The 113,461-nt window shown below is 64.6% G+C and carries 107 protein-coding genes, 1 rRNA gene and 1 riboswitch (1 of these 109 cut by a window edge); of the genes, 40 read left to right on the top strand and 68 right to left on the bottom strand.

Annotated features, from left to right (window positions below; genetic code table 11):
* The 3 genes in view from ACY65G_RS12655 to ACY65G_RS12645 are tightly spaced (at most 51 nt apart) and all read left to right on the top strand, a layout consistent with a single transcriptional unit that may run on beyond the window.
* A protein-coding gene (locus tag ACY65G_RS12655; RefSeq protein WP_464997712.1) for a homoserine kinase crosses the window boundary here: on the top strand, nt 1-515 show its 3' portion. Its footprint begins 445 nt before the window's first position; 515 of the gene's 960 nt are visible here — the last part of the coding sequence; its start codon lies beyond the left edge, outside the window; its stop codon occupies nt 513-515.
* Nucleotides 512-1,291: a BPSS1780 family membrane protein gene (locus ACY65G_RS12650; RefSeq protein WP_464997711.1), complete on the top strand. Its 780-nt coding sequence runs from the start codon at nt 512-514 to the stop codon at nt 1,289-1,291. The genes ACY65G_RS12655 and ACY65G_RS12650 overlap by 4 nt, the downstream gene beginning before the upstream one ends.
* 51 nt (nt 1,292-1,342) lie before the next feature.
* Nucleotides 1,343-3,649 carry a UvrD-helicase domain-containing protein gene (locus ACY65G_RS12645; protein ID WP_464997710.1) on the top strand — a complete coding sequence of 769 codons (2,307 nt, stop codon included), beginning with the start codon at nt 1,343-1,345 and terminating at the stop codon, nt 3,647-3,649.
* A 235-nt stretch (nt 3,650-3,884) separates the two neighbouring features.
* Here ACY65G_RS12645 and ACY65G_RS12640 read toward each other — a convergent pair whose 3' ends face one another.
* The 11 genes from ACY65G_RS12640 to thiC all read right to left on the bottom strand — a co-directional run bounded on the left by ACY65G_RS12640 (nt 3,885) and on the right by thiC (nt 14,654).
* Nucleotides 3,885-6,149, bottom strand: a complete 2,265-nt coding sequence (locus ACY65G_RS12640; protein WP_464997709.1) for a M56 family metallopeptidase — start codon at nt 6,147-6,149, stop codon at nt 3,885-3,887.
* A gap of 220 nt (nt 6,150-6,369) precedes the next feature.
* On the bottom strand, nt 6,370-7,107 hold the full coding sequence (locus ACY65G_RS12635; protein WP_464997708.1) for a DUF6338 family protein: 738 nt from the start codon (nt 7,105-7,107) through the stop codon (nt 6,370-6,372).
* 71 nt (nt 7,108-7,178) lie between these two features.
* On the bottom strand, nt 7,179-7,367 hold the full coding sequence (locus ACY65G_RS12630) for a hypothetical protein (protein ID WP_155708570.1): 189 nt from the start codon (nt 7,365-7,367) through the stop codon (nt 7,179-7,181).
* A gap of 241 nt (nt 7,368-7,608) precedes the next feature.
* Nucleotides 7,609-8,715 (bottom strand): S-(hydroxymethyl)glutathione dehydrogenase/class III alcohol dehydrogenase, encoded by a 1,107-nt coding sequence (locus ACY65G_RS12625; RefSeq protein WP_464997707.1) that lies wholly within the window; start codon nt 8,713-8,715, stop codon nt 7,609-7,611.
* Nucleotides 8,716-8,820: 105 nt separating this feature from the next.
* The gene (locus tag ACY65G_RS12620; RefSeq protein ID WP_464997706.1) at nt 8,821-9,225 is read right to left on the bottom strand and encodes a response regulator; all 405 of its coding nucleotides are present in this window, start codon (nt 9,223-9,225) and stop codon (nt 8,821-8,823) included.
* 223 nt (nt 9,226-9,448) lie between these two features.
* Nucleotides 9,449-10,078 carry an ANTAR domain-containing response regulator gene (locus tag ACY65G_RS12615; protein ID WP_464997705.1) on the bottom strand — a complete coding sequence of 210 codons (630 nt, stop codon included), beginning with the start codon at nt 10,076-10,078 and terminating at the stop codon, nt 9,449-9,451.
* A gap of 139 nt (nt 10,079-10,217) precedes the next feature.
* Nucleotides 10,218-10,832: a thiamine phosphate synthase gene (thiE, locus tag ACY65G_RS12610; RefSeq protein ID WP_464997704.1), complete on the bottom strand. Its 615-nt coding sequence runs from the start codon at nt 10,830-10,832 to the stop codon at nt 10,218-10,220.
* Nucleotides 10,833-10,847: 15 nt separating this feature from the next.
* The gene (gene thiD / locus ACY65G_RS12605) at nt 10,848-11,654 is read right to left on the bottom strand and encodes a bifunctional hydroxymethylpyrimidine kinase/phosphomethylpyrimidine kinase (RefSeq protein ID WP_464997703.1); all 807 of its coding nucleotides are present in this window, start codon (nt 11,652-11,654) and stop codon (nt 10,848-10,850) included.
* A gap of 10 nt (nt 11,655-11,664) precedes the next feature.
* On the bottom strand, nt 11,665-12,456 hold the full coding sequence (locus ACY65G_RS12600) for a thiazole synthase (protein ID WP_464997702.1): 792 nt from the start codon (nt 12,454-12,456) through the stop codon (nt 11,665-11,667).
* 17 nt (nt 12,457-12,473) lie between these two features.
* Nucleotides 12,474-12,674, bottom strand: coding sequence for a sulfur carrier protein ThiS (gene thiS, locus ACY65G_RS12595; protein WP_464997701.1), 201 nt, complete (start codon nt 12,672-12,674; stop codon nt 12,474-12,476).
* A gap of 99 nt (nt 12,675-12,773) precedes the next feature.
* Nucleotides 12,774-14,654 (bottom strand): phosphomethylpyrimidine synthase ThiC, encoded by a 1,881-nt coding sequence (gene thiC / locus ACY65G_RS12590; protein ID WP_464997700.1) that lies wholly within the window; start codon nt 14,652-14,654, stop codon nt 12,774-12,776.
* 66 nt (nt 14,655-14,720) lie between these two features.
* A riboswitch (TPP riboswitch) is annotated at nt 14,721-14,827 on the bottom strand.
* A 96-nt stretch (nt 14,828-14,923) separates the two neighbouring features.
* Between thiC and ACY65G_RS12585 the strand changes: the two genes are divergently transcribed.
* The 5 genes from ACY65G_RS12585 (at nt 14,924) to ACY65G_RS12565 (ending at nt 21,735) form a co-directional block, all read left to right on the top strand.
* Nucleotides 14,924-15,604 (top strand): hypothetical protein, encoded by a 681-nt coding sequence (locus tag ACY65G_RS12585; RefSeq protein ID WP_464997699.1) that lies wholly within the window; start codon nt 14,924-14,926, stop codon nt 15,602-15,604.
* Between the two features lie 204 nt (nt 15,605-15,808).
* Nucleotides 15,809-17,416: a methyl-accepting chemotaxis protein gene (locus ACY65G_RS12580; RefSeq protein WP_464997698.1), complete on the top strand. Its 1,608-nt coding sequence runs from the start codon at nt 15,809-15,811 to the stop codon at nt 17,414-17,416.
* Nucleotides 17,417-17,603: 187 nt separating this feature from the next.
* Nucleotides 17,604-20,405, top strand: a complete 2,802-nt coding sequence (locus tag ACY65G_RS12575) for a valine--tRNA ligase (protein ID WP_464997697.1) — start codon at nt 17,604-17,606, stop codon at nt 20,403-20,405.
* A gap of 100 nt (nt 20,406-20,505) precedes the next feature.
* Nucleotides 20,506-20,958 carry a DUF2147 domain-containing protein gene (locus ACY65G_RS12570; RefSeq protein ID WP_464997696.1) on the top strand — a complete coding sequence of 151 codons (453 nt, stop codon included), beginning with the start codon at nt 20,506-20,508 and terminating at the stop codon, nt 20,956-20,958.
* A 48-nt stretch (nt 20,959-21,006) separates the two neighbouring features.
* A complete protein-coding gene (locus ACY65G_RS12565; protein ID WP_464997695.1) occupies nt 21,007-21,735 on the top strand; it encodes a PEP-CTERM sorting domain-containing protein in 729 nt (242 codons plus the stop codon).
* Between the two features lie 442 nt (nt 21,736-22,177).
* Here ACY65G_RS12565 and ACY65G_RS12560 read toward each other — a convergent pair whose 3' ends face one another.
* From ACY65G_RS12560 to dusB, 8 genes are all read right to left on the bottom strand, one after another.
* Nucleotides 22,178-22,942, bottom strand: a complete 765-nt coding sequence (locus ACY65G_RS12560; protein ID WP_464997694.1) for a glutaminyl-peptide cyclotransferase — start codon at nt 22,940-22,942, stop codon at nt 22,178-22,180.
* Between the two features lie 29 nt (nt 22,943-22,971).
* Nucleotides 22,972-23,433 carry a YaiI/YqxD family protein gene (locus ACY65G_RS12555; RefSeq protein WP_464997693.1) on the bottom strand — a complete coding sequence of 154 codons (462 nt, stop codon included), beginning with the start codon at nt 23,431-23,433 and terminating at the stop codon, nt 22,972-22,974.
* 7 nt (nt 23,434-23,440) lie between these two features.
* Complete coding sequence (ruvB, locus tag ACY65G_RS12550) at nt 23,441-24,490, bottom strand: Holliday junction branch migration DNA helicase RuvB (RefSeq protein WP_464997692.1); 1,050 nt, start codon at nt 24,488-24,490, stop codon at nt 23,441-23,443.
* A gap of 15 nt (nt 24,491-24,505) precedes the next feature.
* Nucleotides 24,506-25,087 carry a Holliday junction branch migration protein RuvA gene (gene ruvA, locus ACY65G_RS12545; protein ID WP_464997691.1) on the bottom strand — a complete coding sequence of 194 codons (582 nt, stop codon included), beginning with the start codon at nt 25,085-25,087 and terminating at the stop codon, nt 24,506-24,508.
* Between the two features lie 31 nt (nt 25,088-25,118).
* Entirely contained in the window at nt 25,119-25,649 is a 531-nt protein-coding gene (ruvC, locus tag ACY65G_RS12540) for a crossover junction endodeoxyribonuclease RuvC (RefSeq protein WP_464997690.1), read from the bottom strand.
* A 125-nt stretch (nt 25,650-25,774) separates the two neighbouring features.
* A complete protein-coding gene (gene purH, locus ACY65G_RS12535; RefSeq protein WP_464997689.1) occupies nt 25,775-27,361 on the bottom strand; it encodes a bifunctional phosphoribosylaminoimidazolecarboxamide formyltransferase/IMP cyclohydrolase in 1,587 nt (528 codons plus the stop codon).
* 92 nt (nt 27,362-27,453) lie between these two features.
* The gene (locus ACY65G_RS12530; RefSeq protein ID WP_130186182.1) at nt 27,454-27,687 is read right to left on the bottom strand and encodes a helix-turn-helix domain-containing protein; all 234 of its coding nucleotides are present in this window, start codon (nt 27,685-27,687) and stop codon (nt 27,454-27,456) included.
* Nucleotides 27,688-27,729: 42 nt separating this feature from the next.
* Complete coding sequence (gene dusB / locus ACY65G_RS12525) at nt 27,730-28,746, bottom strand: tRNA dihydrouridine synthase DusB (protein WP_464997688.1); 1,017 nt, start codon at nt 28,744-28,746, stop codon at nt 27,730-27,732.
* Nucleotides 28,747-29,001: 255 nt separating this feature from the next.
* On the opposite strand from dusB, the gene ACY65G_RS12520 reads away from it, so the two are divergent.
* On the top strand, nt 29,002-31,374 hold the full coding sequence (locus tag ACY65G_RS12520) for a glycoside hydrolase family 31 protein (protein WP_464997687.1): 2,373 nt from the start codon (nt 29,002-29,004) through the stop codon (nt 31,372-31,374).
* A gap of 117 nt (nt 31,375-31,491) precedes the next feature.
* Here the strand turns inward: ACY65G_RS12520 and ACY65G_RS12515 are convergent, their stop codons facing one another.
* From ACY65G_RS12515 to tyrS, 4 genes are read right to left on the bottom strand one after another with little or no spacing between them, the layout of a single operon-like run.
* On the bottom strand, nt 31,492-32,133 hold the full coding sequence (locus tag ACY65G_RS12515; protein ID WP_464997686.1) for a histidine phosphatase family protein: 642 nt from the start codon (nt 32,131-32,133) through the stop codon (nt 31,492-31,494).
* On the bottom strand, nt 32,130-32,759 hold the full coding sequence (locus tag ACY65G_RS12510; RefSeq protein WP_464997685.1) for a YbhB/YbcL family Raf kinase inhibitor-like protein: 630 nt from the start codon (nt 32,757-32,759) through the stop codon (nt 32,130-32,132). The genes ACY65G_RS12515 and ACY65G_RS12510 overlap by 4 nt, the downstream gene beginning before the upstream one ends.
* Nucleotides 32,760-32,781: 22 nt before the next feature.
* Nucleotides 32,782-33,231: a D-aminoacyl-tRNA deacylase gene (gene dtd / locus ACY65G_RS12505; protein ID WP_464997684.1), complete on the bottom strand. Its 450-nt coding sequence runs from the start codon at nt 33,229-33,231 to the stop codon at nt 32,782-32,784.
* A gap of 10 nt (nt 33,232-33,241) precedes the next feature.
* A complete protein-coding gene (gene tyrS, locus ACY65G_RS12500) occupies nt 33,242-34,531 on the bottom strand; it encodes a tyrosine--tRNA ligase (protein ID WP_464997683.1) in 1,290 nt (429 codons plus the stop codon).
* Between the two features lie 155 nt (nt 34,532-34,686).
* On the opposite strand from tyrS, the gene ACY65G_RS12495 reads away from it, so the two are divergent.
* A complete protein-coding gene (locus ACY65G_RS12495) occupies nt 34,687-36,072 on the top strand; it encodes a peptidoglycan DD-metalloendopeptidase family protein (protein WP_464997682.1) in 1,386 nt (461 codons plus the stop codon).
* Between the two features lie 174 nt (nt 36,073-36,246).
* Nucleotides 36,247-37,344, top strand: a complete 1,098-nt coding sequence (locus ACY65G_RS12490; RefSeq protein ID WP_464997681.1) for an anhydro-N-acetylmuramic acid kinase — start codon at nt 36,247-36,249, stop codon at nt 37,342-37,344.
* Nucleotides 37,345-37,347: 3 nt separating this feature from the next.
* Here the strand turns inward: ACY65G_RS12490 and ACY65G_RS12485 are convergent, their stop codons facing one another.
* Nucleotides 37,348-37,563: a DUF4287 domain-containing protein gene (locus ACY65G_RS12485; protein ID WP_464998021.1), complete on the bottom strand. Its 216-nt coding sequence runs from the start codon at nt 37,561-37,563 to the stop codon at nt 37,348-37,350.
* Nucleotides 37,564-37,723: 160 nt separating this feature from the next.
* Here ACY65G_RS12485 and ACY65G_RS12480 point away from each other — a divergent pair, with 160 nt between their 5' ends.
* Nucleotides 37,724-38,137, top strand: a complete 414-nt coding sequence (locus ACY65G_RS12480) for a DUF2061 domain-containing protein (protein WP_464997680.1) — start codon at nt 37,724-37,726, stop codon at nt 38,135-38,137.
* Nucleotides 38,138-38,214: 77 nt separating this feature from the next.
* On the opposite strand, the gene erpA is transcribed toward ACY65G_RS12480, so the two are convergent.
* From erpA to rplM, 4 genes are all read right to left on the bottom strand, one after another.
* Entirely contained in the window at nt 38,215-38,577 is a 363-nt protein-coding gene (gene erpA / locus ACY65G_RS12475; RefSeq protein ID WP_464997679.1) for an iron-sulfur cluster insertion protein ErpA, read from the bottom strand.
* A 130-nt stretch (nt 38,578-38,707) separates the two neighbouring features.
* The gene (argC, locus tag ACY65G_RS12470) at nt 38,708-39,745 is read right to left on the bottom strand and encodes an N-acetyl-gamma-glutamyl-phosphate reductase (RefSeq protein ID WP_464997678.1); all 1,038 of its coding nucleotides are present in this window, start codon (nt 39,743-39,745) and stop codon (nt 38,708-38,710) included.
* Between the two features lie 177 nt (nt 39,746-39,922).
* Complete coding sequence (rpsI, locus tag ACY65G_RS12465; RefSeq protein WP_119811272.1) at nt 39,923-40,315, bottom strand: 30S ribosomal protein S9; 393 nt, start codon at nt 40,313-40,315, stop codon at nt 39,923-39,925.
* A gap of 9 nt (nt 40,316-40,324) precedes the next feature.
* Nucleotides 40,325-40,753, bottom strand: coding sequence for a 50S ribosomal protein L13 (rplM, locus tag ACY65G_RS12460; RefSeq protein ID WP_107140762.1), 429 nt, complete (start codon nt 40,751-40,753; stop codon nt 40,325-40,327).
* 265 nt (nt 40,754-41,018) lie between these two features.
* Here rplM and ACY65G_RS12455 point away from each other — a divergent pair, with 265 nt between their 5' ends.
* The 4 genes from ACY65G_RS12455 (at nt 41,019) to ACY65G_RS12440 (ending at nt 44,938) form a co-directional block, all read left to right on the top strand.
* Nucleotides 41,019-42,446: an alpha/beta fold hydrolase gene (locus ACY65G_RS12455; protein WP_464997677.1), complete on the top strand. Its 1,428-nt coding sequence runs from the start codon at nt 41,019-41,021 to the stop codon at nt 42,444-42,446.
* Nucleotides 42,447-42,465: 19 nt separating this feature from the next.
* Complete coding sequence (locus ACY65G_RS12450; RefSeq protein ID WP_464997676.1) at nt 42,466-43,200, top strand: ABC transporter ATP-binding protein; 735 nt, start codon at nt 42,466-42,468, stop codon at nt 43,198-43,200.
* Nucleotides 43,197-44,393, top strand: a complete 1,197-nt coding sequence (locus ACY65G_RS12445; RefSeq protein ID WP_464997675.1) for an ABC transporter permease — start codon at nt 43,197-43,199, stop codon at nt 44,391-44,393. Before ACY65G_RS12450 ends, ACY65G_RS12445 begins: the two co-directional genes overlap by 4 nt.
* Before the next feature lie 122 nt (nt 44,394-44,515).
* On the top strand, nt 44,516-44,938 hold the full coding sequence (locus ACY65G_RS12440; RefSeq protein WP_464997674.1) for an OsmC family protein: 423 nt from the start codon (nt 44,516-44,518) through the stop codon (nt 44,936-44,938).
* Between the two features lie 6 nt (nt 44,939-44,944).
* On the opposite strand, the gene ypfJ is transcribed toward ACY65G_RS12440, so the two are convergent.
* The 3 genes from ypfJ to ACY65G_RS12425 all read right to left on the bottom strand — a co-directional run bounded on the left by ypfJ (nt 44,945) and on the right by ACY65G_RS12425 (nt 47,097).
* Nucleotides 44,945-45,817, bottom strand: a complete 873-nt coding sequence (ypfJ, locus tag ACY65G_RS12435; protein ID WP_464997673.1) for a KPN_02809 family neutral zinc metallopeptidase — start codon at nt 45,815-45,817, stop codon at nt 44,945-44,947.
* Nucleotides 45,818-45,897: 80 nt separating this feature from the next.
* Entirely contained in the window at nt 45,898-46,545 is a 648-nt protein-coding gene (gene coq7 / locus ACY65G_RS12430) for a 2-polyprenyl-3-methyl-6-methoxy-1,4-benzoquinone monooxygenase (protein ID WP_464997672.1), read from the bottom strand.
* A 105-nt stretch (nt 46,546-46,650) separates the two neighbouring features.
* Nucleotides 46,651-47,097 carry a hypothetical protein gene (locus ACY65G_RS12425; RefSeq protein WP_464997671.1) on the bottom strand — a complete coding sequence of 149 codons (447 nt, stop codon included), beginning with the start codon at nt 47,095-47,097 and terminating at the stop codon, nt 46,651-46,653.
* A 272-nt stretch (nt 47,098-47,369) separates the two neighbouring features.
* Between ACY65G_RS12425 and ACY65G_RS12420 the strand changes: the two genes are divergently transcribed.
* From ACY65G_RS12420 to ACY65G_RS12405, 4 genes are all read left to right on the top strand, one after another.
* Nucleotides 47,370-48,260: an ABC transporter ATP-binding protein gene (locus ACY65G_RS12420; protein ID WP_464997670.1), complete on the top strand. Its 891-nt coding sequence runs from the start codon at nt 47,370-47,372 to the stop codon at nt 48,258-48,260.
* A gap of 9 nt (nt 48,261-48,269) precedes the next feature.
* Nucleotides 48,270-51,848: an ABC transporter permease/M1 family aminopeptidase gene (locus tag ACY65G_RS12415; RefSeq protein ID WP_464997669.1), complete on the top strand. Its 3,579-nt coding sequence runs from the start codon at nt 48,270-48,272 to the stop codon at nt 51,846-51,848.
* Between the two features lie 119 nt (nt 51,849-51,967).
* Nucleotides 51,968-52,474 (top strand): hypothetical protein, encoded by a 507-nt coding sequence (locus ACY65G_RS12410; protein WP_464997668.1) that lies wholly within the window; start codon nt 51,968-51,970, stop codon nt 52,472-52,474.
* 23 nt (nt 52,475-52,497) lie between these two features.
* Nucleotides 52,498-52,947: a DUF3597 domain-containing protein gene (locus ACY65G_RS12405; protein ID WP_464997667.1), complete on the top strand. Its 450-nt coding sequence runs from the start codon at nt 52,498-52,500 to the stop codon at nt 52,945-52,947.
* 225 nt (nt 52,948-53,172) lie between these two features.
* Here the strand turns inward: ACY65G_RS12405 and ACY65G_RS12400 are convergent, their stop codons facing one another.
* The 4 genes from ACY65G_RS12400 to ACY65G_RS12385 form a co-directional block, all read right to left on the bottom strand.
* Nucleotides 53,173-55,833: a DNA topoisomerase III gene (locus ACY65G_RS12400; protein WP_464997666.1), complete on the bottom strand. Its 2,661-nt coding sequence runs from the start codon at nt 55,831-55,833 to the stop codon at nt 53,173-53,175.
* A 337-nt stretch (nt 55,834-56,170) separates the two neighbouring features.
* Complete coding sequence (locus tag ACY65G_RS12395; protein ID WP_464997665.1) at nt 56,171-56,641, bottom strand: Smg family protein; 471 nt, start codon at nt 56,639-56,641, stop codon at nt 56,171-56,173.
* 53 nt (nt 56,642-56,694) lie between these two features.
* A complete protein-coding gene (gene dprA / locus ACY65G_RS12390; protein ID WP_464997664.1) occupies nt 56,695-57,783 on the bottom strand; it encodes a DNA-processing protein DprA in 1,089 nt (362 codons plus the stop codon).
* 85 nt (nt 57,784-57,868) lie between these two features.
* Entirely contained in the window at nt 57,869-58,963 is a 1,095-nt protein-coding gene (locus ACY65G_RS12385) for a LysM peptidoglycan-binding domain-containing protein (RefSeq protein ID WP_464997663.1), read from the bottom strand.
* Nucleotides 58,964-59,281: 318 nt separating this feature from the next.
* On the opposite strand from ACY65G_RS12385, the gene def reads away from it, so the two are divergent.
* The 4 genes from def to metH all read left to right on the top strand — a co-directional run bounded on the left by def (nt 59,282) and on the right by metH (nt 65,610).
* Nucleotides 59,282-59,821 (top strand): peptide deformylase, encoded by a 540-nt coding sequence (gene def, locus ACY65G_RS12380; RefSeq protein ID WP_464997662.1) that lies wholly within the window; start codon nt 59,282-59,284, stop codon nt 59,819-59,821.
* Nucleotides 59,822-59,832: 11 nt separating this feature from the next.
* Nucleotides 59,833-60,789 carry a methionyl-tRNA formyltransferase gene (gene fmt / locus ACY65G_RS12375; protein ID WP_464997661.1) on the top strand — a complete coding sequence of 319 codons (957 nt, stop codon included), beginning with the start codon at nt 59,833-59,835 and terminating at the stop codon, nt 60,787-60,789.
* 266 nt (nt 60,790-61,055) lie between these two features.
* A complete protein-coding gene (locus tag ACY65G_RS12370; RefSeq protein ID WP_464997660.1) occupies nt 61,056-61,664 on the top strand; it encodes a PEP-CTERM sorting domain-containing protein in 609 nt (202 codons plus the stop codon).
* A gap of 169 nt (nt 61,665-61,833) precedes the next feature.
* On the top strand, nt 61,834-65,610 hold the full coding sequence (metH, locus tag ACY65G_RS12365) for a methionine synthase (protein WP_464997659.1): 3,777 nt from the start codon (nt 61,834-61,836) through the stop codon (nt 65,608-65,610).
* Between the two features lie 117 nt (nt 65,611-65,727).
* Here the strand turns inward: metH and ACY65G_RS12360 are convergent, their stop codons facing one another.
* The 10 genes from ACY65G_RS12360 to rsmB form a co-directional block, all read right to left on the bottom strand.
* A complete protein-coding gene (locus ACY65G_RS12360) occupies nt 65,728-66,885 on the bottom strand; it encodes an ABC transporter permease (RefSeq protein ID WP_464997658.1) in 1,158 nt (385 codons plus the stop codon).
* A gap of 10 nt (nt 66,886-66,895) precedes the next feature.
* Nucleotides 66,896-67,837 (bottom strand): ABC transporter ATP-binding protein, encoded by a 942-nt coding sequence (locus ACY65G_RS12355; RefSeq protein WP_464997657.1) that lies wholly within the window; start codon nt 67,835-67,837, stop codon nt 66,896-66,898.
* 4 nt (nt 67,838-67,841) lie between these two features.
* Nucleotides 67,842-69,134 carry an EAL and HDOD domain-containing protein gene (locus ACY65G_RS12350; protein ID WP_464997656.1) on the bottom strand — a complete coding sequence of 431 codons (1,293 nt, stop codon included), beginning with the start codon at nt 69,132-69,134 and terminating at the stop codon, nt 67,842-67,844.
* Between the two features lie 25 nt (nt 69,135-69,159).
* Nucleotides 69,160-69,966 carry a class II glutamine amidotransferase gene (locus ACY65G_RS12345; protein WP_464997655.1) on the bottom strand — a complete coding sequence of 269 codons (807 nt, stop codon included), beginning with the start codon at nt 69,964-69,966 and terminating at the stop codon, nt 69,160-69,162.
* Nucleotides 69,967-70,062: 96 nt separating this feature from the next.
* Nucleotides 70,063-70,320 (bottom strand): BTH_I0359 family protein, encoded by a 258-nt coding sequence (locus tag ACY65G_RS12340; RefSeq protein WP_130186215.1) that lies wholly within the window; start codon nt 70,318-70,320, stop codon nt 70,063-70,065.
* Between the two features lie 111 nt (nt 70,321-70,431).
* On the bottom strand, nt 70,432-70,713 hold the full coding sequence (locus ACY65G_RS12335; RefSeq protein WP_464997654.1) for a GTPase: 282 nt from the start codon (nt 70,711-70,713) through the stop codon (nt 70,432-70,434).
* A gap of 127 nt (nt 70,714-70,840) precedes the next feature.
* Nucleotides 70,841-71,563, bottom strand: coding sequence for a response regulator (locus ACY65G_RS12330; protein ID WP_464997653.1), 723 nt, complete (start codon nt 71,561-71,563; stop codon nt 70,841-70,843).
* A gap of 81 nt (nt 71,564-71,644) precedes the next feature.
* Complete coding sequence (locus tag ACY65G_RS12325) at nt 71,645-73,942, bottom strand: sensor histidine kinase (protein ID WP_464997652.1); 2,298 nt, start codon at nt 73,940-73,942, stop codon at nt 71,645-71,647.
* A complete protein-coding gene (locus ACY65G_RS12320; protein ID WP_464998020.1) occupies nt 73,943-74,473 on the bottom strand; it encodes a DUF4390 domain-containing protein in 531 nt (176 codons plus the stop codon).
* A 231-nt stretch (nt 74,474-74,704) separates the two neighbouring features.
* Nucleotides 74,705-76,381 carry a 16S rRNA (cytosine(967)-C(5))-methyltransferase RsmB gene (gene rsmB, locus ACY65G_RS12315; protein ID WP_464997651.1) on the bottom strand — a complete coding sequence of 559 codons (1,677 nt, stop codon included), beginning with the start codon at nt 76,379-76,381 and terminating at the stop codon, nt 74,705-74,707.
* A 177-nt stretch (nt 76,382-76,558) separates the two neighbouring features.
* Between rsmB and argS the strand changes: the two genes are divergently transcribed.
* The 7 genes from argS to ACY65G_RS12280 are packed head-to-tail and all read left to right on the top strand — an operon-like array spanning nt 76,559 to nt 82,753.
* Nucleotides 76,559-78,271 carry an arginine--tRNA ligase gene (argS, locus tag ACY65G_RS12310; protein WP_464997650.1) on the top strand — a complete coding sequence of 571 codons (1,713 nt, stop codon included), beginning with the start codon at nt 76,559-76,561 and terminating at the stop codon, nt 78,269-78,271.
* 25 nt (nt 78,272-78,296) lie between these two features.
* Entirely contained in the window at nt 78,297-78,977 is a 681-nt protein-coding gene (locus tag ACY65G_RS12305; RefSeq protein ID WP_464997649.1) for an SPOR domain-containing protein, read from the top strand.
* A 10-nt stretch (nt 78,978-78,987) separates the two neighbouring features.
* A complete protein-coding gene (locus ACY65G_RS12300) occupies nt 78,988-79,671 on the top strand; it encodes a thiol:disulfide interchange protein DsbA/DsbL (RefSeq protein WP_464997648.1) in 684 nt (227 codons plus the stop codon).
* Complete coding sequence (locus ACY65G_RS12295; RefSeq protein WP_464997647.1) at nt 79,671-80,465, top strand: SDR family oxidoreductase; 795 nt, start codon at nt 79,671-79,673, stop codon at nt 80,463-80,465. The genes ACY65G_RS12300 and ACY65G_RS12295 overlap by 1 nt, the downstream gene beginning before the upstream one ends.
* A complete protein-coding gene (locus ACY65G_RS12290; protein WP_464997646.1) occupies nt 80,462-81,259 on the top strand; it encodes a biotin--[acetyl-CoA-carboxylase] ligase in 798 nt (265 codons plus the stop codon). Before ACY65G_RS12295 ends, ACY65G_RS12290 begins: the two co-directional genes overlap by 4 nt.
* Complete coding sequence (locus tag ACY65G_RS12285) at nt 81,256-82,062, top strand: type III pantothenate kinase (protein WP_464997645.1); 807 nt, start codon at nt 81,256-81,258, stop codon at nt 82,060-82,062. Before ACY65G_RS12290 ends, ACY65G_RS12285 begins: the two co-directional genes overlap by 4 nt.
* Nucleotides 82,049-82,753, top strand: a complete 705-nt coding sequence (locus ACY65G_RS12280; RefSeq protein ID WP_464997644.1) for an SPOR domain-containing protein — start codon at nt 82,049-82,051, stop codon at nt 82,751-82,753. Before ACY65G_RS12285 ends, ACY65G_RS12280 begins: the two co-directional genes overlap by 14 nt.
* A gap of 7 nt (nt 82,754-82,760) precedes the next feature.
* Here ACY65G_RS12280 and ACY65G_RS12275 read toward each other — a convergent pair whose 3' ends face one another.
* The 6 genes from ACY65G_RS12275 to ACY65G_RS12250 all read right to left on the bottom strand — a co-directional run bounded on the left by ACY65G_RS12275 (nt 82,761) and on the right by ACY65G_RS12250 (nt 89,947).
* Nucleotides 82,761-83,798 carry a septal ring lytic transglycosylase RlpA family protein gene (locus ACY65G_RS12275; RefSeq protein ID WP_464997643.1) on the bottom strand — a complete coding sequence of 346 codons (1,038 nt, stop codon included), beginning with the start codon at nt 83,796-83,798 and terminating at the stop codon, nt 82,761-82,763.
* Nucleotides 83,798-84,913 carry a rod shape-determining protein RodA gene (gene rodA / locus ACY65G_RS12270; RefSeq protein WP_464997642.1) on the bottom strand — a complete coding sequence of 372 codons (1,116 nt, stop codon included), beginning with the start codon at nt 84,911-84,913 and terminating at the stop codon, nt 83,798-83,800. The genes ACY65G_RS12275 and rodA overlap by 1 nt, the downstream gene beginning before the upstream one ends.
* 1 nt (nt 84,914) lies before the next feature.
* Nucleotides 84,915-87,113: a penicillin-binding protein 2 gene (mrdA, locus tag ACY65G_RS12265; protein WP_464997641.1), complete on the bottom strand. Its 2,199-nt coding sequence runs from the start codon at nt 87,111-87,113 to the stop codon at nt 84,915-84,917.
* Nucleotides 87,114-87,130: 17 nt separating this feature from the next.
* On the bottom strand, nt 87,131-87,643 hold the full coding sequence (mreD, locus tag ACY65G_RS12260) for a rod shape-determining protein MreD (RefSeq protein ID WP_464997640.1): 513 nt from the start codon (nt 87,641-87,643) through the stop codon (nt 87,131-87,133).
* Nucleotides 87,640-88,755, bottom strand: coding sequence for a rod shape-determining protein MreC (gene mreC / locus ACY65G_RS12255; RefSeq protein WP_464997639.1), 1,116 nt, complete (start codon nt 88,753-88,755; stop codon nt 87,640-87,642). Before mreC ends, mreD begins: the two co-directional genes overlap by 4 nt.
* Nucleotides 88,756-88,903: 148 nt before the next feature.
* Entirely contained in the window at nt 88,904-89,947 is a 1,044-nt protein-coding gene (locus ACY65G_RS12250; RefSeq protein WP_050409489.1) for a rod shape-determining protein, read from the bottom strand.
* A gap of 366 nt (nt 89,948-90,313) precedes the next feature.
* On the opposite strand from ACY65G_RS12250, the gene gatC reads away from it, so the two are divergent.
* The 4 genes from gatC (at nt 90,314) to ACY65G_RS12230 (ending at nt 94,794) form a co-directional block, all read left to right on the top strand.
* Nucleotides 90,314-90,613 (top strand): Asp-tRNA(Asn)/Glu-tRNA(Gln) amidotransferase subunit GatC, encoded by a 300-nt coding sequence (gene gatC, locus ACY65G_RS12245; RefSeq protein WP_464997638.1) that lies wholly within the window; start codon nt 90,314-90,316, stop codon nt 90,611-90,613.
* A gap of 24 nt (nt 90,614-90,637) precedes the next feature.
* Nucleotides 90,638-92,122 (top strand): Asp-tRNA(Asn)/Glu-tRNA(Gln) amidotransferase subunit GatA, encoded by a 1,485-nt coding sequence (gene gatA / locus ACY65G_RS12240; RefSeq protein WP_464998019.1) that lies wholly within the window; start codon nt 90,638-90,640, stop codon nt 92,120-92,122.
* Nucleotides 92,123-92,143: 21 nt separating this feature from the next.
* Nucleotides 92,144-93,604: an Asp-tRNA(Asn)/Glu-tRNA(Gln) amidotransferase subunit GatB gene (gatB, locus tag ACY65G_RS12235; RefSeq protein ID WP_464997637.1), complete on the top strand. Its 1,461-nt coding sequence runs from the start codon at nt 92,144-92,146 to the stop codon at nt 93,602-93,604.
* Between the two features lie 170 nt (nt 93,605-93,774).
* The gene (locus ACY65G_RS12230; RefSeq protein ID WP_464997636.1) at nt 93,775-94,794 is read left to right on the top strand and encodes a DUF1176 domain-containing protein; all 1,020 of its coding nucleotides are present in this window, start codon (nt 93,775-93,777) and stop codon (nt 94,792-94,794) included.
* Between the two features lie 41 nt (nt 94,795-94,835).
* On the opposite strand, the gene ACY65G_RS12225 is transcribed toward ACY65G_RS12230, so the two are convergent.
* From ACY65G_RS12225 to pyrE, 4 genes are all read right to left on the bottom strand, one after another.
* Entirely contained in the window at nt 94,836-95,357 is a 522-nt protein-coding gene (locus ACY65G_RS12225) for a pyridoxamine 5'-phosphate oxidase family protein (RefSeq protein ID WP_464997635.1), read from the bottom strand.
* A 65-nt stretch (nt 95,358-95,422) separates the two neighbouring features.
* Nucleotides 95,423-96,283, bottom strand: a complete 861-nt coding sequence (locus tag ACY65G_RS12220) for an alpha/beta fold hydrolase (protein WP_464997634.1) — start codon at nt 96,281-96,283, stop codon at nt 95,423-95,425.
* 51 nt (nt 96,284-96,334) lie between these two features.
* Nucleotides 96,335-96,700, bottom strand: a complete 366-nt coding sequence (locus ACY65G_RS12215) for a hypothetical protein (protein ID WP_464997633.1) — start codon at nt 96,698-96,700, stop codon at nt 96,335-96,337.
* A gap of 114 nt (nt 96,701-96,814) precedes the next feature.
* Entirely contained in the window at nt 96,815-97,486 is a 672-nt protein-coding gene (pyrE, locus tag ACY65G_RS12210) for an orotate phosphoribosyltransferase (protein WP_464997632.1), read from the bottom strand.
* A gap of 39 nt (nt 97,487-97,525) precedes the next feature.
* Between pyrE and ACY65G_RS12205 the strand changes: the two genes are divergently transcribed.
* On the top strand, nt 97,526-98,296 hold the full coding sequence (locus ACY65G_RS12205) for an exodeoxyribonuclease III (protein ID WP_464997631.1): 771 nt from the start codon (nt 97,526-97,528) through the stop codon (nt 98,294-98,296).
* Between the two features lie 15 nt (nt 98,297-98,311).
* On the opposite strand, the gene ACY65G_RS12200 is transcribed toward ACY65G_RS12205, so the two are convergent.
* From ACY65G_RS12200 to ACY65G_RS12145, 12 genes are all read right to left on the bottom strand, one after another.
* Nucleotides 98,312-99,220, bottom strand: coding sequence for a pseudouridine synthase (locus tag ACY65G_RS12200; RefSeq protein WP_464997630.1), 909 nt, complete (start codon nt 99,218-99,220; stop codon nt 98,312-98,314).
* A 29-nt stretch (nt 99,221-99,249) separates the two neighbouring features.
* Nucleotides 99,250-100,146: a M48 family metallopeptidase gene (locus ACY65G_RS12195; RefSeq protein ID WP_464997629.1), complete on the bottom strand. Its 897-nt coding sequence runs from the start codon at nt 100,144-100,146 to the stop codon at nt 99,250-99,252.
* A gap of 103 nt (nt 100,147-100,249) precedes the next feature.
* Nucleotides 100,250-100,864 carry a methionine biosynthesis protein MetW gene (metW, locus tag ACY65G_RS12190; protein WP_464997628.1) on the bottom strand — a complete coding sequence of 205 codons (615 nt, stop codon included), beginning with the start codon at nt 100,862-100,864 and terminating at the stop codon, nt 100,250-100,252.
* Nucleotides 100,861-102,024 carry a homoserine O-succinyltransferase MetX gene (gene metX, locus ACY65G_RS12185; RefSeq protein ID WP_464997627.1) on the bottom strand — a complete coding sequence of 388 codons (1,164 nt, stop codon included), beginning with the start codon at nt 102,022-102,024 and terminating at the stop codon, nt 100,861-100,863. The genes metW and metX overlap by 4 nt, the downstream gene beginning before the upstream one ends.
* Nucleotides 102,025-102,110: 86 nt before the next feature.
* Nucleotides 102,111-103,856 (bottom strand): phosphoenolpyruvate--protein phosphotransferase, encoded by a 1,746-nt coding sequence (gene ptsP, locus ACY65G_RS12180; protein WP_464997626.1) that lies wholly within the window; start codon nt 103,854-103,856, stop codon nt 102,111-102,113.
* A 24-nt stretch (nt 103,857-103,880) separates the two neighbouring features.
* Complete coding sequence (locus tag ACY65G_RS12175; protein ID WP_464997625.1) at nt 103,881-104,150, bottom strand: HPr family phosphocarrier protein; 270 nt, start codon at nt 104,148-104,150, stop codon at nt 103,881-103,883.
* 50 nt (nt 104,151-104,200) lie between these two features.
* Nucleotides 104,201-104,602, bottom strand: coding sequence for a PTS sugar transporter subunit IIA (locus ACY65G_RS12170; RefSeq protein ID WP_464997624.1), 402 nt, complete (start codon nt 104,600-104,602; stop codon nt 104,201-104,203).
* A gap of 11 nt (nt 104,603-104,613) precedes the next feature.
* A complete protein-coding gene (gshB, locus tag ACY65G_RS12165; RefSeq protein ID WP_464997623.1) occupies nt 104,614-105,555 on the bottom strand; it encodes a glutathione synthase in 942 nt (313 codons plus the stop codon).
* A 175-nt stretch (nt 105,556-105,730) separates the two neighbouring features.
* Nucleotides 105,731-107,029, bottom strand: coding sequence for a glutamate--cysteine ligase (gshA, locus tag ACY65G_RS12160; RefSeq protein ID WP_464997622.1), 1,299 nt, complete (start codon nt 107,027-107,029; stop codon nt 105,731-105,733).
* Between the two features lie 181 nt (nt 107,030-107,210).
* Nucleotides 107,211-108,746, bottom strand: a complete 1,536-nt coding sequence (gene amt / locus ACY65G_RS12155; protein WP_464997621.1) for an ammonium transporter — start codon at nt 108,744-108,746, stop codon at nt 107,211-107,213.
* 21 nt (nt 108,747-108,767) lie between these two features.
* Entirely contained in the window at nt 108,768-109,106 is a 339-nt protein-coding gene (locus ACY65G_RS12150; RefSeq protein WP_130186246.1) for a P-II family nitrogen regulator, read from the bottom strand.
* 18 nt (nt 109,107-109,124) lie between these two features.
* Nucleotides 109,125-109,883 carry a TorF family putative porin gene (locus ACY65G_RS12145; RefSeq protein WP_464997620.1) on the bottom strand — a complete coding sequence of 253 codons (759 nt, stop codon included), beginning with the start codon at nt 109,881-109,883 and terminating at the stop codon, nt 109,125-109,127.
* Nucleotides 109,884-110,087: 204 nt separating this feature from the next.
* On the opposite strand from ACY65G_RS12145, the gene ACY65G_RS12140 reads away from it, so the two are divergent.
* The 4 genes from ACY65G_RS12140 to ACY65G_RS12125 all read left to right on the top strand — a co-directional run bounded on the left by ACY65G_RS12140 (nt 110,088) and on the right by ACY65G_RS12125 (nt 112,931).
* Nucleotides 110,088-110,342 carry an accessory factor UbiK family protein gene (locus tag ACY65G_RS12140; RefSeq protein WP_464997619.1) on the top strand — a complete coding sequence of 85 codons (255 nt, stop codon included), beginning with the start codon at nt 110,088-110,090 and terminating at the stop codon, nt 110,340-110,342.
* A 96-nt stretch (nt 110,343-110,438) separates the two neighbouring features.
* Complete coding sequence (locus ACY65G_RS12135) at nt 110,439-111,950, top strand: YifB family Mg chelatase-like AAA ATPase (protein WP_464997618.1); 1,512 nt, start codon at nt 110,439-110,441, stop codon at nt 111,948-111,950.
* 48 nt (nt 111,951-111,998) lie between these two features.
* Complete coding sequence (locus ACY65G_RS12130; RefSeq protein ID WP_464997617.1) at nt 111,999-112,502, top strand: hypothetical protein; 504 nt, start codon at nt 111,999-112,001, stop codon at nt 112,500-112,502.
* Between the two features lie 78 nt (nt 112,503-112,580).
* Nucleotides 112,581-112,931, top strand: coding sequence for a DUF1840 domain-containing protein (locus ACY65G_RS12125; RefSeq protein ID WP_464997616.1), 351 nt, complete (start codon nt 112,581-112,583; stop codon nt 112,929-112,931).
* Nucleotides 112,932-113,337: 406 nt separating this feature from the next.
* On the opposite strand, the gene rrf is transcribed toward ACY65G_RS12125, so the two are convergent.
* A 5S ribosomal RNA gene (rrf, locus tag ACY65G_RS12120) occupies nt 113,338-113,450 on the bottom strand.
* Nucleotides 113,451-113,461: the final 11 nt, after the last annotated feature.

Genomic DNA, 113,461 nt, shown 5'->3' with positions numbered 1-113,461 from the left:
TCGCCGCTCCGGCCGTGCTGCCGCACATGGCCGGGCCGGAAGCCGCGCTGCTGCGCGCCGAGATGCATTTCCAGGAAGCGTTCCATGGCAGCGCGCTGTATGGCCGCCTGCAGCAGGGCCCGGTGCATGCCGACCTGTTCCGCAATAACGTGATGTTCGACGGCGAGCGCCTGACCGGCTTCTTCGACTTCTACTTTGCCGGCTGCGACACCTGGCTGTTCGACGTGGCCGTGACCATCAACGACTGGTGCGTGGACCTGGATACCGGCGTGCTCGACGAAGCGCGCGTGCGCGCGTTCCTGGACGCCTATCATGCGGTACGCCCGTTCACGGCCGACGAGCAGGAAGCCTGGCAACCGATGCTGCGCGCCGGCGCGCTGCGCTTCTGGCTGTCGCGCCTGTACGACCTGCACCAGCCGCGCGAAGCGGAAATGCTGACGCCGCACGACCCCACCCATTTCGAGCGCATCCTGCGTGAGCGCATCGCCACCCCCGCACCAAGCTTGTTCCAATGAACCACACACCAGCAAGATCAGGATGGGAATGGGTGAAACAGGGCTTCGGCATGCTGAAGAAGCAGCCGGCCGGCCTGTCCACGCTGTTCTTCGGTTACATGCTGCTGACCACGTTGCTGCTCGTGGTGCCGCTCGTCGGGCAGATCGCGCACAGCGTGCTGATGCCCGTGTTCGCGATCGGTTTCATGACGGCGGCGCGCGAGATCGGCGACGGCAAGCCGGTGATGCCCGCCATGCTGGTCGCGGGCTTCCGCGGCCCCGCGCTGCGCAAGCTGTGCATGCTCGGCGTGATCCACTTGCTGGTATTCCTGGCCGCCGGCGCCATCGGCGTGCTGCTGTTCGCCAATACCGATGCATTGCGCGATGCCACGCTGGCCGAACTGCAAACGAACCGGGAACTGGTGCTCGAGTCCGGCCTGGTGCCAACGATGCTGACCACGGCCCTGCTCTATATCCCGGCGCTGCTGGTGATCAGTTTCGCCGCACCGCTCGTGCAATGGAACGGCATGGGGCCCGGCAAGGCGCTGTTCTACAGCTTCTTCGCGATCAAGCGCGCGGCCGGCGCGTTCTTCATGTTCGCCGTCAGCCTGTTCGCGATCACGGTCGTCCTGCTGCTGCTGGTGCGCGCGCTGTTCGGCTTCGGCTCGATCGGCTTCGCGTTGATGCGCATGTTTTCCGAGGTGCTGTATGGCGTGGCCCATTGCGCGCTGTTCGTGGCCTATGCACACATTTTTTCGGCGCCGCCTGGCGACGCCGATCCCGCCCTGAAGCCCTGAGACGGCACGCCGGCACACGAACCGGCGGGGTCCGAAAGGTATAATGGCGGGATGCAGAATCTCCTCCACAACCTCAATCCCGAACAACTCGCCGCCGTCACCCTGCCGCCGCAAAACGCCCTGATCCTGGCGGGCGCCGGCTCGGGCAAGACGCGCGTGCTGACCACGCGCATCGCCTGGCTGATCCAGACCGGGCAGGTGTCGCCGGGCGGCATTCTCGCCGTCACGTTCACCAACAAGGCAGCCAAGGAAATGCTGGCGCGCCTGTCGGGAATGATGCCGATCAATACACGCGGCATGTGGATCGGCACGTTCCACGGCCTGTGCAACCGCCTGCTGCGCACCCACTACCGCGATGCCGCCCTGCCCCAGTCGTTCCAGATCCTCGACACGCAAGACCAGCTGTCGATGATCAAGCGCCTGCTGAAGGCGAACAATATCGACGATGAAAAATTCCCGCCGAAATCGGTGATGTATTTCATCAACAACAACAAGGACCAGGGCTTGCGCGCCAGCCAGGTCGAGGCGTATGACGCCAATGAACGCAAGCTGGCCGAGCTGTACCAGCTGTACGACGACCAGTGCCAGCGCGAAGGCGTCGTCGACTTCGCCGAGCTGCTGCTGCGCACCTATGAACTGCTGTCGCGCAACCAGCCGCTGCGCGAGCATTACCAGCAGCGCTTCCGCCACATCCTCGTCGACGAGTTCCAGGATACGAACAACCTGCAATACGCGTGGCTGAAGCTGATCGCCGGCCACGGCACCGGGCATGGCGGCGCGCTGTTCGCCGTGGGCGACGACGACCAGAGCATCTATGCCTTCCGCGGCGCGAACGTGGGCAACATGGCGGCGTTCGAGTCCGAGTTCAGCGTGAAGAACCTGATCAAGCTGGAGCAGAACTACCGCTCGCACGGCCACATCCTCGATGCGGCCAACGTGCTGATCGCGAACAACAGCCGCCGCCTGGGCAAGAACCTGCGCACGGACGCGGGCCACGGCGAACCGGTGCGCGTGTACGAAGCCACGTCCGACCTGCAGGAAGCGCAATGGCTCGTCGACGAGGCAAAGAACCTGATCGGCGAAGGCACGCGGCGCAGCGAGATCGCCGTGCTGTACCGCTCGAATGCGCAATCGCGCGTCATCGAGCATGCGCTGTTCTCGGCCGGCATCCCGTACACGGTGTACGGCGGCCTGCGCTACTTCCAGCGCGCCGAGGTGAAGCACGCGATCGCCTACCTGCAGCTGATGGACAATCCGCACAACGATTCGGCCTTCCTGCGCGTGGTCAACTTCCCGGCACGGGGTATCGGCGCACGCACGCTGGAGCAGTTGCAAAATGCGGCCGAAGCCTATGGCATCTCGATGTATGCCGCGGTGCCCTACATGGTGGGCAAGGCCGGCACGTCGCTGGGCGGCTTCGTGAAGCTGATCGAGGGCGTGCGCTTCGAGACGCAGCAGATGGCGCTGCCGGAACTGGTGCGCATCACGCTGGAAGCCTCCGGCCTGCTGCAGCACTATGCCAACGAAAAGGAAGGCGCCGACCGGGTGGAAAACCTGGAGCAGATGGTCAGCGCGGCCACCCAGTTCGTGGGCGAGGAAGGCTATGGCCAGGGCGCGCCCGCGCACCTGGGCCCGCCGTCCGAAGCCCAGGCAGGCGCCGCGATCATCAATGCCGACGGCGTGGAAATCATGGATGCCGATGCGCCGCTGTCGACCGTGATGTCGCCGCTGTCGGCGTTCCTCGCGCACGCGTCGCTCGAAGCGGGCGACAACCAGGCACAGGCCGGCCAGGATGCGATGCAGCTGATGACGGTGCACTCGGCCAAGGGCCTGGAATTCGACAACGTGTTCATCACCGGCCTGGAAGAAGGCCTGTTCCCGCACGAGAGCAGCTCGAAGGAAGAAGGCGGCGTCGAGGAAGAACGGCGGCTGATGTACGTGGCCATTACCCGGGCCCGCAAGCGCCTGTACATGTGCTTCTGCCAGACGCGCATGCTGCACGGGCAAACGCGCTACAACATGAAGTCGCGCTTCTTCGACGAATTGCCGGAGGAATCGCTGAAGTGGCTGTCGCCGCGCGTACAGGCGCACTGGTTCGCCAACAAGAAGGCGCAATGGGAAGACGTGCAACTGAATGGCGGCAGCGACAACGCGATCGCCCAGCGCATCGCGCAGAAATCCACCGGCGGCGCCGGCTGGCGCATCGGCGAATCCGTCGCGCATGCCAAGTTCGGCGAAGGCGTCATCGTCAACATCGAGGGCAGCGGTGCCAATTGCCGCGCGCAGATCAACTTCGGCAGCGCCGGCATGAAGGTGCTGGACCTGTCGGTGGCGAAGCTGGAGCGGCTGGGGCGGTAGGTATCTCGCACCGGTGTCTGACACCCTTTCCCGCCGGGAAACAGTGTCAGACACCGGTTTTCGTATGATGCTGATACCCACTGCGTCGAAACCGGTGACAGACACCCATTCTTTTGGAATATTCCAAAGAAACCGGTGGTGAAGCAGGGTGTTGTGGAGCATGCTCCACGCCTGCGTAACGGAGTTGGCCTGCAGGCCAACTCTCCTTCCTGTCACCGGTTTTTTTGCATCGGTTTCAGCCCTGCTTGCGCCCCACCTCGGTAGCCCGCCCCTGGCGCAGCGCTTCATCGATCAGCGCGCGGGTTGCCTTGTCGGCCTCGCTGCTCAGCCGGCCCTGTTCGCGGCCCAGCTCGGCGGCCTTGCGGGCCAGTTCCTCCATCGGTTTCGTCAGCTCGGCCATCCGGGCATGCAGGGTTTTCATGGGTTCGCGGTCGGCGCTTGCCTTCCGGTGCTCGCGCGCCATCGTTTCGGACAGGCGGGCCATGCGCTGCTGCAGCAGCGCCATCTGCTTGCCGATGGCGTCCATCTGGCGCGACAGCGATTCGCGGCTGGCGTCGCTGCCGGCCGAAGCCATGCGCCGGCCCAGTTCTTCCTGCTGCCGGCCAAGGCGCTCCTGCTTGCTTGCCAGTGCGCTCAACTGGTGTTCGGTATTGCGCGTGAGCTCTTCATTGAACAGCGTGGCAACCTGGGCGCCGATCTGCGCACCGATCGCCCCGATCTCCTTGCCGTGCCGGTCCATCGAAGCGCCCTGCTTTTCCATGTCGGCGGCGAGCTTTTCCGACGGTGCCCAGGCGCTGCTCACCCGGGCAACGAGCGCCGCATCCTTGACCACGTAGCGCTTGCCATCCTTCCTGAACCAGACGAAATCGCCTCCGATGGCTTCCTTCGCCTGGTGCAGATCGGGCAAGTCGCGCGGATCGAGGGCGAAGTTGCGCACCGGGGCGTTGTCGCCGCGCACGACCGCATACGATACGGCCGCATGGCCCGGGTGGACGACCGTCGCGCCATCGCGCAGCCCGATCGGCGGTGCCGGCGGCGCGGGGGGCGCGGGTGGAACCGGTGCCGCCATCATGGGTGCGGCGGGTGCGGCGGGGGCCGCCATTTTCGTCATCGGTGGCGCTGGAGGTGCGGGCGGGGCGTCCGGCACGGCCATCCTTGCCATGGGCGGCGCCGGGGGCGCGTCGGGCGCATCGGGCGCATCGGGCGGGGCCGGCGGTTCGGGCGGCACGGGTGCCGACCAGCCGGCATCCGTGCGATGCAGGGTGGCGGCGCGGGCGGCTTCGGCCGCGGCAGCGCCTGCTTCGACCCCGGCCGCCGCCGCGTCCCTGGCGGCCCGCGTGGCTTCCTGCGCGGCAGCGGCTTGCGCCACGGCCGCGACCGTCGCTGCCCTGGCGGCTTCGGCCGCTTCCTCGGCGCCGGCATCGCGGCCGGCGACGGACGTGCCGGCGGTTCGCGCTGTCGTGGACGGCATTTCCGGTTGCGCATGGGCATACAGCATCACGCAGGCAGTGCACAGGCCAAGCAGCGGTGCCGCGATCTTCCAGGTGAGTGGTTGCGCGTCGGGGCGGATCAGGCGTTTGATACGTGACATGAGGTCTCCTCCTTGTGCCGCGGGGGCGAAGTGCGAGGTGGCGAACTGGAACTTGTCCAGCTCGGACAATGCCAGGGCCAGGCGCCGCGGTTCGCCAAGAACTGCGGCCGCCAGGTCATCGGCGATCTGTTCCCGTTCGATGCGGATGCGCCGGCTCAGCATCCACACGCTCGGGTGGTAGAACAACAGGATTTCGATGGCGCTCTGTACCAGGTTCACGAAGTAATCGTGGCGCCGGATATGCGCAAGTTCATGCGCCAGCAAGGCTTCCAGCAGGTGCGGCGGCATGCCCGTCACCAGCGAGGCCGGCAACAGCACGACGGGCCGCCAGCAGCCGGCCGTCATCGGGCCTTCCAGGTCTTCGTCCGACACGCCGAGCATGACCTGCCGCCCGATGTCCATGCGCAGCGCGAGGCGGTCCAGACGCTCCTGCCACCCGGTATCGGGGCGATGATGGCCTGCCAGCGTGCGCTGGCGTACCCATTGCAAGCCCAGCGACAGGCGCAGCGTCATCAGCGCGGCGCCGCCCGCCCATAGCAGCACCAGCCATGGCATCTGGCGGCGCAACAGGTATTCGAACGATGTCAGCTGGTCGGCATCGACCAGCACCGGCACCTGCGCGGCCGGGATCGCACCGGCGCCCACGGCCCCGAGCAGCGGGTCGCGCGGCACGGGCACCGCATAGCCGGCCTGCAGCGCTTCCTGCACACGCCACGCGATGCCGCCGGCAGGCAGTGCCGCACACAGCAGCAACGCGGCGCAGGCGACGGCATAGCGGGCCTGCGGCCGGGCATTGCGCAGCAGGTGCAGCGCCAGCGCCGCGGCCCAGCCGATCAGCAGCCCCTGCCAGACGAAATGCAGCAGCGACCAGCCCAGCGCCGGCACCAGCGTATCGAAGAAAACGTTCATTGCGCGGCTCCAGCGGCGATGCGGGCAACGAGGGTGAACCGGTGATCGTTCTGCGGCATGGCGGCTCCTGGTGAAGTGGAAACCAGAGTAAATTATGTAGAAAATTTTGTCTAGAACTTTTTGTCTAGATCGGGATGCGACGGGCGCATTGAACTATAGCCAAGGCTCGCGGCCCTGTTCGGGATTTGCGACGGACGGTGGGAAAGGCGTATTGGACGGCTTAGCCGAGATGCACGTACTGCACGTTCAGCGTGATCATCTCGCTGTAGCGAAGCACGAACGAGTCGCCGTCGACCTGATAGAAGCGGTCGGCTTCCTCTGCTTCGTCGGCTGCGCTCTTGTCCCTTGCCAGGGACCTGCGGGCAACGCCTTGCAGTACCAGCCGGTCGAGCTGCCCTTCCGAATCGAAATAGAAATTGTCCAGAACGCCCGTGTACAGCATGGCTTCCTTGCCCACTTCGACGATCGCCGCGACGATCACGAAATCCGGCGCCTCATCCTCTTCGAAATCCGCCCCCGTGAGGAGGTAGTACCAGGGCGCCTCATGGAAGCGCAGCATGGGGCGCAGCGGCGACGACGCGCGGTCGAGCCGGTACTTCGTGATCGCCCAGCGCAGCAGCATCGGCACCGCGAACGACGCGAACAGCAAGGTGACGAAATACGCGGCGATCCAGTCGAAATCGTTCGCGACCGCCGCAGCCGCTTCGATCTGGCTGGCGGGGGCGGACGACAGCAGCTGCATCAGCACGAGCGGTTCGAAGCGCTGGCCGAACAGGAGACAGGACAGGGCCAGCCACGCCAGATGCGCAACCGCGGCCGAGATCACGGCGCCGGCGGCGATCCGGCCGAAGGGTGAAAAATCGAGGGAGGTGCGTTCGACCCGCTTGAAGCGGATACGGAAGATGAAACCGGGGAGAAGAACGAAAAAGATGATGAGCGCAGGCAGGGCTACGTTCATATTTGTCGAGAAAGTCGTCGATAAAGTCTGCGGTAAATTCTGCTGTAAAGTCTGCGCTGCAGTCTGCCCCTTCAGGCAGCTTTGGCCTTGGGCACGATCCGGGGGCTGATCTTGACCGTTTCGCCGTTGGGCCGGCGGAACTCGAATTCGCTGCGCGGCGCGCCATCGGATGCACCGCGGGTAAGAAACTCGCGCAAGTGCTTCCGGGCGACCGGATCGGCAAGGACTTCTGATGCCAGCTGGCTTTTGAGCGCTTTCATACCCGCACTATGCCACATTTCAAGGCTGCATGGCGTGCCTGTCGCACTAGTGGGTCGCCTGGCAACGGATCGTGGATCAACGCGTGTACGCATTTTACGTTCTGCGCCAAGCCCGTTGAAATTCCCCGGGAGAGCCAGCTATTCCGGGAAATTTCCGCCTGGCCTGACACGAAAATCCATCGCTTTTCACCGCCATGCCGTTGCCAGGTACCCCACTGGCGGCAACAGGCACCGCCTCCCGTCAATACATCACGACCGAGCGGATCGACTCGCCCTTCTTCATCAGGTCGAACCCTTCGTTGATCTGGTCCAGCGACAGCTTGTGGGTGATCAGGTCGTCGATGTTGAGCTTGCCGTCCATGTACCAGTCGACGATCTTCGGCACGTCGGTGCGGCCGCGCGCGCCGCCGAACGCGGACCCCTTCCATTCCCGGCCGGTCACCAGCTGGAATGGCCGGGTCGAGATTTCCTGGCCGGCCGCGGCCACGCCGATGATGATCGACTTGCCCCAGCCCTTGTGGCAGCACTCGAGCGCCTGGCGCATCAGCGTGGTGTTGCCCACGCACTCGAAGCTGTAGTCGGCGCCGCCATCGGTCAACTGGATGATCGAGTCGACGACGTTCTCCACGTCGTTCGGGTTGATGAAATGCGTCATGCCGAACTGGCGCGCCATCGCTTCGCGGGCCGGGTTGATGTCGACGCCGATGATCTTGTCCGCGCCCACCATCTTCGCCGCCTGGATCACGTTCAGGCCAATGCCGCCAAGGCCGAACACGACCACATTGGCGCCCGCCTCCACCTTGGCGGTGAACAGCACGGCGCCCACGCCGGTGGTGACGCCGCAACCGATGTAGCAAACCTTGTCGAACGGCGCATCCTCGCGGATCTTCGCCAGCGCGATTTCCGGCACCACGATGTAGTTCGAGAAGGTGGACGTGCCCATGTAATGGAAAATGGGCTTGCCGTCGAGGGAGAAGCGGCTCGTCGCATCCGGCATCAGGCCGCGGCCCTGCGTGGAGCGGATCGCCTGGCACAGGTTGGTCTTTTGCGACAGGCAGAACTTGCACTGCCGGCATTCCGGCGTGTACAGGGGGATGACGTGGTCGTCCTTCTTCAGGCTTTTCACGCCCGGGCCCACGTCGACGACGACGCCGGCGCCTTCATGGCCGAGAATGGCCGGGAAAATGCCTTCCGGATCGGCGCCGGACAGCGTGTAGTAATCGGTGTGGCAAATGCCGGTGGCCTTGATCTCGACGAGGACTTCGCCTTCCTTCGGACCGCCCAGCTCGACTTCTTCGATCGTCAGCGGAGCGCCCGCCTGCCATGCCACTGCTGCCCTGGTTTTCATCGTTCGCGTTCCTCGGAGGTATAAAAACCGCCATCATAGCAAACGATGAAAAGCCGGGTGTCCGGCGGTAATCAGCGCACGAATCAGGGCACGATCAGCGCACGATCAGCGCACGGCGGCCAGGTCGAGCTCCAGCAGCCGGCAGACCGCCTGCCATACCTGGCGTGGCGACGTCCACGGCTTCGGCAGGTAGGCATGGGCCTGGTGGTGCAGGCTGGGCTGGCGCGCCGAGTACAGCAGCACCGGGGTATGGGAGCCCCGCGCGCGCACTTCGTCCACCAGCACCTGGCCGTCGCCGTCCGGCAGGTCGGCATCCACGATGATCAGGTCGAATCGCTCTCTTTCCAGCCGGGCCGCGGCCGCCTCCATCGTGGCCGCGCGGCTCACGCGGATTTCCGGCACCAGCAGGGTGGCCAGGATCAGGGCGGTGGTATCGTCGGCATCCACGTGCAGCACGTGGGGCGCTGGGGCCATCGGCTTGAAAGCCTCGAGGGCATCGGTCATGTTCATCGTTCTCTCCGCTGGGGATACTGCAGGGCCTGGAACCATGCGCCGCGGCAGCGGGGTCGATTGGTGTCCGGGATGCAAGTCGGCGGAGTTGGGCCGATGATTGAAGCTCGGCCGCGATGGTGAGGCAGCCGTAACGTTGAAGCCGCACCGGGAACCGGTGCGTAAATATTAAAACTTGGAACCTGCAGAAAGCTTAACCTAAATTAGTTCGCTATGGAAACAATTATTTCTTTAGGCGAGCATTGAACGCTCCATGCAGGCTGTTCAACGTTTCCTCGGCGGCAAGCAGCTGGTCCGCCACTTCGTTGACCTTGCGCCGGCTCGAGCGGGCATGGTCGCGCAGCACTTCGAAAGCGGTGTTGCGGTCCGTCTGGAATTTGCACATCAGTAACCCGACCGCCAGGCTCGTCTCACGGCCGGCGGCCAGCGCGGCATTCAGGTTCAGTTCGGTACGGCGCAGCTGGCGGATCTCATCCGCCCGTGCCAGCCCCGCTTCGAATGCCGGCATCAACTGCTTTTCATCGACCGGCTTGACGAGGAAGCCGACCGCGCCGTAGGCGGCGGCCTGCTTGCCGGCATCGGCATCGCCGCGGCCGGACAGGAACATGAACGGCACCGACGTTTCACGGTTCAGCTGCTTGGCCAGTTCCAGGCCGGACATGCCGGGCATGTGGATATCCAGCAGCGCCATGTCCGGCTCGCGCTCGGCCACCAGGCGCAGCGCATGGTCGGCCGAATGGGCCTGCACTGTTTCATATCCGGCATTGCGCAGGACCACGCTGAGGAATTCGGCAAGGAGCTGGTCGTCGTCGACGATCAGGATCAGGCGTTTTGCGGCGGCGGGTGCGGGCATGTCGGGCAATCGGTCAATGAACTTGGACCGATTATACGGGCGTTTGATGCGCCGGCAAGGGGATTCACGGTCACACGGATCGTGCGATGACCGGCTACCACATTTACCACATCAACTGCTTCACCGGCAGGGGCGCCGGTCAGCGCGGCGCGAAAAGCCGCCCGAACGCGCCAGCGGCGGCGGCCACGTCCGGCGCACCGTACACGCTGCTGATCGCCGCCACCATGTGCGCGCCGCGCGCCACCAGCGGCGCGGCGTTTTCCGGCGTCATGCCGCCGATGACCACGCAAGGCACGCGCACGGCGGCGCGGGCATCGTCGACGATCGAGGGCGGCGTGGTGACCGCGTAGCGCTTGACGCGCGACGGATAGAAACCGCCGAACGCCACGTAGCTGGCGCCGGACCGTTCGGCATCGATTGCCAGCTGCAAGTCGCCGTAGCACGAAGCGCCAACGATCTTTGCCGGACCCACGCTGTCGCGCGCCTGCGCCACCGACACGTCGGTACCGCCCACGTGCACGCCATCGGCATCGAGCTCGCGGGCCAGGTCCACGAAATCGTTGACGATGAACGGCACGCCGTGACGGCGGCACAGCGCCAGCAGCGCGGCCGCCTGCTCGCGGCGCAGTTCCGGCGATGCCGTCTTGTGCCGGTACTGCAGCAGCGCCACCCCGGCGCCCAGTGCCGCCTCGGTGCATGCCAGCAGCGCGGCGGTATCGTCCCAGTCGGGAGTGACCAGATAAAGTCCGTGCATTCGAATTCTCCTGTGTTAGCGCAACGGTATCCGCTGGCCGGCCGCGATCGCGTACGAGGCTTCCAGCGTGCGGTGGGTATAGGCCTGGGCCCTGGCCAGCGCCTGCGCGACCGGGCACCCCTGTGCCAGCAGCGCGGCCACCGCCGCGGCCAGTGTGCAGCCGCTGCCGTGGAATTCCCCTTCCAGCCGGGGCCAGTGCCAGTTCTGTTGCCGGGCCGGCCCCAGCCAGCGGTTGACGACGGAATTGCCGCCGCCGTGCCCGCCGGTCACGAGCACGTGTTCGCAGCCGATCTGCCGCAGCACCTGCGCATGCGCCAGTTCCGCCACATCGCTCGATGGCGGCGGAATGTCCTGCCGGTGCGCCCTTGCCAGCGCGGCCGCCTCCGGGCCGTTCGGCGTGATCACGGTCGTCAACGGCAGGAGCGGCGCCAGCGCAGCGATGGCACTGCCGCCGCGCCCCAGCCGGTCGCCATTGCCGCTGGCCAGCACCGGGTCCAGCACCACCGGCAGCGCGGGGTTTTCCTCGCGCAGGCCACCGATCACGCGGGCGATCGCCTGGGCGTTTTCCAGGTTGCCGGGAATGCCGATCTTGACGGCGCTGATGCGGAACGCCGCGGCCACCGCCAGCGCCTGGCGCATCACCACGTCATGCTCGACCGGCAGCACTTCGTGCACCCGGTTGTTGTCCTGCACCGTCAGCGCCGTGATCACGGGCAGCGGGTGCGCATCGAGCGCCGCGATGGCGCCCACATCGGCAGCGATGCCGGCACCGCCCGAAGGGTCGGCGCCGGCGAATACCAGCACGCAGGGCCTGTGGCTCATTGCGGGTCCTTCATGCCAGCCGGCCGGCCATCGGCGACGATGGCGACGCGGCGAACTTGCGCGGCATGCGGCCGGCCAGGTACGCATCGCGCCCCGCCTCCACGGCCAGGCGCATCGCCCGTGCCATCCGCACCGGATCGCGCGCCGCGGCGATGGCCGTGTTCATCAGCACACCGTCGCAACCGAGCTCCATGGCGATCGCCGCGTCCGATGCCGTGCCCACGCCGGCATCGACCAGCACCGGCACATTGGCCTGCTCGATGATCAGCGACAGGTTCCACGGGTTGAGGATGCCCATGCCGGAACCGATCAGCGAGGCCAGCGGCATCACGGCCACGCAGCCGATGTCTTCCAGCATGCGCGCCTGGATCGGATCGTCGCTGCAATAGACCATCACATCGAAGCCGTCCTTCACGAGCTCCTTTGCGGCGACCAGCGTTTCGGGCATGTTCGGGAACAGCGTCCTCTCGTCGCCCAGCACTTCCAGCTTCACGAGCTTGTGGCCATCGAGCAGTTCGCGCGCCAGCTGCAGCGTGTACACCGCATCCTTCGCCGTGTAGCAGCCGGCCGTATTGGGCAGGATCGTGAATTCCGATGGCGGCACCACGTCCAGCAGGTTCGGCGCATGGGGATCCTGGCCGATGTTCACGCGGCGGATCGCCACCGTGATGATTTCCGCGCCGGCCGCCAGGGTGGCGGCACGGGTCTGTTCCAGGTCGCGGTACTTGCCGCTGCCTACCAGCAGGCGCGAGCGGTATTGCCGGCCTGCGATGGTGAGCAGGTCTTCATCGTTCGTTTGCATTGTCTGTCTCCTTTTGTTCATCCACCGCCGATGGCGCGGACGATATCCACGCGATCCTGCGCACTCAGCGCCACGTCGCCCCAGCGTTGCCGCGGCACGACACTGCGATTGACGGCCAGCGCCAGCGCCTGGCCTTCCAGCTCCAGCGCCGCGATGAGCTCCGCCAGGGTCTGCCCCGGCGGCAACGCGCGCGGCGCCCCGTTCAGCACGATTTCCATTTGCGTCTTCCAAAAGTTGCTAAAAACCGGGGTCAGACCCCAGTTTCAGGAAATATTTCCAAAAATTGGGGTCTGACCCCGGTTTTTGGGAATGTTGCGCTATGCCTTGCTGTAGAGCTGGCTGCCCGTCTTGACGAACTCGATGGCTTTTTCCTGCATGCCGCTGGCGGCGTATTCGCGCACTTCCTGCGTGATCTTCATCGAGCAGAAGTGCGGGCCGCACATCGAACAGAAGTGGGCCACCTTCGACGATTCCTTCGGCAGCGTTTCGTCGTGGAAGGCGCGGGCGCGGTCGGGGTCGAGGCCCAGGTTGAACTGGTCTTCCCAGCGGAATTCAAAGCGCGCCTTCGACAGGGCGTTGTCGCGGATCTGCGCGCCCGGGTGGCCCTTGGCCAAGTCGGCGGCGTGGGCGGCGATCTTGTAGGTGATCATGCCTTCCTTGACGTCGTCCTTGTTCGGCAGGCCCAGGTGTTCCTTCGGCGTCACGTAGCACAGCATCGCGGTGCCGTACCAGCCGATCTGCGCGGCGCCGATGCCGGAGGTGATATGGTCGTAGCCCGGCGCGATATCGGTGGTCAACGGGCCAAGCGTGTAGAACGGCGCCTCGCCGCATTGCTCCAGCTGCAGGTCCATGTTCTCCTTGATCAGCTGCATCGGCACGTGGCCGGGGCCTTCGATCATCACCTGCACGTCGTGCTTCCAGGCGACTTGCGTGAGTTCGCCCAGCGTCCTCAGTTCGCCCAGCTGGGCATCATCGTTGGCGTCGTAGATCGAGCCGGGGCGCAGGCCATCGCCCAGGCTGAACGACACGTCGTACGCCTTCATGATCTGGCAGATGTCTTCGAAATGGGTGTACAGGAAGTTTTCCTTGTGGTGCGCCAGGCACCACTTGGCCATGATCGAGCCGCCGCGCGACACGATGCCGGTGAGCCGGTTCGCCGTCAGCGGCACGTAGCGCAGCAGCACGCCGGCGTGGATCGTGAAGTAGTCGACGCCCTGCTCCGCCTGCTCGATCAGCGTGTCGCGGAAGATCTCCCATGTCAGGTCCTCGGCCTTGCCGTTGACCTTTTCCAGCGCCTGGTAGATCGGTACGGTGCCGATCGGCACCGGGCTGTTACGCACGATCCATTCGCGCGTTTCATGGATATGCTTGCCGGTGGACAGGTCCATCACCGTGTCGCCACCCCAGCGGATCGCCCACGTCATCTTCTCCACTTCCTCGCCGATCGACGATGTGACGGCGGAGTTGCCGATATTGGCATTGACCTTCACGAGGAAATTGCGGCCGATGATCATCGGCTCCAGTTCCGGGTGGTTGATGTTGGCGGGGATGATCGCGCGGCCGCGGGCGATTTCCTCGCGCACGAATTCGGCCGTGATTTCCTGCGGGATGGCGGCGCCGAACGACTCGCCGCGGTGCTGGCGGCCCAGCAGGTCCGCCATCCTCGTGCCCAGCGGGCCCGCGGCACGCATGGCATCGATGTACTCGCGCCGGCGCATGTTTTCGCGGATCGCCACGTATTCCATCTCGGGCGTGACGATGCCGCGCCGTGCGTAATGCATCTGCGTCACGCAGGCGCCGGCTTTCGCGCAGCGCGGCGTGCGGTGCAGGTCGAAGCGCAGCGCATCGAGCGACGCATCGGCCAGGCGTGCCTTGCCGTAATCGGACGTCGGGCCAGCCAGCTCCTCGGTATCGCCGCGCTCGGCGATCCAGGCGGCGCGCACCGAGGCCAGGCCGGCACGGATGTCGATCGGCACCGCCGGATCCGTGTACGGGCCGGAGGTGTCGTACACCGTCACCGGCGGATTGACTTCGTGGCCGAACGAGGCGGACGTATCCGCCTGGGTGATTTCGCGCATCGGCACGCGGATGTCCGGCCGGCTGCCGGTCACGTAGATCTTGCGGGAATTGGGCAGCGGCGCGATGGCGGCGCTGTCGACTTCGGCCGTACTGGCCAAGAACTTTTGATGGGCGTTCATGTTATGGCTCCTTTGGGCAGGAGCCAGCAAAGGAGACCTGGACGTGCACAGCCGTGCGGCATGGGTGCGACGATCCTTGTGCTTCCCTTCGCTGGCATTATCCAGATCAGGTTCGGAGGGTATTTCTCACCCGCAGACGGCTGTAGCCGCGCGCAGGACCCCTAGCGTTTGCCGCCTTCGTTGAAAGCAGCGGTGCCATTATAGGCATGAACCGTGCATTTACTGCAAGCACTAACGCCTATAATCGGTATCTCGACGAAAGGATAACGATGCACAAATGGGTAGCCGCCGTGCTGGCGGCGGCAATGCAGGCGGGTGCGATGGCGGCGGCGCCGGAATCGAGGACGGCCACGCCGGAGGAGCAGGCGTCGTTCTTCGACTGGTACAACAGCCGGCAGCAGGAGAGCCGCGGGCTGCTGCGGCCGCAGTTCACCGTGACGCGCGATGGCGACAAACCCGGGAAGCGCGGAAAACGCGGCAAGCGCCGCGTCACCGCCACCGTCGACGGCCCGGCGCAGCGCGCGGTACTGCCGCTGTGCCGCCAGCCGCGCGCGGTGTACGAATACGATCCGCGTGCCCGCACGGAGGCGCGCTGGAGCGAAGCCGGTCCGCCGCAAACACTCGTGTGGATCCATCACCAGCCCCAGTGCGGCGCCCAGCCCGATGCGCCGGTACGCCTGTTCCAGCCGCTGGCCGAGATGGATATCCTGATGCTGCTCCAGAACCATCCGGCCATCCTCGGCAGCGCGCGCCTGCTGATGGCGGGAAACACGTCGTGCGCGCCGTCGCGCTCGCGCGGCTACCGGCTCACTGGCCTCGACCGTGGCAAGGATGGCTTGCCCGTGATGGTGTTCCAGAACGATATCGCCGGCGAAGCCCGCGTCTCGGTGCGGCGCACCCGCAACGAACTGCTGCCGTGGAGCGTGACCTGCCCCGGACCAAGCAGCTAGCAGCTACCCGCCAATTGTTGCTCACAGGATACAAATCACTGTTCTTCGCCACGTCTCTCTGATAAGCTTGCATCCGACTTCCGACGGCCCTGTCCCAGCCGTTTTCGATGCCGCAGCAGCGGCATCGCCAACCCGTCTCCCAGCCAGCGCGACGCATGCCGATGCCCGGCATCCTGACCAGAACCGACAAGAAAGCGAGCGAACATGCGGATAAACCTGCCCGTTACCGGCCAAGAAATCCTCCTCGAAGAAGGCAAGACCATCGTTTCCACGACGGACTTGCAAGGCAACATCACCTACGCGAATCCGTACTTCATCGACATTTCGGGATTCACCGAGGAAGAGCTGATCGGCGCGCCGCAGAATATCCTGCGCCATCCGGACATGCCGGCCGAAGCGTTCGCCGACCTGTGGAACGCGATCCGCCGCGGCTTTCCCTGGACGGGCATGGTCAAGAACCGTTGCAAGAACGGCGACTTCTACTGGGTGATGGCGAACGTCACGCCGGTGATCGAGAACGGCAAACCGGTCGGCTACATGTCCGTGCGCACCCGGCCGAGCCGCGAGATGGTTGCCGAGGCAGCGAAGGCTTATGCCGCATTCAAGGATGGCAAGGCACAGGGCCTGCGTATCAGTCGCGGCAAGGTGGTGGCCGATGGTCCGCTGCATCGCCTGATTGCCGCCATGCGCCCGTCGCTGCAGACACGCCTGGTGCTGGCCGGCGCGCTGCCGGCCGTGGTGCTGGGCGCTTGCGCGGCCAGCCTGTTCGGCAACGGCAGCAATGCGCTGGCCACGATCGCCACGCTCGCGGCCCTGGCCTCGCTGTACCTGGGCTGGACGCTGCACGACTCGATCGCCGCACCGCTGCGCACGGCCACCGCGCTGGCGCGGCAGATGGCCGGCGGCGACCTGACCGCGACGATCGACGTGGCGCGCGGCGATGAAACCGGCGAGCTGCTGGCCGCGCTGCGCCAGACGAGCATCAACCTGCGCAGCATCATCGGCGACGTGCGCAGCAATTTTGCACAGATCGAACGGGCCACGAGCGAAATCGCCAGCGGCAACATGGACCTGTCGGGCCGCACGGAATCGCAGGCATCGAGCCTGGAAGAAACGGCGGCCAGCATGGAAGAACTCAATTCCACCGTGCGGCAAAGCGCCACCAACGTGGCCGATGCCGATCGGCTGGCCATGCGTGCCTCGGAGATGGCCGGCCAGGGTGGCGACGTGGTCGCGCAGGTGGTCACCACGATGGAAGGCATCAGTGCCTCGTCGCACCGTGTCCTCGACATCATCGGCATCATCGACGGCATCGCCTTCCAAACCAATATCCTGGCCTTGAACGCGGCGGTGGAAGCGGCCCGCGCGGGTGAACAGGGCCGCGGCTTCGCCGTCGTCGCGTCGGAAGTGCGCGCGCTGGCCCAGCGTTCCGCCTCGGCCGCGAAGGAAATCAAGACCCTGATCGACCAGTCGATCGACAAGGTCGATGCCGGCACGCAGCTGACCGGCAGCGCCGGCGCGATCATGACCGAAATCATCGCCTCGGTCGCGCAGGTGAAACAGGTGATGAACGAGATTTCCAACACGGCTTCGGAGCAGAGCATGGGCATCGGCCAGGTCAACGAAGCCGTCGCCTCGATCGACGACATCACGCAGCAGAACGCCGCGCTCGTCGAACAGGCCGCCGCCGCCGCCGGCGAACTGGTCCAGCAAACGCGCAGCGTGGCGCAGGCCATCGCCGTGTTCAAGGTGCAAGGCCAGCAGCACGGCCGTGCGCCTCGCGCGCCCAGGCTTGCCGGCCAACACCAGTAAGAACACCGGTGACAGGCACGCATTTTCCTGGAATATTACCGGCACTCCGGTAGCCGCGGTGCGGCGCCGTATCCGTGAATGTTTCCAGAAAACCGGTGTCTGTCACCGGTTTTCCGCTTTACATGGCATGGGGGTGTCCTGACCGCTTTATAATGGTCGTTTTCGCCAAAATCACACATCCCGGATCATGGAATTAGCCAAGTCTTTCGAGCCTGCCGACATTGAACAGTTCTGGCGCAGCGAATGGGAGAAGCGCGGTTACTACGCCGCTTCGATGGACCTCTCGCAGCCCTCCTTCAGCATCCAGCTGCCACCGCCGAACGTGACCGGCACGCTGCACATGGGCCACGCGTTCAACCAGACGATCATGGATGGCCTGACGCGCTACCACCGCATGCTGGGCCACAACACGGCCTGGATTCCGGGAACCGACCACGCCGGCATCGCCACCCAGATCGTGGTGGAGCGCCAGCTCGACGCGCAGAAGATCTCGCGCCATGACCTGGGCCGCGAAAAGTTCATCGAAAAAGTCTGGGAGTGGAAGGAAAAATCCGGCTCCACGATCACCGGCCAGATGCGCCGCCTGGGCACGTCGCCGGACTGGAACCGTGAATACTTCACGATGGACGAGCCGCGCTCGAAGATCGTGTCCGAAGTGTTCGTGCAACTGTTCGAACAAGGCCTGATCTACCGCGGCAAGCGCCTGGTGAACTGGGACCCGGTGCTGGGCACCGCCGTCTCCGACCTGGAAGTGGTGTCGGAAGAGGAAGACGGCTCGATGTGGTACATCAAGTACCCGCTGGCCGACGGCAGCGGTTCGCTGACGGTCGCCACCACCCGCCCCGAAACGATGCTGGGCGACGTGGCGGTGGCCGTCGATCCGACCGACGAGCGCTATGAAGCCCTGGTCGGCAAGATGCTGACCCTGCCGCTGGTGGGCCGCGAAATCCCGATCATCGCCGATTCCTACGTCGACAAGGCGTTCGGCACCGGCTGCGTGAAGATCACGCCGGCGCACGACTTCAACGACTATGCGGTCGGCCAGCGCCACAACCTGGCCATGCCGTCGATCCTCACGCTGGACGCGAAGATCGCCGACGATGCACCGGAAGCCTACCGCGGCCTGGACCGCTTCGCCGCCCGCAAGCAGATCGTGGCGGACCTCGAAGCGCAAGGCCTGCTGGAGCAGGTCAAGCCCCATAAACTGATGGTGCCGCGCGGCGACCGCACCGGCGTCGTCATCGAACCGATGCTGACGGACCAGTGGTTCGTGGCCATGAGCAAGCCGGCCCCGGAAGGCACGTTCAATCCGGGCAAGTCGATCACCGACGTGGCGCTGGAAAAGGTGGCCGCGGGCGAGATCAGGTTCGTGCCGGAAAACTGGAACACCACGTACAACCAGTGGCTGAACAACATCCAGGACTGGTGCATCTCCCGCCAGCTGTGGTGGGGCCACCAGATCCCGGCATGGTACGACGAAGCCGGCAACATCTTCGTCGCGCGCACGGAAGAAGAGGCGCAGGCCAAGCAGCAGGCTGCCGGCGGTACCGGCGCGCTGCGCCGCGACAGCGACGTGCTGGACACGTGGTTCTCGTCCGCCCTGGTGCCGTTCTCCACGCTGGGCTGGCCGGAAGAAACCCCTGACCTGAAGGCGTTCCTGCCCTCGTCCGTGCTCGTGACGGGCTTCGACATCATCTTCTTCTGGGTTGCCCGGATGGTGATGATGACCGCGCACTTCACCGGCAAGGTGCCGTTCGAGACCGTGTACGTGCACGGCCTGGTGCGCGACTCGCAGGGCCAGAAGATGTCGAAATCGAAGGGCAACACGCTCGATCCGATCGACCTGATCGACGGCATCGGCATCGATGAACTGGTGGCGAAGCGCACCACGGGCCTGATGAACCCGCGCGCGGCCGAGAAGATCGAAAAGGCCACGCGCAAGGAATTCCCGGAAGGGATCGCGGCCTACGGCACCGACGCGGTGCGCTTCACGATGGCCAGCTATGCCTCGCTTGGCCGCAACATCAACTTCGACCTGGGCCGCGCCGAAGGCTACCGCAACTTCTGCAACAAGCTGTGGAACGCCACCCGGTTTGTGCTGATGAATACCGAAGGCAAGGATTGCAGCGCCAGCGATGCCGACCTGTCGCAGGCCGACAAGTGGATCGTCTCGCTGCTCAACCGCACGGAACAGGAAGTGGCCAAGGGCTTCGCCGACTACCGCTTCGACAACATCGCCACCGCGATCTACAAGTTCGTGTGGGACGAGTACTGCGACTGGTACCTGGAACTGGCCAAGGTGCAGGTGCAGCAGGGCACCGAAGGCCAGCAGCGCGCCACCCGCCACACGCTGCTGCGCGTGCTGGAAGTGGTGCTGCGCCTGGCGCACCCGATCATTCCGTTCGTGACCGAACAGCTGTGGCAGACGGTCGCGCCATTGGCTGGCAAGGGCGACACCGAAGGCAAGTCGATCATGGTGCAGCCGTACCCGATCGCCAATGAAGCCGCGATCGACACGGCCGCCGAAGCATGGATCGCCGAGCTGAAGGCCTTGACGGATGCGACGCGCAACCTGCGCGGCGAGATGAAGCTGTCGCCATCCGTGCGCGTGCCGCTGATCGTGGAAACCACGGCCGCCGACAAGGACAAGATTACCGCGTTCGCACCGTATGTGCAGATGCTGGGCAAGCTGTCCGAAGTGCAGATCGTGGACGCGCTGCCGGAATCGCCGGCCGCCGTCTCCGTGGTGGGCACCACGAAGCTGATGCTGAAGGTGGAGATCGACGTGAAGGCCGAACGCGAGCGCCTGTCGAAGGAAATCGCCCGCCTGGAAGGCGAAGTGGCCAAGGCTTCCGGCAAGCTGTCGTCGGAAAGCTTCGTGGCCCGTGCGCCAGCCGCCGTGGTGGCGCAGGAAAAGGAACGTGTCGCCACGTTCTCCGCCACGCTGGACAAGTTGCGCGAGCAGTTCGCCAAGCTGCCGGCCGCGTAAGTTTTTCACAGCCGTCGACAAGCCGGACCGGGTTCTCCCGCTCCGGCTTTTTTATCGGCTGCGCTACACTGCGCGGATAATCAATTCCAAGGAGACCCCGATGCATGCCCGGCATTTCACTACGCTGCTTTCCGCTGCCCTGCTCACTGCTGCCCTGCCCGCCCTCGCCAACAACACTTCCGCCGTCGGCTTATGGAAAAACATCGACGACGAGACCGGCAAGCCGAAGGCCGAGATCCGCATCAGCGAATCGAACGGCGTGCTGCAGGGCCGCGTCGAGAAACTGCACCGGACCGCGGGGCAGGACCAGCATCCGATCTGCGACAAGTGCACGGGCGACGACAAGGGCCGGCCGATCGTCGGCCTGTCGATCATCGACGGCATGAAGAAGGATGGCGACGGATATTCCGGCGGAACCATCCTCGATCCGGAGAACGGTAAAGTTTACAAGAGCAAGATGAAGCTGGTGGATGGCGGCAGGAAGCTCGAAGTGCGCGGGTATATCGGCGTGCCGATGCTGGGACGGTCACAGGTGTGGATCAGACAAGAATAACCGGAAACAACAATGGTTTCACAAAAATATTGCTTTCATGAAAATTAAATGGTTAAATACAAAACTATTTACATCACCCCAACAATCATGAAACAGATTCTTTTTGGTTTGGCTAGCCTTCTAGTGTTCGCCAGTTCCGCTTTCGGTTCGGTACATATGTTCCAATACAAATCCCAAGTATCGAAAATCGAATACCTCATCGATACGACTTTCATTACCTCCTTGGAATCGGTAGCCCTGCCTTACGGCACTGCCACTTTAGGCGATGCAGTAATTGGCACTTTTTCATATGACCCATCATCTGCCGAACCGTATGTCGAAAAATGGGGAGGGGCACAGTACGAACCACCTCTTAGCACCATGAACATCGGCCTCGGTTCAATTGTTGCCGGCGGCATGCCCCAAGGGGGTATTGCAAAGGTATACGACAATGACTACGAAGGCGGTGATTTTTTGGGCCTTTTTTCGTACTACTATTCATGGGACTACCGGACAAAAGAAGAACTTGACGTAATGTTCGATGATCCTGCAGGGAATGTACTGCACAGCCACTACTTGCCCGGACAGGAAACACTGGACTTCACCTCAGGACGGTTAGTTTACGAGATTACACATGTAGCGGAAGCACCATCGGGAGACTGGTATACTTACACTTGGCGTGTTCATGGAGATATCTCGTCGATCTCTCTCATCTCAGCTGTTCCCGAACCCAGTACGTATGCCATGCTGCTGGCCGGCTTGGGCATGATGGCATGGCGCCGTCGCAAAGGCGGCTGACACAGTCACTACGCGAGCGTTGAAAAAACGGGGGGCCGAAGCCCCCCGAAATTACAACACTTCCTGCCACTTGGCGCTGGCGGAACAGTCCCCCTCTAATGGCAATACAACTCTTCACGCTCGCGGCGGGTTGGTTCGCTTATCGCGGAGTGTCCAGTGGAATTGCTTGCAGGGGTTCACTCCTGTCGGGTGCTTGCCGGCCAGCGCGCTCGTGCCGCTGTACCTGGCGCCTTGCCACCGAATGCTGTCGCCGCGCCCGGCGCGACCAGCATTCCGGTCAATCCTGTCATCGTCCCTGTACGCGAGTTCTTCCTCTGCGCCATGTCAATATCATGGACACAATTATGCCGACCAGCCGCGTACGGAAGTTCAGTAAGATTGCCCGAAATTTGTAAGGGACCGGCGACAAATACCGCACCGTGGCCGGCACGGCGGCAGCACGCTACTGCCGCTTCACCAGCCGGATCTCGAACAGCTTCGGCCACCGCTTGCCGGTGACGAACAGGCGCCGGTTCTTGCTGTCCCAGGCAATGCCGTTCAGCACATTGTCCGCACCGGGCGCCACGCCGGCCAGCTCGTCCAGCCCGGCAAGGTCGATCCAGCCGCGCACGTTGCCGGTGACGGGATCGATACGGGCGATGCGGTCGGTCTGCCAGATGTTCGCGAAGATCTCGTTGCCCACCCATTCGAGCTCGTTGAGCTGCCCGACGGGAATGCCGTCGGCCGTCACGCGGATGCGGCGCAGCACGCCCATCGTGGCCGGATCGAGCACGCGGATGAAGGCCGTGCCATCGCTCATGTACAGCAGCTTGCCGTCCCCCGTCAGGCCCCAGCCCTGGCCCTGGTAACCGAACGAGCCCACCTGTTCGAAGGTGTCGATGTCGAAGATGAAGCCCCGTTCGTTGGTCCACGTGAGGCTGTAGATGCGCTCGCCGAACGGGGCGATGCCTTCGCCGAAATAGTTGGCCGGCAAGTCATGCTTTTGCAGCACCTCGCCCGTTTCCAGCTCCACCTTGCGGATCGACGAGGCACCGTACTGGCCGGTGCTTTCGTACAGTACGTCGTCGCGGTAGAACAGGCCCTGGGTGAAGGCAGCCGGATCGTGGGGATAGGTGTTCCTGACGGCATAGCCGTAGACGGGAACGGCGGCCTGCACGATCGCGCTGCAGGCGAACGCCAGCGCGGCAAGGAAGGTCCTGGTCAGCATGGTCGGTCTCCGGCTATCGGTTCGGTCATTCAATCGACCTGCTTCGGCAGGTGGCGGCGCAGGTGGCCGTCGAGCGCATTGGCGAAGCGCTGGCGGTCGGCCTGGCCATACGCGGACGGGCCGCCCGTATCGACGCCGCTGCCGCGCAGTTCGTCCATGAAGGCACGCATGGTCAGCTGTTGTGCGATATTGTCCGGCGTATAGAAATCGCCGCGCGGGTTCAGCGCATGGGCGCCCTTCTTCAGTATATCCGCCGCCAGCGGAATGTCAGCCGTGATCACCAGGTCGCCCGGCTCGGCCAGGCGCACGATCTCGCGGTCGGCCACGTCGAAGCCCGCCGGCACCTGCACCGAGCGCACGTATTTCGACGGCGGCACCCGCAGCAGCTGGTTGGCCACCAGCGTGACGTCGACGTGCACGCGGTCGGCCACGCGGTACAGGATTTCCTTCACGGCGCCCGGGCAGGCGTCGGCATCGACCCAGATCTTCATGAGCCGGTCACCACAGTTCGCCGGTGAGGCTCGCGCGCGGCGGCTTCAGGCCGAAGTGCTCGTAGGCGGTTGGCGTGGCCACGCGGCCGCGCGGCGTGCGCTGCAGGTAGCCCTGCTGGATCAGGTAGGGTTCCAGCACATCCTCGATCGTGTCGGCCGCCTCGCCGATCGCGGCGGCCAGGTTGCCGATGCCGACCGGGCCGCCGTTGAACTTGTACAGCACCGCTTCGAGCAGCTTGCGGTCCATCACGTCGAAGCCGACCGTGTCGACATCGAGCATGACGAGCGCCGCATCAGCGACGTCCTTCGTGATGTCGCCATTGCTTTTCACCTCGGCGTAGTCGCGCACGCGGCGCAGCAGGCGGTTGGCGATACGGGGCGTGCCGCGCGCGCGGCGGGCGATTTCCAGGGCGCCCGTCTCGTCGATGTTCGCCTTCAGCAGCGATGCGCTGCGCAGCACGATCTTCGCCAGTTCCTCGGTCGTGTAGAACTCCAGGCGCGCCACGATGCCGAAGCGGTCGCGCAGCGGGTTGGTCAGCATGCCGGCACGGGTGGTGGCGCCGACCAGCGTGAATGGCTGCAGGTCCAGCTTCACTGAGCGGGCGGCCGGGCCCTCGCCGATCATGATGTCGATCTGGTAGTCCTCCAGCGCCGGATACAGGATTTCCTCGACGACCGGCGACAGGCGGTGGATTTCGTCGATGAACAGCACATCGTTCGCTTCGAGGTTGGTCAGCAGCGCGGCCAGGTCGCCCGGGCGTTCCAGCACGGGGCCGGAAGTCTGGCGCAGGTTCACGCCCATCTCGCGGGCGATGATGTTGGCCAGCGTGGTCTTGCCGAGGCCGGGCGGGCCGAACAGCAGCGTGTGGTCGAGCGCTTCGCTGCGCCCCCGCGCGGCGGAGATGAAGATCTCGAGCTGGTTGCGGATCTTTTGCTGGCCCACGTATTCGTCGAGCAGCTTGGGGCGCAGCGCGCGTTCGATCGCTTCCTCGTTCGGCGACGAAGGGGCGGCATCGATGATGCGCTGCTCAGTAAAACTATCGGTCTGGATGCTCATTGCCTGGTTTCCCACTCAACCCTTCGACAGCGCCTTCAGCGCCTGCTTGATGCCATCGGACACCGAGGCGCCGGCCGGCACGGACTTCAGCGCCAGCAGCGCTTCCTTGTCAGAGTACCCCAGCGCGATCAGGGCGTTCAGGATATCGGTCTGCGCATCCGGCACGGCAGCGACGCCGCCGACGGCACCCAGGTCCGCGCCCAGCTTGCCCTTCAACTCCAGCAGCAGGCGCTCGGCCGTTTTCTTGCCGATACCGGGGATCTTCACGAGGCGCCCCGCTTCCTGCCGCGTGACGGCCTGCGACAGGTCGGCGATCGACATGCCGGACAGGATGGCCAGCGCCATGCGCGCGCCGATGCCGCTGATCTTGATGAGTTGCCGGAACACGACGCGCTCTTCCGCATGGCCGAAGCCGTACAGCAGGTGCGCATCCTCGCGCACGGTCAAGTGGGTGAACAAGGTCACGCGCTCGCCCGTGTGCGGCAGGTTGTAGAAGGTGCTCATCGGCACGTCGACTTCGTAGCCGACGCCGCCCACGTCGATCAGCAGTTGCGGCGGATTTTTTTCAAGCAGAACACCGGAGAGACGTCCGATCATGGCGCAGCCTTGGAATGATGGTTAGTGAAGTTTAGCCGACCAGGCGGCCGCGCTTCATGTGCAGTTGGGTCATGCCCGTGGCGGCAATGGCAGCCAGCGTATCGTGCGAATTGGCGTGGCAGATCGCGACCCCGAGCGCATCGGCCGCATCGGTGCCCGGCAGGCCGGGCAATGCCAGAAGCCGCGCCACCATCATCTGCATCTGCTCCTTTACCGCCCTGCCCGAGCCGGTCACGGCCTGCTTGATCTGCGTGGGCGAATACTCGGCCACCGACAGCGCCCCGCTCACGAGGCCGCAGATAGCGGCGCCACGCGCCTGGCCCAGCAGCAAGGTGGATTGAGGATTCACGTTGACATACACCTGCTCGATGGCGGCGCAATCGGGCTGGTACGTGGCCGTGAGTTCCGTCACGCCGTCGAGGATGACCTTCAGACGCGTGGGCAAGTTCCCTTCGCCGCTCTTGATGGTGCCGGAGGCGATGTATCGCAGCTTCGTGCCCTGCTTGTGGATGACGCCAAAGCCGGTGGTACGCAGGCCGGGGTCGATGCCGAGAATGATCATCTATGGATTGTATGCAGTAAAGAAAGCGCCCGCAATAGCGGGCGCCGAACGGTGATGTAACTGCTGTCGAGCCCGTGTCCCCGTGCCTGGCACGGGGACACGGGCTGAGCAGTAATGTGGTGCGATTAATGACGGAAGTGACGGGTGCCCGTGTACAGCATCACGACACCGCGCTCGTCGGCGGCATCGATGACTTCCTGGTCGCGCATCGAGCCGCCCGGCTGGATCACGCAGGTCGCGCCGGCATCCACGACGACATCCAGGCCGTCGCGGAACGGGAAGAATGCGTCGGAGGCGACGACGGAACCGGCCAGCGCCAGCCCGGCGTTCTGCGCCTTGATCGAGGCGATGCGCGCGGAGTCGATGCGGCTCATCTGGCCGGCACCCACGCCCAGCGTCATGTTATTGCCGCAGAAGACGATCGCGTTCGATTTCACATATTTCGCCACCTTCCACGCGAACATCAGGTCGGCCAGCTGCTGCGGGGTCGGCTGCTTCTTCGTCACCACGCGGGTATCGGCCAGCAACACGTTCTTCGAGTCGGCCGACTGCACGAGCAGGCCGCCGCCGACGCGCTTGAAGTCGAACGTGTTGACACCCGAGCCCAGGGCGATTTCCAGCAGGCGCACGTTCTGCTTCGCGGACATGATCTTCTTCGCCTCGTCGGTGAACGACGGTGCGATCAGCACTTCGACGAACAGCTTGGCCAGCTCGGTGGCCGCCGCCGCATCGACTTCCACGTTGAAGGCGATGATGCCGCCAAACGCCGACGTCGGATCGGTCTGCAGCGCGCGGCTGTAGGCTTCCATGGCGGAGCCGCCCAGCGCCACGCCGCACGGGTTGGCGTGCTTGACGATCACGCAGGCCGCCGGCTGGTCCATGCCCGTGAAGCTCTTCACGCATTCCCATGCCGCGTCGGCGTCGGCGATGTTGTTGAACGACAGTTCCTTGCCCTGCAGCTGGCGGTAGTTGGCCAGCGCGCCCGGCACGGCCTTCGTGTCGCGGTAGAACGCGGCGCCCTGGTGCGGGTTTTCGCCATAGCGCATGTCCTGCACTTTTTCAAAGGCCACGTTCAGCGTTTGCGGGTAGGCGCCGCGGTTGGCGTGCGAACGGTCCGGACCCAGGCTGGACAGGTAGTTCGTGATCGCGCCATCGTAGGCGGCCGTGTGTGCGTACACTTTCTTGGCCAGGTTGAAGCGGGTTTCGTAGCTGATGTAGCCCGGCGAATTGTCCGTGGTCTTCATCTCGGCCAGGATCTGGCCGTAGTCGGACGGATCGCAGATCACCACCACATCCTTGTGGTTCTTGGCCGCGGAGCGCAGCATGGCCGGGCCGCCGATGTCGATGTTCTCGATCGCGTCGTCCAGCGTGCAGTCGTCCTTGGCCACCGTGGCCTGGAACGGGTACAGGTTCACGACCACCATGTCGATCGTGGGAATGCCATGTTCATCGAGCTTGGCCATGTGCTCCGGGAAGTCGCGGCGGGCCAGGATGCCGCCGTGGACTTTCGGGTGCAGCGTCTTCACGCGGCCATCCAGCATTTCCGGGAAGCCGGTGTAGTCGGCCACTTCGGTCACGGCCAGGCCGTTTTCCTGCAGCAGCTTGGCGGTACCGCCGGTGGACAGGAGGTTGACGCCCATCGCCGACAGGGCACGCGCGAAATCCAGAACGCCGGTCTTGTCGGAAACGGAGATGAGAGCTTGTTTGATCATGGCTGTGGTCCAGGTTGAAAATTCTTGTTGTCGAGCAGCCGCCGGCACGGGTGGCCGGTACAGCCACTCGATCCCGGGCCGGACGAAAAGCCTTACAGCAGGCCGTGCTCCTGCAATTTCTTGCGCAGCGTATTGCGGTTGATGCCCAGCATTTGCGCCGCATGGGACTGGTTGCCATCGGCGCGGTGCATCACCACTTGCAGGATCGGTTTTTCGACGGTCATCACGACCATGTCGTAGATGTTCGACGGCTGCTGTTCGCCCAGGTCGTTGAAATACTCTTCGAGGCTCTTCGTGACAACTTCCTGGATACTTTCTTTGCTCATGTTCTTCTATTTAACGAAATAATTTGCCGATCTGGCGCCAAGTCAGGCAGCCAGCATGTCTTCGGCGAGGCGGTATTGTAACCGCTCGCCATGCTTCCACTGGGATTCGAAGAAGCTGTCCACGGCGCGTAATTGTTCGGTGGTGGACTCGAGACGGTTCATCTCCTGGCGGAAATCCTCCCCGCCCGGGAGGTCGCGCACATACCAGCCGATATGCTTGCGCGCGGTGCGCACGCCCAGGTATTCGCCATAGAAGGCATAGTGGGCGCGCAGGTGTTCGTCCATCAGCTTGCGCACTTCCGCCACCAGCGGCGGCGGCATATGGGCGCCGGTGCGCAGGTAATGATCGATCTCGCGGAAGATCCATGGGCGGCCCTGGGCGGCACGGCCGACCATCACCGCATCGGCGCCGGTTGCATCCAGCACGTAGCGGGCCTTTTCAGGCGTGGTGATATCGCCGTTGGCCACCACCGGGATCTTCACGGCCGCCTTGACGGCGGCGATGGTGTCGTATTCCGCGTCGCCCTTGTAGCCGTCGGCGCGGGTGCGGCCATGCAACGTGAGCATCTGGATGCCGGCTTCCTCCGCGATGCGGGCGATGTTCAGCGCATTCTTGTTTGCGCGATCCCAGCCGGTACGGAATTTCAGCGTGACCGGCACATCCACCGCCCCCACCACGGCATGCAGGATCTTTTCAACGAGGTCCTCGAACTGCAGCAGCGCCGAGCCGCACCAGTTGTTGCAGACCTTCTTCACGGGGCAGCCCATGTTGATGTCGATGATCTGCGCGCCCTTGTCCACGTTGAACTTCGCGCAATCGGCCAGCTCCTGCGGATCGGAACCCGCGATCTGCACGGCCTTCGGCTCCATCTCCCCCACGTGGTCGGTGCGGCGCGAGCTCTTTTCGCTGGCCCACACGCGCGGGTTGGCCGCCGCCATTTCGGAAACGGCATAGCCGGCGCCGAGTTCCTTGCACAGTTGCCGGAACGGGCGGTCGGTTACGCCCGCCATGGGGGCGACGAAGACGTTATTGCGCAGCTGGTAGGGGCCGATTTGCACTTGGGTTTCAATGAAGACTTGCTGGAGGAACCTGCAATTCTAACCCAAGCACTGCTCATTTAATACGCACGAATCTGTATTAAAACAGCAGGTGTGCAGCTTTCCGGTTATGAAACAACGAGTTATAGGAAGAAATTTTTCGGACGGGTGTGCTTCGAATTGGCCGGACCGCAGGTGTTGACATGGGACCCATGCTGCCCGATTATCGCGATAGCGCTAACAATGGCGTGTTATATAACATTTCAGGAGATACGCATGATGATCCCGACAGCGTGCCGCACCGGCGGCTGCGCTCCCACCCGCGTGGCCGCTGCCATCGCTTCCGCCTTCCTGCTGGCCGGCTCCGCCGCTGCGGCACCGCTGGTGACGCTCGACCGCAACGGTGCCTTCGTCGCGGTGGAAGCCTATGGGCCGAATATCGTTCACGTGACGATCGCGGTGGACAAGGCCGAAGTGCTGAAGGGTCCGGGCCACGGGGTCATCGCGCAGCATGCCGACAACAAGCCATTCCAGCACCGCGTCGCCGCCGAGGGCGATACGTTTACGTCCAGCGGCATGACGCTGCGGATCAACCCGTCCGCCGTGCCGGCGATCCCCACGCAAAGCCAGAAGTATTTCGCGCCCTCGCTGGCGCCGGTGGGACTGGAAGTGCGCAATGCGCAGGGCCAGCAGATCCTGAAGATGACGGGCTGGGAAATGTCGCCGCAGACCGTCAATGAAGAAAAGACTTACCAGGTGGGTGCGGAATTCCACGCGCCAGCCGACGAGCATTACTACGGCATGGGCCAGAACCAGGAATCGCTGTCCGGGCTGGACCTGCGGGGCCGCACGCTGGACTGCAAGCACTGGTACGACGCGCCGGGCGGCGAAACCGTGTGCGTGCCGTTCATGGTGTCGTCGAAGGGCTATGGCATCGTGTGGGATAACCCTTCCGCTACGCGCTTTTCCGCAGGAGTGCTGGGCAGTACCCGGTTCCAGTCGAACGTGGGCGAACGGGTCAGTTTCTTCATCATCACCGGCAAGAATGCCGACGAGCTGTACTCCGGCTATGCGCGGCTGACGGGCAGGACGCCGATTCCACCCAAGGCCGCGTTCGGCCTGATCCAGTCGAAGGCGCGCTACGACAGCCAGGACCAGGTGCTGCGCATCGCCAGGACCTACCGCGAGAAGCGCTACCCGCTGGACATCATGGTGGTCGACTGGTTCTACTGGACGCGGATGGGCCAGCTCGACATCGACCCGGCGCAGTTCCTGGACCCGGATGGCATGAACAAGCAGCTGCACGACATGGGCATGCAGTCGATCATTTCGGTCTGGCCCCGCTTCGAGACGGCCGGCCGCTATTTCAACGAGCTCGATGCCAAGGGCTACCTGCTGAAGGACAAGGATGGCAAGACGCAGGACGGCTTGCCGTTCCGTTCGGACCGCACGGGCGGGCTGATCGATTCCACGAACCCGGCCGCGCGCAAGTGGTTCTTTGAAAAGGTGCGCGACAACGTGCTGTCGCACGGTTTCGACTACCCGTGGCTGGATGAAACCGAACCGGACCTGGTACCGGAAGGCCTGCGTTTTTCGATCGGCTCCGGCGACCGCTACCGCAACCTGTATCCGCTGGTGCACGTGGAGGGCTTTGCCGAAGGCATGCGGGCCTGGAAGCCGAACCGCCGCGTGCTGATCCTGTCGCGCGCCGCCTACCTCGGCTCGCAGCGCACGGGAGCGCTGTTCTGGTCGTCCGACATCAAGTCCACATGGGAAGCGCTGGCGCGCCAGATCCCCGCCGGCCTGAACATGACGGCATCGGGCATCGCCTACTGGGGCAACGATATCGGCGGCTGGCAAAACCTGCCGCAGACGACGGAAGCGACCAGGGCGCCACTGCTCGATCCCTCGGACGCGCGCAACGTCGTCGGCCAGAACCACGATTACCCGGAATTGCATACCCGCTGGTTCCAGTACGGCACCTTCACGCCAACCCTGCGCCTGCATGGCTCGCGCAAGGAAGCGGAACTGTGGTCGTTCGGCAAGCAGGCCGAGGCGGTGATGGCCAAGTTCAACGCGCTGCGCTACCAGCTGATCCCCTACATCTACAGCCAGGCGAAGATGACCTACGACACCGGCGCGCCATTCATGCGCCCGCTGTGGATGGACTTCGGCACCGACCCGAACGTGGCGAACATCGGCACGCAATACATGTTCGGCCCGGCGTTCATGGTGGCGCCGGTGACGGAACAGGGGCAGACGGAGAAGAACGTCTACCTGCCGGCCGGCAGCGACTGGTACAACTGGTGGACCAACGAAAAGCTGGCGGGCGGCCAGTGGGTGAAGGTGGCCGCGCCGATCGACCAGATCCCGCTGTTCGTGAAAGCCGGCTCGATCGTGCCAATGGGCGCCGCCGTGCAATCGACCGCCAGCAAGCAGGCGATCGAGCAGATCCTCGTCTTCCCGGGCAGCGACGCCGAGTTCACGCTGTATGACGACGACGGGCTGTCGTACGACTACGAGAAGGGCAAGGGCGTGGTCAGCGGCAAGCTGCGCTGGCAGCAGTCGGACGGCAAGCTGAGCGCCAACGGCGGCCCTGCCGGCTTCGCCGCGACGGCACCCAAGCTCGTGAAAGTCATCGGGCGATAACCGGAAGCAAAACAGGGGACGTACCCCTGTTTTGAGGAAACTTTGCGGGGCGCACTGCCCTGCGGACGCCACTGACTGCCAAACTTGCCTGGAAACAGGGGTACGTCCCCAGTTTTTCTAGACGATATCGTCCAGCGCTTGTGCGAGGTGGTCGACGTCGCCCCAGTGCGTGAGGGCCAGCTTGCCGTCCGACCACGTGAAGCGGTTGATGCTGGCGTTGCGTACCTGGAAGTCGCGTGGGCTTTCCAGCGTCATTTCGCGGGCGGCACGATAGGCGCATTCCAGCACGCCGCCGTGGGCGACGATGGCCAGCTTGCGGCCGTGATATTGGTCAGCCCAGCGGCCGATGGCGGCGATGCTGCGCTCGTAGAAATGCCGGAAGCTTTCGGCATGGCGCTCGCCATGCGGCATCACGGAATCCACACGGCGGCCCTGCCAGGCGGCGAAGTGCTCGGGATAGCGTTCCTCGATCTCTGTATACAAGAGGCCTTCGAAAACACCATAGCCCCGCTCGCGCAATGCCGGATCGGTATGGAATGGCACGTGGTGATATTCAGCGACCGCCTCGGCCGTGTGCATCGCCCGCTGCAAGTCGGAAGCGACGATGGCAGCCAGCGGCTCGGCGGCCAGCGCCCGCGCCAGCGCGGCGGCCTGGCGGCGGCCGGCGTCGTTCAGCCCGATGTCGAGGTGGCCCTGCAGGCGGCGCACGGCGTTCCACGCCGTTTCGCCATGACGGATCAATAACAGTTCGGTGCTCATTTGCTCCTTAATGCATAGGTGCCGATGATCTGCGCCTCGTCGAGGATGTGGCCATGCAGCGCCGCCAGCGCCTGTTGCGCGGTGAAATCACCGTCGACCGGCAACGTTGCCACGTCGACCGCATACAGGCGGAAGATATAGTGATGAACGCGTTCGTCATTCCATGGCGGGCACGGCCCATCGTAGCCGAAGTAGCGGCCATTCATGTCCGGATCGTTCGCGAACCAGCCCGTGTAGTCGTTCAGCCCGTGGCGCAGGTGCGTGCCGCCGTTGGCGACGATGGGGCCCGGTTTGCCGCGTGGCGTCACGCCTGACGACTGCGCGCCAGCGGGCAGGCTCGACAGCGATGGCGGGATATCCACCAGCGCCCAGTGATAGAAATCGCCACGCGGCAATTCCACCGGCAGCGTCTTGCCCTCCTGGTTGACATCCGTGCCGACCGTCGGCGCGTCGCCATCGATGCACAGCAGCACCAGCGAGGCGGTTCCCGGTGGAATATCGTCCCACGCCAGGTGGGGGTTGCGGTTGCCCGCGAGGCGCACGCGCGTTTCGGCATCCGGTTCCGCAAACGCGAATTCGGCGGGAATCGCGGCGCCGTTCTTGAATGAGTCGCTCCACAGCTTCATGAGTCGTCCTTTGGGTTCGTTGTTAGTTACTTGGACCTGTCTGGAGCCAAAAGGTTACCGGACCATCGTTCGTCAGCGTCACTTTCATGTCGGCACCGAACTGCCCGGTCGCCACGACGGCATGGCGGGCGCGGGCCTGCTGCACGAAATGGTCGAACAGCCGCTTGCCATCCGCCGGTGCGGCCGCCGGGGAAAATGACGGACGGGTGCCGGAGCGCGTGTCCGCGGCCAGCGTGAACTGGGGTACCAGCAGCAGGCCGCCCGCCACGTCGGTGATGCTGCGGTTCATCTTGCCGGCGTCGTCCGAGAAAACGCGGTAGGACAGCAGCTTGTTCAACAGCGCCTCCGCCTCTTTCTCGGTATCGCCTTTCTCGGCGCAGACCAGTACCATCAGGCCGCCATCGATGGCGCCGACCACGGCACCGTCGACGACGACCTGCGCCGCCGTCACCCTCTGTAACAAGCCAATCATGACAAGCCGATCATGCCGACAGCGTGATGCGCGCGAACTTGCGCTTGCCCACCTGCAGCACGAACGTGCCGGCGTCGGCCTTCAGTGCCTTGTCGCTGATGACGGTGCCGTCGATGCGTACGCCGCCCTGGTCGATCATGCGCATCGCCTCCGACGTCGAGGCGCACAGCCCGGTTTGCTTGAGCAGCTGGGCCACGCCGAGCGGCGCACCGCCCACGGCGATCTCGGCGATGTCATCCGGAATGCCGCCCTTGGAACGGTTGACGAAGTCTGCCAGCGCATCCTCGGCTGCCTGGCGCGAGTGGAAGCGTTCGACGATTTCCTGGGCGATCGCCACTTTCGCATCGCGCGGGTTGGCGCCGCCCTCGATGGCTTTCTTCAGTGCGGCGACATCGTCCAGCGAGCGCCACGACAGCAGTTCGTAGTAGCGCCACATCATCGTGTCCGAGATGCTCATCACTTTGGCGAACATGGTGTTGGCCGGCTCGGTGATGCCGATGTAGTTGTTCTTGGACTTCGACATCTTGTCGACGCCGTCCAGGCCTTCCAGCAGCGGCATCGTCAGGATGCACTGCGGTTCCTGGCCCCAGTCCTTCTGCAACTCGCGGCCGACCAGCAGGTTGAACTTCTGGTCGGTGCCGCCGAGCTCCAGGTCGCTCTTCAGCGCGACGGAATCGTAACCCTGCATCAGCGGGTAAAGGAACTCGTGCACCGAGATCGGTGTCCCATTCTTGAAGCGTTTCGCGAAATCGTCGCGCTCCATCATGCGCGCCACCGTGTAGCGGGAAGCCAGCTGGATCATGCCGCGCGCGCCCAGCTGGTCGCACCATTCGGAGTTGTAGCGGATTTCCGTCCGTGCCGGGTCGAGCACCAGCGAAGCCTGCTTGAAGTAGGTCTGGGCGTTCAGTTCGATCTGTTCGCGCGTCAGCGGCGGGCGTGTCGCGTTACGGCCGGAAGGGTCGCCAATCATCGACGTGAAGTCGCCGATCAGGAAGATCACCTGGTGGCCCAGGTTCTGCAGCTGGCGCATCTTGTTCAGCACCACGGTGTGGCCCAGGTGCAGGTCCGGTGCGGTCGGATCGAGGCCCAGCTTGATGCGCAGCGGCACGCCGCTCTGTTCGGAACGCGCAAGTTTCTGAGCGAATTCATTTTCGATCAGCAGTTCGTCGACACCCCTCTTGGCGATGGCGAGCGCTTCTTGTACTTTGTCACTGAGAGGCAATACGGAAGCGGCGGAAGAGGCGGAAGCAGAAGCGGCGGCGTTGGCGGCAGCAGGTTGCGCCGGAGAATTTGTATCCATGTATCCGAAAATTTTCTCAAAATGTTGGCGTAGCGCAGGAGTTTGTTATAATGCCCGATCCCGTCAATCTTGCCCAACGAAAACTAAATAAATCAACAAGTTAGAACAAAAAAGCAAAAATTCAACAGTTCAAGCGGCAAATTTTAACTGATTGCATGAACCCTATACATAAGTTCACAAGCTCGCGCTTGTACCATCTGCTAGGTTCGACCCGCAAGGCCCGCATCGTCAGCGCGACTGCAGTGGCCCTCACCCTGTGCGCCTTCGGCGCCACGGGTGTTGTGCCGCTTGCCCAGGACGCCGGCGACATGCCGGTGACCACGATCACGCAAGATCTCGCCTCTCCGAACCTCACTTCCCAGATCACCGCACTTGAAGCGCAAGACGGCACGGAAAAATACGTGCGCGAAGAGCGCATCCGTGCCGGCGACACGCTGGCCACGCTGCTCCACCGCCTCGGTGTCGACGACAGCGAAGCGGAGACCTTCATCAAGAAGGACAAGACCGCCAAGGCCATCATGCAGCTGCGCAGCGGCAAGCGTGTCCTGGCGCAAACGGACGACAACGGCCAGCTGCTGTGGCTGCGCGCCAGCGTGGTCGACGGCCAGGACGTTCCGGTCAAGAACATTGCCGTTTCCCGCAAGGGCGATCGCTTCGTGGCGGAAGAATCGCCCGTGAAGCTGGAACGCCGCGTGGAAATGCATGCGCGTGACATCAAGACGACCCTGTTCGCGGCCACCGACTCCGACGCGGACGGTGCGCGCCTGCCGGATTCCATCACGCGACAGATCCTGGAAATGTTCTCGAACAATATCGACTTCCGTTCCGACGTGAAGCGCGGCGACCGTTTCAACGTGGTCTACGAAACGTTCTGGCAGGATGGCGAATTCGTCAAGGCCGGCCGCATCCTGGCCGGCGAGTTCACCACCCGTGGCGTGACGCATCAATCCGTATGGTATGAAGATCCTGTCAGCAAGCAGGGTGGCGGCTATTACAGCCTGGACGGCAAGGCGCTGAAAAAAGGTTTCCTGAAATCGCCGCTGGAGTTTTCCCGTATCTCGTCCGGCTTCTCGATGCGCGTGCACCCGATTTCCGGCAACTGGAAAGCACACAAGGGGATCGATTTCGCGGCGCCGACCGGCACCCCGATCCGTGCGGCAGGCGACGGCGTCGTCGACTTCGCAGGCACCCAGAATGGCTATGGCAACGTGGTCGTGCTGAAGCACTGGAGCAATTACACCACCGCGTATGCACACATGAGCCGCTTTGCTTCGGGCCTGAGGAAAGGCCAGAAAGTGCGTCAGGGCGAACTGATCGGCTATGTGGGCTCGACCGGCTGGTCGACCGGCGCGCACTTGCACTACGAGTTCCGCATCGGTGGCCAGTCCAAGGACCCGACCAAGCTGGCGTCGATCACGCAGGCACCACTGACCACGGCCGAAATGGCACGTTTCAAGGCCGTTTCCAGCGAAATCCAGCACCGTTTCGCACTGCTGCGCCCGCAAGGTTCGGCTTCCACCGATACGCTGGCACAGAAGTAATTCGCGGAAATTGCAGCATCCGCATCAGAAAGACGGCGCCCCGAGAGGCGCCGTTTTTCATTCCTCCCTCACTGTGAAACCAGTGTACGCCCCTGCTCCGGCCCCGACCGTTAGCTGGCTAACACTACCGTCCATCGGGCACAATAGCCACACTCTCAACTTCGCGGGTATGTGATGAGCTTGTTTATTGGACTGATGTCGGGCACCAGCCTCGATGGCGTCGACGGCGTGCTGGTCGATTTCTGGGCGGGCACCGCCCGCACGATGGCAGCGCACCATGTGCCCTACCCGCCTGCGCTGCTGGACGAACTGCGTGCACTGCAGGCGGCCGGCGACAACGAACTGGAACGTGAAGCATTGGCCGGCAACGGCATTGCGGGGGTGTACGCGCAATGCGTGGCGGCGCTGCTGGATCAATCCGGCATGCAGGCGGCGGACGTGCGCGCGATCGGCGCCCATGGCCAGACGATCCGCCACCGCCCCGAGCTCGGTTTTACGTGCCAGAGCATCAACGGCGCGCTGCTGGCCGAACTGGCCGGCATCGATACGATCGTGGACTTCCGTTCGCGCGACGTGGCCGCCGGTGGCCAGGGCGCGCCGCTGGTGCCGGCCGCGCACCACGCGCTGTTCGGCGAAAAGGGCAAGACACGCGTGCTGGCCAATATCGGTGGCATCGGCAACATCAGCGTGCTGCAGGCAAACGGCCACGTGACGGGCTTCGATACCGGCCCCGGCAATGTGCTGATCGATGAATGGACGCGCCTCCACCTCGGCAAGCCCTACGATGCGGACGGTGCCTGGGCGCTCTCCGGCCGCGAATTGCCGCACCTGCTCGCCGTGCTGCTGTCGGAACCTTATTTCGCGCTGCCGCCGCCGAAGAGCACGGGCCGCGACCTGTTCCACCTGGATTGGCTGCGCACTCGCCTGGCCGGCTTTTCCAGTGCCGCGCCGGCCGACGTGGCCGCCACCCTGACGCGGCTGACGGCCGTTACCCTGGCCGACGGCATCCGTGCCCATGCCCCCGACACGGATGCGCTGTATGTCTGCGGCGGCGGCGCCTTCAACGGCACGCTGCTGCGCATGGTGGCGGAAGAACTGGGCGAACGCGTGAAGGTACAGACGACGAGCGCGCTGGGTGCCGATCCATCGCACGTGGAAGCATTGTGCTGGGCCTGGCTGGCCTGGCGCTTCGATGATCGCCTAGCCGGCAACCTGCCATCGGTGACGGGCGCGCGCGGCGAACGCGTGCTGGGCGCCCTGTATCCCCGCTGAGGTCTATTTCGATCGCGCCTGGTGATGGGCCACCAATGCATTGGCGTGCCCATGGCCGAGCCCATGTTCGCTCTTCAGCCAATGCACCAGCTCCATATGCTTCAGGCCGCCGGCGCGCTCGTCCAGCAACGCAAACCAGTGCGTTACCGGGTGGCCGTATTTCTTCTCTATGGAAGGAAAATATAAGGCGGGGCCCTTGACCTGCTCAGTCATGTCGATCTCCGTGTTGATGGCGATACCTGGACGACGTTCGGGCTGCACTATGATCGACAACAAGGCCATTGAAAAAATTAATCAGCTTGGTATGCACAATTAATTTTCAAATTTAAACGAGAATCGTTATCATCTGTCTCAACAGTTATCCAACGTAGAGGCAGCCATGATCATCGCAGCGAAAAAAACCAGCCAGGTCGCCACCCACATGGCCATCGCGTTCACCCTGATGTACGTGATGACGGGTTCACTGGCGTTCGGCGGCCTCGCGGCGATCCTCGAACCCATCATCAACGTGGCGCTGCTGCCGCTGCATGAAAAATTCTGGCGGCGCGTGCGCGCCCGCTCGACGGCCAACGCTACCGCCCTGCTGGCCGCCGAAAAACTGAGCCAGACGCTGTTCCACATGGTCGTGGCGTTCGGCGTGATGTTCTGGGCTACCGGATCCATGGCATTCGGCGGCGTGGCTGCCGTACTGGAGCCGATCCTGAACGTGATTGCACTGCCCTACCACGACCGGCTGTGGCTGCGCCTGGAAGAGCGCCTGGCGGCCAATGCACGGCCCGCGGCCGCGGCCTGATTCGCACCCACCGTTGTAAACATAAAAACGGCGGCCCAGCTTTCGCTGGCCGCCGTTTCGGCTAACGCTGAAAAAGCTCAGACCGAGAACGAGGAACCGCAGCCGCAGGTGGACTGGGCATTCGGGTTCTTGATCACGAACTGGGCACCTTCCAGGTCGTCCTTGTAGTCGATCTCGGCGCCGATGAGGTACTGGTAGCTCATCGAGTCGATCAGCAGCTGCACGCCGTTCTTGACCATCGTGGTGTCGTCTTCGTTGACGATTTCGTCGAACGTGAAACCGTACTGGAAACCGGAGCAACCGCCACCCTGCACGAATACGCGCAGTTTCAGGTCGGGATTGCCTTCTTCTTCGATCAGCTGGGCCACTTTCTCGGCGGCGCTGTCGGAAAAGACGATCGGTACCGGGATCACGTCTTGCGCTTCGGCTACTGCATTCATTGGAAACTCCTACTAAAAATCGTTGCGACCATTATAGACCTTTGCGCGACGCCCTGCTCCGGCCCGCCCCATTTCCCTGAGGATATGAGACGTAGATGTGGCGATGCGGCAGCACTTCAATGGCGAAAGGTCAAGGCAGCAATGCAATCGTGTTCAGGCCCAGGCTTTCCTCGAGGCCGAACATCAGGTTCATGCACTGCACGGCCTGGCCGGACGCGCCCTTGACCAGGTTGTCCTGCACCACCAGCACGATCACGGTATTGCCATTGTCCGGGCGATGCACCGCCAGGCGCAGCACGTTCGAGCCTTTCGTGGTGCGGGTTTCCGGGTGCGAACCGAACGGCATGACGTCGATGAACTGCTCGCCGGCATAGGCATCCTCGAACAGCTTTTGCAGTTCCTCGTTGCTGATGTCCTTGGTCAGCTTGCCGTACAGCGTGGAATGCATGCCGCGGATCATCGGCACCAGGTGCGGCGTGAATACCAGCGACACTTTTTCGCCGGTCAGACGCTGCAGCTGGGCCGTGGTTTCCGGCGTGTGACGGTGGCCGGCCACGCCATAGGCCTTGAAGTTGTCGCTCGATTCGGAGAACAGGATACCGATCTCGGCCTTGCGGCCGGCGCCGGACACACCGGATTTGCAGTCGGCGATCAGGTTGCCCGCATCGATCACGCCGGCCTTCAGCAGCGGCGCGAAGCCGATCTGCATCGTGTTCGGATAGCATCCCGGGTTGGCGATCAGGTTCGCCCCCTTGATCTCTTCACGGTTCAGCTCGACCAGGCCATATACGGCCTGTTCCAGCAGTTCCGGCGCGGTATGGTCGATCTTGTAGGTCTTCTCGAACACGGCGCGGTCCTTGATGCGGAAGTCCGCCGCCAGGTCGATCACCTTGACGCCCTTGGCCAGCAGTTCCGGCGCCTGCGCCATCGCCACGCCGTGCGGGGTGGCAAAGAACACGACGTCGCACTGCGTGAGGTCCACCTTGTCCGGCGCCGAAAACGCCAGGTTCACGCGGCCGCGCAGCGACGGGTACATGTCGGCCACCGGCAGGCCATCTTCCTTGCGCGACGTGATTGCCGTCAGCTGCACTTCGGGATGGACTGCCAACAATCGCAGCAGTTCCACGCCGGTGTAGCCGGTGCCGCCGACGATGCCAACTTTGATCATGTTCTTGTTCCTTGCAAAAAAAGTGAGTGAGCGGGGATTTTAACAGTGGATGGTGACAGATGTTTTACTGATAGCACCAGGAGGCCGAAAAGCAAAAAAGCCGCTGGAAAACCAGCGGCTTCTTGTCGCAGCCCGTGCCAGCCCGGCGAACCGGGCTGCACAGGAACAGGAAACGTATTAACGCTTCGAGAACTGCTTTGCGCGACGTGCTTTACGCAGGCCGACTTTCTTACGCTCGACTTCACGGGCGTCACGGGTAACGAAGCCGGCACGTGCCAGGTCGCCCTTCAGGGCTGCATCGTAGTCGATCAGTGCGCGGGTGATACCGTGGCGCACTGCGCCTGCCTGGCCGGACTCGCCGCCGCCATGCACGTTCACCTTGATGTCGAAACGCTCGACGTTGCCGGTCAGTTCCAGCGGCTGACGGATCACCATCAGGCCGGTTTCGCGGGAGAAGTACTCGGAAGCAGGCTTGCCGTTCACGATGATCTGGCCGGTGCCGACCTTGATGAACACACGAGCCACTGCACTCTTGCGACGGCCGGTGCCGTAGTTGTAGTTACCGATCATGTCAGTTCCTTAGAATTCGAGTGCTTTGGGTTGCTGGGCAGCGTGCGGGTGCGAACCTTCGGCGTACACTTTCAGCTTCTTGATCATTGCGTAGCCCAGCGGGCCCTTCGGCAGCATGCCTTTGACGGCCTTTTCCAGGGCGCGGCCCGGGAAACGCTGTTGCATTTTCAGGAAGTTCGTTTCGTAGATACCGCCCGGGTAGCCGGAGTGACGGTAGTACGTCTTCTCGGTGGCCTTGGTGCCGGTCACGCGCAGCTTGCCTGCGTTGATGACGACGATGAAATCACCGGTGTCGACGTGAGGGGTAAATTCTGGCTTGTGCTTGCCGCGCAGTCGGCGTGCCACTTCGCTGGCAACACGGCCGAGGACTTTGTCCGTCGCGTCAATCACGAACCAGTCGCGCTGGACTTCATGGCCCTTAGCGGAAAAAGTTTTCATGTTTGACTTCCTAATGAAGATAAAAAATAAACGCTCAAATCGGCGGTTCCGCACAGCGACGACGTATCAGGATCGATACAAGGCCAACAGCGGACGCATCCTTCTTATGACTTTTCCTGAGCGAACGGAAAGCCGGCGATTATAGCGCCCATCCCGCAGCCGGGTCAAGCAACGGAAGGGCAATCGATCGACCGTTGCCAACTGTTGCTTAATATGCAAAGCCCGCGCTAGTATTGCCCATCGATATTGCCGAGAGGGCCATGCAGTGCGATTCACCCTTGCTCTACCCCTGCTGTTCGCCGCCCAGTTGGCCTTGGCCACGCCCGCACCAGCACCGCAGGCGGGCCGCACCTGCCACCTTCCGGGCGCCGAGGAAGCGCTGCGCTGCGTCACCGTGCGGGTGCCGCTCGATTACGGCAAGCCGGGCAAGACGATCGCGATCCACGTCACCATCGCCCCGTCCTTCCGTGAAGCGGCCCGCCCCGACCCGCTGTTCGTGCTGGCGGGCGGCCCCGGCCAGGCCGGCAGCGATATCCTGCCGGTCGTGCAGGCCGCCATGCGCCGCGTGCGGGCCACCCGCGACATCGTGCTGGTCGACCAGCGCGGCACCGGCCTGTCGGGCAAGCTCGACTGCAAGTCGCCGCCCGAAATCGACACCATGACGGAAGAACAGGTCGATGCGGACGCCAGGCGCTGCATCGAGTCTCTCGGCGTTTCCTTCAGCAGCTACACGACGGACGCCGCCGCGCGCGACATCGAACGCGTGCGGCTGGCGCTGGGCTACGGCCAGGTCAATCTGTGGGGCGGCTCGTACGGTACGCGCCTCGCGCAGCATTACGCGCGCCTGTACCCGGCCAGCGTGCGCGCCATGGTGCTGGACGGCGTGGCCGCGCCGGACCAGGTGATCCCCGCCGGCGGCCGCGATGCGCAAGCCGCGCTCGAGACCACGTTCCGCCGCTGCGAAAAGGCGCCGGCCTGTGCACGCGCCTTCCCCGCATTGCGTACCGAATTCGCCGAACTGGCCGCGGGCCTGGCCAAGGCGCCCGTCCGGATCGAGATGGCCGACCCGCGCACGGCAGCGCTGCGCCCCGTGACCATCAGCCTGCGCCGCTTCGTCGCCACCGTGCACCGCGTGCTGTATTCGCAGGCCGATGCGCACACGCTGCCCTTCCTGATCCACAGCGCGCATGGCGGCCGCTGGGAACCGTTCATCGCCCAGAGCAATCGGAACAGCGACTTTTCGGCTGATGGCGCGATGGCCGGCCCGCTGTACCTCGCCGTCGTGTGCGCCGAGGATTTCCCGCGCCTGACGCCGCAACTGGTGGCCGAGGACACGCGCGGCTCGTTCCTCGGCATGCCGCTGGTGACGCAGCTGGCCGCGCTGTGCCCCGCCGTCAACGTCAGGCCCGTCGCCCATGCCGCGCCGGCCCGGATCGCCGCGCCGGCACTGCTGCTGTCCGGTACGCAGGATCCGGTCACGCCGCCACACCGCGCCGAGGCTGCCGCGAAGCTGATGAACACCGCACAGCACCTGGTGGTGAAGAACGGCGGCCATATCGTGTCCATGCTGGGCTGCGTGCCGCGGCTGATGCGCGAGTTCCTGGATGCGCCGGGCCAGCCCGTGGCCGCGCAATGCCTGGACGAGATACCCGCCCCCGCGTTCCAGCTGGACAGCGCCGGCCCGCAACCCTGAACGAAGCCATGAGCGAGCAATGATAGAAGTCCATGATGTAGCAAAACACTTCGGCAAGGTGCAGGCGCTGGCCGGCGCCACCTTCACCGCGCGCGACGGCCAGGTCACGGCGCTGCTCGGCCCCAACGGCGCCGGCAAGACCACGCTGCTGCGCCTGCTCGTCGGCCTGATGGGGCGCGACCGCGGCGCGATCAGCATCGACGGCATCGATCCCGGTACCGACCCGCTGGCGGCCCGGCGCAGCATCGGCTTCCTGACCGACCAGTTCGGGCTGTACGACAGGCTGTCCACCCGCGAATACCTGCGCTACTTCGGCGAATTGAACGGCATGGACCGCCGCGCGATCGAACGACGGATCGACGAGGTGACGGCGCTGCTGTCGCTGGAAGACATCCTGGAGCGCCGCTCGAAAGGCTTTTCGCAGGGCCAGCGGATCAAGGTGGCCCTGGCGCGCACGCTGCTGCACCGCCCGCGCAACCTGCTGCTCGACGAACCGAGCCGGGGGCTCGACGTGATGAGCACCCGGGCATTGCGCCGCGCACTCGCCGCGCTGCGGGAGGACGGCTGCTGCGTGATCATGGCCACCCACGTGATGCAGGAAGTGACCAATTCCTGCGACGACGTGATCGTGATCGCCCGGGGCGCCACGGTGGCGCAGGGCACGCCGCAGTCGCTGTGCGAGCGCACCGGCATCGACAACCTGGAAGATGCCTTCGTGAAGCTGGTCGGCACCGATGAAGGGATTTCCGCATGAGGCCCCGCAGCAGACCTCTCTTCCTGGTCGTCTTCCTGAAGGAACTGCGCGAAACACTGCGCGACCGGCGCGCGCTCTCGCTGTTGCTGCTGTTCGTGCTGATGTATCCGGTGATGGTGGGCGGCATCCTGTCCCAGCAGATCAGCCGCGCCACCGCGACGGAGAAGGAAGGCATCGAACTGACCGTGATCGGTGCACGGCAGGCACCAACGCTGATGGCGCAGCTGAAGCAGAGGAACGTCAACGTGACGGAAGCGGAGCCGATGCCGGAAGAGCGCATCACCGCCCTGCTGCGCGCGCAAAAGACGGCGGCGGTGCTGCGCCTGACGGACAGCTATGGCAGCGATTACCGCGACATGCGCCCGGCGCGGCTGGAGCTGTGGTACGACTCGGCCACGGACGCGGGCCGCAAGGTGCGCGATATCGAGGACGTGCTGCGCGCCTACGGCAACACGATCGCCGGCGCGCGGCTGCTGGCGCACGGCGTCTCGCCGGCCACGCTGGCCCCGATCCAGGTGCAACGCTACGACACTGGCACCAGCGCCTCGCGTTCGGCTTCCGTGATCGGCACGATGCTGGGCATGTTCTTCATTCCGGCGTTCTTCTTTGCCCTCAGCCCCGCCGTGGACAGCACCGCCGGAGAGCGCGAACGCCGTTCGATGGAAGTACTGCTGGCGCAGCCGGCGCGCACGATCGACCTGGTGGCCGGCAAATGGTTCGCCGCATCGGCCGTGGCGCTGGCCGGACTGGTGGTGGAACTGTGCGTGGCCCACGGCGTGCTGAAATGGTTGCCGCTGGAGGAAATCGGCATGTCGTGGCGGCTGACCTGGAGCGACCTGGCGCTGGTCTGCCTGGTATCGGTATCGCTGCCGCTGTTTGCCGCCGGGCTGGAGATCGCGCTGGCGATCAATGCGAAAACGTTCAAGGAAGCGCAGACCACGGCCAGCTTCGCCATCATGGTCCCCATGGTGCCGGTGATCGTGGTGCCCATGCTGGACCTGACGACGCAGCTGTGGATGTACCTGGTGCCGCTGCTGTCGCACCAGACGCTGTTGCGCGAGCTGGCCAAGGGCCAGGCCGTGGGCTGGCTGCCGTTCCTGCTGACGTTCGGCAGCAGCCTGCTGGCGGCGCTGCTGTGCATTGCCTTCACCACCTGGCGGATGAAGAGCGAGCGCTACATGATGGGCGTGTGACTGGGCGTTGGACCGGGCGTGCGAGCGGGCGTGTGCAGGCGGGAATGACGCGGCGCCGGCAGCCGCGGCCGGGCTGCTTTACAATCGCACGTCAATATCGTCACAGTCATTCGGAGATCGCAATGGAAGTCAAAGTCAGCTGGAACGGCCCGTCGGGCATGAGTTTTCGCGCCCAGACGGGGTCGGGCCACATGGTCGTAATGGATGGCGCGCCGGAAGGCGGCGGCCACAACCTGGCGCCGCGGCCGATGGAAATGGTCTTGCTGGGCACGGGCGGCTGCACGGCCTACGACGTGGTGCTGATCCTGAAACGGGGCCGCGCCGACGTGCGCGGCTGCGACGTGACGTTGCAGGCCGAGCGCGCCGATACCGATCCGAAGGTCTTCACCAAGATTAATTTCCACTTCGTCGTCACCGGCAAGGACCTGAAGCGGGAAGCCGTCGAACGCGCCGTCAACCTGTCGCACGACAAGTACTGCTCGGCCAGCATCATGCTGGCCAAGACCGCCGAGATCACGCACACGTTCGAGATCGTCGAAGCGTAAGCCGGCTTACAGCTGCCGCGCCTTGAACGTATCGCACTGCGCCACGTCGCCCGACTCCAGGCCGGTGCGGAACCAGCGCGTGCGCTGCGCCGAGGAGCCGTGCGTGAACGAATCCGGCACCACGTAGCCCTGCGCCTGGCGCTGCAGCGCATCGTCGCCGATCGCGGTGGCCGCCGACAGCGCCGCCTCCACGTCGCCCTGCTCCAGGATCTGGCGCGAGCGGTTCGCATGGAACGCCCACACGCCGGCAAAGCAGTCGGCCTGCAGCTCCAGCCGCACGGACAGCGCGTTGCCTTCCGTTTCGCTGGCGCTTTGCTGCGCCTGGTGGACCTGGTCGGACACGCCCAGCAGGTGCTGCACATGGTGCCCCACTTCATGGGCGATCACGTAAGCTTGCGCGAATTCGCCGGACACGTGGAAGCGCTCCTTCATGAGGCGGTAGAACGCGAGGTCGATGTATACCTTGCGGTCGGCCGGGCAGTAGAACGGCCCGGTTGACGACTGGCCGGTACCGCAGCCGGTGGACGTGCGGCCCGTGAACAGCACCAGCTTGGGCGGCTGGTACTGCGCCCCCTGGGCGCTGAACAGCGCACTCCATGTATCCTCGGTGTCGGCCAGCACCGTCTTCATGAAGCGGGTTTCCGTATCGTTGGCCGTTGCCTGCGGCCCGGCAGCCTGCTGCGGCGTGCCGCCGTCCATCCCGCCCATCCCCAGCAGGGTGAGCGGATTGATGCCGAATACAAAGGAGAGGATGAGCGCGATGACGACGCCGCCGATCGACAGCGAGCCGCCGCCGAAACCGAAGCCACCGCCACCCCCGCCGCCGCCGCCGCGGCGGTCCTCCACGTTATCGCTCTCCCGGTTGCCTTCCCATTTCATGATATTTCCTTGTGATCATTTTGATCACTATACGACGGCACGCGAGCGACATAGCGCATGTTAGCCTGCGGCAACAAATATCAGATGTGGTACGTGGTCCCCGTCATCAGCTTCGACATGGCCGTCATCGCCATCCGCACGGGCAGCGGCGTTTGCGCGGCGCCCATTTCCTGCGCGGCCTTGCCGTGGGCGATCTCGTCGAGGCGCATCTGTTCGACGATCGCGCGCGACTTGCCATCGCTGGCCGGCAGGCTTTCCAGGTGGCTTTCCAGGTGCTTCTCGACCTGGCGCTCGGTTTCGACCACGAAGCCGAGGCTGTGCGGGTCGCCCATCTTCGCGGCGACGGTGCCCAGCGCATAGGCACCCGCGTAGAACAGCGGCGCCAGCACGCTGGTCTGCGAATTGAGTTCCTTCAGGCGCTGCGCCGTCCAGGCCAGGTGATCTTCTTCCTCGCGGCTCGCTTCCTCGAATTTCTCGCGCAGCGTATCGCTCTTGGCGAAGCGGGCCTGCGAGTTGTACAGCGCCTGCGCCATCACTTCGCCCACGTGGTCGACGCGGATCAGGCCGGCGCTGTGCTTGCGTTCCTCGTCCGTCAGCGTGGCGTCGTCCACATGCGCGGCCGGCGTGGGGCGCGATGCGGACGATACGCCGGCCAGCACGCGCAAGGCCTTGTCGGTGCTGCAGATGAAACGGTCGAGCGGGGTATGGAAGTGGAATTTGGAGCTCATGGCGGTCGATCCATCTTGTTCGGACAACCACGATTATAAGGGCCTGCCCGTGGGACGCGCCGCACGGTGGGCCGGACAAATCGTCCCAGCGGCACCGGGCCGGCGTTATTCGCCTTCCCGCAAAATCCGCTGGCGCTCGATCCAGTCGGCCACGGGGCCGCGCACGTCGAGTCCGGAAAAGTCCTTGGCCACGCCCAGGTTCAGGCCCAGCAGGAAAGGGATCGATTCGACCGGCACGTGCGGCAGGTACTCGCCGAACGCACGCAGGAACCGCACTGAATCGAGCGTTTCGACCACGCCCTCCCCGCTCATCCATTGCAGGATGCTGGTGATGCTGTGGCCGGGGCCGATCGAGCGGTAGATGAAGCGGTTGAATGCCTTGTCGAGCTTCTTGAAGTCCAGCGTTTCCTTTGTCATCAGGGTGGCCAGGTAGCACAGGCCGAGGGCCAGGCGGAAGAAATCCGTGGATTCGCGGGCCGACAGGCCACAGCGCGTAACCGTCAGGATCTTTTCCTGCAGCGCGCTGTCGAGTTTGCTGTTCTCATGGCTCATGGCGCCACTATATAGCAATGCTGGACCTTTTTCCGCCTTGTCACCAACGGTTGCGCTTGCTACCCTTGGCCATTTTTCGACTCGACAGTCATGATTACACCAAGGATCGACAGTAAAGGCCTCCGCCGATCCCGTGTTTGCGCACCCTGGCGCCCGGAATGCGCGGAATATCGCAAGGCAGCAACCCTTATGTCGACGATTCAATACAATGCCATCAAGAGGAACGGATGGCAGCGACGCCCCATGCCGCGCCACATTCACCAGGAGTAAGCATGGAACTACGCATCCGCAGCCTGTCGAAGACCTATGCCAACGGCGTGGTCGCGCTGGACAACGTCACGCTCGCCATCCCCACCGGCATGTTCGGCCTGCTGGGTCCGAACGGCGCCGGCAAATCGACGCTGATGCGCATCCTCGCCACGCTGCAGGAATGCGATACCGGCTCCGTGTTCCTGGGCGATCTCGACGTGCTCGATGAAAAGGATGAAGTGCGCCGCCTGCTCGGCTACCTGCCGCAGGATTTCGGCCTGTACCCGAAAGTGACCGCCTACGAATTGCTGGATCACTTCGCCGTGCTGAAGGGCTTGTCGCACCGCGCGCGCCGGCGCGAAGTAGTCGATGGCCTGCTGCAGCAAACCAACCTGTTCGACTTACGCAACCAGAAGCTGGGGACCTTCAGCGGCGGCATGCGCCAGCGCTTCGGCATCGCGCAGGCGCTGCTCGGCGATCCACGGCTGATCATCGTCGACGAGCCCACCGCCGGCCTCGATCCACAGGAGCGGGTGCGCTTCCACAACCTGCTGTCCGATATCGGCGACGACCGCACCGTGATCCTCTCCACGCACATCGTGAGCGACGTGGCGGACCTGTGCTCGAACATGGCGATCATCAACAAGGGCCGGCTGCTGCTTACCGGCGCCACGCAGCAGCTGATCGACGACATCAGCTGCAAGATCTGGGCGCGCTTCATCGACAAGCGCGAGCTGGCCTATTTCCAGCAGCGCCATACGATCATTTCCACGCGGCTGCTGTCGGGCCGCACGCTGATCCATGCCTACAGCGACGACGACCCGGGCGACGGCTTCGAGGAAGCCATCGGCGACCTGGAAGACGTGTACTTTGCCACGATCGCCGGCCGCCACGTGGCCGACGCGTGCGACTGAAGGGGCGCCATGCTGGAGATCGCGCTATTCGAAGCGAAGCAGCGGCTGCGGCTGCTGTCGACGTGGGTGTACTTCCTGATGTTCCTGGCGCTGGCGATGCTGTGGATGGCTGCCGCCGGCGGGGTGTTCAAGGAGGCGGTCGTCACGTTCGGCGGCAAGGTGCTGATCAACGCGCCGCGCTCGATCATGCTGACCACCAGCGCGCTGGGCTGCCTCGGGGTGATCGTGGTGGCCGCCGTGATGGGCCGCGCGGTGCAGCAGGATTTCGAATACGACATGCACCACTTCTTCTTTTCGGCGCCGATCCGGAAGTTGGAGTACATGTTCGGCCGCTTCCTCGGCGCCTGGCTCGTGCTGGTGGTGATCTTTTCCAGCATCCTGCTCGGCAACCTGCTCGGTACGTGGCTGCCCGGCGTGGACCCGGAGCGCATCGGCCCCTTCGTGCCGCAGGCCTACCTGCTGCCCTTTGCGCTGATCGTGCTGCCGAACCTGTTCATCTTCGGCGCCATCTTCTACGTGATGGCGGCGCTGACGCGACGCATGCTGCCGGTATACATCGGCAGTGTCGTCATGCTGGTCGGCTACATCGTGGCACCGGGCCTGGCACGGGACCTCGACTACAAGACGCTGGCCGCGCTGATCGATCCCTTCGGCACCGCCGCGCTGATCCGCCTCACCGAATACTGGCCGATCGCCGAGCGCAATACGCGGCTCGTGCTGCCCGAAGGCGTGTACCTGCTGAACCGCGCGATCTGGTGTTCGTTCGCGCTGGTGGCGCTGCTGCTCGGCTACTGGCGCTTTCATTTCACCAGCACCGTCGACAGCCACGGCACGGCGCGCGGCGAAGGCGACGTGCCGCTGCGGATCACCGCCACCGCGACCCGCACCGCCGAGACACCCGACTTCAAGGCGCGCAGCCTGGTGCTGCTGCTGTTCCAGTTCAGCTGGATGAACCTGCGCGAAACGGTCAGGAACGTGTATTTCTTCGTGCTGGTGCTGGCCGGCGTGCTGCTGATGTTCGCCAGCGCACTGGAACTGGGTTCGATGTGGGGTACCACCACCTATCCGGTTACCTACATGGTGATCGAGACGATGTCGCAGGCATTCGCGCTGGTCATGGTGGTCGTGACCACCTTCTATGCGGGCGAGATGGTATGGAGGGAGCGGGAGCACCGGATGGCGCTGATGCTCGATGCGCTGCCGGTACCCGGCTGGCTGCCCCTGGCCTCCAAGCTCACTGCGCTGGTGGCGCTGCAGGCGTTGCTGCTGTTGCTGGTGATGGCGTGCGGCATGGCGATCCAGGTATTCCGGGGCTACTTCCATCTGGAGCCGATGCAGTACCTGCATAGCCTGTATGCGGTGCAGCTGCCGTTCTATGCGCTGCTCGCCGTGCTGGCGATCGCCATGCAGGTGCTGATCGGCCACAAGTACGTGGCCTATTTCGTGATGATCCTGTACTACGCGGCCACGATCGCGATGCCCACGATGGGCTACGATCACCCGATGGTGCTGTATGCATCGACCCCGATGATGCGCTATTCGGACATGAACGGGTTTGGCCATTACCTGGCGCGCGAACACTGGTATCAGCTGTACTGGGCCGGCGCCGCGCTGATGCTGGCGGTGGCCACGCGCGTGTTCTGGCCGCGCGGCGCCAACGACGAATGGCGCACCCGCCTGCGGCTGGCGCGCCGCGCGCTGACGTTGCCGGTGCTGGCCGGCTTCGGTGCCGGCCTGGCACTGATGGCGGGCACCGGCACGATCATCTACTACAACCTGAACGTGGCCAACGACTTCCAGTCCGCATTCCGGCGCGATGCCGACCGCGCCGATTACGAGCGCAAGTACAAGGCAATGGCGGACGCGGCCCAGCCGCGCATCACGGACGTGAAGGTGCGCGTGGAAATCATGCCGGGGGAGCGCCGGCTGGTGGTCAAGGGACGCTACCTGCTGGCCAACCGCGGCGGCACGCCGCTCGCCACGATCTACGTCAGCACCGATCCGCAGGCGGAACTGACAGCGCTGCGCTTCGGCACCGCCAGCCGTGTCACGCTGGCCGACCGCGAGCTGGGCTTCTACCGCTATGTGCTGGCACAGCCGCTGGCGCCGGGCGCCACGCTGCCGCTGGAATTCGACATCGCCTGGGCACCGGGCGGCTTCCTCGGCCTCGGCAAGGATACGCCGGTGGTGGCCAACGGCACCTTCTTCAACAACACGATCCTGCCGCACATCGGCTACCAGCGCGACCGCGAACTGGCCGATCCGCGCGACCGCAAGCGCCACGACCTGCCGGCACAGGAACGGGCGCTGCCGCGCGACGACCCGAAGGGCCTGGCCGACAACATGCTAGGCAGCGATGCCGACTGGGTCACGTTCGATGCCGTGATCGGCACGGATGCCGACCAGACCGCGATCGCGCCGGGCACGCTGGAAAAGGAATGGACGAAGGATGGCCGCCGCTGGTTCCACTACCGGATGGACAAGCCGATCCTGAACTTCTATTCGTTCCAGTCGGCGCGCTATGTGGTCAAGCACGACTGGTGGCAGGACGTGGGCATCGAGATCTATTACCACCCGGGCCATGAATACAACCTGGACCGGATGACGAAGGGTGCCAAGGATGCCCTCGACTACTACACGCGCAACTTCGGCCCCTACCAGCACAAGATCGTGCGCATCGTGGAATTCCCCCGCTACCGCTCCTATGCGCAGTCGTATCCGAACACGATCCCGTTTTCGGAAGGCATGGGCTTCATCGCCGAGGTGGACGACCGCGATCCGAAGGATATCGATTACCCTTACTACGTGACCGCGCACGAGCTGGCGCACCAGTGGTGGGGCCACCAGTTGGTGGGCGGCAATACGCGCGGCGCCACCGTGCTGTCCGAAACGCTGTCCGAATACTCGGCGCTGATGGTCATGCAGCGCACCTTCGGCCCCGACCGCATGCGCCGCTTCCTGCGCTACGACCTCGACATGTACCTGCATGGCCGCGCGATGGAGAACAAGAAGGAACTGCCGCTGGCGGACAACGAGGACCAGGACTACATCCATTACCGCAAGGGCAGCCTGGCGATGTACCAGCTGCAGGACATCGTCGGCGAAGACCGGGTCAACGGGGTGCTGCGCGGCCTGCTGAAGCAATATGCCTACCGGGGCGATCCATACCCCAGCGTGACGGCGCTGGTGGACGGCCTGCGCGCCGTGGTGCCGCCCGCCCAGGCCTACCTGATCGACGACCTGTTCAATGCGATCGTCCTGTATGACAACCGTGCGCTGGCGGCCACGGCGCAGCGCCGCAAGGATGGCCGCTACGAAGTGCGCCTGACGGTGCATGCGGCCAAGCTGCGTGCCGACGGGCTCGGCGTGGAGAAGGATGCACCGCTGGCCGACCTGATCGACATCGGCATCGACGACAGGGAGGGCAAGCCGCTGCTGCGCGAACGCCGCCTGGTCGACCGCCGCGAGAGCACGGTCACGCTGGTGGTGAATGGCCGTCCGGCCCGCGCCGGCATCGATCCGGACAACAAGCTGATCGACCGCAAGCCGGGCGACAACATGATTGCCGTCGAGATGACTCCGCCATGACGGCACCGGCCGCGACGGCAGCGCCGGCGCTTGTACCGATGTTTTATAGTTAAGCCGCGAACAGACCCGGGCCCGCGCCGGCGCTATGCTGGCAGCTGACTTTCACACAGGAGCCGGCAATGGGATTCGATCTCGGTAATCTGTTACAGCAATACATCGGCGGGGCCATCGACCCTGCCCGCGCGGAACAGGATTTTCCGCAGGCGGCACAACAGGCGCCGCGCGGCGCGGTGGCGCAAGGCGTCACCGAAGCACTCCGCTCCGACCAGACCCCGCCATTCGCACAGATGGTGAGCCAGCTGTTCGGCCGCAGCGACCCGCAGCAGCGGGCCGGCATGCTGAACCAGCTGCTGGCCAATGTCAGCCCAGCCATGCTGACGGCGCTGGCCGGCGGCATCGGCAACCTGTTCGGCCAGAACGGCCAGCCGCAGGTCACGCCGGAGCAGGCTGAAAAGATCACGCCACAGCAGGTCGAAGAAATCGCCAGCACGGCCGAACAGCACAATCCCGGCATCGTCGACCGTATCGGCGACTTCTATGCCGAACACCCGCAACTCGTGCAGGCACTGGGCGGCGCCGCGCTGGCGATCGTGCTGGGCAAGATCGCGCAATCGCACCGTAATTGACCAACCGTTAAAGGAGGCATCACATGGGTATCCTCAGCAATATCTTCCACAAGATCTTCCCGTCGTCGCACCCGGCCGTGGCCCAGCAAAAACAGGCACCGGCGCCGGCACCCGCGGCAGCCCCCGCAGCCAAGCCACAGGCCGCGCCTGCTTCGCCGGCCACCGCGACCGCGGCGCAATCGCCAGCCGCGCCGGCACAGCCGGCCGCCCTGTCCGAAGTGGACGTGGAAGCGATCCTGAACGCCAAGGCGCAGCAGGCCGGCGAGACGCTGAACTGGCGTACCTCAATTGTCGACCTGCTGAAACTGCTGGACCTGGACAGCAGCCTGCAATCGCGCAAGGAACTCGCGCAGGAGCTGCACTACACGGGCGATACCGGCGATTCCGCCAAGATGAATGTCTGGCTGCACCGGCAGGTGATGAACAAGCTGGCCGCCAACGGCGGCAAGGTCCCCGCGGACCTGAAGGACTAACGTCCCGCAGTGCGGGGCGTTAGAACTGACTCGCAGTGCGGGACGTTGGAACTGATTCGCAGTGCGGGACGTTGGAACTGATTCGCAGTGCGGGACGTTGGAACTGACTCGCAGTGCGGGACGTTGGAACTGATTCGCAGTGCGGGAAGTTGGAACTGACCCGCAGTGCGGAGCACCGAACAAAAAGGGGCCACATGTGGCCCCTTTTCGTATCGGCTGATCCGCTTACTCGGTCGCCACCGCCTTCTTCGCCGCAGCCTTCTTTGCAGGCGCTTTCTTGGCCGCCGCCGTCTTGGTGGCGGCTGTCTTGGTAGCAGCCTTCTTCGCCACCGGCTTCTTCGCCGCTGCCGCCTCTTCCGGCTGGGCTTCGGCGCCATCCGCTACCACGGCGGCCTTGCCCTTCGCGGCCGGCTTTTCCTTGCGCGGCTCGAATTCAAAGCTGATCTTGCCGTCCTTGCCGCGCACGAGGAACGCCTTGAACGGCCGGCGCGTGCGCTGCGAGACGAATCCCGGCAGCAGGTCGGTCTTGCCTTCGTTCAGCAGCTTGGCCATCTGCTCCGGCAGGATTTCCTGCTGCAGGATGATGCGGCCGCTGCGGAAGTCGCACGTCTTCGGCTTTGCCACGCTGTGCTCGCAAACATAGGCCAGACCCATCTCGTACACACCGCCACTGCACTTCGGGCAAGGCCCCAGCGCCGTCTGGCCGGTGAAGTCGACACCTTCGCCATCCTCGCCCTCTTCCTCGTTCTGGCCGAAGTCGAATTCGAGCTTGAAGTTGTTGATGTCCTCGTCGCGCACGATGCGCAGGATCGCGGCGAACGGCCGGCCCATCTTCGAGCGGAAGCCCTGCAACGGGCCGATGGTGCGGTTCTTCAGCAGCTCTTCCACTTCGGCGATCTCGAACTGCCGGCTGCCAGGCGTTTTCGACATCGAGAATTCGCACTTCGTGCACGCGAAACGGCGATAGTTTTCCTTGACCACGCCACTGCAGTTCGGGCATGGCGTGACGAGCGTCGCATACTCGCCAGGGATCGTGTCGTTGCTGTATTCCTTGGCGCGCTTGACGATAATCTGTGTCATCTGCGCGATTTCGCGCATGAACTCTTCGCGCGAGATACGGCCCTTTTCCATCTGCGACAGCTTGTGTTCCCACTCGCCGGTGAGCTCGGGCGCGGTCAGTTCGCTCACGCCCAGGCCGCGCAGCAGCGTCATCAACTGCGATGCCTTCGCGGTGGACATCAGTTCGCGGCCTTCGCGGATCAGGTATTTCTCCGTCAGCAGGCCTTCGATGATCGCCGCGCGCGTGGCCGGCGTGCCGAGGCCCTTGCCGGCCATCGCATCGCGCAATTCATCCGAGTCGACCAGCTTGCCGGCGCCTTCCATCGCGGAGAGCAGCGTTGCTTCCGTGTAGCGCGCGGGCGGCTTCGTCACGAGTGCATTCGGACTCACCTTTTCCGTGTGGACCTTCTCGCCCTTCGCCACCGGCACCAGGTTGCCGCCGCCTTCCTTGTCGTCGGTGGTGTCCTTGCCATAGACCGCCAGCCAGCCAGGGTTCGTCATCACCTTGCCTTCGGTCTTGAACTGGTGGCCCGAGACTTCGGTGAAACGCGTGGTCACCTGGAATTCGGCGGCCGGGAAGAACACGGCCATGAAGCGGCGCGTGACGAGGTCGTACAGCTTCTGTTCCGGCTCCGACAAGCCTTTCGGCGCGATACCGGTGGGGATGATGGCGAAGTGATCCGAGATCTTCGTGTTGTCGAAGATGCGCTTGTTCGGCTTGACCCAGCCCTTGTCCAGGATCTGCTTGGCGAACTGGTGGTAGTTCGGATTCTGCTTCACGACTTCCAGCGTGGACGTCACGGTGGGCAGGTAATCTTCGGGCAGGTGGCGTGAATCGGTACGGGGATACGTGAGCACCTTGTGCTTCTCGTACAGCGCCTGCGCCAGGCCCAGCGTGTTCTTGGCCGAGAAGCCGAAGCGGCCGTTGGCTTCACGCTGCAGGCTCGTCAGGTCGAACAGCGCGGGCGCCATCGACGTGGTCGGCTTCGATTCCTCGGTGACGATGCCGGGCTTGCCCTTGCAGGCCAGCGCGATCGAATCGGCGGCGGCACGGCTCCACAGGCGCTCGGCGCGCTTCTCGGGATCGTTCTCGTCCTTCTTGAAACCCGTGTCGAGCCAGCGGCCTTCGTAGACGCCGGCGGCACACACGAATTCGGCGCGCACTTCCCAGTAGTCGCGCGGCACGAATTTCTTGATCTTCTCGTCGCGCTCGACAACGATCGACAAGGTCGGCGTCTGCACGCGGCCCACGGTCGTCAGGTAGAAGCCGCCCTCTTTCGAATTGAAGGCCGTCATCGCGCGGGTGCCGTTGATGCCGATCAGCCAGTCGGCTTCGGAACGGCAGCGCGCCGCGTCGGCCAGCGGCAGCATCTCTTCATCGCTGCGCAAGTGCGCAAAGCCTTCGCGGATCGCGTTCGGCGTCATCGACTGCAGCCACAGGCGTTTCACGGGCTGCTTGGCTTTCGCGTTCTGCGCGATGAGGCGGAAGATCAGCTCACCTTCGCGGCCCGCGTCGCATGCGTTGATCAGCGCGGTCACGTCTTTCCGCTTGATCAGCTTGTTCAAGACCTTGAGGCGGCTTTCCGTCTTGGCGATGGGATTCAGCGCGAAGTACGGCGGGATCATCGGCAGGTGCGTGAAGCTCCATTTGCCGCGCTTGACGTCGTGCTCTTCGGGCACGGCGATTTCCAGCAGGTGGCCGACGGCGGACGACAGCACGTATTCTTCGGATTCGAAATACTCATCGTGCTTGGTGAAGCCGCCAAGCGACTTCGCGATATCGTTCGCGACAGAAGGCTTCTCGGCGATGATGAGGGTTTTGCTCATGATTGTTGTTCTCGGTTTGCTTTGCTCAGTTGCTGCGGGGCCTGCGTCGCGCGCGGCGCGTCGGCTGGCCTGGCCGGGGTACGGCAGGCGCATGATACATGGGCATCACGCATCGTGCCGGATTTTTCGCCCCGGGCATTTTTGTCAAGGGGCCAATCATAAGCGCGCACGCGGCAAAACCGCAAGCATGCGCACCAATGCAATCCGGCCGCAAAGGCGGCCGGCGAAAGTACTTCCAGGAATGATCGCGGGAATCTCCGCAACTTGCGGGTGACCCGCGCCGCTTTCAATACCGCGGTTCAATGCAGCATTGGTACAGCAAATCCGGTGCAGAAAATCAGTGCAGGAGACGGGGGGCCTGTTCTTCGTCCGAGCCGAACAGGTCGTCGAACATCAGCGCATCCGGCTCCTTGCCCTGACTCCACAACAGCATCAGCACGATGATCTTCAGCTTGCCCAGGTTGACGGGCGATTCCTCGAGCGCCAGCGCGCGCTCGATGACGATTTCACGTTGCAGCGGCGACAGAACGCGCGCACTTTCCAGGAATGCGATGAAGCCGATGGCTTGCGTGCCCAGGGCATCCTGTTCCTGTTCGACATAGAAACGCGTGCCGGTCGATCCCGTGGACGCCAGCTCGACATCCATTTCATCGGCCATTTCGGTCAGGTCGTTGAGCCAGACCAGCGCCTCGGAAATCTCCACATCGTCGAAACCGACAGCGGATAGCTTCTTCGCCAACGCAGCCGGTTCGGGGCATGCATCGGGGCGATAATAAGTCTCGTAGAGATAAACAAGGATGTCGAACATGGCGCTACTCTATCAGCATAAATCGGCGCGGCACAAGACCGCACTTCTGGTTTTCACCGTTTCAGTCGCTGAAAAACACCACCCGGCAACCGTTCCACAACACCTGCTAACTCTAGTGCAAGCAAACTTGCCTGAGTGTCAGCCGGATCGAGTTTCAGCCTTGCCGCGAGTTCATCGGCGGGTACTGGATCGTACGTCAATGCCGTTAACAACACGTCGGCCGCCTCGGACAATTCCTCCAGCATCGCCGCCTCGCCCACTGCGTTCCCGATACCGAATGCTTCGAGGATATCGTGCGCGGTGTCGACCAGTCTGGCGCCATCGCGTATCAGCTTGTGACAGCCTTTCGACAGCGCCGAATGGATCGAACCGGGAATCGCGAACACGTCGCGGCCCTGCTCATTGGCAAGTCGCGCGGTGATCAGCGAGCCGGATTTCTCCGCTGCTTCCACCACGAGCACGCCGCGCGACAAGCCGCTGATGATGCGGTTGCGGATCGGGAAGTATTGCTTGCGCGCGGAAGTACCCAGCGCAAATTCGCTGAGCAGGCAACCGGCATCGCGAATGCGCGCGGCCAGTGCCGCATTCGAGCCCGGATAGATCACGTCGATGCCGGTACCCATCACCGCCACCGTCGATCCGGCACCGGCCAGGCCGCCCTCGTGCGCGGCGGCGTCGATGCCGAGCGCAAGGCCCGACACGATCGTGCAGCCCGCCTCCGACAGCGCGCGTGCGAAGTTGCGGGCGTTGGCCCTGCCCTGCAGCGTGGCGCTGCGGCTGCCGACGATACCGACAATGCCGATCGCCCTGCCTGCATTGCTTCCCGCATGACATCCACCCAATAGCGAGAGATCGCCTTGCGCATGCAGCAGCACCGGCGGATCGGCAATCTCCTTCAGTTGCGGCGGATAAGCCGCGTCGTTCAGCGTCAGCAAATGGTTGCCGGGCTGGCTGGCCCAGTGCAGCGTGGCTTCGGCCACCGTGCGGGCGCGCGCCGCGAACGGCGCGGCGATGGCCGCCACAGGCAACCTGGCATCCACGTCGGCAAGGCGGTTTTCGCGTGCCGCGTCGATCACGGCCTGGGCCGTGCCGTGAGCGCGTACCAGCCGCGCGGCCGCGTGGCGCGGCAGGCCCGGCATCATCGCCAGGCGCAGCCAGGGCAGCAGGGCATCCACACACTGCGCGGCGCCTCCAGGGAAAAGGGAATCCGTGGCTTGCACGGCGGGATCACTCCGGGGTTCTCGCGACGTCGCCGACCACTACCGGTTCGGTCGCCTGCATGATCAGGCCATAGGAAACATGCTTGAACACGCGGAAGATGAACAGGCTGCCGACCTGTTCGTCCGGCAGCCTGACCTGCGGATTGCCGAGATTGTGCCAGCCTTTGCTGGCCGACTTGTCGGCGACCGTCTGCCCGACATGGTACAACTCGAGGGTCGCACCGACGTCGAGCCCGTCAAGCTTTCCACGATTGATCGAGACCACGTGGTGCTGGCCGGCATGCACCACGCCATCATAGATGGCCAGCACGCGCGCATCGACGGGCACGGCCGGCGGATGCGGCACGTAGTTCTGCAGCGGCACGGGCTCGCTGCGCATCAGCTGGTCGCCCACGCCCATCTCCTCCCTTGCGCCGGTGACGACGAACGTGTGCACGTCCGCTCCGGGTGCGGCTTCTTTCTGCAAAGCCAGCGTGCCGAGATAATGTGCCTCATGGCCCACCACGGCCTTCGTGACCGGGTCCCGCAGCGGCTTGCCGGGGCGGAAGACCTGGAACGACGTGGCGCCCTTCAGGTTGCCGCGCACGTAGGCCTTGTCATCCTTGCCGAGGAAGACCCGGTTGCCGGCGGTGGCCACGATGCGCGGTGCGTCCTTCAACTCGTCCGACTCGACGATCAGCGGCTGTGCCAGGAACGGCTCGATCGCACCGGGCGCAATGGCGGGAATGGCATCCTTGCCCAGGCCTTCGGTGCGCTCCCGTGGCGACAGCTTCACCGTACCCGGCTCGGCGGCAGTCAGCCTGCTGCCCAGCCGCAGACGCCCGGCGGCGCGGTCGAACCAGATGACCTGCCCGGGATAGATCCAGTGCGGATCGGCGATGCCGTCCCGGTTCATCCCCCACACGCGGGGCCAGCACCAAGGCTTTTGCAGGAACGCTCCGGCGATGTCCCACAACGTGTCGCCCTTGGCAACGATGTGCTGGTCGGGCGCGTTCGGCCGGAACTCGCAGCGGCTGTCCTGTGCCGCGGCTGGCACCGCGCTCGCTCCGCAAATCGCCAGTGCAACCAACAGGCGGGTGCCGACTGTGCTAAAATTTTTCATTGAATATATCCGTTGATTCGGCAGAAAAGCGCCCGGTTCGTGTTTCTTCGACGCTTCCTGTATTACTTTCTTGTATTTTTTTCACACGAGGTTGGTGAAAGAAACAAGCATACAAAGAAGTTGCCGATCGGAATCATTCTGCCCAACTTTACCCTGAATTGACAAGCCTAAACCGTAGGACAAGCCGAACAACGCCGTAATGCGTGCCGGTCTCTTGTTCGGGCGTTGCTTTTTTGCGAGGCATGATCATTTCGATCACGCACCCTTCGCCGCCAGCCTGCAGGTTTTACGTTATCCGCATTTTTTTACAGATCATCCATGTCGAAACTGAACATCCTCCGCTATCCCGACCCGCGCCTGCACAAGGTCGCCAAGCCCGTTACCGAGTTCGACGAACGCATCGCGCGCCTCGTCGCCGACATGGCCGAGACAATGTACGACGCGCCGGGCATCGGCCTGGCCGCCACGCAGGTGGATGTGCACGAGCGCGTGATCGTCATCGATATCAGCGAAACGAAAGACCAGCTGACTGTCTACATCAATCCCGAGGTGCTGTGGGCCAGCGACGAGAAGCAGGTCTATGACGAAGGGTGCCTGTCGGTGCCCGGTATCTACGACGATGTGGAACGTCCGGCCAAGATAAAAGTGCGCGCGCAGAACGAAAAGGGCGAATTCTTCGAGGTGGATGCCGATGGCCTGCTGGCCGTGTGCATCCAGCATGAAATGGATCACCTGATGGGCAAGGTGTTCGTCGAATACCTGTCGCCGCTCAAGCGCAACCGCATCAAGACGAAGCTGCAGAAGGAAGAGCGCGGCATGGACCGCGAGCGCCAGTTGCGCTCCGTCGGCCGCCGCTGACCGGGCGCCCGATGAAGGTCGTCTTTGCCGGCACTCCCGAGTTCGCAGCCGTGGCGCTGCGGGCCATCCACGCCGCGGGCTTCGAGATTCCCCTGGTGCTGACGCAGCCGGACCGCCCGGCCGGCCGTGGCCTGCACCTGCAGCCTTCGGCCGTCAAGCAATACGCGGTGGCGCAAGGCATTCCCGTGGCGCAGCCGCTGTCGCTGCGCATGGATGCGAAGGATCCGCAACGCGCGCAGGAAGCGCAGGCGGCGCACGCATTGCTGCGCGCCACCGACTACGATGCAATGGTGGTGGCCGCCTATGGACTGATCCTGCCGCGTAGCACGCTCGACATCAAGCCCTGCATCAATATCCACGGTTCGCTGCTGCCGCGCTGGCGCGGCGCCGCGCCGATCCACCGGGCCATCGAAGCGGGCGACCATGAAACGGGCGTCACCATCATGCAGATGGAAGAAGGTCTCGACACGGGCCCGATGCTGCTGATCGAACGCACGCCGATCGGCCCGCAGGACACGACAGCCACGCTGCACGACCGGCTGGCGTCCATGGGTGCCGACATGGTGGTGAAAGTGCTGCGCAAGATGGAGCACGATGTGATCGAGGCCGTGCCGCAACCGGAAGCGGGTGTCACGTATGCCGCCAAGATCGCCAAGGAAGAAGCCGCACTCGATTTCACCCTGCCGGCGCGCGATGTCGGCCGCAAGATCCGGGCGTTCAATCCCTTCCCCGGCGCGCACGCAACGGTGAACGGCACCGTGATCAAGCTGTGGGGCGCCGAATTGCTGGATGCGGACAGCGCGGCGCCAGCCGGCCAGGTCATCGCCGCCGATGCCCAGCACGGCATCGTGGTCGCCTGCGGCAGCGGCGCATTGCGCCTGACGGAACTGCAGAAACCGGGCGGCAAACGCCTGCCCGCCGCCGAGTTCATCAAGGGTTTCGCCCTCGAAGGCCTGCGTTTCGAATAACGACTGCCGCAGCCATGTGAACGATGCAGGCCGGTGCGAAAGCGCCGGCCTGTTTTGCCATCTGCTCTCCATTTGCTTCCGGGCCTGCCGCGCTCCCGCCCCCCGCGTTGCCACTTCATTTGGTCCAATATATTGATCACGATAATTTAAATATCTTTTGAATAATCAATACGTTGTATCGGTACAAAGCCTGCGGGAATTTGTTCCATCGCAAAGCCGGGCCAGTTAATATGTTTACTCCTCTTCACTTTTTGTTGAGAAGTATCATGATAAAAACTGTTGTACTTGCCACCTTGCTGGCCGTCAGCTGCGGCGCCAATGCAGTCCCCACATGGAATTTTTCGTACACGGGTTTCGTTGACCAAAGCACTGGAATTTTCTCCAATTCCTATAAGCTGAAAGGCTCTTTTACGGGTAAAGATGGTAATCATGATGGTTATCTCGACAAGACCGAAATTACGTCCTTCTTCTTGAATGGAATGGATTACATCGGCTGCGCTGGTGACAGCAATGAGTTCTACCAATGCGGTACGGACAAATTCCTGTACAAAATCGGCGGCGCGCTCGATTTTGCTGCCGGCATCGGCAGCACCGATCCGGAAGGGTATGTCAGCAAAGGCCATTACTTCATCTCCGGCGACCGCGAATTGGACTATCACTTCACGCCGGATTCGTACACGGAAAACGCCTACCTCTGGGATGAGCGGACCAGGTTCGCCATCGGCAAGGGTCGCCCGTGGTCTGCCTATTCCGCCTTGGAAATGCAAGTACTGGCCGTACCCGAGCCAGGCACCTGGGCCATGCTGGCCACCGGCCTGCTGGTCGTGATGGGCACCGCGCGCCGCCGCAAGGGGGCAATGCCCGTGCGCGCCTGACCTCGTCGATCGTCGTTCATACCGCCGCGCCGACCGGCCCGCGCCTTGCGTGGGAAGGTCGGCGCGGTTTTCGCATGTGTGCCCCGAGCGGGCCGCAGGGCGCCCATGCCGCTTTGCCGCGCACTTTACCGTATAATCAGTACCCCCTTCCAGTTCGCCATCGATGCCAATGAACCAGCCCGTGTCCCTGCCCCGCCCCATCTCCCAGACCGAAGCGCAACTGCGGGACATCCTGTCGCGCCGCATCATGTTCCTCGATGGCGCGATGGGCACGATCATCCAGCAATACAAGCTCGATGAAGCGGCATACCGCGGCGAACGCTTTGCGAGTTTCGCGGCGCCCGCCGACAGTGGCGCGCGCGAGCTGTTCGTCAAAGGCAACAACGAGCTGCTGAACATCACGCAGCCGCACATCATCCAGGAAATCCACGAGCGCTACCTGGCGGCCGGTGCCGACCTCATCGAAACCAACACCTTCGGCGCCACCGGCATCGCGCAGGACGACTACCACATGGCCCATCTCGTGCGCGAGATGAACCTGCAGGCAGCGAAGCTGGCCCGCGCGGCGGTGGACAAGTACAGCACGCCGGACAAGCCGCGCTTCGTGGCCGGCGCGCTGGGCCCGACGCCGAAGACCGCGTCGATCTCGCCGGACGTCAACGACCCGGCGGCCCGCAACGTCACGTTCGACCAGCTGGTCGCGTCGTATTACGAGCAGCTCGGTGCGCTGGTCGAGGGTGGCATCGACGTGGTACTGGTGGAAACCATCTTCGACACGCTGAACTGCAAGGCGGCGCTGTTCGCGATCGACCAGTATTTCGATGACCACCCGGCGCAGGAGCGGCTGCCGCTGATGATCTCCGGCACCGTTACCGATGCTTCGGGCCGCATCCTGTCCGGCCAGACCGTGCCGGCCTTCTGGAACTCGGTGCGTCACGCCAGGCCGCTGACCATCGGCCTGAACTGCGCACTCGGCGCGGCGCTGATGCGCCCTTATGCCGAGGAGCTGTCGCAGATCGCCGATACCTTCGTGTGCATCTATCCGAACGCCGGCCTGCCCAACCCGATGAGCGACACCGGGTTCGACGAACTGCCGGCCGACACGTCGGCCCTGCTGCAGGAATTCGCCGGCGCCGGCTTCATCAACATGGCCGGCGGCTGCTGCGGCACCACGCCGGACCACATTGCCGCCATCGTCGACCTGCTCAAGGACATGAAGCCACGCGCGCTGCCGCGCATCCCGGTCGCGCAGCGCCTGTCCGGCCTGGAGCCGTTCACGATCGACGACGATTCGCTGTTCGTCAACGTGGGCGAACGGACCAACGTCACGGGTTCGAAGGCGTTTGCGCGAATGATCCTGAACGAGCAATACGACGAAGCGCTGTCCGTCGCGCGCCAGCAGGTGGAAAACGGCGCCCAGGTCATCGACATCAACATGGACGAGGCGATGCTGGATTCGCAGGCAGCCATGACGCGCTTCCTGAACCTGATCGCTTCCGAACCGGACATCTCGCGCGTGCCGATCATGATCGACTCGTCGAAATGGTCGGTCATCGAAGCCGGCCTGAAATGCGTGCAGGGCAAGTCGATCGTCAACTCGATCTCGATGAAGGAAGGCGAGGCCGAGTTCATCCGCCAGGCGCGCCTGTGCCGCCGTTATGGCGCCGCCGTGATCGTGATGGCGTTCGATGAAACGGGTCAGGCCGACACGTTCGAGCGCAAGATCGAGATCTGCGAGCGCGCCTACAAGGTGCTGACGGAAAAAGTGGGCTTCCCGGCCGAGGACATCATCTTCGACCCGAACATCTTCGCCGTGGCAACCGGCATCGATGAGCACAACAACTACGCGGTCGACTTCATCAATGCCACGCGCTGGATCCGCGACAACCTGCCGCACGCGAAGATTTCCGGCGGCGTGTCGAACGTGTCGTTCTCGTTCCGCGGCAACGACCCGGCGCGCGAGGCGATCCACACCGTGTTCCTGTACCACGCGATCAAGGCCGGCATGACGATGGGCATCGTCAACGCGGGCATGGTCGGCGTATACGACGACCTGCCGGCCGAACTGAAGGAGCGCGTCGAGGACGTGGTGCTGAACCGCCGCCCCGACGCGACGGAGCGCATGATCGAAATCGCCGGCACGCTGAAGGCCGGCGGCAAGCAGCAGGAAGCGAACCTGGAATGGCGCGAAGCACCGGTGGAAAAGCGCCTGGCGCACGCGCTGGTGCACGGCATCACGCAGTGGATCACCGAAGATACCGAGGAGATGCGCCAGCAGGTGTTCGACAGCGGCGGCCGCCCGATCAACGTGATCGAAGGCCCGCTGATGGACGGCATGAACATCGTCGGCGACCTGTTCGGCCAGGGCAAGATGTTCCTGCCGCAGGTGGTGAAATCGGCCCGCGTGATGAAGCAGGCCGTCGCCCACCTGATTCCGTACATCGAGGAAGAAAAGCTCGCCGAGGAAAAACGCACCGGCATCGTGGCCAAACCAAAGGGCAAGATCGTCATCGCCACCGTGAAGGGCGACGTGCACGACATCGGCAAGAACATCGTCTCGGTCGTCCTGCAATGCAATAACTTCGAAGTGGTGAACATGGGCGTGATGGTGCCCGCGTCCGAGATCCTGGCGCGCGCCAAGGTGGAGAATGCCGACATCATCGGCCTTTCGGGCCTGATCACGCCTTCGCTCGAAGAGATGGCGCACGTGGCCAAGGAAATGCAGCGCGACGAACACTTCCGCATGCTGAAGATCCCGCTGCTGATCGGCGGCGCCACCACGAGCCGCGCGCATACCGCCGTGAAGATCGCCCACAACTACGACGGTCCGGTGGTGTATGTGCCGGACGCGTCGCGGTCCGTCTCCGTGGCGCAGTCGCTGCTGACGCCCGAGGCGCGCGAGCGCTATGTGCAGGAACTCGATACCGACTACGCCCGTATCCGCGAGCAGCACGCCAACAAGAAGGCGCTGCCCACGGTCACGCTGGCCGCGGCCCGGGCGAACCGGATGAAGCTCGATTTCGCGCCCGTGAAGCCGAAGTTCGTCGGCCGCCGCCTGTTCCGCAACGTCGACCTGGCCCTGATCGCGCAATACATCGACTGGGGCCCGTTCTTCCAGACCTGGGACCTGGCCGGCCCGTTCCCGGCGATCCTCACCGACGAAGTCGTGGGCGAGGCGGCCACCAAGGTCTTCGAGGAAGGCCAGGCGCTGCTCAAGCGCATCATCGAGGGCCGCTGGCTCACGGCCAACGGCACGGTGGCGCTGCTGCCCGCCAACAGCGTCAACGACGACGATATCGAGGTCTACACGGACGATACGCGCAGCGAAGTGGCGTTCACGTACTACGGCCTGCGCCAGCAAGGCGTGAAACCGGTGATCGACGGCGTGCAGCGCCCCAACCAGTGCCTGGCCGACTTCATCGCGCCGAAGGCGTCGGGCGTGAAGGACTACATCGGCATGTTCGCGGTCACGGCCGGGCTGGGCATCGAAAAGTACGAGAAGCGCTTCGAGGATGCGCACGACGATTACTCGTCGATCATGCTGAAGTCGCTGGCCGACCGGCTGGCCGAGGCGTTCGCCGAATACCTGCACGAGCGCGTGCGCAAGGACCTGTGGGGCTATGCGGCGGACGAGCGCCTGACCAACGAACAGATGATCCGCGAGGAATACCTCGGCATCCGCCCGGCGCCGGGCTACCCGGCCTGTCCGGAGCACACGGTGAAAGCCGACCTGTTCCGCGTGACGGGCGCCGAGGAGATCGGCATGGAGCTGACCGAATCGTTCGCCATGTTCCCCGGTGCCGCCGTGGCCGGATTCTATTTCGCCCATCCCCGGTCGAAGTACTTCACGGTCGGCAAGATCAACGAAGACCAGCTCGACGACATGGCGAAGCGCCGCAACGTGCCGAAGGCGCAGCTGGAAAGCTGGCTGGCGCCGAACCTGTAAGCCTGATCTTCCGGCCTCCCGCGCGGCTTGGCGGGAGCGCCCCCGCCACAGGTCCGCTCATGTCGCCTGGCTGCGAACCTTGCAAGGCGACCGCACCGCTCCGCGGCGGCCGGCCCTTCAGGCTTCGCTGGCGCGGGCCTTGAACCGCCACGCGGCCACCAGGCCGAACAGCACGGCAAAGCCCAGCTGCACGCCGGCGCAGCGCAACGCCGCTTCCATGCCGAGGCCGCGCCACGTGACCGCGTCGAGGCCGTCGATCGCCCAGCGCGCCGGTACCATCAGCGAAGCCTGTTGCAGCCATTCGGGGAAGATGAACGACGGCACCCAGGCGCCGCCCAGCATCACGATCATCAGCGTGGCGAACGTGGCGATGCCGCGCGTCGCTTCCGGCGTGCGCCCCAGTGCGGCGACGAGGATGCCGAACGTGGCCGTCATCAGCGCGAAACCCAGCGTCACGAGCACGAAGCCGGCCGGGTTCGTGATCGTGACCCCGAAGAGCACCACCGCGCACAGGAAGATCGTCACCAGCAGCGCCGCCGCGATGATCGTGCCGGACAGCAGCCGCGACAGCAGTACCTGCCCTTGCGTGACGGGCGCGGCCAGCAGGCGGCTCCAGATGCCGGTGCGGCGCGCCGTCAGCAGGCCGATACCCCAGTCCACGCCCATGAACAGGATGAATTGCACGCCCATGCCGGCAAACGAATGGGCGTAGGCATCGTAGGCCGGGCCGGCGCTGACGGCCTGGTCGCGCATGGCGAACGGCGTGCCGGCGCCGGGCGGCAGGGCCGCTTCCGGGCCGGCCGCCTGCGCGAACATCCGCGCATTCAGGTGCTGCATCACATGGTGCATCAGCAGGCCTTTCACCATCGCCAGCACGGTCGCATGCGACGGATCGTACAGCAGCGGCAACTCCGGCACGCGCCCCGCCCCGGTCAGCGCACCGGCCGCCGCATCGCCGAACCCCGGCGGAATCACGATGGCCACCGTGACCTTGCCGGCGGCCACCCTGCCCCGCGCGTCGTCGAGCGGCAGCACCTGCACGCGCAGGTTCGGGTCGGCTTTCAAACTGGCCGCCACCTGCGTGGCCAGGCCTGACCGGTCCTGCTGCACGACGGCGATGTCGATCTTGCCCCCCTGCCCATTGCCCGTACCGCCGAACAGCGAGCCGAAGAACGCGGCCACGATGACCGGGACCAGCAGGTGGATCACCAGCGCGCGCCGGTCGTTGATGTAGAGGAGCAGGTCCTTGCGGATCAGGGCGAAAATGGCGGTCATGGTCGTCGTTTCAGTCGCGCAGCGAGCGGCCGGTGAGGTCGAGGAACACATCTTCGAGGCGGGCGCGCGCGGTGGCGAAGTGCACCGGCACCTGGCCCCGGTCGCGCAGCCAGTCGAGCACGGCGATCGCTTGGGTGCCGTCTTCGAGCCGCACGTCCCATGTCGCGCCTTCACCGAGCACGTTGGCAATACCCGGCAGCTGCGCGAGCCCGGCGGCAAGCTCGCCGGACAGCGGCGCCGCGAGTTCGACATGCAGCGCGGCGCGTGCCGGCAACTGCGCGTACAACGTTGCCGGGCTCGCGTCCGCCAGCACCTTGCCGTGGTCGATGATCACGATATGGTCGGCCAGCCGCTCCACTTCTTCCATGTAGTGGCTGGTATAGACGAGCGCCATGCCGCTGCCTTGCAGCGCCGCCAGCGTGTCGAAGATCGCGTTGCGGCTTTGCGGGTCGACACCGACCGTCGGCTCGTCGAGGATCAGCAGCGCGGGTTCGTGCAGCAGCGCCGCGGCGATGTTCAGGCGCCGCTTCATGCCGCCCGAAAAGGTCGATGGCTTGTCGCGCGCGCGGTCGGCCAGGCCCACGAGTTCGAGCACCGCCGCGCAGCGCCCCGCCAGCGCGGCGTTCCTCAGGCCGTACAGCGCGCCGAACAGCTTGAGGTTCTCGATGGCCGGCAGGTCCTCGTACAGCGCCAGGTCTTGCGGCACCAGCCCGATGTGGCGCCGCGTGCCATGGCGGCGCGTGCCCACGGCCTCGCCATCGAGCAGCACCGTGCCGGCGTCGGCATCGAGGATGCCCGAGATGATGCCGACGATCGTCGATTTGCCCGCGCCGTTCGGCCCCAGCAGGCCTACCGTCTGGCCGCGCCGCACGTGGAACGACACGCCGTCCACCGCGCGCCGCCGGCCGTAGGCCTTGGCCAGGTCACGCACATCCAGCAATACGTCCCGCATCGATTCAGATCGCGTAGCGCACCACGTTGTCGCTCCACTCGTAGGCCGACATTTCCAGTTCCACCAGTTCGTCGGTGGACATTTCCAGGTCGAGCAGCGCGGGCATGATCTCGTCTTCCATGTCTTCGATGCGCTCGATGCATTCGGCCAGCTTGAGCAGTTCGCCAAAGAAGCCGCTGCGGTACACCAGCGCCTCGGCCACTTCGTCGCTGACCGCGATCTGCGTCAGCAATTCGGCCATCGGGATCGAGAACAGCGTATCCATCAGCGACATGATGCCGACCGTGAAGGCGATATCGGCCACGTGACGGTGCGCCGGCCGCAGCTTGTGCGCCAGCAGTTCCAGCAACCGGCCGCGCGTGGTGGCCAGCATCAGCAGCGGGGTCTGGGTGCCGCCGCGCTTGCCCGGCTCCGCATACAGCATGATCTGCAGCCAGCGCTGCAGCTGGCGGCGGCCGAGGATCGTCACGGCCTGGCTCAGCGAATCGATGCGCTGGCGCGCGCCCACCGCCGGCGTGTTCACGAGGCGCAGCAGGTTCATCGCCAGCGACGCGTCGCGCTTGATCGCCCGTTCGATCTCGATATTGTCGGCATCCGACACCACCAGCGTCATCAGTTCCATCACGGCCAGCTGCGACGGCGACAGTTTCTTGCCGCTCATGATGACGGGCCTGGCGAAATAATAGCCCTGGAAGTAGTCGAACCCCAGGTTCAGGCAGGCCGCGAATTCCTCGCGCGTTTCCACCTTCTCGGCAACGAGCTGCTTGCCGTCGCCCTTCAGCCGGCGCGCCAGCGGCGCCAGCTGGTCGGGCCGGGATTCGTCTTTCGTGCCACGCATGCTGAGCTTGATGAACTGCGTCATCGGCAACATGGCCTGCAGCTGGGCGCTGTCGCTGCGCACGTCGTCGAGTGCGAACTGGAAACCATGGCTGGCCAGGTCGGCCATCCGCGCCAGCACGGCGGGCGTGGCTTGCAGGGTCTCGACGATTTCCAGCACGATTTTTTCCCGCGGCAGGAAACCGAAGATGTCGCTGTTCAATGCCTGCTCGTCGATGTTGATGAAGCCCAGGCCGTCGCCAATCACCTTTTCCACGCCCAGCTGGGAGGCATGGGCGATCACGGCCGCGGTGGCGGACAGTTCGCTCGTGTCGATTTGCGCCGGCCCGACCGGGCCATTCCGGAACAGCAGTTCGTAGCCGAACAGTGCGCCGGCGCGGTCGAGGATGGGCTGGCGGCCGAGGTAGAATTCGCGCACGCGCAGGGAGCGGGACAGGTTGGAGCCGGACAGGTCGATCATGGGAAAACGTTCTCTCTATTTTTAATTATTCTGACATTCCCGACGCGGCTCTTGGTGGAAATATGTTTTTCTGAGGTAATCCGTCCACAAAACACAGCATTTCACCTGCCGCGCACGCTGTCCAGCGCTCGTTCGTCGTCAACGGCTGCGTCACGATGATCGCCACGCGGTCGTGCGGCGTGGTCACTTGCGAGAAGTCCACCCGCACGTCCTCGTCGGACAAGATCGCCGTTTCGAACGGGTGCTGGCGCACGAGCCAGTACAGGTTGGTGGAACAATGGGAAAACAGTGCCGAACCATCGGAGAGCATCATGTTGAAGGTGCCGTGGGCGGCGATGCGTGGCGCCAGTTCGCCGAGCGCCGCGCCGAGATCGGCCAGCGCGGGGCGTGTGTCGCCGAACCGGCCGCGCAATTCCTGCAACAGCCAGCAGAACGCGCGTTCGCTGTCGGTGGTGCCCACGGGCCGGTAGGGGCCATCCAGTGCGGGATTGAAGTCCTTCAGGTCGCCGTTATGGGCGAATACCCAGTAGCGGCCCCACAGTTCGCGCATGAACGGATGGCAGTTTTCGAGCGCTACCTCGCCCTGCGTGGCCTTGCGGATGTGGGCGATGACGTTGCGGGATTTGATCGGATAGGTCTTGATCAGCGTGGCCACCGGCGAATCCACGGCCGGCTGGTGATCGACGAAATGGCGCACGCCGGCGCCTTCGAAGAATGCGATGCCCCAGCCATCGTGGTGGACATCGGTGCGGCCGCCGCGCAGGGCGAAACCGGTAAAGCTGAACACAATGTCGGTCGGCACATTGCAGTTCATTCCCAGGAGTTGGCACATGGTATGACGTGGTAAGGTATTGCCGACCGTCACCTTACCACAAGGTGCGCCACTGGAAGATCCGGGCGCGCGGATCGTGTGTGGATCAGTGCCGGATCAATGCAACAGTACGGGCTGGCTCATCAGCGAATCGTAATTGCCGAGGAATTCGTCGATTTCCTCCATCGTGGGTTCATTGGCAATGAGCTGGTTGACGTCGCGCCGGAAGTTTTGCGCCAGTACGCCGGCAATGAAGATTTCACGCTTGCCGCCCTTGTCGACGATTTCGTAGCCACCGAAGCGCAAGGATTCGAGATCGCGATCCGGTCCGAACTCGACGACGCTGTACTGCTCGCTGTTGTAGATGAGGTTCATATCGCTTCCTTCTCTCAAGGACGAAACCGGCGGGTTCCGTATTGTTGGGCTTTCCATTTCACTTTCGAGGTGGGGCTGTGGCAGCCCATTTCAAGAGGCGAGCCGGCGAACTCAGGAAGCGAGAGCGGGTGCCGCGACATCGTCGCAGAGGGACAGCAGCGTATCGTAGGGCGGCGCCGACAACATCGCGCGCAACTGTCCGACATGGGTGGCATCAGCCAGGCTGATAAAGAGCTGCGCCGGCGGGCGCCGCAAGAGACGATTCAATGTAACACGCAACACCACGTTACCGGCGCAGCATAGGCAGCCGGGAGCGATGCGGTGCAATTGCACGTGCGGATGATCGGCAAGCGGGGAATGCGGGTCGGCCAGGCCCTCGATGATGGCGGCCACCGCAGGTGTCGAAACTGAAGCCGGAGCGGCTGCAAGGCCTGGTGCGGACAGGCGCGCCGCGATCGCGGTTTCGCGATCGACAGCGCGCTGGCCGGTCACCAGCGTGGTGAAGACTGGGGACCGCAAATCAGACTTGCTGGTTTTTCTTGGCGAGCTTGCCCGGCTCCACGCCCAGCTGCTTCAGCTTGCGGTACAGGTGGGTGCGTTCCAGGCCCGTTTTCTCGGCCACGCGCGTCATGCTGCCGCCTTCGCGCCCGAGGTGGTGTTCGAAGTACATGCGCTCGAACGCATCGCGCGCTTCGCGCAGCGGCAGGTCGAACGACAGGCTGAACATGTGCCCCTCGCCACCGCCGCCACGCGCCACGGCGATGCCGTGCGCCCCTTGGGGCGGCGCCGGCTGCACGCCGAAGCTGGGCGGCGCCGCTTCCTCGACGGGCGGCAGGGCCGCGGGCCGCTGCGCCATCACGGGCGCGCGCACCACTTCCTGGCCGCGCGCCAGGCCCGCCTGCACGGCCTTCAGCAACTTCTGCATTGCAATCGGCTTCTCCAGGAAATTGAGCGCGCCGATACGGGTGGCCTCGACCGCGGTATCGATCGTCGCGTGGCCGGACATCATAATCACCGGCATCGTGAGCAGGCCGTCGCGCTGCCATTCCTTCAACAGCGTGACGCCGTCCGTGTCCGGCATCCAGATGTCGAGCAGGACCAGATCGGGCGCCCCGGCCGCGCGGGCCTGGCGCGCCTGCTGCGCGTTTTCCGCCAGCGTTACCGCATGCCCTTCGTCCCCGAGGATTTCCGAGAGCAGCTCCCGGATACCCATTTCATCATCAACTACGAGAATGTTTGCCATCTATCCCTGCCCTTCTTTTCTTTTTCGCCGGTTGTCCGGCGTTGTGCTGGTCGTGACAACGATTTTATGTGTCCTTCAATATTATGCCAACTGCACCGGTGCCAACTTTAACAGCAAAATCAGTACCGAAGCGCCACAACCGTCCGGATGGTTCTGGATGTCGATCCGCCCGCCGTGCTCGTCGATGATCTTTTTCACCATGGCCAGCCCCAGGCCGGTGCCGCGCGCTTTCGACGTCACGTACGGCTCGAACGCGCGGGCCAGGATTTTCGGCGCGAAGCCGGGCCCATTGTCGGAGATCGACAGGCGCACCGCGATCCGCGTGCCGCCGTCCGCGCTCTGGTAGTGGATCGCTTCGGTAGTCACGTCCACGCGCGGTTCGCGTTTCCCCGCCGCCCCTTCGGGCAGGTCGGCCAGCGCATCCTGGGCGTTCTGCAACAGGTTATGGATCACCTGCCGCAACTGCGTCTGGTCGCCCATGACCATCGGCAGGTAGGGCGCCAGGTGCGAGCGGATGATGTCGTTGCCGTCGCCTGCCACGTACAGGTGCAGGATCTCCTCCACCAGTTCGTTCAGGTCGAGCGGCGTGAGCTGGGCCGGTGGCGTGCGTGCATAGTCGCGGAAGTCGTCGACCATGCGCTTCATCGCCGCTACCTGGTTGACGATCGTGCCGGCGCTCTTGTTCAGCAATTCCACGTCGGCCGGGGCCAGCTTGCTCTCGAGCTTCATCTGCAGCCGTTCGGCCGACAGCTGGATCGGCGTCAGCGGGTTCTTGATCTCGTGGGCCAGCCGGCGCGCCACCTCGCCCCAGGCGATCGAACGCTGGGCCGAGATCACGTCGGTGATGTCGTCGAACACCACGATGTAGCCGCCGCCACCGCCTTCGAGCGGCAGGCGCGACCCGCGCGTCAGCAGGATCAGGTCATTGTCGTCGGGGTTGCTGGCCAAGCGCGGGATCTCGATCTGGCGCTGCCAGTGCAGGCGCTGCACATTGCGGCCGGCGGCCGACTGGGCGCTCTGGGCGGAAAACGCGGCGATCACGGCACCGGCGAATTCATGCATGCCGTCCACGTCGGCCAGCGGCTTGCCGATCAGCGTCACGCCGGCCTTCTGCAGGATCCGTTCGACCGAATCGTTGCAGGTGACGAGCCGGAATTCGCTGTCCAGCACCATCACGCCGGCCGACATGTTGGCCAGCACCGATTCCAGGTGGGCTTTCGCATTCTGCAGCGCGATGCGGTTGCGCTCGACCGCGCTGCGCGCCTCGGAAAGCTGGCGCGTCATCGTGTTGAAACTCTGGGTCAGCGTGCCCAGTTCGTCGGAGCTGGCGACGATGGGGCGCGGCGACAGGTCGCCCTCGGCAACGGCGCGGGTGCCTTCGGCCAGCAGCAGCAGCGGTTGCGCCAGGTCGTTCGCGATCAGGAACGCCGCGGCGATCGCGCCGAACACGGCCAGCAGCAGGGTCAGGGTCAGCGTCTCGATGTACATCCGGCGCAGGCTGTTGCGGGCGACGTAGCGCTCCTTGTATTCGCTGTAGGCGGTGCGCAGCATCTCGCCGTCGTTGGCCAGTTGCGGCGAAACGGCCTGGATGACCTGCAGGTAGCGCGGCGCCAGCCGCCCACCGGAAGGCTGCACCGGGTCCGGCACCGGCATCAGCACGCGCAGGCGCAGCACGTTGTTGGGGTCGGGTGCGGTAGCGGCCGCGCGCTCGTCGCGCGCTTCGCTGCCGCCTTCGGGCACCGCGTACGGCGGCTCTTCCTGCGCCTTGGCCATCATCGCGGCGGTGGGCAGGTCGCCAGCCAGGTTGATACGGCGTTCGCCGACGGCCGACACGATCAGGCCACCCTCGGCATCGACGACGATCGCGCTCTGCACGCGCGGATGTTCCTTGACGAAGCGCGCCAGCGCCGAGGGAGCGGCATAGAACGGCAGCGAGGCAAGTTCCTGGGCCGTCTTGTCCGCCTCCCCCTTGAGCTCCGCCAGCGACGCGTCGAGCGCCGAGCGGCCCAGGTCCAGGCCGGCCTCCAGCGCTTCTTCGACGCGCACGTTGAACCACGATTCGATCGAATGCGACACGAACTGCACGGACACGAGGAAGATCACGAGCCCCGGCAGCACGCCGATGGCGGCGAACAGCATCACCAGCCGCGTCATCAGGCGCGAGCCGAATTTGCCGCTCTTGTAACGGGAATAGAGGCGGAACAGGGAAACGCCGACCAGCAGCAGCAACGCCACGGCGACCGCGGCATTCAGGCCCAGCAGCCAGGAATAATAGCGGTCGAAGAATCCGGAACTGTCGGAAGCGGACGCCAGCAGGAACAGCAGGATGCTGCACACGGCGCCTGCAACGACAAACAGATACCGCAAGGTCTGGTTCACTTACTCCGCCCTGTACTGGAAGGTTCTCTTTTGCGAAGCCAGGTTCCAGTCGCGATTGTTGAAGGCATTGAGCTGGATCGGCTTGGGCAGGTAGTCGCGGTCCATGCCCATGCTGAGGGTAACGTTATAGATTTCGCCGACCTTCAGCGCCCCGCGCGGGGCCACTACCCAGCGCGTGGGGCGCCGGATGAAAAACAGGGCATCTTCCAGGGAATCGAAATTCTGCCGCACGCTGCCCTCGATGCGGACGTGGTACTGGCGCGTCAGCACGTCGTACCACAGCTTGTGGGTGCGCTTGGCGGTCACGGCCTTCTCGTCGAACCAGTACCAGCGCGGCCGCGTAAACGTGATCTGCGTGGCGAAGTTCAGCGCAACGCCGTATTGCAGCGCGTCTTCCAGGCCATGGTTCAGGTCGAACGAGTACGCGGCGGACAGGCGATAGCCCTCTTCCGCCGCTTCGATGTAGGCACGGGTGATTTCGACGGTTCCTTCGGCAGCGCGCGCCGCCTGCGGCAGGGCGCAGGCCAGCATCAGCAGCATTTGCCAGCAGAGGAATCGAACGAATCGGGGGATCACTTGCGCTTGGGTTGGTACTAAGTTGGTTAGGGCCGAAAACAGGGGCTAACAAGCCGGGAGCCACGCCGGAAGCCATGCCGGGGCCAATGAGCCAGGCCGGAAAGCCTGGACTGGCCGGAAATTCCACGCGCCGCCGGAACCATGCATCCCTTCGAACCAAGCCCCTTCGAGCCATGCCTCTTCGAACTATGCATCCTTCTGGAACAACGCGTAAAACAGTCCATCGTGATCCTGTTCGGCCCCGCCCGCGGGCAGCAGCTGACCGGGCGCATCGAGTCGCGTGGCGCGATTGCGCATCGCGAAAGCGGCCGCCTGCGCCTCGGATTCCTGCGGCCACAACGAACATGTCACGAACAGCAATTTACCATTGGGCCGCAGCATCTGCCAAAGATTGTCGAGAATTTGCGCTGAAAGTGTTGCAAGTTGGAGCGTATCGCCCTTGCGGCGCAGCCAGCGGATGTCCGGATGGCGGCGCACGATACCCGAGGCCGTGCACGGCACGTCGGCAAGGATACGGTCGAACGGCTGGCCATCCCACCAGTCGCGGGCCTGGGCCCCGGCCGCCTGCAGCGTGGCCGACAGTTGCAGCCGGTCGAGGTTTTCGCGCACGCGCGCCAGCCGCTGCGGGTCGACGTCCAGCGCCGTGAGGTCGGCATCGGCCAGCTCCAGGATGTGGCCGGTCTTGCCGCCTGGCGCGGCGCATGCATCCAGCACGCGCATGCCGTCCTGAACATCGAGCAGTTGCGCGGCAAGCTGGGCACCGGCATCCTGCACCGATACCAGGCCGGCATCGAACCCGGGAATCAGGTGCACGCCCATCGGCTTGTCGAGGCGTACCGCGTGTTCGCCGAGCCGGCGCGCACCGATGCCGGCCTGTTCCAGTAACTGCAGGTAAGCATCGACAGTGCCCTTGCGGGTATTCACGCGCAGCGTCAGCGGCGGCGCCGCGTTGCCGGCCGCGAGCACCTGTTCCCATTCCTGCGGATAGGCGGTGATGGCGGCATCGATCCACCATTGCGGGTAATTCCAGCGCGCCGTCGGCTGCTGCAGCACATCGGCCAGCAACGCCTCACGTTCGCGCAGGAAGCGGCGCAGCAGCGCATTGACCATGCCTTTCGCGCGCGCCGTATCGGGGTGCGAACCGGCCGCGGTCACGGCCTGGTCGACGACGGTGAAGGCTTCGTAGGGCGCCGGGCCGTCTTCGCCCGCCCCCATCAGCGGCAGCGCGGCGGCCAGCAGCGCGCCCACCAGCGGATCGGGTGCCTTTGGCGCCATCGCGGCCACCAGCGCATCGCTGCGGCCAAGCTGGCGCATCGCGCGGTAGGCCACGTCCTGGATGGCACCGCGCGCTTGCGGCGTGGTGGCCGGATTGGCGAACACGCCCGCCAGCGCCTGCGGCAGCGCCATGCCGCCGCGCACCTGCACCACGGCGGTGGCCGCGCCCAGCAGCGCGAAGGCCAGCGAATCGGACTTCAGCTCGGCCTGGAATTCCGTTTGCAGCCGGGGTTTCAGGTCGCGGTGGTGGCTGGCCCGTGGGCCGGGCGGCGCTTCGGGCCGGGGCCGCGGCGACTCGGCCGGACGCGGTGCCGCCTTGCGCTCCGCTCCCCTGGCGCGGGTACCTTCCCAGGGACTCGATGCAGGGCGCTGCTGAGCCGCGGGCGTGGCTGGCGCAGCGGGTGCGGCGGGCTTTGCGGCTTGCGCTGGCGCCGGCTTCACGGCCGGCTTTGCAACGGGCTTTCCGGCCGGCTTTGCAGCCGGCTTCGCAGTCGCGGCGGCGTTGGCCGGTGCCGGTTTGCGGGCGGCCGGCTTCCTGGTGGCCGGGGCTGGCTTGCTCTTCAGCGACAGCGTCGGGCGCTTGTTCATAACGTTCTTTCGTGGTGCTCTGTCAAGGGCAGGATTGTAGCAGTGCCGCGCACTGTGGGACGCTACTTGTCATTTATCAAAGGGGAACGCAAACCGGTATAATGTCCGATCTTCGAGACGCGTTCTGCGCGTTTTTTACACCGATTTACTTCCGTCCAGATCCGACCGAATCCGCCCATGCTCGCCCAACAAAAACAACAGATCGCCGCCCTGTTCCAGGCCGCCCTCGCCCCCCTGCTGGAAGGCACTTCCGTGACCGCCAACGTGGTGCTCGAGCGCCCGCGCGACCCGGCGCATGGCGACGTTGCCTGCAACATCGCCATGCAGCTGGCGAAGCAGCTGAAAATGAACCCGCGCGAACTGGCCACGAAGATCGTTGCCGCGCTGCTGGAAAATCCCGATGGCAAGGAGCTGGTCGCCTCGGCGGACATCGCCGGCCCCGGCTTCATCAACCTGCGCGTGGCCGACGCCGCCAAGCAGGCCGTCGTCAGGACCGTGCTGGCGCAAGGCGCCGCCTATGGCCGCGGCGAAGCAGGCGCCGGCAAGAGCGTGATCATCGAATTCGTGTCGGCCAACCCGACCGGCCCGCTGCACGTGGGCCACGGCCGCCAGGCGGCGCTGGGCGATGCCCTGTCGTCGCTGTTCGAGGCGCAGGGCTTCGGCGTGACGCGCGAGTTCTATTACAACGACGCCGGCGTGCAGATCCACACGCTGGCCACCTCCACGCAGGCGCGTGCCCGCGGCCTGAAACCGGGCGACGCCGGCTGGCCCGAATCGGCCTACAACGGCGACTACATTGCCGACATCGCCGCCGATTTTCTGGCGAAGAAAACCGTGTCCGCCAGCGATGGCGCGCCGGTCACCGGTTCCGGCGACGTGGAAGACCTGGAATCGATCCGCGCGTTTGCCGTCACCTACCTGCGCAACGAGCAGGATATCGACCTGCAGGCATTCGGCGTGAAGTTCGACAATTACTACCTGGAGTCGTCGCTGTACAAGGACGGCAAGGTGGAGGCGGCGGTCGGCGCCCTGGTGGCGAACGGCCACACGTACGAGGACGGCGGCGCGCTGTGGCTGCGCACCACCGACTACGGCGACGACAAGGACCGCGTGATGCGCAAGACCGACGGCACCTTCACCTACTTCGTCCCGGACGTGGCCTACCACATCGTCAAGTTCCAGCGCGGCTTCACGCAGGCGATCAACGTGCAGGGTTCCGACCACCACGGCACCATCGCGCGCGTGCGCGCCGGCCTGCAGGCGGTGGGCATGGGCATCCCGCAGGGCTATCCCGACTACGTGCTGCACAAGATGGTCACCGTGATGAAGGATGGCGCCGAGGTGAAGATCTCCAAGCGCGCCGGTTCCTATGTCACGGTGCGCGACCTGATCGAATGGTCCGGCGGCGGCGACATCGCCAAGGGCCGCGATGCGGTGCGCTTCTTCCTCATCTCGCGCAAGGCCGATACGGAATTCGTGTTCGACGTGGACGTGGCACTGAAGACTTCCGACGAGAACCCGGTGTATTACGTGCAGTACGCGCACGCTCGCATCTGCTCCGCGCTGGCCAACTGGGGCGGCGACGAGGCGCAGCTGGCCGGCGTCGACCTGTCGCTGCTCACGGCGCCGCACGAGGCGAGCCTGCTGGCCAAGCTGGCGGAGTATCCGGAAATGCTGCAGCGCGCCCAGACCGAACTGGGCCCGCACCAGGTGGCGTTCTACCTGCGCGACCTGGCCGGCGAGCTGCACAGCTATTACTTCGCCCATAAATGGCTGCTCGATGACGACGAGGCATTGAAGCTGGCCCGCCTGGCGCTGGCGGTGGCCACGCGCCAGGTACTGCGCAACGGCCTTGCACTGATCGGCGTTTCCGCGCCGGAGAAAATGTAATCGTTCTGAAAGGACTTCCCGCATAATGAGTTTCCGCTCTTCCCCCCTGCTGCGCACGCGCCAGCAGGGCAGCACGCTGGTCGGTATCATCATCGGCCTGGTCATCGGCCTCGTCATCGCAGTGATCGTGGCGCTGATGATCACCAAGGGGCAGTCCCCGTTCACCGAACGCACGGCACGCGCGAACAAGCCGGCCGAATCGTCCGGCCAGATCGCCGATCCGAACAAGCCGATGTACGGCAACCGCGAATCGGCGCGCAACGCCAACCGCGACTTCGAACGCGAGCAGAAACAGCCGCAGGCGGCGCCCGCACCGGCGCCGGCCGCCGATCCGCTGCAGGCCGTGGTCGACCGGATCCAGAACGGCGGCGAGCCGAAGGCCGGCACGCCGGCCGCACCGGTGCCGCCCAACACGGCCGCGCCACCGACGCAATCAGCCGCCCCGGCACCCTCCCCGGCAGGCGAGGACAAGTGGGTGTATTACCTGCAGGCCGGCGCCTACCGCGAAACGAGCGATGCCGAAGCCGTGCGCGCCAAGCTGGCGCTGCTGGGCTTCGAGGCGTCCGTTACCGACCGCACCACCGATTCAGGCGTACTGCACCGCGTGCGTGTCGGCCCGTTCACGCAGGTCGAGACGATGAACAAGGTGCGCAGCAAGCTGTCCGAGAACGGCGTCGATGTCGCCGTCGTCCGCAACCAGAAATGATGGAGCCCCGATGCGCTTATTGAAGCAGACCTTGAAGCAGATCCTGTCCGCGGGCGCGCTCGCATTCTTCGCCGCCGGCGTGGCTGCCTCGCCGGCCGCGCCGAAGGAAGGCGCCGAGTACAAGGCCCTGTCGACGCCGCAGCCGACCGACAGCGGCAAGAAGGTCGAAGTGATCGAGTTCTTCGCCTACTGGTGCCCGCATTGCCACACGTTCGACCCGATCCTGTCGGCCTGGGTGAAGAAGCAGGGCGACAACATCGTCTTCAAGCGCGTGCACGTGCCTTACAACGAGCGCCTGGCGCCGCAACAGAAGCTGTACTACGCCCTCGAATCGCTCGGCCTGGCGGACGCGCTGCAGCCGAAGGTGCTGGCAGCGCTGCACGGCGGCAGCCAGAACTTCACCCGCGACGAGGAAGTCTTCGACTGGGTGGCGAAGAATGGCGTCGACCGGCAGAAATTCATCGACACCTACCGCTCGTTCGGCGTGGCCGGCAAGGTGCGCCGCTCGGCCGCGCTGATGGAGAGCTACAAGGTCGAGTACTGGCCGCTGATCATCGTCGACGGCCGCTGGCAGGCATCGCCCAGCCTGACGGGCGAAGCCAACAAGAACCTCGATACCGAGGCCGCGCAGCAGCAGGCCACCACGCAGGTGCTCGACTTCCTCGTCGCGAAGGCGAAGGCCGAGAAGAAGTAATGGCCGGCGCAGTGGCCAGGGCCGGCCTGCGCGTGTTCATCACGGGCGCTTCCAGCGGCATCGGCGCCGCCCTCGCCGCCCGGTACGCGGCGCAAGGGGCCACCCTCGGCCTGTTCGCCCGCCGCGAGCCGGTATTGCGCGAACAGGCCGCATCCCTCCCCTTTCCCGAAAAGCACAGCATCCATGCCGGCGACGTCTGCGACCATGCGGCGCTCGCCGCCGCGGCACGCGACTTCATCGCGCACGCCGGCGGCATCGACATCGTGATCGCCAGTGCCGGCATTTCGCACGGCACGCTGACCGAGGTGCCGGAAGACCTGCCGGTGTTCGAAGCGATCATCGCCACCAACGTTACCGCCACGGTGGCCACGTTCGCGCCGTTCATCGAGACGATGCGCGAACAGGGCCACGGCACGCTTGTCGGCATCGCCAGTGTGGCCGGCGTGCGCGGCCTGCCGGGCGGCGGCGCCTACAGCGCCTCGAAAGCGGCAGTCGTCACGTATTGCGAAGCGCTGCGGCTGGAGATGCGCCGGCACGGCATCCGCGTGGTGACGATCGCGCCGGGCTACATCGACACGCCCATGACGCAACAGAACAAGTACCACATGCCTTTCCTGATGACGCCGGAACGCTTCGCCGCCAGCGCGGTGCGGGCAATTGCCGGCGGCGTGCGCTACCGCGTGATCCCGTGGCAGATGGGCGTGGTGGCCAGGCTGCTGCGCTGGCTGCCGGACGCGCTGTATGATCTGGCCTTTGCCCGCGCGCCGCGCAAGGCGCGCAAATCCGCACCATGATCCATTCCACTTCCCCTCTGGACGCCGACAAGATCAGCGCACGCTGCGCCAGCAGCGCATCCCGCGTGGCCATCGAAGCGGTGCCGGAAACCGGTTCCACCAATGCCGACCTGCTGGCCCGCCTGCCGGCCGGCGAACTTTCCACGCCCGTGCTGCGGATCGCCGACATGCAGACGGCCGGCCGTGGCCGTGCCGGCCGCCCATGGCTGTCGGCACCCGGCGCATCGCTGACGTTTTCGCTGGCGTGGCCGTTCAAGGGACCGCTGCAGCAGCTGGCCGGGCTGCCGCTGGCGGTGGGCGTGGCGCTGGCCGAAACGGTGGCATCGCTGGACGTGCCGGTGCAGCTGAAATGGCCGAACGACCTGATGAAGGATGGCGCCAAGCTGGCCGGCATCCTCGTCGAGACGGGTACCGCGCCCGATGGCACGCTGTGGGCCGTGATCGGCTGCGGCATGAACCTCGTCATGCCCGACGACATGGAGGCGGCCATCGGCCGCGCCGTGTCGTCGGCGCCGTGGCTGGCGCGGATGGACCGCAATGCCCTGGTGGCGCTGCTGCTGTCGCGCCTGGCCGCCGTGCTGGCGGAGTTCGACGACACGGGTTTTGCGCCGTTCCGCGACCGGTGGAATGCGCTGCAGGCATGGCGCGGCGAGCCCGTCAATATCCTGGACCAGGGCAACGTCATCCAGCAAGGGATCGCCGCCGGCGTCGACGAAGCCGGCCGGCTGCTGCTCGATACGCCGGGCGGCCGCGTGGCCGTGCTGTCCGGCGACGTGTCGCTGAGGCTGGCATGATGGCGCCATCGACAGTGGACATGGGCGCGCAACCTGCCGGCACCTGGCTGCTGGTCGATGCCGGCAATACCCGCGTCAAGTGGGCGCTGGCCGATGCCGGGGCGCCGCTGGGCCAGTGGCGCGTGCAGGGCGCGATGGCGCATGGCCTGCTCGACACTTTGACCGCCGAGTGGCAGGCGGCGGGCATCGTGCCGGCACGGGTGCTGGCGGCCAACGTGGCCGGTGGCGGCGTGCGCGCCGCGATCGAAGGCGCGCTGCGCGTTTGCGCGCCGGCAGCGTCGGTGGAATGGTTCGCCGCCGTGCCATCGCGCGCAGGCATCGTCAACGGCTATGCCAGCCCCGCGCAGCTGGGCTGCGACCGCTTTGCCGCCGCGATCGGCGTGCGTGCGCTGGTACCTGGCCGCCCGGTGGTGATTGCCAATTGCGGCACGGCGACGACCGTAGATGCCGTGTCGGCGGACGGCAGGTTCATCGGCGGCATGATCCTGCCGGGGCTGCGGCTGATGTCCGGCGCGCTGGCGCGCAACACGGCGCAACTGCCCCAGATCGATGCGGGCACGGCGTTGCCGCCGACGTTCGCGGACAACACGCACGATGCGATCCTGTCGGGCTGCCTGGCCGCCCAGGCCGGTGCCATCGAGCGTGCCGTGGCGGCGCTCGGCGATGCCGCATGTATCATCTCCGGGGGAGCCGCTCCCCTGATCGCCCCGGCGCTGACCGTGCCGGTCCGCCACGTGGACAATATCGTGATGCTCGGCCTGCACGCGGCGCTGCTGGCCGGCGAAATGGATGAAACATGCTGAGTTTGCCATGCTGAAGTTCTGCTTTTTCGCACTGCTGGCCGCGAACGTGGCGCTGTTCGCCGTCGGCCAGGGCCTGGTGGGGGACGTGGCCGAAGGCGAACGGGAACCCGCTCGCCTGGAAAAACAGCTCAATGCCAGGGCATTGAAAGTAATTCCGCCCGCGCAGGCCAGCGTCGCCGCCGCGCTGGCCGCCCCGCCCGGCCCGCCGCCGAAGGATGAAGCGGTGGCCGTGGCCTGCATCGAAGCCGGCAACTTCGTGCTGGCCGACGCGCGTCGCTTCGAGGCCGAGCTGGCAGCACTGGAACTGGGCGACCGCCAGTCGCGCCGCAACGTGCAGGGCCAGGATGTGTCGGGCTACGTGGTCAACATTCCGCCGTTCGCCAACCGGGAAGCGGCCAACCGCAAGGCCGCCGAACTGCGCGCGAAGGGCGTCGAGAACTTCTACATCATCCCCGACGGCCAGCCGATGAAGCTGGCCATCTCGCTGGGCGTGTTCAAGCAGGAAGCAGCCGCGCAAACGCAACTCGCGGCACTGGTCAAGCAGGGCGTCACCGGCGCCCGCATCAGCCCGCGCTATGCCCCGTCGAAGCAGCTCGTCTTCCAGTTCCGCGACATCGGCGCCACCACCCGCGCACGGCTCGAGCAGATCGTCGCGCGCTTCAAGGAACAGCAGCTGCGCAAGTGCCAATGAAAAATTGTCAGTTCACTTCGCGCTGCACGATCAGTGGCTTGAGCTGCAGTGCGGTGGGCAGGCGGGCGGCGGCGGCGGCGGCTTCTTCGCGGGAGCCGTACGGGCCGCCGTACACGCGGTACAGCGAGCCGGCCTGCACCACGGCGAAGTCGCTGCCGCGGGTGGCGCCGGCGAGCCGTTCGCGCATCCGGGCGGCGCTGTTTTCCCTGGCATAGGCGCCCAGCTGCAGGTAGTAGCCACTGGACGAAGGCGCCAACGTGTCCGGCGCGGTATCGCGCGACAGGATGAAGCCTTCCAGCTCGTCCGGCCCCGCGTTTGCCAGCAGCGGCGCGCCCGGCTCCAGCGCGCTGACAGGCACGCCCTCGACGGCCGCGATGACGACGCCGGCCTTGCGTGCAGCCACCATCCGATCGATCTCGTCCGGCATGATGCGCGTGACTTCCAGCTCGCTGCTGCCATTGACCAGCAGGCCCAGTTTCAACGCCGCCGTGTAGGAAACGTCGATCACGCGCGACGACTTGAACGGCCCGCGGTCGTTCACCCGCACCACGACCGACTTGCCTGTCGACAGGTTCGTCACCCGCGCATACGAGGGAATCGGCAAGGTCGGATGCGCGGCCGACATCTTGTACATGTCATACAGTTCGCCGGACGACGTGCGCTGCCCGTGGAACTTCTTGCCATACCAGGTGCCCATGCCACGCACCGTATAGGGTTTGTCGTTCGGGATCGGCTCGTACGTGGTGCCGAACACGGTATAGGGGCGGTTCGAGCGTGGCAGCAGCGGATCGTTGCGCACTTCGGCATCGGGGGTCTGCAGCAGGTTCGGCGGCGGGTTCTCGCCCGGGCCGTCGTCCTTGTAGTAGCCGCCCCGGCCGGAACCGGCCGGCGGCAGCACCGGCACGCCGGCTTCGCGCTGCTTCGGCTTGACCTTGGGGGCTCCCGGCAAGTGGCTGACGACCTCGGGACCGCCGCAGCCGGCCAGCGCCAGCAGCGCCGCCAGCAGCGTGCACGTGCCGGCATTGAACAAGGACCGGCGCGCCATCAGGTCTGCACCAGCTTGCGGTGGCGCTGCACGCTCATCAGGATCCCCGACACGATCCCCAGTGTCAGCAAGGCGGTGCCGCCATAGCTCATGAACGGCAGCGGCACGCCCACCACGGGCAGGATGCCGCTCACCATTCCCATGTTCACAAAGGCATAAGTAAAGAAAATCATCGTCATCGCTCCTGCCAGCAGGCGTGTGAAGAAATTGGGTGCGTTGGCAGCGATCATCATGCCACGGCCGATCAGCAACAGGTACAGCAGCAACAGGAACAGGTTGCCCGCCAGGCCGAACTCCTCCGAGTAGACGGAGAAGATGAAGTCGGTGGTGCGTTCGGGGATGAATTCCAGGTGCGTCTGCGTGCCCTTCGTCCACCCTTTCCCCGTGATGCCGCCCGAGCCGATCGCGATCGTCGACTGGATGATGTGGAACCCCTTGCCCAACGGATCGGCGGTGGGATCGATCAGTGTCATCACGCGTTCGCGCTGGTAATCGTGCATCATCGACCAGGCCACCGGCATGAAGCACGCGCCCGCCACTACCAGCGCGAGCATTGCGCGCCAGGGCAGGCCAGCCAGGTAGATCACCGCGAACCCGGCGGCCACCACCAGCAGCGAGGTGCCGAGGTCCGGCTGTCGCATCACCAGGCCCACGGGCACCATCAGCAGCAAGGCTCCCACCAGGTAGGAGTGCCAGCGCAGATGCCCCTGCTGGTTCTGGAAATACCAGGCCAGCATCAGCGGCACGGCGATCTTGGCCAGTTCGGATGGCTGGATGTCGATGAAGCCGATGTGCAGCCAGCGCCGCGCACCCAGCTTGATGGTGCCGAACAGCGCCACCGCGACCAGCAGCAGCACGGTCACCGTGTAAGCGGGCACTGCGATCCGCATCAGGTTCTGCGGCGAGATATTCGATGTGATCCACATGACGAGCACGCACATCGCGATATTGCGCAACTGGTCCTCGATCTTGCCTTCGATACCCAGGCTGGCCGAGAACAGCGTGATCAGGCTGGTCGTCAGCAGCAGCACGAGCAAGAGCAGCAGCGGCGGATCGAACACCGCCACATAGGGTTTCACGCGCCGCCACAGCGAGCGTCGTTCGTTGATGCGCATATTATTCCCTGTTCCTTGGCGGAATGGCCGGTGCCGCGCCTGGCGCCCCCGCGGCGGGCTGCGATGGCGCCGGTGAGGGCGCGCGGCCGGCAGGCGGAGCCGTCGTCGCCGGACGTACCGGCATCAGCCCCGGCCCGGGCGGCGTCGCGGCGGGCCGGCCAGCCGCATTCGGCGCCGCGCCGGCGACCGGTTGCGCCGGCGTTCCCGCTGGTGGCTGTGCACCAGCCTGGCCCGCCAGCTGCTCGCGTGCCAGCGCCGCCTCTTCCTCGGCGAGCGGGCCTTCGATGGGCTCGAACACTTCGGCATCTTCCTTCGGCACCTTGTCCGTGTTCTTCTCGGTCGGCCGTTTGCCGAGCATGTAGTAATCGAGCACCTTGCGGGCGATCGGCGCGGCCACGGCACCGCCGAAGCCGGCATTCTCCACCACCATGGCAAGCACGATGCGCGGCTTCTCCGCCGGCGCGAATGCGACGAACAGCGCGTTGTCGCGCAGGCGCTCGGCTAGCGTCTTGGCGTTGTACTTCTCGTTCTTGCGAATGCCCACGACCTGCGCGGTACCGGTCTTGCCGCCCACGGTATAGCCCACGCCGGCGAAAGCACGGGTAGCGGTGCCGCCCTGCTCGCTCACCACGCCCACCATCGCATCCTTGATGAGATCGATATTCTGCTGCTTCAGCGGAATGCGGTAGCTTTCCTTTGGGACCGTCAGCGTGCGGGTACGCGTGCCGCCATCCTCGACGATCTTGACGAGGTGCGGCTTCATCACGATGCCGTTGTTGGCCAGGTTCGCCACGGCATGCGCGATCTGCAGCGGCGTGTACGAGTTGTAGCCGGAGCCGTTCGAGACCGAAATCGTGTCGCCGCCCACCCACTTGCCCGCCCGTGGATTCTTTGCGTAGCGCGCCTGCTTCCATTGCTTCGACGGCAGCACGCCGGTCTTTTCGTTATCGAGGTCGATACCGGTCTTCTGGCCGAAACCGAACGGCTTCATGAAGTCGTGGATCATGTCGATCCCCATGTCGCGGCCCAACTGGTAGTAATACGTGTTGCACGACACCACGATCGACTTGCGCAAGTCCACCGTGCCATGGCCGCCCGGCACGTCGTCGCGAAATTTGTGGGTGCCGAGGTACATGTAGCCCGGATCGAAGATCGCCTGCGACGGCGTGCGCTTGCCCGTTTCCAGCGCAGCCAGCGCCATGAACGGCTTGAAGGTCGAACCCGGCGCATAGGTGCCGGACAGCGGCCGGTTCACCATCGGCCGGTCCAGCGACGTATTCAGTTCGTTCCAGCTCTGCGTGTCGATACCGTCCACGAACAGGTTCGGGTCATAGCCCGGCCGCGACACGTAGGCCAGCACGTCGCCGGTCGACGGTTCGATCGCCACCAGCGCGCCGCGCCATTCGCCGAAGGCTTCCTCGGCGATCTTCTGCAGCTCGATGTCGATCGACAGGATCAGGTTGCTGCCGGACGTGGGCGGCTTGCGCGACAGCGTGCGGATCGCGCGGCCGCCGGCGGACACTTCCACTTCCTCGTAGCCGGTGATGCCGTGCAGGTGCTTTTCGTAGCTCTTCTCCAGGCCTTCCTTGCCGATGTAGTCGGTGCCGTTGTAGTTGGCCGAGTCATCGCGCTCCTCGATCGCCTTGGCTTCACGCTGGTTGATGCGGCCGATATAGCCGATCACGTGCGAGGCGGTCTCGCCAAGCGGATAGTTGCGGAACAGGCGCGCCTGCACCTCGACGCCGGGGTAGCGGAAACGGTTCGCCGTGAAGCGCGCCACTTCCTCGTCGGAGAGCCGGGTGCGCAACGGAATGCTGGCGAAATTCTTCGACTCGTCCATCAGCTTCTTGAAGCGGCGGCGATCCTTCGGCGTCACTTCCACGATCAGGGCCAGGGAATCGATCATTTCCTCGAGCGGGATGCGCAGCTTCGACGGCGTGATCTCGAGCGTGTAGGCGGAATAGTTGCGCGCCAGGACCACACCGTTGCGGTCGAGGATCAGCCCCCGGTTCGGCTGGATCGGTACCACGGCGATCCGGTTGTCCTCGGCCTGCGCCATGTAGTCGCTGTGGCGGATCACCTGCAGCCATACCAGGCGGGCTAGCAGCAGCGCGAAGCAGATGAAGACGAGGGAGCCGAGCAGCGTCAGCCGCACCCTGAAAAGGTGCAGTTCGCGCTCGTTGTTCTTCAGCTCTGTCATGATTTGCTATCGGTGCATCAGATCGGACGGGTGTGGTCCTTGTCGACCGCGCGCCGCTGCGGCGCCAGCAGCAGCACCGTGATCAGGGGCCACAGCAGTGCCGACACGAAGCTTTCAACGAAATAGAACCAGCCGGGGAACTTGCCGGAGACAAGGAAGCGCACCAGCAACTGCACCGCCTGTGCCAGCAGCAGCAGCGGCAGCACATGCATCGCCTGGGTGCTGATGCGGAACCACAGCACGCGCCGGTGCATCATGATCGCGCAGTAGGACAGCAGCGTGTACGCCAGCGCGTTCTCGCCGAGCAGCGTGGCATCGTGCACGTCCATCAGCAGGCCCAGGCAGAACGCCGTGCCGATCCCCACCCGGCGCGGCTGGTGCACGCCCCAGAACACGAGCACCAGCGCCACGAAATCGGGCGCGGCGATGAACTGGCCCCACGGCATCAGGTTCAGCAGGAAGGCGGCGATCAGGCTGATCGCGATGAAGATGGGACTGACGGGCAGCAGGATGTACTGTGGACGGTTCATCGGGTCTCCCTCGGCGCTACGGGCGCGGGTGCTGTTGCGGGCGCGGTTGCACGTGGTGCCGGCACTGGCGTGGCGGCCGGCGTCGGCGCCAGCGGCTGCGGTGGCGCCGCGGGCCGCAGGCCGGGCCCGGCCGCGGGTGCCGCAGGTGCATTGGCGGCCGGGGCATTGGCCGCTGCATTGACAGGGACAGTACCGGCGGCGGCCGTGGCGGCCGGATCGGCCGCCTTTTTCTTCTTCACCGGCTTGCTCGTGTCTTCTTCCGGCGGCCGCGGCGGCAGCTCCGGCAGCGACATCAGGACCAGCAGCTGCGTGTTGCGCTCGATGCCGGCCAGCGGCTGGCACACCACGCGGCCGAACATGCCGTTGGCGGTGTTTTCCACCTGCGTCACACGCGCCACCGCCAGGCCCGCCGGATACACGCCATCGATGCCGGACGTGATCAGGATATCGCCCACCACCACGTCGGCATTGGGCGCCATGAAGCGCAGGTCGAGGTTGCCGGACTGGCCGCGGCCGTAGGCCACGCTGCGCAAGCCGTTGCGCAGCACCTGCACGGGAATCGCCTGCTCCTTGTCGGTCAGCAGCGTGACTTCGGACGTGAACGGGAACACGCGGGTGACCTGCCCCACCACGCCCTGGTTGTCGATCACCGGCAGCCCGGCCCGCACACCCTGCTGCGTGCCGCGGTTCAGGATCACCTTGCGGGTGAACACGTCGCGCGCGTCATAGAGGATTTCGGCCAGCATCGTCTTGCCCGGCACTTTTTCACGGGCTTCGAGCAGCTTGCGCAGCTGCGCATTCTCGGCTTGCGTGAGCTGCGCCTGCTGCAAGGTCTGCGCCATGGCGATCTGCTGCGTCTTCAGTTCGCGCACCTGCCGCTCCAGGCCGGACAGCGTGGAAAAATAGGTGCCCACGCCCACCAGCGCATCGCGCGGCAGCATCGCCACCACCTGCAGCGGGTACAGCACGGTACCGACCACCTGGCGCACGACGGTCAGCGCGCCCACGCGCGAATCGAACAACAGCAATGCGATCGAAATGCACGCGCAGATCATCATCTTGGCGCGCGCGGACGCCCCTTGCTTGAAGAGTGGCGGCGGACTGTATTCCATAGATCCTGAAAGGACGCGAGCGGCCGTGCGCAATGCACGGGCCGCCCTGGTATTTCCAACGCTATTGCTAACGCTATGACTAACGCTATCCTAACGCCTGGTTGCGATCACCTGCGACAGTGGACCGCGACCACGATCGTGGCAGCGATCACTCGTAGGAGAAGATCGACCCCAGCTGGTCCATGCGTTCCAGCGCCATGCCCGAACCGCGCACCACGCAGGTCAGCGGGTCTTCGGCCACCAGCACCGGCAGGCCCGTCTCTTCCATCAGCAGGCGATCCAGGTCGCGCAACAGCGCGCCGCCGCCCGTCAGCATCATGCCTTTTTCGGCGATGTCGGCACCGAGTTCCGGCGGCGTCTGTTCCAGCGCGTTCTTCACGGCGGACACGATATTGTTCAGCGGGTCGGTCAGCGCTTCGAGGATCTCGTTCGACGAGATCGTGAACGAACGCGGGATGCCTTCGGACAGGTTGCGGCCCTTGACTTCCATTTCCTTCACTTCCGAACCCGGGAACGCGGAGCCGATCGCTTTCTTGATCGCCTCGGCCGTCTGCTCGCCGATCAGCATGCCGTAGTTGCGGCGGATGTAGTTGACGATCGCTTCATCGAACTTGTCGCCGCCCACGCGCACCGACCCTTTATAGACCATCCCGCCCAGCGAGATGATGCCCACTTCGGTGGTGCCGCCGCCGATGTCGACCACCATCGAACCCGTGGCATCGGACACCGGCAGGCCGGCGCCGATCGCGGCGGCCATCGGTTCCTCGATCAGGTACACCTGCGAAGCACCGGCACCGAGTGCCGATTCGCGGATCGCGCGGCGCTCCACCTGGGTCGAACCGCACGGCACGCAGATGATGATGCGCGGCGACGGGCGGAAGAACTTCGAATCGTGCACCATGCGGATGAACTGCTTGAGCATCTGCTCGGTCACGGTGAAGTCGGCGATCACGCCATCCTTCATCGGGCGGATCGCTTCGATGTTGCCAGGCACCTTGCCCAGCATCTGCTTGGCTTCCTTGCCCACTGCCTGGATGGTCTTCTTGCCATTCGGGCCGCCTTCCTGGCGGATCGCCACCACGGAAGGCTCGTCGAGCACGATGCCCGAGCCGCGCACGTAAATGAGGGTATTTGCCGTGCCGAGGTCAATGGCCAGGTCGGACGAGATGTACCTGCGTAAAAAACCAAACATGAGTATCCTGTAGCGCTTGCCCGCGCGTGGGCAGTTAAAAGTAGCCAGTACTGCGTCGTCCAGTACTGCGTTGTCCTGTAATGCGTCGTGCTGTGGCCGGGCTTGCAAGCGGCTTGCAACTGAGCCCGCAACCGGGCTTGCAACCGGGTCCTGCCTTATATGGCGGCCACCGGGATGCCGGCAACGCATCAACCCGGCATTCTACCTTATAATTCACGGGCTATTTGCCCTGAATCCACTCAAATGTGCGGACCCCGAAGCCTGTGTTTATGCAGGTTTGCCGGGGTTTTAGGGCGAGATGACCGATGTTACAAAAGTCTTTTGAAATCCCCAGTTTCTAAATCCTGCGCTTCGCGCCCGAGAACCATGTCCCTGACAACGAACGACGTAAACCGCATCGCCAAGCTGGCGCAACTGGAAATGGACGAGCAGCATTCCGCGGCGATGCTGGACAAGCTGAACGGCATTTTCGCGCTGGCCGAGCAGATGCAGGCCGTGGATACCGACGGCGTGCCGCCGCTGGCGCACCCGCTGGCCGCGCACATGCAGGTCGCGTTGCGCCTGCGGGAAGACGTGCCGACGGAACCGAACCGCCGCGACGATTACCAGCAGGTGGCGCCGAAGACCGAGGACGGCCTGTACCTGGTGCCGAAGGTGATCGACTAACATTTCGCTGCAGACCCTATGATCATCCATACCAAGACCCTCAAAGAACTGTCCGCGCTGCTGCAGTCGAAAGAGATCTCCGCCACCGAGCTGGCGACCCATTACCTCGACCGTATCGAGGCCAGCGAGCTGAACGCGTTCCTGCACGTGGACCGCGCGCTGACGCTGGCTCAGGCCGCCGATGCCGATACCCGCCTGGCGGCCGGCAATGCCCATGCGCTGACCGGCGTGCCGATCGCCCACAAGGATATCTTCGTGACGCGTGGCTGGCGCTCCACCGCCGGCTCGAAGATGCTGGCCAATTACACGAGTCCGTTCGATGCCACCGTCGTCGAGAAGCTGCATGGCGTGGGCATGGTTCACCTGGGCAAACTCAATTGCGACGAATTCGCAATGGGTTCGTCGAACGAGAATTCGGCCTTCGGTGCCGTGAAGAACCCGTGGGATGCGAATGCCGTGCCCGGTGGTTCTTCCGGCGGCTCCGCCGCGGCCGTGGCCGCGCGCCTGGCACCGGCCGTGACCGGCACCGACACGGGCGGCTCGATCCGCCAGCCGGCGTCGTTCTGCGGCATCACCGGCATCAAGCCCACCTACGGCCGCGTGTCGCGCTTCGGCATGATCGCGTTCGCGTCGTCGCTGGACCAGGGCGGCCCGATGGCGCAGACCGCCGAGGATTGCGCCTTGCTGCTGTCGGCCATGGCCGGCTACGACGAGCGCGATTCGACGAGCCTGGCACCGGAACAGGGCGGCGTGCACGAAGACTTCACGCGCAACCTGAACGAGCCGTTGACGGGCCTGCGCATCGGCGTGCCGAAGGAATACTTCGGCGAAGGCCTCTCCGCCGACGTGGAACAGGCCGTGCGCTCCGCGCTGGAACAGTTCGTGAAGCTGGGCGCCACCCTGGTCGACATCTCGCTGCCGAACACCGCGCTGTCGATCCCAGCGTACTACATGATCGCGCCGGCCGAGGCATCGTCGAACCTGTCGCGCTTCGACGGGGTGCGCTACGGCTTCCGTGCCGAGGGCTACAAGGATCTGCAGGACATGTATAAAAAGACGCGCGCCCAGGGCTTCGGTCCCGAGGTGCAGCGCCGCATCATGGTCGGCACCTATGTGCTGTGCCATGGCTACTACGATGCCTACTATGTGAAGGCCCAGAAGATCCGCCGCCTGATCGCCGACGATTTCGCCAGGGTGCTCTCCGGTCCGGACGCTGTCTGCGACGTCATCATGGGCCCGGTTGCCCCGACCGTGGCCTGGGACCTGGGCTCGAAGGCGGACGACCCGGTGGCGAACTACCTGGCCGACATCTTCACGCTGTCCACCAGCCTGGCCGGCCTGCCCGGCATGTCGATCCCTTGCGGCTTCGGCCAGGGCGACAAGAACGCGAACCGGCCGGTGGGCCTGCAACTCATCGGCAATTACTTTGCCGAGGCGAAGCTGCTGAACATCGCGCACCAGTTCCAGCAAGCGACCGACTGGCACACGCGCGCGCCCGCGGGCATCTGAAGATCACAAGGAAGAACAGCTATGGAATGGGAAGTCGTCATCGGTCTCGAGAACCACGTGCAGCTCACGACCGACTCGAAAATCTTCAGCGGCTCGCCGACGGCGTTCGGCGCCGAGCCGAACACGCAGGCCAGCCCGGTGGACCTGGCATTGCCGGGCGTGCTGCCGGTGATGAACAAGCAGGCCGTCGATCGCGCAATCCGCTTCGGCCTTGCCGTGGGTGCGAAGATCGCGCCGCAATCGATCTTCGCCCGCAAGAATTATTTCTACCCCGACCTGCCTAAGGGCTACCAGATCAGCCAGATGGATGACCCGGTCGTGCAGGGCGGTTCGCTGACGTTCGGCTACGAGAAGGATGGCAAGTTCGTCACCAAGACCGTGAACCTGACGCGCGCCCACCTCGAGGAAGACGCCGGCAAGTCGCTGCACGAGGATTACCACGGCATGTCCGGCATCGACCTGAACCGCGCCGGTACGCCGCTGCTGGAGATCGTGTCTGAGCCGGAGATCCGCTCGGCGCAGGAAGCGGTGGCCTATGCCAAGGCGCTGCACGGCCTGGTGATGTGGCTGGGCGTTTGCGACGGCAACATGCAGGAAGGCTCGTTCCGCTGCGACGTCAACGTGTCCGTCCGTCCGAAAGGCCAGACCGAGTTCGGCACGCGCTGCGAGATCAAGAACCTGAACTCGTTCCGTTTCATCGAGGAAGCGGTCAACGTGGAAGTGCGTCGCCAGATCGAACTGATCGAGGATGGCGGCAAGGTCGTGCAGGCCACCCGCCTGTACGACCCGGATCGCAAGGAAACCCGCGAGATGCGCAGCAAGGAAGACGCGCAGGATTACCGCTACTTCCCCGACCCGGACCTGCCGCCGCTGGCCATTTCCGAGGAATGGATCGAGCGCGTGAAAGCGGCGATGCCGGAACTGCCGGCCGTGATGCGCGAGCGCTTCGTCCATGAATACAAGCTGCCGGAATACGATTCGCTGGTGCTGACGTCGTCGAAGGCGATGGCCACGTACTTCGAAGCCGTGGTGGCGGCAGCCGGCCAGGAGAACGCCAAGGCGGCCGCGAACTGGCTGATGGGCGACGTGTCGTCCACGCTGAACCGCAACGACGTCGACATCGCCGACGCGCCCGTGAAACCGGCGCAACTGGCGCTGATGCTGAAGCGGATCGCCGACGGCACGATCTCGAACAAGGCGGCCAAGGAGGTGTTCCAGGCGCTGTGGGAAGCCAACTCGGACGACACGGCGCTGGTCGATGCCATCATCAAGGACAAAGACCTCGGCCAGGTGTCCGATGCGGGCGCCCTGGTGGCGATCGTCGACGAAGTCCTCGCCAACAATGCCAAGTCGGTGGAACAGTACCGCGCCGGCAAGGAAGCGGCGATCAACGCGCTGATCGGCCAGGCAATGAAAGCCTCGAAAGGCAAGGCCAACCCGGCCCAGCTGACGGAGCTGCTGAAGGCAAAGCTGGCTGGTTGAGCCCACCCCAGCCGAGACCGAAACCGGTGACAGACACCGGTTTTCGAGCAATGTTTCAAAATCAAAACCGGTGACAGACACCGGTTTTCGAGCAATGTTTCAAAATAACTGGTGTCTGTCACCGGTTTTAAAAAAAGGCGCTGCGGCGCCTTTTTTGTTATCTTCTCGGCATGAGAACCCCGATCACCATGCTGCTGGCCACCCTGGCCCTGCCCGCGCTGGCCGGCGAACCCGCCGGCATCCATTTCACCCATCACGACTGGGAAGTCGCGTGCGACAACACCCGTACCTGCCGCGCCGCCGGCTACCAGTCGGAGGAAACCGCAGGCCCCGCCATCTCGGTGCTGCTCGAGCGCAAGGCGGGCCCGGGGCAGCCCGTAAAGGCCATGTTGCAAACGGGCACGTACGACGAGAACGCGCCGGAGCCGAAACGTGCGCCGACGATGCGGATCGATGGCAAGCCGCTGGGTGAGCCCGACCTGGCGGACGACGGCAATTACCGGCTCACGGCGGCGCAAACCGCCGCGCTGCTGGCCGCGCTGCCGAAGAACAGCAAGCTGCAATGGACGGACGGCACCACGACGTGGACACTGTCCGGCAAGGGTGCCGCGGCCGTGCTGCTGAAGATGGACGAGTTCCAGGGCCGGCTTGGCACCGCTGGCGCCCTGGTGCGCAAGGGCGCGAAAAGCGAGGACGCTGTGCCGGCGCCGCTACCGGCGCCGGAAGTATCGCCCGCCTCGGCCGGCTCGACCGAAGTGAACCTGGCGCCGGCCGCACGCACGGCGCTGCTGCGCGAGCTGCGCGGCACGCTCGGGGCCGACGACTGCGATGCCTTGCAGCCGGAACAGCTGATGGCGCTGCGCCTGACGCCGGACAAGCTGCTCATCCACATGCCTTGCTGGGCCGGCGCCTACAACGAAGGCTCGGCCTACTGGGTGGCGAACAAGGCCGCCCCCTATGCGCCCGTGCTGGTGACCCTGGCCGCCAGCGGCTACGCGGCCGGTACCATCAGCGCCAGCCAGAAAGGCCGCGGGCTCGGCGACTGCTGGTCGAAGCAGGAGTGGACGTGGGACGGCCGCCGCTTCGCGCCGACGCTGGCGGCCACCACGGGCATGTGCCGGCTGGTGGCCGCCGGCGGCGCATGGGAATTGCCGACCTGGGTGGCCAGGGTTACCCGCGGCCTGCGCTGAAGTGCTGCCCGCTGCGGTGCTCGCCACCAACGCGCTCCTCGTCAGGGGGCAACGCGCCCCTCGATCGAATCGTCCATCGTCTTGCCGATCGCGGCGCCCACCATGATCTTCAGGCCGGCCACGAGGTTGCCGTGCTTGTTATCCCAGTAGTAGCCATCGGTGGGCACGACGCGGATCAGCGTGATGCGCGGGTCGCCCAGCCCACCCGTGAACCACGTGGCCAGTTCCGGGCTCCACAGTTCGCGGATCCGGTTCGGGTCCGTCGAGATCGTCGCGATACCGTCCAGGTACAGGAAGCCGGCATGTTTCGACGCCTGAAAATACAGGCGCACTTTCGGGTCCGCCGCGACTTCCGCGTTCTTGTGGCTGTCGGCGGCGCTCATGAACCACAGGCTGCCTGCCGCGTCGACATCGAGCACGGACATCGGCCGCGCATCGGTGCCGCTGCTCACGAAAAAGCAACTGGCCGCGTCGTCGACGATGTGCCGGATGCGCTTGACGGCGTCGTGCCCCGCCAGGTCCTTGTGGGTCTGTTCCGCCTGGTTGCGATTGATCGAATCCATGACATCCTCCAGTTCGTGGGAGATTTCGATGCTAGCCGCATTTTGACCGGCGGTATGTGGGGTTTTTAACCTTCCCGTACTTCCAGCATGCGGGCGATCCACGCGCCGATGCCGGCAAAGATGTCATCCCGGTTCAGCTCGTTGAAATTCTCGTGGCGGTTGTGCGCCTCGATGCGGCAGGTCAGCAGGTGCGGCGGCACGGCGCGCAGCAGCTGCACGGTGGCGTTCGTGTCGGCCAGCTGGTCCTGCCCCGCCAGCACGGCATACAGCGGATGCCGCCATCCCGCCAGCGACAGGCCGCGCTGCGCCCGCTGCAGCGCATGGCCGAAGCGCACGGTGATCTCGCTGGCGCGAATGCCGTCCGCCTCGTCGCGGTGGTGGCGGGCCGTGATGGCCGCATCGTGCGTGAGCACGTTGGTCAGCGGTGCCAGCGGCACTTTCATCGCCGGTGCCAGCCTGGCCAGCACGGTGGACAGCCTTTGCAGCACGGCCGGCACGGGCACCGCGTTCACGTAATAGGGAGAAGAAAGAATGAAGCCGGCAACGCCGTCGCCGCCCCGCAGCCCGAACGTCGTGGCGACCAGGCCCCCCATCGAATGCCCGATGACGAACACGGGAATGCCCGGCCAGCGCGCGCGGATCCAGTCGAGGAACAGGCCGGTCTCTTCGACGAAGATGTCGAAGTCGGGAATATCGGCGCGCTTGCCCGCGCCATGGCCGCACAGGTCGAAAGCGGCGGTGGCGATATGCCGGTCGCGGAAGTACAGGGCCAGCGTGACCCAGTCGCCCGCATGGGCCATGCCGCCGTGCAGCGCGAGCAGGATGGCCGAGGGCGCCACGGGGGCTGGCGGCTCCCAGATGTGCACGGTGCGCGGGGCGCCGCCACGGCCGGGGAAGGTGTCGAGCCGGTCTTCGGAAAAGCGCATCGGCCCGTGATGGTCGGTCTGTGGAATCGGTCTGTGGAGTCAGTCTGTGAATCAGCCCGTGATACTGAGCGTGATCCCCATGTTGACGAACAGGGTCAGATCGGCGATCGAGAAATCGAGCGCGTCGTCCGGCCCCACGTTCGTGACCGCGATGCGCAGTTCGGCGGCCAGCGGCGGCATGTCGAACGTGATGCCGCGCGCCTCGCATTCGTGCAGCCAGGCGCGCAAGTGGCGCATCATGGCGACCGGGTTCGCGTCCTGGCCCAGGTCCACGTAAAAACCGGCATCGATGCGCACGCGGCCATCCGGGCGCACGTCGCCCTTCTGCCAGCTGTGCTCGGGCTCGCTGGGCAAGCCGTCGCGCACGTCGGCAACGAATGCTTCGTCGCCATAAACCTTCAGGGATGCCTTGTTCATCGCCGCCTCCTCAAGTTGTCGCTACTTTGGTTGCCTCTATTTAAGCACAACGGGAGGAGGATGCGAATGGGGCAGGAATGTTCAATGAACGTTCAATGAACGCTCAGGCAGCGTTCAGGAAACGCCGTACCGGTCGCGGTAGGCGGCCACCGCATCCTTGTGTTGCGCCAGCGCCGGATCGGCCGCCAGGTAGCCCAGCAAATCGGCCAGGCTGCCGATCGAGATCACGGGAATGCCATAGTTCCTGCTGACTTCCTGCACGGCGGACAGTTCCGACACGACACCATCCTTGCCACCCCGCTCCATCCGGTCCAGCGCGATCAGCACGGCGCACGGCTCGGCGCCGGCGTTGCGGATCATCTCGACCGATTCGCGCACCGAGGTGCCCGCCGAGATCACGTCGTCGATGATGACGACCTTGCCGGTGAGTTTCGCGCCGACGAGGGTGCCGCCTTCGCCATGGTCCTTGGCTTCCTTGCGGTTGTAGGCGAACGACGTGTTGCGGCCCTTGCCGGCCAGCGCCATCGCCGTGGCCGAGGCCAGCGTGATGCCCTTGTAGGCGGGGCCGAACAGCATGTCGAACTCCACGCCGGAATCGAGCAGCGTCTGGGCGTAGAAGTCGGCCACTTTCGCCAGCGTGGCACCGTCATGGAACAGGCCCGCGTTGAAGAAATAGGGCGACTGGCGCCCCGCCTTGGTGGTGAATTCGCCGAATTTCAGCACTCCCGCCGAGACGGAAAACGCGATAAACTGTTGCCTCAACCCGTGTTGCCTCAAATCATTCATATGCTGGTCCTGTTTCTAAAAGTGCCCGTATTTTAATCCATGCCAAAGATCATCTCCGCCAACCTGAATGGCATCCGCTCCGCCGCCAAGAAGGGCTTTTTCGACTGGATGGGCACCCAGTCCGCCGATTTCATCTGCGTGCAGGAGCTCAAGTGCGTTGCCAGCGACATGACGGACGAGTTCCGCAATCCGCACGGCTACCACGGCCATTTCCACTATGCCGAGAAAAAAGGGTATTCCGGAACGGGCGTGTACAGCAAGACCGAGCCCGATGCGGTGAAGATCGGCTTCGGCAGCCCCGAATTCGATGCCGAGGGCCGCTACGTGCGTTGCGATTTCGGCGACCTGACGGTCATTTCCGTGTACTGCCCGTCCGGCTCGTCGTCGCCGGAACGCCAGGAAGCCAAGTTCCGCTTCATGGACCTGTTCCTGCCCCACCTCGTCGAACTGCGCGCCGAAGGCCGTGAAGTCGTCATCTGCGGCGACTGGAACATCGCCCACAAGGAAATCGACCTGAAGAACTGGAAGGGCAACCTGAAGAATTCCGGCTTCCTGCCGGAAGAGCGCGCATGGCTGACGCGCATCTTCGACGAGTGCGGCTACGTGGACGTGCACCGCGGCCTCGACCCGCGCCCGGACCAGTACACGTGGTGGAGCAACCGCGGCCAGGCCTACGCGAAGAACGTCGGCTGGCGCATCGACTATCATGTGGCCACCCCCGGCATCGCCGGCTGCGCGCAGGCCGTTTCCGTCTACAAGGACGTGAAATTCTCCGACCACGCACCGCTGATCATCGAGTACCAGCGCTGACCGCCAACCGGCGTACTACAGGGTGCGCCGGCTTTCAAAATAGCGCCATTCCCCGGTCAGCGGATCGGGAAAGCCGATCGCCCGCGCCAGCAGTTTCAAGGGCGTGGACACATCCTCGCCCTTGCACGGCAGCGCCACCGGGTAGAACGCATCGTTGACGATCGGGATGCCCAGCGCGGCCAGGTGCACGCGCAGCTGGTGCTGCCGCCCGGTGTGCGGCCACAGGCGATACAGCACGTGCTCGCCCCGCTGCTCCACGATATCGATCATCGTTTCCGAATTCGGCTCGCCCGGCGCTTCCTTCATCGTGAAGAATTTATCGCCCTGCACCATCCGGCTGCGGTAGCTGAACGGGAATTCGCGCCCCGGCAGCGGGCCGGCCAGCGCCTCGTATTCCTTTTGCACGACACGCTGCTGGAACAGCGACTGGTAGGCGCCCCGGCTGTCGAGGTTGCAGGAAAAGACGACCACGCCGGCCGTTTCGCGGTCGAGCCGGTGGATCGGCACGAGTTCCTCGATGCCGAGCTTCGCGCGCAGGCGCACCAGCAGCGTCTCCTTCAGGAAGCGGCCGCTGGGAATCGTCGGCAGGAAATGCGGCTTGTCGGCCACCACGATGTGCTCGTCCCGGTACAGCACTTCTTCCTCGAACGGAATCGGCGCTTCGGCGTCCAGCTCGCGGTAGTAGAAGATGCGCAGGTTGCGCTTGTAGGGCGAATCGGGCGCCAGCGCCCTGCCCTGCGCGTCGACCACGTCGCCACGCGCCATCCGTTCGCGCCATTGCGCCTCGGTCACGGCGGGATAGTTGGCCACCATGAAGGTAATCAGGTCGGGCCAGTCGCCCTCGGGCAGCCACAGGTAGCTGGGCGTGACGCCATCGCGCATGGGCAACGGCGCCTTGCCGTGGAACTTGACGGTGGAAGACATGCAGGAAACGGTAAGGCGCGCAGTGCGCTCTATGACTTCGGCAGCGGCGTGGTGCGGTAAGCCGGCAGCTTCGCCACCGTGGTGCCCTTCGTGCGCGCATACACCGGCAGCACCAGCGGCATGCTCTTGTTCATTTCCCCGATGCGGGTTTCGCCGCTCGGGTGGGTGGACAGGAATTCGATCGGCGCGCGCGCATTGACGGCGCCCATCTTCTGCCACAGCGCGATGCCGGCGCGCGGATCGAAGCCGGCGCGCGCGGCCAGGTCGATGCCCACGAGATCGGCTTCGGTTTCCTCGCCGCGCGAGAACTTCAGCACGGCCGCCTGGGCCGCCATGCGTCCGCCGAAATCGGTGAGGTTCGGGTCGATGCCGAACAGCGCCGAAGCGGCGATGCCGCCCACCTTGCCGGCAATTGCCGCCAGTTGCGATTCGCCCTGCCGCTTGCGCGCATGTTCCCGCAGCGCGTGGGCGATTTCGTGGCCCATCACCATGGCCACTTCGTCATCCGTCATGTTCAGCTTCGTGAGGATGCCGGTGAAGAAGGCGATCCTTCCGCCAGGCATGCAGAAGGCATTCACCTGGTCGGAGTTGAGCAGGTTGACTTCCCAGTTCCATTGCGCCGCTTCGGGATTCCAGCGGCCCACGTGCGGGATGATGCGTTTCGCGATCGCGCGCAGGCGCTGCACCTGCGGATGGCTGTCGTCGACCAGCGCGTTTTTCTGGTCGGCTTCCTTGATCAGTGCGTCGTATTGCAGCTTCGACTGCTGGTTGACGGCCTGCTCGTCGGACAGCACGCGCAAACGCGACAGGCGCGTAACCGGAATGCCGTCCGCCGCGTTGGCGGAAGGTGCGGGTTGCTGGGCCGGTGCCACTTGCATGGCAGCGGCCAGGGCGATGAATGCCAGGCTGTGTTTGAGTGTTTTCATGATGGATATCCGTACGACCGTGGACATTCTGACAAATTTCACGGTCGTTTGCCACACGATAACACACGCCGCTGCCGCCCCGCTGCCATCGCGCCTGTGATCGTCAGCGCCCGTTCTTCTTGCGCAGGCGGAACACGGCCAGCTCTCCCCGCAGGTTCGGCAGGAAGTCGACGATCCGCCCTTCGGCCAGCGCCACGTATTCCAGCACTTCGACACCCACCTCGGCGGCGAGCGCCCGGAAGTCCTCGATCGTTGCGCAGCGCACGTTAGGCGTGTCGTACCACTGGTACGGCAGGGTCTTCGACACGGGCATCCGCCCCTTCAGCAATGCCACGCGGTGCGGCCAGTAGGCAAAGTTCGGGAACGACACGATCGCCTCGTTGCCGACGCGGACGATGTCGCGCAGCAGCGCCTCCACGTGCTGCATCATCTGCAGCGCGGAAAGGCACAGCACCGTGTCGAACGAATTGTCGCCGAACAGCGCCAGGCCGCCCTTTTCGAAATCCTGCTGGATCACGCGCACGCCGCGCTGGGTGCTTTCCAGTACCTTGTCGTCGGCCAGTTCCAGGCCATAGCCAGTGCAGCGCTTGTCGCTCTGCAGGTAGTCCATCATGAAGCCGTCGCCGCAGCCCACGTCCAGCACGTGCGCACCGGGCTGTATCCAGTGGGCGATGAAGGCCAGGTCGGGGCGCGTGCGTTTCAGGTCGTCGAACGTCATGCCGCACCCCCTTTCGATTCGGCGGCAATCTGCGTGAAATACGCCCGCACCATGCCCATGTAGCGCTGATCCTCCAGCAGGAAGGCATCGTGGCCGTGCGGCGCATCGATTTCCGCGTAGGTAACTTCGCGGCGGTTGGCCAGCAGCGCCTGCACGATCTCGCGCGAGCGCTCCGGCGAAAAGCGCCAGTCGGTGGTAAACGACGCCAGGAAGAACTTCGCCGTCGTTTTCGCCAGCGTGCGCGTCAGGTCGCCATCGTGCACGCGCGCCGGGTCGAAGTAGTCGAGCGCCTTTGTAATCAGCAGATACGTGTTGGCGTCGAAGTACGTGGCGAACTTGTCGCCCTGGTAGCGCAGGTACGATTCGATCTCGAAGTCGATACCGAAACCGAATTTGTAGCTGTTACGCATTTCACCGCTTTCCGCCATGTTGCGCAGCTTGCGGCCGAATTTCTCGGCCATGTCGTCGTCCGACAGGTAGGTGATGTGGCCCACCATCCGAGCCACCTTCAGGCCGTTCTTCGGCACCACGCCGTGTTCGTAGAAATCGCCGCCGTGGTAATCCGGGTCCGACAGGATGGCTTGCCGCGCCACGTCGTTGAAGGCGATGTTCTGCGCCGACAGCTTGGGCGTGGAAGCGATCACCACGCAGTGGCGCAGCCGGTCCGGGTACATGATGCTCCATGCGAGCGCCTGCATGCCGCCCAGCGACCCGCCCATCACGGCGGCGAACTGGCCGATGCCCAGGCGGTCCGCCAGGCGGGCCTGGGCAGATACCCAGTCTTCCACCGTTACCACGGGAAAGGCGGCGCCATAAGGCTTGCCGGTGGCCGGATTGGCGTGCATGGGGCCGGTGGAGCCGAAGCACGAACCGAGGTTGTTCACGCCGATGACGAAGAATTCGTTCGTATCGACCGGCTTGCCGGGACCGATCATGTTGTCCCACCAGCCCACGTTCTTCGGGTCGTCGGCATACCAGCCGGCCACGTGGTGCGAGGCGTTGAGCGCGTGGCAGATCAGCACCGCGTTCGATTTGTCGGCATTCAGGGTGCCGTAGGTTTCATACATCAGCGTGTAGTCGCGCAGCGACGCACCGCTTTGCAGGGGCAGGGCTTCCGCGAACGCCATGGTTTGCGGAGAAACGATTCCTATCGAGGACATGTTTTCGAATTATTGGATTGTGTACTGCGCGGCCCCACGGGCCAGTGATGATGGCGGGGCCCGAATGAGGGCACCCGCTATGGTTTCTACATCGTTTGCAGCGACAGGACGGCATCCGCGATGACGTCCGGGTCCATGGAACGAAGTATCTTGCGCGTATGCGGCAGGATCCGGGCCATGTCGGTATTGAGGATCTCCTGCTTCACCGACAGCAGCTGCGCCGGGTGCATCGAGAAATCGCGCAGGCCCATGCCGAGCAGCAGGCGGGTGAGCTTCACGTCGCCCGCCATCTCGCCGCACACGGCAACATCGATACCGGCCTTGTGGCCGGCGGCTATGGTCATCGAAATCAGTTGCAGTACGGCGGGATGCAGGGGATTGTAAAGGTGCGCCACCTCATAATCAACCCGGTCGATGGCCAGCGTGTACTGAATGAGGTCGTTGGTGCCGATCGACAGGAACTTCATCTTCCGCACGAACATCGGCAGCGCCAGCGCGGCGGCGGGGATTTCGATCATGGCGCCCACGTCCACGTCCGCGTCGTACTTGATGTTCGCTTCGCGCAGTTCGGCCTTGGCCAGCTCGATCATGGCCAGCGACTGGTCGATCTCGTGCGAATGCGCCAGCATCGGGATCAGGATGCGCAGCTTGCCGAATGCGGAAGCGCGCAGGATGGCGCGTAGCTGCGTGAGGAAGATCTGCGGCTCGGACAGGCAATAGCGGATCGCGCGCAGGCCCAGCGCCGGATTCAGCGCGGTGTGCTCGGTGGTGTCCAGCGGCTTGTCGGCGCCGATGTCGAGCGTGCGGATCGTGACCGGCCGCCCTTTCATCGCCACGACGGCGCGCCGGTACTGCTCGAACTGCTCGTCTTCGGAAGGCATGTCGCTGGCGCGGCCCATGAACAGGAATTCGGAGCGGAACAGGCCCACGCCGTTGGCGCCCGCTTCCAGCGCGGGGCCGCAATCGTCCGGCAGCTCGATGTTGGCCAGCAGCGTGATCGCCGTGCCATCCTTCGTGACGGCGGGTGTCTTCTTCAGCTTCGACAGCTTTTTCCGGGCGCGCTGCGCGGCCAGCTGGCGTTCGCGGTACTGTTCCAGCACCAGGGCGCTGGGGCTGACGATGACCACGCCGGCATCGCCGTCGATGATCACCCAGTCATCCTGCTCGATCAGGCTGGAAGCCTGCGCCACGCCGACGGCGGCCGGGATATCGAGGCTGCGCGCCACGATGGCCGTGTGCGAGTTCTGCCCGCCCACGTCCGTGACGAAGCCGATGAACGAGCGATCGCGGAACTTGAGCATGTCCGCCGGCGAGATGTCGTGCGCCACCACCACCATCTGCGCCTGGAATTCGTCGTCGTCCGGCTCCACCGGCACGGGCAGCGGCTCGCTGCCCAGCAGCACCTTCAGCACCCGCTCGGCCACCTGCTGGATGTCGACCTTGCGCTCGCGCAGGTAAGGATCCTCGATCTCGTCGAACTGCGCCGACAGTTCCTCGATCTGCGTGACGAGGGCCCACTCGGCGTTGTAGTGGCGGCTGCGGATGATGTCCAGCGGCGCCTCGGAGATCATCGGATCGGAAAGGATCAGCGCGTGGACGTCGATGAACGCGCCCAGCTCGGTCGGCGCATCCTTCGGCAATTCGTTCCACAGCGTTTGCAGTTCGCGGTGCACGGTGGCCAGCGCCGTCTGCAGGCGCACCACTTCCGCTTCCACGTGCTCTTCGGCGATCAGGTAATGCTTGACGTCCAGCGCGGCCGGCGCCAGGATCTGGGCGCGGCCGATGGCAATGCCGCGCGAAACCGGAATGCCGTGCAGTGTGAACGATGCCATCGGTGCTCCCCGGTCAAACGGCATTTACTCGCCTTCGCCGAACTTGTCGTTGACCAGCCCGGCAAGCGCGGTGATGCACTCCTGTTCGTCGGCTCCGTCCGCTTCCAGCGTGACCTTGGCCCCCTTGCCGGCGGCCAGCATCATGACGCCCATGATCGATTTCGCATTGATGCGCCGGCCATTGCGGGTCAGCCAGACATCGCTCTTGAACCTGGCGGCCAGCTGGGTGAATTTGGCCGAAGCACGCGCATGCAGACCGAGTTTGTTGACGATTTCGAGTTCTTGCTGAATCATGTTTTCTTGTTTGTCTCGTTGACCCGAATTGTTCAATTGACCCGGATTGTTTAATTGACCCGGATTCGGTTATCCACCCGCACCGCCCCGCTCTGCGCGCCGGCCAATGCCATTTCCACCACCACGTCGAGCGTATCCATGCGGTAGGTGATCGCCCGCAGCAGCATCGGCAGGCTGATGCCGGCGATGACTTCCACATGGCCCGCGTCGGCCAGCCGGTTGCAGCAATTGGCCGGCGTGCCGCCCTTCACGTCGGTGATCACCAGCACGCCGGAACCGTCGTCCAGCCGCCTGATCGCCGCCGCGGCCAGCGCCTGCACATCGCCCAGGTCCTGGTCCGCCACCACGTCGATCGCTTCGAGGTGCTCGACCTTGTTGCGGAACACGTGGGCCACGGCCGCCAGGAATGCCTCGCCCAGCGGCGCGTGCGTCATCAGTAGAATGCCAACCATATCCGTCCCCGTCAGGCCGCCTGTTCGACCGCGTCGATGAACATGGCGGCTACCTGGAAGCCGGTCTGCTCCGTGATCTCCTGGAAACAGGTCGGGCTGGTGACGTTGACCTCCGTCAGATAGTCGCCGATCACGTCCAATCCTACCAGCAATAAGCCGCGCTCGGCCAATACCGGACCGATCGCCTCGGCAATTTCACGGTCGCGTTCGGTGAGGGGCTGGGCCACGCCGATGCCGCCCGCCGCCAGGTTGCCGCGCACCTCGCTGCCTTGCGGAATGCGGGCCAGCGAGAATGGCACCGGCTTGCCGCCGATGACGAGGATGCGCTTGTCGCCCTTCACGATCTCGGGGATGTAGCGCTGCGCCATGATGGTCTGGCGGCCGTTTTGCGACAGGGTCTCGATGATCGAGCCGAGGTTCAGCGCATCGGCCTTGACCCGGAAGATGCCCGTGCCGCCCATGCCGTCCAGCGGCTTGAAGATCACGTCGCCGTGTTCGGCATGGAAGGCGCGCAGGCGCGTTTCATCGGACGTGACGATCGTGGGCGACGTGAACTGCGAGAATTGCGCGATCGACAGCTTTTCGTTGTGGTCGCGGATCGCCTGCGGACTGTTCAACACCTTCACGCCCTGCTTTTCGGCGAGCTGCAGCAGGTAGGTGCCGTACACGTATTCCATGTCGAACGGCGGATCCTTGCGCTCCAGGATCACGTCGAATTCGCCAAGGGCCACGTCTTCCGACGGCGCCGCCTCGTACCAGTCTTCCTGCCCGCCCCCCGTCATGGTGATGCGCGACACCCAGGCGCGGACGATGCCGTTCTCGAGCGCCATGTGGCGCTGCTGGAACGCGTACACCTCGTGGCCGCGCTTTGCAGCCTCGGCCATCATCGCGTACGTGGAGTCCTTGTAGATCTTGAAGTTCGCCAACGGGTCGGCAAGAAAAGCGATTTTCATGGGCACATCCATTCTGGGTAATGGCTGATTCTAGCCGAGATTGCAAAGCGCCATCGGTCCAGGCCACCACCCGCCAACGTGTGGCCCGGCACAAACCGGTGACAGACGCCCATTCCCTTGAAACATTTTTTCAAAACTGGTGTCTGTCACCGGTTTTCGGGAAACATCGGGCGCCTCAGTACACTTCGGGGTTCGGATCGGTGCGTTCCATTTCCAGCGACGCGGCCAGCAGCGCCAGCCGGGCCACCACGCCGTACACGTAGAACCGGTTCGGCGCGGCGGTGCCGGGCTTGGCCTTCAGGTCGGGCACGGCGTGCTGCTGCGCGAACGCCAGCGGCACGAACTCCGAGCCCGGCGCATTCAGGTTCTGGTCCACGCCGCGCTCCGCGTGCACGCGGTAGAAGCCGCCGACCACGTAGCGGTCGATCATGTAGACCACCGGCTCGGCCACCGCATCCTTGATGCTCTCGAACGTGGGCACGCCTTCCTGGATGTTCAGATCGCTGATGACCTGGCCATCCTTGACCACCGACATGCGCTCGCGCTGCTGCGGCGACAGGTCCTTCAGCTCGGCCGCGTCGCGGATGCTGATGATGCCCTTGCCATACGTGCCCGCATCCGGCTTGATGATGACGAACGGCTTTTCCTTGATGCCGTATTCCTTGTATTTCTTGCGGATCTTGGCCAGCACCGCGTCGACATTGCCTGCCAGGCAATCCTGGCCTTCGCCCGATTGCAGGTCGACTTCGCCGCAGCGGGCGTGGAACGGGTTCACCATCCACGGGTCGACGCCGATCAGCTTGCCGAATTTCTTGGCCACCTCGTCGTACGCCGTGAAATGGTTGTGCTTGCGGCGCATGCCCCAGCCGGCGTGCAGCGGCGGCAGCAGGCTTTGCTCGTGGATGTTTTGCAGGATGTCCGGCGTGCCGATCGACAGGTCGTTGTTCAGCAGGACCGTGCACGGGTCGAAGTCCTTCAGCCCCACGCGACGGCCGTTGGCCGAGCGCTCGAGCGGCTCGACGACCAGCATGTTCCCATCCGGCAGCGCCAGCGGCGTGGGCTGCGTGATGGCCGGATCCAGGGTGCCGAGCCGCACGTGCAGGCCCGTCTGGCGGAAGATCTGCGCCAGGCGCGCCACATTCTCCAGGTAGGTGGGATGGCGGTTATAGCTTTCCGGGATCACCAGCAGGTTGCGGGCATCGGGGCAATACTTGTCGATCGCGGCCATCGCTGCCTGCACCGACAGCGGGAGCATTTCGCTGGCCAGGTAGTGGAAGCCGCCGGGGAACAGGTTCGTGTCCACCGGGGCGAGCTTGTAGCCGGCGTTGCGCAGGTCGACCGAACAATAGAACGGCGGCGTGTGTTCCTGCCACTCCAACCGGAACCAGCGCTCGATGGCGGGGGTGGCGGCCAGGATTTTTTCTTCGAGATCGAGCAGCGGTCCGGTCAGGGCCGTGACGAGGTGGGGAACCATGCTTACTTCCTTGTAGTGATGGGCGAACTGCGTGCCCGCCTTGCAAATCTGAAGGCGGATTCACCAAATCAGGGCAAAAACGCCATTTTAAAGGTGCACAAAACAAAAAAGCGCCCCGGAGGGCGCTTTTGGCGGTAAAACCGCGGTGTTGAGCGGTTGTTGAGCGAGAAACCGCGTGCAATCAGATGTGATACGCCGTTTCGCCGTGGCTGTTGATGTCCAGGCCTTCGCGCTCCTGCTCTTCCGGCACGCGCAGGCCGATGACGATGTCCACCAGCTTGTAGGCGATGAAGGCCACGATACCCGACCACAGGATCGTGACGCCCACGCCGATCAGCTGGGTGATCACCTGGCCGCCGATCGAGTAGTCGGCCGATGCCTTGTTGGCCACGTAATCCCAGATGCCCTGCCCGCCCAGCGACGGGGCGGCGAACACGCCCGTCAGCACCGCGCCCAGGATACCGCCCACGCCGTGCACGCCGAACACGTCCAGCGAGTCGTCGGCACCCAGCATGCGCTTCAGGCCATTCACGCCCCACAGGCAGACTACGCCGGCCAGCAGGCCGATGACCAGGCCGCCCATCGGGCCGACGAAGCCGGCGGCCGGGGTGATGGCCACCAGGCCGGCAACGGCGCCGGACACGGCACCCAACATCGACGGCTTGCCCTTGAAGATCCATTCTGCGAACAGCCAGGACACGGTGGCGGCAGCGGTGGCCAACAGCGTGTTCACGAAGGCCAGCGCGGCGATGTCGCCCGCTTCCAGCGCGGAGCCGGCGTTGAAGCCGAACCAGCCCACCCACAGCAGCGAGGCGCCGATCATCGTCATCACGAGCGAATGCGGTGCCATCGATTCACGGCCGTAACCGACGCGCTTGCCCATCATGTAGGCACCCACCAGGCCAGCGACGGCGGCATTGATGTGCACCACGGTGCCGCCGGCAAAGTCCAGCGCGCCATGGCCCCACAGGTAGCCGCCCTTGGCGGTCACGGTGGCCAGCGAGGCCGCATCGGTGATCGCATCCGGGCCGCTCCAGAACCAGACCATGTGCGCCATCGGCAGGTAGGCAAAGGTGAACCAGATCACGATGAAGGCCAGCACGGCGGCGAATTTCGCGCGCTCGGCGAAAGCACCGACGATCAGGCCGCAGGTAATGGCGGCAAACGTGCCCTGGAACGCGACAAAGATGAATTCGGGAATGACGACACCCTTGCTGAACGTGGCCGCATACGCGAACGTGCCGGCGACGGGGTCATAAATGCCGTTCAGCAGCGCGCGGCTGAATCCGCCGAAGAACGCATTGCCTTCGGTGAACGCGATCGAATAGCCGTACAGGCACCACAGCACGATGATCAGCGAGAAGATCGTGAAGATCTGCATCAGGATGGACAGCATGTTCTTCGAGCGCACCAGGCCGCCATAGAACAGGGCCAGGCCGGGGACCGACATCATGATGACCAGCAGCGTGGCGACGAACATCCAGGCGGTATCGCCCTTGTGCGGCGTGGGGGCAGCGGCTGGTGCCGCTTCGGCGGCGGCCGGTGCGGCGGCAGCCGGTGCCAGGGCGGGCGCGGCTTCAGCCGCGGCGGGTGCGGCAGCCGTTGCGGTGGCAGCCGGCGCATCGGTCGTGGCCGCATCCTGCGCCCAGGCCGGCGCAGCGCTGAACGCCATCAGCATGGCTGCCCCGGCCAGCCATTTGGTGATCATTTTCTTCATCTGATTCCCCTTTTTTTGTCTTTAAAGAGCGTCGTTGCCGGTTTCGCCGGTACGGATACGGATGACCTGCTCCAGGTTATATACGAAAATCTTGCCGTCGCCGATCTTGCCCGTGCGGGCAGCCGTTTCGATGGCTTCGATGGCCTGCTCGACGATCGCGTCGTCGACCGCCGCCTCGATCTTGGTCTTGGGCAGGAAGTCGACCACGTATTCGGCGCCGCGGTACAGCTCCGTATGGCCTTTCTGGCGACCGAAGCCCTTGACCTCGGTGACGGTGATGCCTTGCACGTTGATCGCGGAGAGGGCTTCGCGCACCTCGTCCAGCTTGAACGGCTTGATGATGGCGGTAATCATTTTCATGGCAGGCCTCGTTTTATATCAGAAGGTTTTGGACAGGGTCAGCACGGCGCCGGATTTCCCCAGATTCTTGCCGTTCGGTGCGATGTAGGCTTCGGTATTGGTATCGACATAGGCCAGCGATACGGTGGCGATGCCGAAGTCCTTGGTCACGCCCACTTTCCAGTCGGTGTAATCGGCGGAACCGTTATTCTTCACTTTCTGGTGACCCACGTGCAGGTTCAGGATGAAGCCTTCGCCCAGGTCCTGGTTGACGGATGCATCCAGGTACTGGCTGTTCTTGCTGTCGGCAAAGCCGAACAGGTTCGTCAGCGAATGGGAGTATTTCAGCGTGGCGGGACCGAAGCCCACCTGGCCGTACAATTCGAACGTGTTGGCGCTGGTGGGCAGCGAGTTCGATGCGTAGATATAGCCGAGGCCGCCGACGTCGTACGTGAAGCCGGAGCCGAGCTCTCCGCGCTTGCCCGCGTACACGTCCCATTCGACGCTGCCGTCGCCGCCGCCGTCCTTGACCCACTTGATGGTGGACAGCCAGGTGCCGGCATAGAAACCTGTCGGGTTGTTGACCCAGTCGGCGCCGCCCTGCAGCGCGGGTTTCAGGCGTGTCTGCGAAATGCCGCGGTAACGGTAATCGCTGGTAACGGCCGCGTTGAAGCTGATCTCATTGTCCGGTTTCGCCTCGGGTGCCGCGGCGGCTTCCTGTGCCTGTGCCTGGCCTGCCGCGATGCACGCGAACAGGACGGCGATGGACAGGGCGGAGCGCTTGCTCGGGTATGACATGGCGATTTCCTTTTGAGTGAACTTTTATTGCGGTTTAAAATTCGTCTGACTCGTTGTCCCTTTAGCTAAAGCAGAATGCGTGCCAGCAAATAGTTGCTGAGCCGATAGCCAAGGCCCGGAGCGCGACGCCTCTTCGCACCAAATAATCTTCGTACTGGCACCATTGTGGTGCATTCGTGCGAAAAAACTCACCTGGAGCCCATCGTGGACATGAACGCCTTCTTTACCGACCTGCAATCCAAGATCAACAACGTCATCGAGAACTCGCCTGCCAAGGACATTGAACGCAATGTGAAATCAATGATGACCCAGGGCTTTTCCAAGCTGGATCTGGTAACGCGCGAAGAGTTCGACATCCAGGCACAGGTGCTGGCCAAGACCCGCGCCCGCCTGGAATTGCTGGAGACACGCCTAGCCGAGCTCGAGGCGAAAATCGCCGCCGAGAAAGCACCGCTGTAACGGTTTTCCTGCCTTATCGCGGCGCAAGGCCGCGCCCGCTGCAACAGCCTACGATGCAAGATCGTCTTGTCCATCCACAGCTTGCAGCGGGGAATCATGAGCCTGGCCGTCCTGAAAAGCCGTGCGCTGAACGGCATCGAAGCCCCTGAAGTCAGCGTCGAGATCCATCTCGCCAATGGCTTGCCGGCATTTCACATCGTTGGGCTGGCCGAAACCGAGGTCAAGGAAGCGCGCGACCGTGTGCGCGCCGCCATCGTCAACGCCGGCTTCGACATGCCGAACCACCGCATCACCGTCAGCCTGGCGCCGGCCGACCTGCCCAAGGAATCCGGCCGGTTCGACTTGCCGATCGCGCTCGGCATCCTGGCCGCTTCCGGCCAGATCCCCACGCCGCCGCTGTCCCGCTACGAATTTGCCGGCGAACTGTCGCTGACCGGCGAGCTGCGGCCGATCCGCGGCGCGCTGGCGATGACGTTCGCCATGCAGCGCGCACGCGCGCGCGCTGCCTTCATCCTGCCGCTGGCCAACGCGGACGAGGCGGCGCTGGTCGACGGCGCGGCGGTGTACCCGGCCGCCACGCTGCTGGAAGTGTGCAACCATTTCTGCGCGGCGGACGATTCCGCCAGGCTCGCCCGGCATCGCCCCTCACCCCAGCCCCAGCTTGTCGAACATGCCGATTTTGCGGAAGTGAAAGGACAATGGCATGCCAAGCGGGCGCTGGAAGTGGCCGCTGCCGGTGGACACAGCATCATCATGGTGGGCCCTCCCGGTGCCGGCAAGACGATGCTGGCGTCGCGTTTCGCCGGCTTGCTGCCGTCGATGACGAATGACGAGGCCCTGGAAGCGGCCGCCGTGCAGTCGCTGACGGGAACCTTCACCCCAGCAGCATGGAAGCGACGGCCGTTCCGCGCGCCGCACCACACGTCGTCGGGCGTGGCACTGGTGGGCGGCGGCAGCGTTCCCCGGCCGGGCGAGATCTCGCTGGCGCATTGCGGCGTATTGTTCCTGGATGAATTGCCCGAATTCGACCGCCGCGTGCTCGAAGTGCTGCGCGAGCCGCTCGAATCCGGGCGAGTGACGATTTCACGCGCGGCGCGGCAGGCCGAGTTCCCTGCACGGTTCCAGCTTGTCGCCGCCATGAACCCCTGCCCTTGCGGCTATCACGGCCAGCTCTGCGGCAAATGCAAGTGTTCGCAGGATACGATCATGCGTTACCAGGATCGCATTTCCGGTCCTCTGCTGGATCGCATCGACATGCAGATCGAAGTCGCCCCGGTGCCGACGGATATGCTGCCCACTGCCGAGGATGGCGAGCCTTCGCAGGTGATCGCCGCCCGCGTGGAGGCGGCTTTCCAGCGGCAGCTGGACCGTCAGAAAAAGAGCAACCGCTATCTTACGCCGCGCGAGATCGACCGGCATTGCAAGCCCGACCGTGCCGGGCAGGACACGCTGCACAAGGCGATGCTGCAGTTCCACTGGTCGGCCCGCGCCTATCATCGCGTGCTGCGGGTTGCGCGCACCGTTGCCGACCTGACCGGTTCGGAAAACGTGCTGGCAAAGCACGTGGCCGAAGCGGTCCAGTTTCGTCGCGTATTGCGCGCATCCTGACACCTGCTCAGATGGCGTCGGGTTCTCGACGCTGCTACCATCGGTGGCATGAGACTTTACCTTTCGATTTCGCTGGCCGTGGCCGTTGTCACGGTCTTGGGCGCCTGCAGCCCGCAGTTCAACTGGCGCGATTACCGCGCCGCCGATGCGCCTTATTCCGTGCTGTTCCCCGGAAAACCGGCAACGCACACGCGTACCGTATCGCTCGGCGGCCGCCAGGCGGCCATGACGATGACGGCCGCAGAAGTCGATGGAACGATGTTTGCCGTCGGCACGACCGAACTGGCGGATGCGGCCCAGGCCGAGCATGCCGCGCGGTCGATGCAGGCGGCCATGGTGCGCAATATCGCCGGCAAGGTATCGAAGGAAACTGCGCGCGCCGATGGCGTGGAACTGGAAGCCCATGGTGCGAACAACGGGCGGCCGATGCAGCTGCACGGCCGTTTTTTGTCCCATGGCAAGCGCGCCTACCAGGTTGTCGTGATCGGGCCGGAACGCGCCGTGGACGCGGAGAATATTGACACTTTCATCCGCTCATTTAAGCTGAACTGAAACGCTGGCGTGCGTGCCGGTGTCTCGCGGCAAGCCGTGATATCGTTGGATCATTACAACAATAGATCAGGAAGCGCCATGTTAATCACATTCAAATCCCAATCTTTTTCCGATGTCACGATGTACCAGGAGCATGCTCAGCGGATCCTGGATGTGCTGAACAAGAACCACACGCGCGGCGTCATCACGGCCGCCGAGGCAGCCCATGCCGTACAACTGCTGGAGCAGGAAATCACGCTGAGCAAGCTGCACCCGGAAGTGGATGCCGGGCACGCCAATCATTCGCACGCCCATCACCTGCCCGAGGAGGATGAGTCCGCGGAAATGGCCGATAAAAACCATATCGGCTTCGCACAACGCGCATTTCCATTACTGGAGATGCTGCGTGCGGCCCGGGATGGTGGCGACAGCATCGTCTGGGGAGTATGAAGTTCCGGCAAAACCGGTGCTTGCCACTGGTTTTGGAAGCGACGTTGGGCAGTGCCTGGCCGAAAAACCGGTGACAGACACCAGTTTTCTGAAATTTTGTTTCCAAAAACCGGTGTCTGTCACCGGTTTTTACTGCTGAAACGGCATTCCCAATGCAAAAAACCCCGCCAGCACACGCTGGCGGGGTTTTTCTATATAACAGCCTGATTGAACCAACTTTCACACTGGTTGCAGCACTATCATCGGCGCAGAGTCGTTTCGCGGTCCTGTTCGCGGAGCGAGGTCGGGCAGTGCCCGGCCGAGCAAAAACCCGGGGCCTGGAGCGAAGTCTGCGCGTACTGCAAAGCATGAGTACAAATGAAAAAAGCCCACTGCGATCACGCAATGGGCTTCTCTCGGAATTACAGCCTGACGATAACCTACTTTCACACTGGTTGCAGCACTATCATCGGCGCAAAGTCGTTTCACGGTCCTGTTCGGGATGGGAAGGGGTGGGACCGACTTGCTATGGTCATCAGGCATGACTTGTA

It is taken from the genome of Pseudoduganella sp. jia 12, assembly GCF_055502675.1.
Note: the sequence above shows the minus strand (reverse complement) of the source record. Positions and strands in the feature narration are given on the sequence as shown.

Coding starts and splice junctions, on each gene's coding strand:
- ACY65G_RS12490 (WP_464997681.1), top strand. CDS start 36,247: ATGAGCTTGTTTATTGGACTGATGTCGGGCACCAGCCTCGATGGCGTC.
- ACY65G_RS12370 (WP_464997660.1), top strand. CDS start 61,056: ATGATAAAAACTGTTGTACTTGCCACCTTGCTGGCCGTCAGCTGCGGC.
- ACY65G_RS12215 (WP_464997633.1), bottom strand. CDS start 96,700: ATGAACAAGGCATCCCTGAAGGTTTATGGCGACGAAGCATTCGTTGCC.
- ACY65G_RS12560 (WP_464997694.1), bottom strand. CDS start 22,942: ATGCTGACCAGGACCTTCCTTGCCGCGCTGGCGTTCGCCTGCAGCGCG.
- ACY65G_RS12400 (WP_464997666.1), bottom strand. CDS start 55,833: ATGAGCAAAACCCTCATCATCGCCGAGAAGCCTTCTGTCGCGAACGAT.
- ACY65G_RS12345 (WP_464997655.1), bottom strand. CDS start 69,966: ATGTGCCAACTCCTGGGAATGAACTGCAATGTGCCGACCGACATTGTG.
- metW (WP_464997628.1), bottom strand. CDS start 100,864: ATGACGTTCGACGACCTGAAACGCACGCGCCCCGACCTGGCCTTCATC.
- ACY65G_RS12355 (WP_464997657.1), bottom strand. CDS start 67,837: ATGCGGGACGTATTGCTGGATGTGCGTGACCTGGCCAAGGCCTACGGC.
- ACY65G_RS12300 (WP_464997648.1), top strand. CDS start 78,988: ATGCGCTTATTGAAGCAGACCTTGAAGCAGATCCTGTCCGCGGGCGCG.
- ACY65G_RS12385 (WP_464997663.1), bottom strand. CDS start 58,963: ATGAAAAATTTTAGCACAGTCGGCACCCGCCTGTTGGTTGCACTGGCG.
- coq7 (WP_464997672.1), bottom strand. CDS start 46,545: ATGAGCTCCAAATTCCACTTCCATACCCCGCTCGACCGTTTCATCTGC.
- metH (WP_464997659.1), top strand. CDS start 61,834: ATGAACCAGCCCGTGTCCCTGCCCCGCCCCATCTCCCAGACCGAAGCG.
- rodA (WP_464997642.1), bottom strand. CDS start 84,913: ATGCGCATCAACGAACGACGCTCGCTGTGGCGGCGCGTGAAACCCTAT.
- ACY65G_RS12650 (WP_464997711.1), top strand. CDS start 512: ATGAACCACACACCAGCAAGATCAGGATGGGAATGGGTGAAACAGGGC.
- ACY65G_RS12570 (WP_464997696.1), top strand. CDS start 20,506: ATGCATGCCCGGCATTTCACTACGCTGCTTTCCGCTGCCCTGCTCACT.
- ACY65G_RS12615 (WP_464997705.1), bottom strand. CDS start 10,078: ATGCCCGCACCCGCCGCCGCAAAACGCCTGATCCTGATCGTCGACGAC.
- gshB (WP_464997623.1), bottom strand. CDS start 105,555: ATGAAAATCGCTTTTCTTGCCGACCCGTTGGCGAACTTCAAGATCTAC.
- ruvB (WP_464997692.1), bottom strand. CDS start 24,490: ATGAGCATCCAGACCGATAGTTTTACTGAGCAGCGCATCATCGATGCC.
- ACY65G_RS12330 (WP_464997653.1), bottom strand. CDS start 71,563: ATGGCAAACATTCTCGTAGTTGATGATGAAATGGGTATCCGGGAGCTG.
- ACY65G_RS12395 (WP_464997665.1), bottom strand. CDS start 56,641: ATGTTCGACATCCTTGTTTATCTCTACGAGACTTATTATCGCCCCGAT.
- fmt (WP_464997661.1), top strand. CDS start 59,833: ATGAAGGTCGTCTTTGCCGGCACTCCCGAGTTCGCAGCCGTGGCGCTG.
- thiE (WP_464997704.1), bottom strand. CDS start 10,832: ATGCACGGACTTTATCTGGTCACTCCCGACTGGGACGATACCGCCGCG.
- ACY65G_RS12250 (WP_050409489.1), bottom strand. CDS start 89,947: ATGTTTGGTTTTTTACGCAGGTACATCTCGTCCGACCTGGCCATTGAC.
- ACY65G_RS12630 (WP_155708570.1), bottom strand. CDS start 7,367: ATGAAAGCGCTCAAAAGCCAGCTGGCATCAGAAGTCCTTGCCGATCCG.
- ACY65G_RS12340 (WP_130186215.1), bottom strand. CDS start 70,320: ATGAACCTCATCTACAACAGCGAGCAGTACAGCGTCGTCGAGTTCGGA.
- amt (WP_464997621.1), bottom strand. CDS start 108,746: ATGAAGAAAATGATCACCAAATGGCTGGCCGGGGCAGCCATGCTGATG.
- ACY65G_RS12510 (WP_464997685.1), bottom strand. CDS start 32,759: ATGAAGCTGTGGAGCGACTCATTCAAGAACGGCGCCGCGATTCCCGCC.
- tyrS (WP_464997683.1), bottom strand. CDS start 34,531: ATGGATACAAATTCTCCGGCGCAACCTGCTGCCGCCAACGCCGCCGCT.
- ACY65G_RS12220 (WP_464997634.1), bottom strand. CDS start 96,283: ATGCGCTTTTCCGAAGACCGGCTCGACACCTTCCCCGGCCGTGGCGGC.
- mreC (WP_464997639.1), bottom strand. CDS start 88,755: ATGGAATACAGTCCGCCGCCACTCTTCAAGCAAGGGGCGTCCGCGCGC.
- erpA (WP_464997679.1), bottom strand. CDS start 38,577: ATGAATGCAGTAGCCGAAGCGCAAGACGTGATCCCGGTACCGATCGTC.
- ACY65G_RS12175 (WP_464997625.1), bottom strand. CDS start 104,150: ATGATTCAGCAAGAACTCGAAATCGTCAACAAACTCGGTCTGCATGCG.
- ACY65G_RS12320 (WP_464998020.1), bottom strand. CDS start 74,473: ATGCTGGCCTGCGCCCTGCCGCAGGCGGCGCGCGCTGCCGAAGGAACC.
- rpsI (WP_119811272.1), bottom strand. CDS start 40,315: ATGATCGGTAACTACAACTACGGCACCGGCCGTCGCAAGAGTGCAGTG.
- rplM (WP_107140762.1), bottom strand. CDS start 40,753: ATGAAAACTTTTTCCGCTAAGGGCCATGAAGTCCAGCGCGACTGGTTC.
- ACY65G_RS12125 (WP_464997616.1), top strand. CDS start 112,581: ATGTTAATCACATTCAAATCCCAATCTTTTTCCGATGTCACGATGTAC.
- ACY65G_RS12225 (WP_464997635.1), bottom strand. CDS start 95,357: ATGGATTCGATCAATCGCAACCAGGCGGAACAGACCCACAAGGACCTG.
- ACY65G_RS12150 (WP_130186246.1), bottom strand. CDS start 109,106: ATGAAAATGATTACCGCCATCATCAAGCCGTTCAAGCTGGACGAGGTG.
- ACY65G_RS12295 (WP_464997647.1), top strand. CDS start 79,671: ATGGCCGGCGCAGTGGCCAGGGCCGGCCTGCGCGTGTTCATCACGGGC.
- ACY65G_RS12415 (WP_464997669.1), top strand. CDS start 48,270: ATGCTGGAGATCGCGCTATTCGAAGCGAAGCAGCGGCTGCGGCTGCTG.
- ACY65G_RS12230 (WP_464997636.1), top strand. CDS start 93,775: ATGAGAACCCCGATCACCATGCTGCTGGCCACCCTGGCCCTGCCCGCG.
- ACY65G_RS12635 (WP_464997708.1), bottom strand. CDS start 7,107: ATGAACGTAGCCCTGCCTGCGCTCATCATCTTTTTCGTTCTTCTCCCC.
- def (WP_464997662.1), top strand. CDS start 59,282: ATGTCGAAACTGAACATCCTCCGCTATCCCGACCCGCGCCTGCACAAG.
- ACY65G_RS12350 (WP_464997656.1), bottom strand. CDS start 69,134: ATGATCGACCTGTCCGGCTCCAACCTGTCCCGCTCCCTGCGCGTGCGC.
- mreD (WP_464997640.1), bottom strand. CDS start 87,643: ATGAACCGTCCACAGTACATCCTGCTGCCCGTCAGTCCCATCTTCATC.
- ACY65G_RS12600 (WP_464997702.1), bottom strand. CDS start 12,456: ATGCAAACGAACGATGAAGACCTGCTCACCATCGCAGGCCGGCAATAC.
- ACY65G_RS12275 (WP_464997643.1), bottom strand. CDS start 83,798: ATGGCGCGCCGGTCCTTGTTCAATGCCGGCACGTGCACGCTGCTGGCG.
- ACY65G_RS12420 (WP_464997670.1), top strand. CDS start 47,370: ATGGAACTACGCATCCGCAGCCTGTCGAAGACCTATGCCAACGGCGTG.
- gshA (WP_464997622.1), bottom strand. CDS start 107,029: ATGGTTCCCCACCTCGTCACGGCCCTGACCGGACCGCTGCTCGATCTC.
- ptsP (WP_464997626.1), bottom strand. CDS start 103,856: ATGGCATCGTTCACACTGCACGGCATTCCGGTTTCGCGCGGCATTGCC.
- thiC (WP_464997700.1), bottom strand. CDS start 14,654: ATGAACGCCCATCAAAAGTTCTTGGCCAGTACGGCCGAAGTCGACAGC.
- ACY65G_RS12410 (WP_464997668.1), top strand. CDS start 51,968: ATGGGATTCGATCTCGGTAATCTGTTACAGCAATACATCGGCGGGGCC.
- ACY65G_RS12135 (WP_464997618.1), top strand. CDS start 110,439: ATGAGCCTGGCCGTCCTGAAAAGCCGTGCGCTGAACGGCATCGAAGCC.
- ACY65G_RS12145 (WP_464997620.1), bottom strand. CDS start 109,883: ATGTCATACCCGAGCAAGCGCTCCGCCCTGTCCATCGCCGTCCTGTTC.
- ruvA (WP_464997691.1), bottom strand. CDS start 25,087: ATGATCGGACGTCTCTCCGGTGTTCTGCTTGAAAAAAATCCGCCGCAA.
- thiD (WP_464997703.1), bottom strand. CDS start 11,654: ATGAGCCACAGGCCCTGCGTGCTGGTATTCGCCGGCGCCGACCCTTCG.
- ACY65G_RS12450 (WP_464997676.1), top strand. CDS start 42,466: ATGATAGAAGTCCATGATGTAGCAAAACACTTCGGCAAGGTGCAGGCG.
- rsmB (WP_464997651.1), bottom strand. CDS start 76,381: ATGAACAAGCGCCCGACGCTGTCGCTGAAGAGCAAGCCAGCCCCGGCC.
- ACY65G_RS12585 (WP_464997699.1), top strand. CDS start 14,924: ATGCACAAATGGGTAGCCGCCGTGCTGGCGGCGGCAATGCAGGCGGGT.
- ACY65G_RS12290 (WP_464997646.1), top strand. CDS start 80,462: ATGATCCATTCCACTTCCCCTCTGGACGCCGACAAGATCAGCGCACGC.
- ACY65G_RS12530 (WP_130186182.1), bottom strand. CDS start 27,687: ATGAGCAAAGAAAGTATCCAGGAAGTTGTCACGAAGAGCCTCGAAGAG.
- metX (WP_464997627.1), bottom strand. CDS start 102,024: ATGTCCTCGATAGGAATCGTTTCTCCGCAAACCATGGCGTTCGCGGAA.
- ACY65G_RS12195 (WP_464997629.1), bottom strand. CDS start 100,146: ATGAAAACACTCAAACACAGCCTGGCATTCATCGCCCTGGCCGCTGCC.
- ACY65G_RS12555 (WP_464997693.1), bottom strand. CDS start 23,433: ATGAAGATCTGGGTCGATGCCGACGCCTGCCCGGGCGCCGTGAAGGAA.
- ACY65G_RS12575 (WP_464997697.1), top strand. CDS start 17,604: ATGGAATTAGCCAAGTCTTTCGAGCCTGCCGACATTGAACAGTTCTGG.
- ACY65G_RS12625 (WP_464997707.1), bottom strand. CDS start 8,715: ATGAAAACCAGGGCAGCAGTGGCATGGCAGGCGGGCGCTCCGCTGACG.
- ruvC (WP_464997690.1), bottom strand. CDS start 25,649: ATGATCATTCTCGGCATCGACCCCGGCCTGCGTACCACCGGCTTTGGC.
- ACY65G_RS12360 (WP_464997658.1), bottom strand. CDS start 66,885: ATGACCGCCATTTTCGCCCTGATCCGCAAGGACCTGCTCCTCTACATC.
- ACY65G_RS12495 (WP_464997682.1), top strand. CDS start 34,687: ATGAACCCTATACATAAGTTCACAAGCTCGCGCTTGTACCATCTGCTA.
- ACY65G_RS12480 (WP_464997680.1), top strand. CDS start 37,724: ATGATCATCGCAGCGAAAAAAACCAGCCAGGTCGCCACCCACATGGCC.
- ACY65G_RS12445 (WP_464997675.1), top strand. CDS start 43,197: ATGAGGCCCCGCAGCAGACCTCTCTTCCTGGTCGTCTTCCTGAAGGAA.
- ACY65G_RS12515 (WP_464997686.1), bottom strand. CDS start 32,133: ATGAGCACCGAACTGTTATTGATCCGTCATGGCGAAACGGCGTGGAAC.
- ACY65G_RS12440 (WP_464997674.1), top strand. CDS start 44,516: ATGGAAGTCAAAGTCAGCTGGAACGGCCCGTCGGGCATGAGTTTTCGC.
- ACY65G_RS12645 (WP_464997710.1), top strand. CDS start 1,343: ATGCAGAATCTCCTCCACAACCTCAATCCCGAACAACTCGCCGCCGTC.
- argC (WP_464997678.1), bottom strand. CDS start 39,745: ATGATCAAAGTTGGCATCGTCGGCGGCACCGGCTACACCGGCGTGGAA.
- ACY65G_RS12170 (WP_464997624.1), bottom strand. CDS start 104,602: ATGGTTGGCATTCTACTGATGACGCACGCGCCGCTGGGCGAGGCATTC.
- gatB (WP_464997637.1), top strand. CDS start 92,144: ATGGAATGGGAAGTCGTCATCGGTCTCGAGAACCACGTGCAGCTCACG.
- argS (WP_464997650.1), top strand. CDS start 76,559: ATGCTCGCCCAACAAAAACAACAGATCGCCGCCCTGTTCCAGGCCGCC.
- pyrE (WP_464997632.1), bottom strand. CDS start 97,486: ATGAATGATTTGAGGCAACACGGGTTGAGGCAACAGTTTATCGCGTTT.
- ACY65G_RS12620 (WP_464997706.1), bottom strand. CDS start 9,225: ATGAACATGACCGATGCCCTCGAGGCTTTCAAGCCGATGGCCCCAGCG.
- ACY65G_RS12520 (WP_464997687.1), top strand. CDS start 29,002: ATGATGATCCCGACAGCGTGCCGCACCGGCGGCTGCGCTCCCACCCGC.
- ACY65G_RS12205 (WP_464997631.1), top strand. CDS start 97,526: ATGCCAAAGATCATCTCCGCCAACCTGAATGGCATCCGCTCCGCCGCC.
- mrdA (WP_464997641.1), bottom strand. CDS start 87,113: ATGACAGAGCTGAAGAACAACGAGCGCGAACTGCACCTTTTCAGGGTG.
- ACY65G_RS12130 (WP_464997617.1), top strand. CDS start 111,999: ATGAGACTTTACCTTTCGATTTCGCTGGCCGTGGCCGTTGTCACGGTC.
- ACY65G_RS12425 (WP_464997671.1), bottom strand. CDS start 47,097: ATGAGCCATGAGAACAGCAAACTCGACAGCGCGCTGCAGGAAAAGATC.
- gatC (WP_464997638.1), top strand. CDS start 90,314: ATGTCCCTGACAACGAACGACGTAAACCGCATCGCCAAGCTGGCGCAA.
- ACY65G_RS12405 (WP_464997667.1), top strand. CDS start 52,498: ATGGGTATCCTCAGCAATATCTTCCACAAGATCTTCCCGTCGTCGCAC.
- ypfJ (WP_464997673.1), bottom strand. CDS start 45,817: ATGAAATGGGAAGGCAACCGGGAGAGCGATAACGTGGAGGACCGCCGC.
- dtd (WP_464997684.1), bottom strand. CDS start 33,231: ATGATTGGCTTGTTACAGAGGGTGACGGCGGCGCAGGTCGTCGTCGAC.
- ACY65G_RS12280 (WP_464997644.1), top strand. CDS start 82,049: ATGAAACATGCTGAGTTTGCCATGCTGAAGTTCTGCTTTTTCGCACTG.
- purH (WP_464997689.1), bottom strand. CDS start 27,361: ATGATCAAACAAGCTCTCATCTCCGTTTCCGACAAGACCGGCGTTCTG.
- ACY65G_RS12200 (WP_464997630.1), bottom strand. CDS start 99,220: ATGTCTTCCACCGTCAAGTTCCACGGCAAGGCGCCGTTGCCCATGCGC.
- dprA (WP_464997664.1), bottom strand. CDS start 57,783: ATGATGCCGGGCCTGCCGCGCCACGCGGCCGCGCGGCTGGTACGCGCT.
- ACY65G_RS12640 (WP_464997709.1), bottom strand. CDS start 6,149: ATGAACGTTTTCTTCGATACGCTGGTGCCGGCGCTGGGCTGGTCGCTG.
- thiS (WP_464997701.1), bottom strand. CDS start 12,674: ATGGAAATCGTGCTGAACGGGGCGCCGCGCGCGTTGCCGCCGGGGCAG.
- ACY65G_RS12565 (WP_464997695.1), top strand. CDS start 21,007: ATGGTTAAATACAAAACTATTTACATCACCCCAACAATCATGAAACAG.
- ACY65G_RS12285 (WP_464997645.1), top strand. CDS start 81,256: ATGATGGCGCCATCGACAGTGGACATGGGCGCGCAACCTGCCGGCACC.
- ACY65G_RS12580 (WP_464997698.1), top strand. CDS start 15,809: ATGCGGATAAACCTGCCCGTTACCGGCCAAGAAATCCTCCTCGAAGAA.
- ACY65G_RS12305 (WP_464997649.1), top strand. CDS start 78,297: ATGAGTTTCCGCTCTTCCCCCCTGCTGCGCACGCGCCAGCAGGGCAGC.